Origin of the sequence: Glycomyces sp. L485, assembly GCF_022548875.1 — a bacterium.
Lineage (GTDB): Bacteria > Actinomycetota > Actinomycetes > Mycobacteriales > Micromonosporaceae > Glycomyces.
In genome coordinates this window covers 432-83381 of sequence record NZ_JAKZEW010000016.1, presented here as the reverse complement: position 1 = coordinate 83381, position 82950 = coordinate 432, and the positions used below count along the sequence as shown (strand labels likewise).

General features: G+C 68.6%; 71 protein-coding genes and 1 pseudogene. 50 read left to right on the top strand and 22 right to left on the bottom strand.

The genetic code is table 11. The annotated features are described in order from the left end of the window. The first annotated feature begins 204 nt into the window (after positions 1 to 204). The 8 genes from L0U85_RS10445 (at position 205) to L0U85_RS10410 (ending at position 7706) form a co-directional block, all read left to right on the top strand. On the top strand, positions 205 to 2370 hold the full coding sequence (locus L0U85_RS10445) for a heavy metal translocating P-type ATPase (protein WP_277605635.1): 2166 nt from the start codon (positions 205 to 207) through the stop codon (positions 2368 to 2370). A gap of 224 nt (positions 2371 to 2594) precedes the next feature. Further along, the gene (locus L0U85_RS10440) at positions 2595 to 3242 is read left to right on the top strand and encodes an RNA methyltransferase (protein ID WP_277605634.1); all 648 of its coding nucleotides are present in this window, start codon (positions 2595 to 2597) and stop codon (positions 3240 to 3242) included. Between the two features lie 344 nt (positions 3243 to 3586). Next, positions 3587 to 3742, top strand: a complete 156-nt coding sequence (locus L0U85_RS10435; RefSeq protein WP_241377701.1) for a hypothetical protein — start codon at positions 3587 to 3589, stop codon at positions 3740 to 3742. 13 nt (positions 3743 to 3755) lie between these two features. Further along, positions 3756 to 4586 (top strand): PH domain-containing protein, encoded by an 831-nt coding sequence (locus L0U85_RS10430; protein ID WP_241377700.1) that lies wholly within the window; start codon positions 3756 to 3758, stop codon positions 4584 to 4586. Between the two features lie 156 nt (positions 4587 to 4742). After that, a complete protein-coding gene (locus L0U85_RS10425) occupies positions 4743 to 5288 on the top strand; it encodes a SigE family RNA polymerase sigma factor (RefSeq protein WP_241377699.1) in 546 nt (181 codons plus the stop codon). Then, positions 5285 to 6451 (top strand): hypothetical protein, encoded by a 1167-nt coding sequence (locus tag L0U85_RS10420; protein ID WP_241377698.1) that lies wholly within the window; start codon positions 5285 to 5287, stop codon positions 6449 to 6451. Before L0U85_RS10425 ends, L0U85_RS10420 begins: the two co-directional genes overlap by 4 nt. 53 nt (positions 6452 to 6504) lie before the next feature. Then, a complete protein-coding gene (locus tag L0U85_RS10415) occupies positions 6505 to 7119 on the top strand; it encodes a MarC family protein (protein WP_241377697.1) in 615 nt (204 codons plus the stop codon). Between the two features lie 44 nt (positions 7120 to 7163). Further along, positions 7164 to 7706, top strand: coding sequence for a hypothetical protein (locus L0U85_RS10410; protein ID WP_241377696.1), 543 nt, complete (start codon positions 7164 to 7166; stop codon positions 7704 to 7706). 51 nt (positions 7707 to 7757) lie between these two features. On the opposite strand, the gene L0U85_RS10405 is transcribed toward L0U85_RS10410, so the two are convergent. Together L0U85_RS10405 and L0U85_RS21295 are read right to left on the bottom strand one after the other, a co-directional pair. Next, on the bottom strand, positions 7758 to 7991 hold the full coding sequence (locus tag L0U85_RS10405) for a hypothetical protein (RefSeq protein ID WP_241377695.1): 234 nt from the start codon (positions 7989 to 7991) through the stop codon (positions 7758 to 7760). A 49-nt stretch (positions 7992 to 8040) separates the two neighbouring features. Then, a complete protein-coding gene (locus L0U85_RS21295; RefSeq protein WP_241377694.1) occupies positions 8041 to 9585 on the bottom strand; it encodes a DEAD/DEAH box helicase in 1545 nt (514 codons plus the stop codon). A gap of 376 nt (positions 9586 to 9961) precedes the next feature. On the opposite strand from L0U85_RS21295, the gene L0U85_RS10395 reads away from it, so the two are divergent. The 5 genes from L0U85_RS10395 (at position 9962) to raiA (ending at position 15079) form a co-directional block, all read left to right on the top strand. After that, positions 9962 to 10651, top strand: a complete 690-nt coding sequence (locus L0U85_RS10395) for a ferritin-like fold-containing protein (protein WP_241377693.1) — start codon at positions 9962 to 9964, stop codon at positions 10649 to 10651. Positions 10652 to 10733: 82 nt separating this feature from the next. After that, positions 10734 to 11990, top strand: coding sequence for a hypothetical protein (locus L0U85_RS10390; protein ID WP_241377692.1), 1257 nt, complete (start codon positions 10734 to 10736; stop codon positions 11988 to 11990). Continuing rightward, a complete protein-coding gene (locus L0U85_RS10385; protein WP_241377691.1) occupies positions 11990 to 13270 on the top strand; it encodes an ABC transporter permease in 1281 nt (426 codons plus the stop codon). Before L0U85_RS10390 ends, L0U85_RS10385 begins: the two co-directional genes overlap by 1 nt. A 35-nt stretch (positions 13271 to 13305) precedes the next feature. After that, positions 13306 to 13929 (top strand): hypothetical protein, encoded by a 624-nt coding sequence (locus L0U85_RS10380; protein WP_241377690.1) that lies wholly within the window; start codon positions 13306 to 13308, stop codon positions 13927 to 13929. Between the two features lie 418 nt (positions 13930 to 14347). Next, positions 14348 to 15079 carry a ribosome-associated translation inhibitor RaiA gene (gene raiA / locus L0U85_RS10375; protein WP_241377689.1) on the top strand — a complete coding sequence of 244 codons (732 nt, stop codon included), beginning with the start codon at positions 14348 to 14350 and terminating at the stop codon, positions 15077 to 15079. A 148-nt stretch (positions 15080 to 15227) separates the two neighbouring features. Here raiA and L0U85_RS10370 read toward each other — a convergent pair whose 3' ends face one another. The 3 genes from L0U85_RS10370 to L0U85_RS10360 form a co-directional block, all read right to left on the bottom strand. Beyond that, on the bottom strand, positions 15228 to 16379 hold the full coding sequence (locus L0U85_RS10370; RefSeq protein WP_241377688.1) for an Ig-like domain-containing protein: 1152 nt from the start codon (positions 16377 to 16379) through the stop codon (positions 15228 to 15230). A 73-nt stretch (positions 16380 to 16452) separates the two neighbouring features. Further along, complete coding sequence (locus tag L0U85_RS10365; protein ID WP_241377687.1) at positions 16453 to 17427, bottom strand: GNAT family N-acetyltransferase; 975 nt, start codon at positions 17425 to 17427, stop codon at positions 16453 to 16455. Between the two features lie 4 nt (positions 17428 to 17431). Next, the gene (locus L0U85_RS10360) at positions 17432 to 18544 is read right to left on the bottom strand and encodes a GNAT family N-acetyltransferase (protein ID WP_241377686.1); all 1113 of its coding nucleotides are present in this window, start codon (positions 18542 to 18544) and stop codon (positions 17432 to 17434) included. 116 nt (positions 18545 to 18660) lie between these two features. Between L0U85_RS10360 and secA the strand changes: the two genes are divergently transcribed. Both secA and L0U85_RS10350 read left to right on the top strand, forming a co-directional pair. Next, positions 18661 to 21585: a preprotein translocase subunit SecA gene (gene secA, locus L0U85_RS10355; RefSeq protein ID WP_241377685.1), complete on the top strand. Its 2925-nt coding sequence runs from the start codon at positions 18661 to 18663 to the stop codon at positions 21583 to 21585. Between the two features lie 4 nt (positions 21586 to 21589). Beyond that, positions 21590 to 22057, top strand: a complete 468-nt coding sequence (locus tag L0U85_RS10350) for a hypothetical protein (RefSeq protein WP_241377684.1) — start codon at positions 21590 to 21592, stop codon at positions 22055 to 22057. Here the strand turns inward: L0U85_RS10350 and L0U85_RS10345 are convergent. Next, positions 21988 to 22896, bottom strand: a complete 909-nt coding sequence (locus L0U85_RS10345; RefSeq protein WP_241377683.1) for a hypothetical protein — start codon at positions 22894 to 22896, stop codon at positions 21988 to 21990. The two genes, L0U85_RS10350 and L0U85_RS10345, sit on opposite strands and share 70 nt — an antisense overlap. A 178-nt stretch (positions 22897 to 23074) precedes the next feature. Here L0U85_RS10345 and pruA point away from each other — a divergent pair, with 178 nt between their 5' ends. The 16 genes from pruA (at position 23075) to L0U85_RS10265 (ending at position 41539) form a co-directional block, all read left to right on the top strand. Next, the gene (gene pruA, locus L0U85_RS10340) at positions 23075 to 24703 is read left to right on the top strand and encodes an L-glutamate gamma-semialdehyde dehydrogenase (protein WP_241377682.1); all 1629 of its coding nucleotides are present in this window, start codon (positions 23075 to 23077) and stop codon (positions 24701 to 24703) included. An 84-nt stretch (positions 24704 to 24787) separates the two neighbouring features. Then, positions 24788 to 25048: a DUF397 domain-containing protein gene (locus L0U85_RS10335; protein ID WP_241377681.1), complete on the top strand. Its 261-nt coding sequence runs from the start codon at positions 24788 to 24790 to the stop codon at positions 25046 to 25048. A 330-nt stretch (positions 25049 to 25378) separates the two neighbouring features. After that, positions 25379 to 26917: a S8/S53 family peptidase gene (locus tag L0U85_RS10330; RefSeq protein WP_241377680.1), complete on the top strand. Its 1539-nt coding sequence runs from the start codon at positions 25379 to 25381 to the stop codon at positions 26915 to 26917. A 9-nt stretch (positions 26918 to 26926) separates the two neighbouring features. After that, entirely contained in the window at positions 26927 to 27541 is a 615-nt protein-coding gene (locus tag L0U85_RS10325) for a sigma-70 family RNA polymerase sigma factor (RefSeq protein ID WP_241377679.1), read from the top strand. Further along, positions 27528 to 28061 (top strand): hypothetical protein, encoded by a 534-nt coding sequence (locus tag L0U85_RS10320; RefSeq protein WP_241377678.1) that lies wholly within the window; start codon positions 27528 to 27530, stop codon positions 28059 to 28061. The genes L0U85_RS10325 and L0U85_RS10320 overlap by 14 nt, the downstream gene beginning before the upstream one ends. 172 nt (positions 28062 to 28233) lie before the next feature. Next, the gene (locus L0U85_RS10315; RefSeq protein ID WP_241377677.1) at positions 28234 to 30609 is read left to right on the top strand and encodes a CHAT domain-containing protein; all 2376 of its coding nucleotides are present in this window, start codon (positions 28234 to 28236) and stop codon (positions 30607 to 30609) included. A gap of 5 nt (positions 30610 to 30614) precedes the next feature. Next, positions 30615 to 31709 (top strand): Fic family protein, encoded by a 1095-nt coding sequence (locus L0U85_RS10310; protein ID WP_241377703.1) that lies wholly within the window; start codon positions 30615 to 30617, stop codon positions 31707 to 31709. Positions 31710 to 31845: 136 nt separating this feature from the next. Beyond that, on the top strand, positions 31846 to 32544 hold the full coding sequence (locus L0U85_RS10305) for a DUF4129 domain-containing protein (RefSeq protein WP_241377676.1): 699 nt from the start codon (positions 31846 to 31848) through the stop codon (positions 32542 to 32544). After that, complete coding sequence (locus L0U85_RS10300; protein ID WP_241377675.1) at positions 32541 to 33050, top strand: hypothetical protein; 510 nt, start codon at positions 32541 to 32543, stop codon at positions 33048 to 33050. The genes L0U85_RS10305 and L0U85_RS10300 overlap by 4 nt, the downstream gene beginning before the upstream one ends. Further along, complete coding sequence (locus L0U85_RS10295) at positions 33050 to 34060, top strand: MoxR family ATPase (protein WP_241377674.1); 1011 nt, start codon at positions 33050 to 33052, stop codon at positions 34058 to 34060. Before L0U85_RS10300 ends, L0U85_RS10295 begins: the two co-directional genes overlap by 1 nt. Further along, positions 34057 to 35412: a DUF58 domain-containing protein gene (locus L0U85_RS10290; RefSeq protein WP_241377673.1), complete on the top strand. Its 1356-nt coding sequence runs from the start codon at positions 34057 to 34059 to the stop codon at positions 35410 to 35412. The genes L0U85_RS10295 and L0U85_RS10290 overlap by 4 nt, the downstream gene beginning before the upstream one ends. After that, positions 35409 to 36038: a hypothetical protein gene (locus L0U85_RS10285; protein ID WP_241377672.1), complete on the top strand. Its 630-nt coding sequence runs from the start codon at positions 35409 to 35411 to the stop codon at positions 36036 to 36038. Before L0U85_RS10290 ends, L0U85_RS10285 begins: the two co-directional genes overlap by 4 nt. A 22-nt stretch (positions 36039 to 36060) precedes the next feature. Further along, complete coding sequence (locus tag L0U85_RS10280) at positions 36061 to 37419, top strand: FAD-dependent oxidoreductase (protein ID WP_347177415.1); 1359 nt, start codon at positions 36061 to 36063, stop codon at positions 37417 to 37419. A gap of 73 nt (positions 37420 to 37492) precedes the next feature. Beyond that, entirely contained in the window at positions 37493 to 38182 is a 690-nt protein-coding gene (gene mtrA / locus L0U85_RS10275) for an MtrAB system response regulator MtrA (RefSeq protein ID WP_026924637.1), read from the top strand. Next, the gene (gene mtrB / locus L0U85_RS10270; RefSeq protein WP_241377670.1) at positions 38182 to 39792 is read left to right on the top strand and encodes an MtrAB system histidine kinase MtrB; all 1611 of its coding nucleotides are present in this window, start codon (positions 38182 to 38184) and stop codon (positions 39790 to 39792) included. Before mtrA ends, mtrB begins: the two co-directional genes overlap by 1 nt. Continuing rightward, positions 39782 to 41539, top strand: a complete 1758-nt coding sequence (locus L0U85_RS10265; protein ID WP_241377669.1) for an LpqB family beta-propeller domain-containing protein — start codon at positions 39782 to 39784, stop codon at positions 41537 to 41539. Before mtrB ends, L0U85_RS10265 begins: the two co-directional genes overlap by 11 nt. Before the next feature lie 45 nt (positions 41540 to 41584). On the opposite strand, the gene L0U85_RS10260 is transcribed toward L0U85_RS10265, so the two are convergent. Then, entirely contained in the window at positions 41585 to 41812 is a 228-nt protein-coding gene (locus L0U85_RS10260; protein ID WP_241377668.1) for a DUF3107 domain-containing protein, read from the bottom strand. A 108-nt stretch (positions 41813 to 41920) separates the two neighbouring features. Then, complete coding sequence (locus tag L0U85_RS10255; protein ID WP_241377667.1) at positions 41921 to 42541, bottom strand: TetR/AcrR family transcriptional regulator; 621 nt, start codon at positions 42539 to 42541, stop codon at positions 41921 to 41923. Between the two features lie 174 nt (positions 42542 to 42715). Here L0U85_RS10255 and L0U85_RS10250 point away from each other — a divergent pair, with 174 nt between their 5' ends. The 5 genes from L0U85_RS10250 (at position 42716) to L0U85_RS10230 (ending at position 48306) form a co-directional block, all read left to right on the top strand. Beyond that, positions 42716 to 44179 (top strand): hypothetical protein, encoded by a 1464-nt coding sequence (locus L0U85_RS10250; protein ID WP_241377666.1) that lies wholly within the window; start codon positions 42716 to 42718, stop codon positions 44177 to 44179. Positions 44180 to 44184: 5 nt separating this feature from the next. After that, the gene (locus L0U85_RS10245; protein WP_241377665.1) at positions 44185 to 45186 is read left to right on the top strand and encodes an alpha/beta fold hydrolase; all 1002 of its coding nucleotides are present in this window, start codon (positions 44185 to 44187) and stop codon (positions 45184 to 45186) included. After that, complete coding sequence (locus L0U85_RS10240) at positions 45183 to 46016, top strand: DUF3152 domain-containing protein (protein WP_241377664.1); 834 nt, start codon at positions 45183 to 45185, stop codon at positions 46014 to 46016. Before L0U85_RS10245 ends, L0U85_RS10240 begins: the two co-directional genes overlap by 4 nt. A 61-nt stretch (positions 46017 to 46077) precedes the next feature. Next, complete coding sequence (gene moeZ, locus L0U85_RS10235) at positions 46078 to 47256, top strand: adenylyltransferase/sulfurtransferase MoeZ (protein WP_241377663.1); 1179 nt, start codon at positions 46078 to 46080, stop codon at positions 47254 to 47256. 156 nt (positions 47257 to 47412) lie between these two features. After that, a complete protein-coding gene (locus L0U85_RS10230; protein WP_241377662.1) occupies positions 47413 to 48306 on the top strand; it encodes a hypothetical protein in 894 nt (297 codons plus the stop codon). Positions 48307 to 48362: 56 nt separating this feature from the next. Here L0U85_RS10230 and ahcY read toward each other — a convergent pair whose 3' ends face one another. Next, positions 48363 to 49826, bottom strand: coding sequence for an adenosylhomocysteinase (gene ahcY, locus L0U85_RS10225; protein ID WP_241377661.1), 1464 nt, complete (start codon positions 49824 to 49826; stop codon positions 48363 to 48365). 457 nt (positions 49827 to 50283) lie between these two features. Here ahcY and L0U85_RS10220 point away from each other — a divergent pair, with 457 nt between their 5' ends. Then, on the top strand, positions 50284 to 51276 hold the full coding sequence (locus tag L0U85_RS10220) for a GNAT family N-acetyltransferase (protein ID WP_241377660.1): 993 nt from the start codon (positions 50284 to 50286) through the stop codon (positions 51274 to 51276). On the opposite strand, the gene manA is transcribed toward L0U85_RS10220, so the two are convergent. From manA to L0U85_RS10195, 5 genes are all read right to left on the bottom strand, one after another. Continuing rightward, on the bottom strand, positions 51273 to 52421 hold the full coding sequence (manA, locus tag L0U85_RS10215) for a mannose-6-phosphate isomerase, class I (RefSeq protein ID WP_241377659.1): 1149 nt from the start codon (positions 52419 to 52421) through the stop codon (positions 51273 to 51275). The two genes, L0U85_RS10220 and manA, sit on opposite strands and share 4 nt — an antisense overlap. Positions 52422 to 52479: 58 nt before the next feature. Next, complete coding sequence (locus L0U85_RS10210) at positions 52480 to 53676, bottom strand: SIS domain-containing protein (protein WP_241377658.1); 1197 nt, start codon at positions 53674 to 53676, stop codon at positions 52480 to 52482. 4 nt (positions 53677 to 53680) lie between these two features. After that, on the bottom strand, positions 53681 to 53857 hold the full coding sequence (locus L0U85_RS10205; protein WP_241377657.1) for a Trm112 family protein: 177 nt from the start codon (positions 53855 to 53857) through the stop codon (positions 53681 to 53683). A gap of 4 nt (positions 53858 to 53861) precedes the next feature. Continuing rightward, positions 53862 to 55241: a phosphomannomutase/phosphoglucomutase gene (locus L0U85_RS10200; protein WP_241377656.1), complete on the bottom strand. Its 1380-nt coding sequence runs from the start codon at positions 55239 to 55241 to the stop codon at positions 53862 to 53864. A gap of 62 nt (positions 55242 to 55303) precedes the next feature. Continuing rightward, a complete protein-coding gene (locus L0U85_RS10195; protein WP_347177414.1) occupies positions 55304 to 55738 on the bottom strand; it encodes a DUF3499 domain-containing protein in 435 nt (144 codons plus the stop codon). Between the two features lie 285 nt (positions 55739 to 56023). Here L0U85_RS10195 and L0U85_RS10190 point away from each other — a divergent pair, with 285 nt between their 5' ends. Next, positions 56024 to 56455 carry a metallopeptidase family protein gene (locus L0U85_RS10190; protein WP_241377654.1) on the top strand — a complete coding sequence of 144 codons (432 nt, stop codon included), beginning with the start codon at positions 56024 to 56026 and terminating at the stop codon, positions 56453 to 56455. Between the two features lie 248 nt (positions 56456 to 56703). Here the strand turns inward: L0U85_RS10190 and L0U85_RS21290 are convergent. From L0U85_RS21290 to L0U85_RS10175, 3 genes and pseudogenes are all read right to left on the bottom strand, one after another. After that, positions 56704 to 56955 (bottom strand): annotated as a pseudogene (locus L0U85_RS21290) (WhiB family transcriptional regulator); the annotation flags it as partial. Between the two features lie 305 nt (positions 56956 to 57260). Beyond that, positions 57261 to 57770: a hypothetical protein gene (locus tag L0U85_RS10180; protein ID WP_241377653.1), complete on the bottom strand. Its 510-nt coding sequence runs from the start codon at positions 57768 to 57770 to the stop codon at positions 57261 to 57263. 8 nt (positions 57771 to 57778) lie between these two features. Next, complete coding sequence (locus tag L0U85_RS10175; protein ID WP_241377652.1) at positions 57779 to 58867, bottom strand: sugar phosphate nucleotidyltransferase; 1089 nt, start codon at positions 58865 to 58867, stop codon at positions 57779 to 57781. Positions 58868 to 58977: 110 nt separating this feature from the next. On the opposite strand from L0U85_RS10175, the gene L0U85_RS10170 reads away from it, so the two are divergent. Both L0U85_RS10170 and L0U85_RS10165 read left to right on the top strand, forming a co-directional pair. Further along, on the top strand, positions 58978 to 61056 hold the full coding sequence (locus tag L0U85_RS10170; protein ID WP_241377651.1) for an alpha-galactosidase: 2079 nt from the start codon (positions 58978 to 58980) through the stop codon (positions 61054 to 61056). 158 nt (positions 61057 to 61214) lie between these two features. After that, positions 61215 to 61622: a hypothetical protein gene (locus tag L0U85_RS10165; protein WP_241377650.1), complete on the top strand. Its 408-nt coding sequence runs from the start codon at positions 61215 to 61217 to the stop codon at positions 61620 to 61622. A gap of 45 nt (positions 61623 to 61667) precedes the next feature. Here L0U85_RS10165 and nucS read toward each other — a convergent pair whose 3' ends face one another. Then, on the bottom strand, positions 61668 to 62333 hold the full coding sequence (gene nucS, locus L0U85_RS10160; protein ID WP_241377649.1) for an endonuclease NucS: 666 nt from the start codon (positions 62331 to 62333) through the stop codon (positions 61668 to 61670). Positions 62334 to 62437: 104 nt separating this feature from the next. On the opposite strand from nucS, the gene L0U85_RS10155 reads away from it, so the two are divergent. The 10 genes from L0U85_RS10155 (at position 62438) to L0U85_RS10110 (ending at position 78330) form a co-directional block, all read left to right on the top strand. Beyond that, positions 62438 to 62863, top strand: a complete 426-nt coding sequence (locus L0U85_RS10155; RefSeq protein ID WP_241377648.1) for a helix-turn-helix transcriptional regulator — start codon at positions 62438 to 62440, stop codon at positions 62861 to 62863. A 5-nt stretch (positions 62864 to 62868) separates the two neighbouring features. Next, positions 62869 to 63285: a VOC family protein gene (locus L0U85_RS10150; protein ID WP_241377647.1), complete on the top strand. Its 417-nt coding sequence runs from the start codon at positions 62869 to 62871 to the stop codon at positions 63283 to 63285. Positions 63286 to 63295: 10 nt separating this feature from the next. Further along, positions 63296 to 65668, top strand: a complete 2373-nt coding sequence (locus tag L0U85_RS10145) for an excinuclease ABC subunit UvrA (RefSeq protein ID WP_241377646.1) — start codon at positions 63296 to 63298, stop codon at positions 65666 to 65668. 120 nt (positions 65669 to 65788) lie between these two features. After that, on the top strand, positions 65789 to 66841 hold the full coding sequence (locus tag L0U85_RS10140; RefSeq protein ID WP_241377645.1) for a LacI family DNA-binding transcriptional regulator: 1053 nt from the start codon (positions 65789 to 65791) through the stop codon (positions 66839 to 66841). Positions 66842 to 66923: 82 nt separating this feature from the next. Then, complete coding sequence (locus L0U85_RS10135) at positions 66924 to 69023, top strand: glycoside hydrolase family 36 protein (protein WP_241377644.1); 2100 nt, start codon at positions 66924 to 66926, stop codon at positions 69021 to 69023. Between the two features lie 89 nt (positions 69024 to 69112). After that, complete coding sequence (locus tag L0U85_RS10130) at positions 69113 to 73381, top strand: discoidin domain-containing protein (RefSeq protein ID WP_241377643.1); 4269 nt, start codon at positions 69113 to 69115, stop codon at positions 73379 to 73381. 317 nt (positions 73382 to 73698) lie between these two features. After that, the gene (locus L0U85_RS10125) at positions 73699 to 75354 is read left to right on the top strand and encodes an extracellular solute-binding protein (protein WP_241377642.1); all 1656 of its coding nucleotides are present in this window, start codon (positions 73699 to 73701) and stop codon (positions 75352 to 75354) included. Next, positions 75355 to 76338, top strand: a complete 984-nt coding sequence (locus L0U85_RS10120) for an ABC transporter permease subunit (RefSeq protein ID WP_241377641.1) — start codon at positions 75355 to 75357, stop codon at positions 76336 to 76338. Next, positions 76338 to 77267, top strand: a complete 930-nt coding sequence (locus tag L0U85_RS10115) for a carbohydrate ABC transporter permease (RefSeq protein ID WP_241377640.1) — start codon at positions 76338 to 76340, stop codon at positions 77265 to 77267. The genes L0U85_RS10120 and L0U85_RS10115 overlap by 1 nt, the downstream gene beginning before the upstream one ends. Before the next feature lie 4 nt (positions 77268 to 77271). After that, entirely contained in the window at positions 77272 to 78330 is a 1059-nt protein-coding gene (locus L0U85_RS10110; RefSeq protein ID WP_241377639.1) for a LacI family DNA-binding transcriptional regulator, read from the top strand. Positions 78331 to 78470: 140 nt separating this feature from the next. On the opposite strand, the gene L0U85_RS10105 is transcribed toward L0U85_RS10110, so the two are convergent. The 4 genes from L0U85_RS10105 to L0U85_RS21285 all read right to left on the bottom strand — a co-directional run bounded on the left by L0U85_RS10105 (position 78471) and on the right by L0U85_RS21285 (position 82596). Next, positions 78471 to 78749: an acylphosphatase gene (locus L0U85_RS10105; protein ID WP_241377638.1), complete on the bottom strand. Its 279-nt coding sequence runs from the start codon at positions 78747 to 78749 to the stop codon at positions 78471 to 78473. A 13-nt stretch (positions 78750 to 78762) separates the two neighbouring features. After that, complete coding sequence (locus L0U85_RS10100) at positions 78763 to 79965, bottom strand: magnesium and cobalt transport protein CorA (protein ID WP_241377637.1); 1203 nt, start codon at positions 79963 to 79965, stop codon at positions 78763 to 78765. An 83-nt stretch (positions 79966 to 80048) separates the two neighbouring features. Then, a complete protein-coding gene (locus L0U85_RS10095) occupies positions 80049 to 81038 on the bottom strand; it encodes a LacI family DNA-binding transcriptional regulator (RefSeq protein ID WP_241377636.1) in 990 nt (329 codons plus the stop codon). A 52-nt stretch (positions 81039 to 81090) separates the two neighbouring features. After that, the gene (locus L0U85_RS21285; RefSeq protein WP_241377635.1) at positions 81091 to 82596 is read right to left on the bottom strand and encodes an alpha-L-arabinofuranosidase C-terminal domain-containing protein; all 1506 of its coding nucleotides are present in this window, start codon (positions 82594 to 82596) and stop codon (positions 81091 to 81093) included. Positions 82597 to 82950: the final 354 nt, after the last annotated feature.

The window sequence follows — 82950 nt, the reverse complement described above, 5'->3', positions numbered from 1 at the left end:
CCAGGGCCAGCACTACCATCCTGACAGTCGCTGCCGCCCTTAGTGCACAGCAACCACCCACACACCAGCACCCCGCCAACCCTCCAAGGGCCATTTCCGGCCTCCCCGGGCGCCGCAAGGTCCATCCGCCATTGGCCGAACAGCCTCCATTCCGCGCTCACCCAGCCTTGACGGCTGATACCCCATGGGGGTATGGTTCCAGTCATGGCGAACATCATTGACCTCGATATCACCGGGATGACGTGCTCTTCGTGCGCGGCCCGGATCGAGAAGAAGCTCAACCGTGTCGAGGGCGCGGAGGCTACCGTCAACTTCGCGACCGAGCGCGCCCGCGTCGCCGTCCCTGAAGGCACCACCGTCTCCGAACTCGTCGCCGTCGTCGAGAAGACCGGCTACGGCGCCGCCCCCGTCGCCCCCGAGAAGCCCGAACCCGAGCACGACCACGCCTCGATCGCCGACGACGCCGAGCTCCGAAGCCTCCGCCAGCGCGCCCTGGGCTCCCTCATCCTGGCCGCCCCGGTCATCGCCCTGGCGATGATCCCGGCCCTCCAGTTCGACTACTGGCAGTGGCTCTCGCTCACCCTCGCCGCCCCCGTGGTCGTCTGGGGCGGCTGGCCGTTCCACCGCGTCGCCGCGATCAACCTGCGCCACCGCGCGGCGAATATGGACACCCTCGTCTCGATGGGCACCCTCGCCGCCTTCATCTGGTCGGTCTGGGCCCTCTTCCTCGGCGACGCCGGCATGACCGGTATGAGTCACCCCTTCTCACTCACCGGCTCCGCCGGCGAGGCCGCCTCCAACATCTACCTTGAGGCCGCTGCGGGCGTCACGGCGTTCGTGCTGCTGGGCCGCTACCTGGAGCACCGCTCCAAGCGCCAGGCCGGCGCCGCCTTGCGCGCCCTCATGGAGCTCGGCGCCAAGGAGGTGGCGGTCCTGCGTGACGGCCGCGAGGTTCGCATTCCCGTCGGCGACCTGGCGGTAGGCGACGAGTTCGTCGTTCGCCCCGGCGAGAAGATCGCCACCGACGGTGAGGTGGTCTCGGGGGCTTCGGCCGTGGACGAGTCGATGTTGACCGGCGAGTCCGTCCCCGTCGAGGTCACCGCGGGGGACAAGGTCACCGGCGCCACCGTCAACGCCTCCGGGAGGCTGGTCGTGCGCGCCACGCGGGTCGGCGCAGACACCCAGCTCGCCCAGATGGCCCGCATGGTCGAGGACGCTCAGGCTTCCAAGGCGGCCGTCCAGCGCCTCGCCGACCGCATCTCGGCGGTGTTCGTGCCGATCGTCATCGGCATCGCCCTGGTCGTCCTCTTCGCCTGGGCCAACCTGGGCGGTCTCGGCGCGGCCGTCACCGCCGCTGTCGCGGTGCTGGTCATCGCGTGCCCGTGCGCGCTCGGCCTGGCCACGCCCATGGCGCTCATGATCGGCAGTGCCCGCGCCTCCAAGGAGGGCATCCTCATCTCCGGTCCCGAGGTCTTGGAGTCGACCAAGCGGATCGACACGATCGTCCTGGACAAGACCGGCACGGTCACCACCGGGCAGATGAGCGTCGTCGACTACTCCGATGACGAGGCTCTGCGCCTGGCCGGCGCCGTCGAGGACGCCTCGGAGCACCCGATCGCTCGGGCGATCGCCGGTGCGGCCCGCGAGAAGCTCGGGGATCTTCCCGAGGTCACCGATTTCGTCAACCGCCCCGGCGTCGGGGTCAAGGGCCTGGTGGACGGCAGGACCGTGGAAATCGGTCGGTCGACCGACAGAAACACGGACGTCGATATCGCCACGGTCGTCGAAGTGATCGTGGACGGGGCGCACTTCGGCACCGTGGCCGTCGCCGACACTGTGAAGCCCACGAGCGCGCGGGCCGTGGCAGGACTGCGGCGCCTGGGCCTGACGCCGGTCCTGCTCACCGGCGACTCGAAGGCGGTCGCCGAGGCGGTGGCGTCCGAGGTCGGCATCGACCAGGTCATCGCCGAGGTCTTGCCCGAGGACAAGCTCGAGCACATCGGACGCCTCCAGTCCGAGGGCAAGGTCGTCGCGATGGTCGGCGACGGCGTCAACGACGCCGCCGCGCTCGCCGCGGCCGACCTGGGCATCGCGATGGGCACCGGCACCGATGTGGCGATCGCCGCCAGCGACATGACGCTCGTGCGCGGTGACCTGCTGGTCGCGGTTGACGCGATCCGTCTGGCCAGGCGCACCCTTCGGACCATCCGGCAGAACCTGGTCTGGGCCTTCGGCTACAACACCGCCGCGATCCCGTTGGCCGCTTTCGGCCTGCTCAATCCTATGATCGCGGGGCTGGCCATGGCGTTCTCGAGTGTTTCGGTGGTCGCCAACTCGCAGCGGCTGCGTTCGTTCCGGTCCGAGGCTTGAACGGCTGGGGCCCGAGTGAACGCTGAGTTTCAGGGTTGGGCGAGGGATGTAGATGAGCCCAGTTTCGTTATGGGGCAAGGGGATTCAGTTGGGTGTGTGCGCGATCGCAGGCAAGCGGTAGTTAGTATGTTTCGTGTCGCCCCGGTCGGTTTCCCCCGTAGCCGCCGGGGCGGCGCGCACACCGGGCCGCTCGCCCCCGGCGGCCTGGCCGGCCCCGTGCTCCAATGGTCGGCGTGACTGATGAGGACATCGCCCCGGCCGTGGTCGGCGTAGGGCCCTGGGAGGGGCCCTGGCCCGAAGATCCCCGCTTCGACCCCGAGCTGCTGGAGCACGGCGACAGGCGCAACGTGGTCGACGCCTACCGCTACTGGCGTCGCGAGGCGATCGTCGCCGACCTCGACGAGCGCCGCCACGACTTCCACGTCGCCATCGAGAACTGGCAGCACGACTTCAACATCGGCACCGTGGTGCGCAATGCCAACGCATTCGCGGCCAAGGCCGTCCACATCGTCGGCAAGCGGCGCTGGAACCGCCGAGGCGCGATGGTCACCGACCGCTACCAGCACGTCGAGCACCATTCGACCGTGGAGGACTTCGTCTCCTGGGCGTCGGCGGAGGGCCTGGCGGTCGTCGGGATCGACAATCTGCCCGGCTCGGTGGCGATCGAGACGACGTCCTTGCCGCGCAAGGCGGTCCTCGTGTTCGGACAGGAGGGGCCCGGGCTGTCCGAGCCGGTCCGCGAGATCTGCTCGATGGTCTGCTCGATCAGCCAGTTCGGATCCACGCGTTCGATCAACGCCGGAGTCGCCAGCGGCATCGCCATGCACGCCTGGATCCGCGAGCACGTCTTCGGCGCTCACCCGGAGCTGTGACGTCGGGGATCGTCGTACTCCGGTGCGACACTGACTGAACGGGGAATGTCGGATAGCTGACGCTTCCTTGGAGTACGGACGCCCATGTGCCTACATTGAGCCAATGGAAGGTGACTTGAGGTAGTCTCCCCAGTGGGACAAGCGAATATGTTGCTCCGCAGCTAGACAGCGGAGTTCGGCGGAAGTGGAGCGAAGGCGCTACGCTGATGCAGGACGCCGAACCGTCCGGTTCGTACCGAACGTTCGGCGGAAATCAAAAAATCGAGACATATTCGTACGATAAACTTGACGAGCCTGCGCGGGACGAACGTTTGGCCAGGTCCCTTGATGGGAGGGTGAGGATGTTGAAGAAGATTCTAACCTGGGGCGGACTGGCGTTCCTGGTGTTCTTTATCGCCTACCGGCCGGACGAGGCCGGAGGCGTCGTCAGCTCGATCGCGAGCGCCATCGGCGACGTGGGGAACGGCTTCGCGTCGTTCATCACCAACCTGGTCTCCTGAGGACGAGCAGGCGATGGCCGACACCGGTGCAGGCGGCTCGGGGGACAGCAAGGAAACCGAGCCGCTAGAACCGCCCACTCCGCGCACCCCCGCGGACAGCCCCGCCCCCGGCGCTGACCACCCCACGCGTGAATTCGCCGCCGCCTCGGTCGGCGCCGCCCCCGCGGCGGCCGCGAGCGACATCGACGGCGTCAGATTCGACGACAGTCCCGCCGGCGGCCTCCTAGCAGGCGTTCGCGCCCCGAGCGTGCCGGACGTCCCCTCGCCGATCTCGGCCCGCTACCTCTTCCCCACCGAGAAGTACCGCGGCGAGTGGCGGCGCCACTGGGTCCACCTCATGCCCTGGTACATCGTCGGGACCCTTTCGACGTTCATCATGGGCTTCGCTTCCGGACTGCTCATGAAATGGGAGTCGGAGTCGCGCGACACGGGCCTGACCATCACCGTCGTCGCCTGGCTGGTGATCCTCGGCCTGGTCGGGTGGAAGATCCTCGACTGGTACATGGACAGGTTCATCCTGACCAACAAGCGCATCATGCTCATCCAGGGCGTCATCACGCGATCGGTCGCGATGATGCCGCTCGGGCGCGTCACCGACATGAAGTACGCGCAGACACCCATGGGCCGGATGCTCAACTACGGCGAGTTCATCATCGAGTCGGCCGGTCAGGACCAGGCGCTGCGGAACGTCCCGCACCTGCCGAACCCCAACGAGCTCTACCTCCAGATGTGCGAGGAGATGTACGAGCCCGAGGCGGTCGACGAGCGCGAGGCCGAAGAAGAAGAGGACCTCATCCCCGAGAACGCCTACGAGAAGGACTCCCGCCTCGGCGGCGACGCCTGATCAGAGGGGCCCAGGGCCGCTGGCAGCTACTGGGTATACTCCTGCTGAAGAACCCTCGGTTGCTGTGACCACCCATTGTTTGGCAGAATTCTGCACTGCGAAGCAACCATCCGCCGGGGGTGAGTCGTCTGTTGTTCGACCCCCCCAGGGAGACGCGTGAGCGAGGCCAAGCCGTCCCAGGACGAGGAGTTCCGCGAGTACGTGGCGGCGCGTTCGGCCGCGCTGCACCGTGCGGCGTACCTCCTCACGGGGAACTGGGCGACAGCGGAGGACTTGGTGCAGACGACCTTGACGAAGACTTACCTGGCGTGGGGCAGGATCCGCACCACCGACTCGGTGGACGCCTACGCTCGGCGCATCCTCTACAACACCAACGCCTCCTGGTGGCGCAAGCGATCCAACCGCGAGAAGCCGGCCGAGATCATCGACGACCGCCCCGACACCTCGCGCGACTTCGCCGAGCACGCCGCGATGCGCGACGCGATGTGGAAGCACGTCACCAGCCTGCCCAAACGCCAGCGCGCCGTCCTCGTCCTCCGCTACTACGAGCACCGCACCGATGCCCAGATCGCCGAGATCCTCGGCATCTCCACCGGCACCGTCAAGAGCCAGGCCTCGCGCGCCCTCGCAGGCCTGCGCAAGCGCCTCGGCAGCCCCGCCTCCGCCCTCGGCCTGTCGGCACAGCCGGGGGAGGCCGCGTGAGCGATGACCTGGAAGACCTCCTGCGCGCCGAACTCGCCGGGCGCGCCGGAACCGTCTCACCCTCCTACACCGACGGCCTGGCCGACGCCGCCATCAGCGGCGCCCGGCGCATCAGGCGGCGGCGCCGCGTCGGCGCCGCCGCGGGCGGCCTCGGGCTGATCGTGCTCGGTGCCGCGGTCGCAGTGTGGACGCCCTGGACCGGCGGCGGCCTCACCGACGCTCCGCCGGCGGCCACCTCGGCCGAGGAGGTGCAGAACGAGCTGTCCGTCGAGTTCGTCGTCGAGCGCGACGGCGGCTACGGCATCGTCAACACCGACGACGAGTTCATTCCGCTGAACATCGAGGACGAGCCCGTCTCGGCCGAACGCCTCCAGGACGCCTATGTCGTGACCGGCGCCGAATCGGTCAACCTTGTCACCTTGGACGGTGCCACGGTGAACCCGTACGAGGCGGTCGCCGGCGACGAGCGCGAGCTCCTGGTCCGAGGTGACGGCCAGGGCTTCGCGGTCAGCTACCCGAACGCCGACGTCACACGCCTGATGCATGAGATGTACCCCGGCCGGGTCTTCGACGAGCCCGAGGGTCCGATGGTCTTGGACCTGGCCTTCGACGTCGTCCTGCGGGACTGGTCGGACGACGTCGTGCTCCTCGCGGCCGATCTCAGCAGCGTCAACGGCGGGGCCGCGGGCGGCCCGTACAACTTCAACGCGGAGTTCGACTACGGTCTGGAATCGGTCGCAGCTGCCGGCTACGAGGCCGCGATCCTCGCCGACACCAGCGAGCCGAACTACCTGTGCGTCTCCGACCTCGAACCGGGCAATGTCGACGTCGGGAGCGAGCAGTGCGGCTACCTCGGCGACGACGAGACCGCTCCGATGATCGTCGAGGCGAGCCGCGACGAGACGGCGCCGGACATGGTGGCCGAATACAACGACACCTGGTTCGGGGACGCCGACGGCGGCGGGCTCACCGACCCCGGCACGTTCTCGCAGGAGCTCACTGTGAGGGACCACTACTACATGGACCCCAACGGCCGTTGGCAACTGGGCTACGGCTCCGGCGACCAGACCTGGACCCTGCTCGACACCTCCGGCGAGGACGCCTTCGTGTCCGAACTGACCCCGCCGGAAGGCGCGCTGTTCCCGGTCCTGAGCCACAACTAACACCGGCGAGCGAGCGGTCCACCGCACGGCCGGTGCCTTGACATACTCGCCGCGTGGGTGAACTCGAATATCTGCTGACGGTCGGGGTGACGCTGTTCGTCATCATGGACCCGCCCGGAATCGTGCCGATCTACCTGGCGTTGACCGGCGCGATGGACAAGCGCGAGCGCAACCGCGCCGCACTGCAGGCCACGGCCCTGTCGCTCGGGGTCATCACCCTGTTCGCCCTGCTGGGGCAGCAGATCATCAACTACCTCCACATCGATCTCGCGGCGCTCCAGGGCGCGGGCGGCCTGCTGCTGCTCCTCGTCAGCCTCCAACTGCTCACCGGACAGGCCGACGAGCCGTCGAGCCATGCCACCTCCAACATCGCGCTGGTGCCGCTCGGTACCCCGCTGCTTGCCGGGCCCGGCGCGATCGTCGCCGTGATCCTGTTCGTCCAACAGGTCCCGAACACCATCGACTACCTGTGGGTGGCGCTCGCGATCATCCTCATCCACATCGTCATCTACCTCGTCATGCGCTTCTCGGGGCTGCTGGTGAAGATCCTGCGGCGAAGCGGCATCGAGGTCCTCACCCGCATCGCCGGCGTACTGCTGGCGGCGATCGCGGTGCAGCTCATCGCCGACGCGGTCATGGGATATGTGGAGGTCTTCCAGAGTTCCTGAGAGGCGGACCCACCGGCGAATCACTATAAGGTTCAATTAATGGTATGACCACGATTCTGGATCTGCCGATTCACCCGCTCGCGGTGCACGCGCCTGTCATCCTCGTGCCCCTGCTTGCCCTGTTCGGCATGGTGTACCTGTTCATTCCGCCGCTGCGGCGCTTCGTCGGCTGGGTCGTCGCCGCGCTGACCCTCATCGCTCCGGCCGCGGCCTACGGGTCCATCTGGAGCGGCGAGGAGCTCGCGGACTTCCTGTACCCGGACGGCTGGCCCCAAACGGTCATCGACCACCGCAGCTACGGCTACCGCCTGCTGTGGATCCTCATCGGACTCATCCCCGTGTGGTGGCTCTTCGCCGGACTGGAGCGCGGACGACGCTCCGCCGTGGCACGGAACGGCGGCGGCGAAGCGGCCGACGACGACGAGTCCTCCACGAGCGGCGGCGCCGACCCGGCGGCCAGCGGCCGCAGGGTCGCCATGTTCATCGTCGGGCTCATCGCCTTCATACTGCTGGGCCTGGCGGCCTGGATGGTCTTCATGTCGGGCCACTCGGGCTCGGACATGCGCTGGGGCGGCCTCGTGGGTTGACCGCGCCGCAAAGGCACGAACAGCGATCGCCCCGCGGGGAGATCGCTGTTCTCATCCTCGGACCATCCCGATGATGACCACGGCGAACATCAGCACGACCGCGGTGAGCGCCGTCCAGTGGGTCACCAGTTTGGCGCGCTGCTCGGCCGCGTCGATCGCGGCGTGGTCCTGCTTCGGCATCCGCCTCGGCTCACCTGTGACGGCGACCGACTCGACCCGCCACCCCTTGGGCGGCGGGACGTTCGCCGGCGGGCCGTCGTAGGCCCCTCCAGAAACGCTGCTCATACGAGCAGCCTAATCGACTCATGGCGAAATTCGCGAGCCATGGCTTCGCCTAGTCGCGGTCCGAGCCTTCGGAACCGGTCGGGCGACGGCGGCGGCGCCTGCGGCGGGCCGGAGCCTCGCCGCCGTCGGCCTTCGGCTCGGTGACACGCTCCGCCTTCGGCGCACGCGCCTCGGCACCGGCCTGCGAACCGCCGCGGGTGCGGCGGCGCTGGCGGCTGCGACCGCCCTCGCCCTCACGCTTCGGGCCGTCTGACTGGCGGCGCTGGCCGCCGGTCCGGCCTCGGCCGCCGCCCTTGGCGCGGCGACCGCCCTCGACGTTCTCCTCGCGCTCGGCGTTCAGGCCGTCCCTGCTGCGCTGCTCGCTCGGCAGCGCCGGCGGAGCGCCCTCGGGGATGTCGAGGTCGGTGTAGAGGTGGTCGGAGGTGTGGTAGGTCTCGACCGGGTCGCCGAGGTCGAGGTTGTTGGCCTTGACGATGATCTTCCACCGCGGCAGGTCCTCCCAGGTCAGGAAGGTCACCGCGATGCCGGTGGCGCCGGCGCGGCCGGTGCGGCCGATCCGGTGCGTGTACGACTCGGCGTCTTCGGGCGAGTCGTAGTTGATGACGTGCGTGATGTCGGGGACGTCGATGCCGCGGGCGGCGACGTCGGTGGCGACGAGCACGTCGATCTTGCCGGAGCGGAAGGCCCGCAGGGCCCGCTCGCGGGCGTTCTGGCCCAGGTCGCCGTGGACGGAGCCGACCGCGTAACCGCGGAAGTCGAGCTCGTCGGTCAGCTTCTGGGCGGCCCGCTTGGTGCGGCAGAACAGGATGGTCAGGCCGCGGCCACGCGCCTGGAGGACCCTGGCGGTGACCTCGATCTTGTTGAGCGCGTGCGTCAGGTACACCAGCTGCCTGGTGTTGGAGACGGCCTCGTCGTCGGGGCCGGTGACGTCGGCGTGGACCGTGACGGGCCGGTACATGTGCCTGCGCGACAGCGACATGATCGTGTCGGGCATGGTGGCGCTGAACAGCATCGTCTGGCGCTCTTCGGGCAGCAGCTTGAGGATGCGCTCGACGTCCTCGGAGAAGCCGAGGTCGAGCATCCGGTCGGCCTCGTCCAGGACGCAGTGCGCGATCTGGTCGAGCTTGAGGTGCTTGGACTTGTACAGGTCGAGCAGGCGTCCGGGGGTGCCGACGATGATGTCGACGCCCGAGCGCAGGGACTCGATCTGGGGTTCGTAGGCGCGGCCGCCGTAGATCGGCAGGACCCGGATGGACCGGGACTTCCCGGCGTCCTCGAGGTCACGCGCGACCTGGAGACCCAGTTCGCGGGTGGGCACCAGGATGAGCGCCTGGGGACGTCCGTCGGCGCCTTCGTCGGCGGAGGAGATGCGGTCGATGATCGGTAGGCCGAACCCGAAGGTCTTACCGGTCCCGGTGGGGGCGCGTCCGATGATGTCGGAGCCGCGCAGGCCGATCGGGATAGCGTACTCCTGGATGGCGAAGGCCCGCTCGATGCCAAGCGCCCCAAGCGCTTCTACGGTCTCTTCGCGAACTCCGAGTTCGGCGAATGTCGGCCCATTGTTCGCGGGCCGGTCGTTGTTTACTTTGTTCACTCTGTTCACCTCGTGGCGGAGGACATTGCCTGGAGATCCGGGGAACTCGGCGCCACATTCTTTGTCGTTTACACAGCGGCGACGACCGCCGGATCCGGTGAATCGCCGCTTCGCAATCGCGCCGCTATGGTCGCGTGCGCGTCGAGGACCGCGCTGTTAGGGAATGCCGCAAGGGCCGCGGTCGCTCCTCACCATCGTACGCGGTCTCGGCGCGATCGTCTTCGTGCGACGTTCGCGCGAGTCGCCCGAAGTGGGCGGATTCACCGGAAACGCCGCCGTCTCAGCTGCGGCGACGCCCGAATTCGAGGCGAGTCCGGCTCATGTGTTGCGAGCTTCGCCGAATGGGCGCCTCCGGGCTCGGTGGTAACCTGCCGTCGTGTCCGAATCAACTGATCCCGCGGCCGGGACGGCCGATCACGGCGACGACTGGCGCCCGAGCCGCGAGGCGGTCATCGATCTTCTCGGGCTGCTCGCCCTAGGCGAGCTCCTGGCGTTCGAGCGCATGGCCGTCGACGCTCGCCTAGCCCCCGACCTGGGGCGCCGCGCCCGCATGTCGGAGGCCGCGGTGGGCGAGATTCGCAACTACCGCCTCCTCGCCGACCGCCTCGGCGAGCTGGGCGCCGACCCCGCCGAGGCGATGGCCCCGTTCAAGGAGGCCTTCCGGGCCTACGACGCCTCCACCGCGCCCCGAGACTGGCTGGAGGCGCTCGTCAAGGTCTACGTCGGCGACGCGGTCGGCGACGACTTCTTCCGCGCCGTCGCCGAGCAGGTGGAGGCCGACGACCGCGCCCTCATCGAACAGGTCCTGGAGGCAGGCTCTGCCGCCGAGTTCGCCGCCGCCGAGATCCGCGCCGCCGTCGAGGAGGACCCGTCGGCGGCCGGGCGGCTGTCGCTGTGGGGCCGTCGGCTCGTCGGCGAGGGCATCAACCGCGCCCAGGGCGTGGCCGCCGCTCATGAGCGACTCACCGAGCTCATCGCCGGAGGCGGCGGCTCGGTCGACGAGCTCCTGCGGCGCCTCACCCGGGCCCACCAGGACCGCATGAAGGCCGTCGGCCTGAACAACTGAACATTCGTTACTGATTCGAGACGTATCGGTCGCAACTTCGCCTTCTCCTGCACGCGTCTTGGGAGCGGAGGTGGAGCTAACAATGCGGCTCACGAAAAGCCATGTGATCAGTGGCGTGCTCGCCGTCGCGCTGCTGGGCGCGACCGCTACCGCTTGGTACTTCGCGGCGCAGGCGAGAACGCCCGCCCAGCGCGCGGAGGAGACCCGGGAACCCGAAGACAGTGTGATCACCGTCCGTGTCGAAGAAGGGCAGCTGATCGACACGATGGAGTTCACCGCCACGCTGGACCGCACCGGGGACTTCCCGGTCGCCGCCCCGTCGGCCCCCGACGGGATCGAGATCGCCCTGGCATCGAAACTGCCGCTCAAGACCGGCGACGAGGTCAATGCCGGGACGGTCCTGATGGAGGTCTCCGGTCGGCCGATGCTCGCGCTGCCCGGCGATGTGCCGGCCTACCGCGACCTCGCCGAGGGTGACGAGGGCCCCGACGTCGAGCAGCTCCAGAGGGCCCTCGCGTGGATCTACGGCACCCCGGTGACCGGCGCGTTCGATTCGCGCACGGCCTCGGACCTGAAGAAGCTCTACCAGAGCAAGGGCTACGAGGTTCCCACGACCGAGGATGCGGCCGAGCCCGACGGCGGCGCGGACGCAGGCGACGAAGGCGCGGGCGGCGAGTCCGCCGACAGCGGCCGGGCCGACACCGTCGAGCGGGTGCGGCTGCCGGCCTCGGAGGCGGTGTTCCTTCCCCGACTGCCGATGCAGGTCGGCAAGATCGCGGCCAAGCAGTCCGCGCCGGTCGAGGGAACGGTGATGACCCTCGTCTCCGGCGACTGGAAGCTCGAATCGGAGCTGGGTGAAGAGCAGGCCTCGGAGCTGTCCAAGTACGGCGACGACGCCGAACTCGAATACGGCCCCGGCCCGCTTGAGAACGTCGAGGTCGCCGTTCCCGAACTGGAGACCCGCGAGGTCGAGGGCGAGGTCGACGAGTGGTCGGGAGAGGAGGCCGGCACGGTCGAGAAGACCTTCGCGATCTTCGAGTTCGAACAGGGCGAGGTCGAGAACGCCGACGATCTGGTCCCCGGCGCCGAACAGACCGTCACGCTCGTCCGCGCCCGATCCGCCGAGGACGCCGTCATCGTCCCACTCTCAGCACTGTGGACGGACTCAGGCGGGAGGACCATGGTCACCGTACTCGAAGGCGAGGCCGAGACCGAGCTCCACATGGAGGTCGAGGTGACCCTGCGCCATGAGGGCCGCGGCGTGGTCGAACCGATCGACGGCGAGCTGGCCCGTGGCGACAAGGTCGTGGTCGCCTGGCGCGACCGGGGCAACGGCTGATGGCCCGCGGGAATCGGCGGCCCGAGCCCGAAGTGGTCGAGTCCGACACCGCCGTCCTCGACTTCACCCGACCTGAACCCGCGCGAAAGCCGAAGGCCCGCTTCGGGGTCAAGAGTCTCGGCATCGCCTACGAGTCGTTCCGGTCCTTGCGCGGGCGCTCGACGCGGACGTGGATGACCGCGATCGGCATCGCCCTGGGCATCGCCGCGACCGTCGCCACCGTCGGGCTGTCCTCGACCTCCGCGGCGGCGATCGCCGACCGGTTCGACGCGACCGAGGCCACACAGGTAACCGTCGCGTTCTCCAACAGCATGCGCGACGCCGGATACGCCCCCAGCCTGGAATCCTCCCAGCGGGTCCGCGAGATCAACGGCGTGGTCGACTCCGGGATCCTGTGCAACGCCAACGAGGAGCTGCCGGCCTCCCGGACGCCCGAGAACTACTACACGCGCAACGTCGCGGTCTTCGGCATGGAGCCCGGAGCGATGGAGGCCTACGGATTCACCTTCACCGAGGGCCGGCCCTTCGACGGCGGGCACGCCGAGCGCGGCGACCGCGTCGCCGTCATCGACGCCGCGGCCGCCCGAGACCTGGGATACACCTCCCTCGACGGCGCCCCGATGATCTACCTCGACGGCGAGGAGTACGCCCTGGTCGGCATCTTCGACGCCCCCGACGGCGAAGCGAAGCTCACCAGCGCGGTGGTCATCCCCCCGACCCCCTGCATTGAGGCCGACACGTCCTTCGGCGCCGCCGAGGTGTTCATCCGCACCGACCTCGGCGCGGCCGACAAGGTCGCCCGGACCGCCCCGACCGCGGCCTTCCCCGACGGCCCGGACAACCTCTCGGTGTCCAAGCCGAGCGACCTGCGCAGCTTCCGCAAGGGCGTGGAGAACGAGATGCAGGCCCTGCTGCTCGGCCTCGCAGCCGTGTCGCTGGTGATCGGCGCGGTCTCGGTGTCGAACACCGCCCTGGTCAGCGTCATGGAGCGGCGCAGTGAGATCGGCCTGCGGAGGGCCGTCGGCGCCGCCCGCAGGGCCGTCGCCATGCAGTTCGTGTGGGAGTCCACCCTCATCGGCCTCATCGGCGGGCTCGTCGGCACCGTCCTCGGCGTCAACGTGACCGCCCTGGTCTCGCTGCTGCGCGACTGGCAGATCGTGTTCGAACCGGCTCTGTTCGCCGCCGGACCCGTCATCGGGGCGGTCGTCGGCGTCGTGGCCGGGGTCTACCCCGCCTGGAGGGCCAGCCGCGTCCCACCGGCAGTCACCCTGCGGACCTGACGGTCGTTAAGCCCGGTGTGAGACTCGTCGAGGCATTGAACGAACTGTTCCTGCCCGCCGCGTGCGCCGCCTGCCGGGAGGCGCCCGCGGCGGGCCGCGGTCTGTGCGAGGCGTGCGCGGCCGCCTTGACCGCCGACGTGCGCCTGGCGACGCCGCGCGTCTCGGGGACGCCGCCGGTCGTCGCCGCCGGCGCTTACGATGGGCCGCTCGCCGAGGCACTCAACGAGTACAAGGAGCGCAGGCGCCGCGAGCTCGCCCCCGCCCTCGCCGCCCTCCTGCGCCGCGCCGTCGCCGTCGTCGCCGAAGAGGCGCCCGGCGCGGTCCTGGTGCCGGTGCCACCGACCCGCGCCGCCAGGCGCGAACGCGGCTTCGACCACGTCGCGTCGCTCTGCGCGCCGATGGGGGCGACGAGCCGGTGCCTGCGGGCCGGCCCGCGGCCCGATTCGGTCGGGCTCACTCCCGCCCAGCGCCTGCGGGCCGCCCGCGCCGGCCTCGCGGTGGTCCCGCGCCGCGCGGCCGCCCTCGCGGACTCCGGCCGGCCCGCGATCCTCGTCGACGACATCGTCACCACCGGGGCGACCCTGAGCGCCGCCGCCGCGGTGCTGCGACGGGCCGGTGTGGCGGTTCCGGCGGCGGTCGCCGTCGCCCGTGTCGAATGACGCCTGCGGCGGATGCTCGCGCGCGTGACGGTGTGGTCGCCACTCGAAGTGCAGGCGAGGCGACTAGACGATCGCACACCGTTCGCGAAGGCTCTCGAAGGGTTACGATTGGTCCTATCGAATTCAAGCGGCCGAGGCCTGTGAGAGTGGAGAATTCCCATATCCAAGGGGTCGACTTTCGGTCCTCCAAGGGATAGTCTCAAAATCTCAGATCGGTAACGAGACGACTAGGAGCAGGTGGCCAGCCACTTGACCGAAGGTGAACGCTCGCAACACTTGAGCGCCGCCGACCGCTTGTTCGTCCCCCCGTGAGAGGAGGTCCCTCGATCCGCCGTACCGGGCTACCGGCTCCGGACCCAGAATGAGAGCAACTTCGTCCGCATCCCGTTCAGTGGGGATGCACCTGGGAGGTTCCGAGGTGGAAATCGTCGTCAAGGGCCGTAACGTGGAGGTTCCCGACCACTACCGCGAGCTCGTCGAGGAGAAGATCGAATCCAAGATCGCCAAGTACCTGGCACGGTACGACGGCGACGCGATCGACATCGACGTCGAGCTGTTTCACGAGCCCAATCCCCGTCAGAACGACCACGCCCAGCGCGTCGAGATCACGTGCCGCCCCAAGGGAACGGTGATGCGAGCCGAGGCCAGCGCCGGCGACTTCCGTTCCGCGTTCGAGCTGGCGGTGACGAAGCTCGGCAATCAGCTGCGGAAGTGCTCCGACCGAAAGCGGGTGCACCGCGGCGGGAAGTCGCGGCCGATCTCGGTGGCAGAGGCCACCGCGGCGGCGCAGACGGAGCATGGTGGTTACGAGCGGGGACGCGCCGGCCGAGCCGAGCCGATCAGCTCTGGCGCGACCCTCACCGAGCCGCGCGGCGTGGGCGCCGGCCCGAACCGGGAGGACTACGCGGCCGCGCACTTCATCTCCGAGGACGTCGACCACTTCGACGGGCTGGTCGAGGAGCGCCTGCCCGGCCGCATCGTCCGAGAGAAGCTCCACCCCGGCGAACCGATGACCGTCGACGACGCCCTGCAGAACATGGAGCTCGTCGGACACGACTTCTACCTGTTCCACGACAAGGAGAGCGACAAGCCGTGCGTCGTCTACCGCCGCCGCGCGTACGACTACGGCCTGCTCAGGCTCGACATCTAGCCGCGCGCCCCGCGCGGCGGCAAGGGGGGACCTGCCTCGCCGTCCGGATGCTTTGAGGGGTGGCATCCGGACGAGTCGGCGGCCCCGAGCGATGAGCTCGGGGCCGCCGGTGCGAAATGCGGGATCCTATATCCTATAGGATTCGGTTTCAGAGGGCCGAGCCCTCTTTCCACTCGTCGAAGGACAAGACCCAGTAACCCCAGCCGTTGGTCCACGGCATCTCGCGGGGCGAGCCGACCACCTCGACGGGGTCGCCGCGCTGGGAGATCTCGTAGAACCACTTGGCGTTCTCCTCGCTGGCGTTCAGGCAGCCGTGGGAGACGTTCGCGTTGCCCTGGGCGTACACCGACCACGGCGCGCCGTGCACGAACTCGCCGGAGGCGTTGATGCGCGTGGCCCAGTTGACCGGGGTCTCGTAATAGCCCTCGTCGCCCTCCTCCTTGCCGGGGGCGACCATCACCTTGTGCGACAGCTTCTCCATCACGAGGTGGACGCCTGTTGCGGTGTGGTACTCCCATTCCTCGCCGCTGCCGGCGCTGATCGGGATCTCGCGGGCGACCTCGCCGTCGATCTCGACGGTCATGTAGTGGGAGTTGACGTCGGTGTAGGAGATGTTCGCGGGCCCGACCTCCATCTCGGCGGTGTAGTCCTCCGAACCCCAGGTGTCCTCGCCGAGCAGCACGCCGTCGAAGGTGGCCGTGAACGTCACCGTCTGGTGCGCGTCCCAGTACTCCTTCGTGCGGTAGATGACCTGCGTGTCGCTCATCCAGCGCCACGCGCCCTCGTGGTCCTTCTCGGATTCGACCTGGAGTTGCGCCTCGACCATGGCCCGGTCGGGGGCCGCCTCGGTGAACGTGACGATGATCGGCGCGCCGACACCGACGGTCTCGCCATCGACGACGGGGGTCACATCGGCGACGGAGAAGCCCGAGCCCTCGCGGCCCTCGGTGGTGAACTGGCGCTCGAACTCGGTGACGGTGCCGTCGGAGCTGACCGCCATCGCCGTGACGGTGTGCGTCGACCCGGCGTCGAGGACGCCCTCGGAGGTCCAGGACGTGAGATCTTCGCTGAACTTCCCGTCGACGGTCTTGGCGCGGTCAGAGGTGACGGTCACCCGTTCGAGGACGCCGTCGACGGCGGACACGGTGAACGGTTCGGTCGGGTCGTGGGTCTCGGCGGCTTCGAGCGCGACCTCCGGGACGATGGGCGCCGGTGTGAACGCTCCCTGCTGGGGAGCGCCACAGGCTCCGACGAGCAGCAGCGACGCCACTGCGAGCATATGGGCGGGCAAGAACTTCAAAGGGGCTTCCTCCACATTGCGAAGCGACTGGTTCACTATATAGTCGACGCTCACCACATACGCGAAGGTTGCATTACGTATCACGTGAAAGTGCGGCCCACGACAAGGTGTCTCGCCTGGTGCCGTCGAGCGTCGGCAGGCCGCCCCGCGCGATGCCTTCGAGCCTGAATCCGGCTCTGCGGAGCACCGCCTGCGAGGCCGCGTTGTGAACGTCGGTCCCCGCCCACACTCTATCGACGCCGACCTCGGTGAACGCCCATCGGCACACGAGCCTGACCGCGCGAGTCGCGTAGCCTTTGCCTCGGGCGCCGGCGCTCAGGTCGTAGCCGATCATGGCGGTCCCCACGACGCGGGCGACGTCGTAGAGGCCGATGGTCCCACGGTAGCCGGTGCCGTCGTCGACGACCATGAGTGCCGAGCGGCCCCGCAGCCAGTCGATCGCGGCGCGCCACTCGCACATGTCGGCGATCTCACCGACGCTCGGCGGCAGTTGGAGGGCCGCACCGGAGTAGACGTCGGGGCTGGCGCGGTGCCGCAGATGGTCCTCGAAGTCGTCGGGACGCAGTGTCCGGAGCGACACCGTCCCGTCGGTGAGCTCGCCGCCGGGGAGATCCGGTAGGGCCCTCGGCGCCGGTCCGTGGCCGTATTCGGGCAGCAGGCCGAGCCCGAGAGCGTCGCTGCCGTCCCAGGCGCCGCCGCGGATGATCCCGGCGTCCGGCCTGAACCCGGCGCGCATCGCCGAGCGGATCGCCGCCAGCTCCCGCACCGGCGCGCGCGTCTCGAACCGCTTGGCGCCCGTGGCGAACACCGGTCCGGCGACGGCCCTGAGCATCGCCGCCCCCAGCTTCCTGCCGCGGCGCTCGGGCGCGACCCAGAACCGGGCCGACACCGTCCCGTCGGCCTCGCGCAGCGCCATGGCGCCCCACGGCTCGCCTTCACCGGGGCCGAAGGCCGCGATGCCCGGTTCGAAGCCGCAATCGAGCTTCAGATCCGCGTCCGCCGCGCGCAGCGTGAACGCCGAGGTGGTGACTGTCTCGACGAGATACACGCCATCAGACAAGCAGGGATCCCGTCCAGCAGTCAACCCTTTCGCCAGGTCCGTGGAGAATCTGGCGCTTGACGCCCTCCACGACGAAGCCGGTCTTCTCGGCGACGCGGCGTGACGCCTCGTTGCCGACCACCGCGCGCCACTCGATGCGCTCCAGCGCCAGCTCTTCGAACCCCAGGCTGCACATCCGCTTCGTGGCGGCCGTCATCCAGCCGCGGCCCCGCGCCCACGGCGCGGTGAAGTAGCCGAGCTCGGCCTCGCCCGTGCGTCCCAGTCGCAGTTCGACCGAGCCGCAGTAGCGGTCGGCGTCGTCGGCCAGGACGTACAGCACCGACTCGCCCCGGTCCCACACCTTCCGGGTTCGCTCCACCCAGTTTTCGGCGTGCTCGCGCTCGTACGGGTTCGGCAGGCCCCCGACCCACCGCTGCGTCTCGGGGTCGGCGCAGCTCGCGGCCAGATCGTCGACGTCCTTCTCCTCAAGGCGGCGCAGGAGCAGCCCGGGGACGTCGGTCTCCACGACCGGCTGCTCGGCCATGAAGAACGCGGCCTGGCGCTTCAGGATCGGGTAGTCGGGCGGCGGGGCCTCGGCGCCGCGGACCTCGCCGGGAATGATCCCGCCCACCCAGCAGTCGCGGGTGGCGCCGCGCTGGTTCACGCCGTTGCGGGAGATCCCCTCGATGCTGAAGCCGGCGCGGATCGCGGCCAGCCGCGACTGATGGTTGCCCACGATCGCGTCCCAGGCGACCCGCTGCATCCGCATCCGGTCGAACGCGAAGGCGACGGCCGCGCGGATCGAGCGCTGCGCGACGCCGCGGCCCCGCGCCCACGGCGCCGTCAGGTAGGTGATCGAGACCTCCTGGGAGAACGCGTGCGTCAACGCCACCGAGCCCACGAGCGCACCGGCCTCGTCGACGACCGCCCAACGCGGGTTGTCGCCCCTCCAGTGCCGGGAGCACAGGTCCAGGAAGCGGTCCCGGTACTGCCGAGACCACGGCAGCGGCATCACCATGAACCGCTCGATCAGGGGATCGTCGTAGATGCGCTGCAAGTCCGGGAGATGGTGCTCTTCCCACTGGACGAGCCGCAGGCCTTCGGCTTCGAGGGTGACGGGTTCCATAAGCACCGATTGTGCCCCAGGTGGCGCGAGCGGGACCAGCAGGTTTCGACGCGTACTATTGGACGCGATATCCACCCTGAATCTGTGGCCAAGACGTTGCTGGGAGCTGACTTTCCGTGTCGTTGTTCGAGAGGGTACTGCGAGCGGGCGAGGGCCGCGCGCTCAAGCGGCTCAACGCCATTGCCGACGCCGTCGACTCGATTGAGGACCAGTACGAGTCGCTGACCGACGCCGAGCTGCGCGCGTTGACCGACGAGTACAAGGCGCGTCTCGCCGACGGCGAGACCCTCGACGACCTTCTGCCCGAGGCGTTCGCCACGGTCAGAGAGGCGGCCAAGCGCGTCCGCGGCATGCGGCACTACCACGTGCAGATCATGGGCGGCGCCGCCCTCCACCAGGGCAACATCGCCGAGATGAAGACCGGCGAGGGCAAGACCCTCGTCTCCACGCTCCCGGTCTACCTCAACGCCCTCTCCGGCGAAGGCGTCCACCAGGTCACCGTCAACGACTACCTGGTCCGACGCGACGCCGAATGGATGGGCGAGATCCACCGCTTCCTCGGCCTGAGCGTCGGCGTGGTCCTTCCCGGCGAAGGCTCGGAGAAGCACCGCGAGGCCTACAACTGCGACATCACCTACTCGACCAACAACGAGCTCGCGTTCGACTACCTGCGCGACAACATGGCGGCCTCGATCGACAACCTCGTCCAGCGCGGCCACGGCTTCGCGCTCGTCGACGAGGTCGACTCGATCCTCGTCGACGAGGCCCGCACGCCGATCATCATCTCCGGGCCCGCCGAGCACAACCAGCGCTGGTACACCGAGTTCGCCCGGATCGTCGACACGCTGAAGCGCGACGAGCACTACGAGGTCGACGAGGGCAAGCGCACCATCGCGATCAGCGAGTCCGGCGTCGCCCGCGTCGAGGACCGGCTCGGCATCGAGAACCTCTACGACTCGGTGAACACGCCCCTGGTCGGTTACCTCAACAACGCCATCAAGGCCCGCGAGCTGTTCGAACGCAACCGCGAGTACATCGTCTCCGAGGCCGGCGAGGTCCTCATCGTCGACGAGTTCACCGGCCGCGTCCTGGCCGGCCGCCGCTTCAACGAGGGCATCCACCAGGCCATCGAGGCCAAGGAGGGGGTGGAGATCAAGCAGGAGAACCAGACGTTCGCCACCACAACCCTCCAGAACTACTTCCGGATGTACGACAAGCTCGCCGGCATCACCGGCACGGCCCAGACCGAGGCCGCCGAGTTCCACCGCGTCTACGGCGTCGGCGTCGTCCCCATCCCCACGAACAAACCCATGATCCGCAACGACCGGCCCGACGTCATCTACAAGACCGAGGACGCCAAGTTCGACGCCGTCGTCGACGACATCGTCGAACGCCACGAGACCGGTCAGCCGGTCCTGGTCGGCACCGTCTCGGTCGACAAGTCCGAGGCGCTCGCGCGCGGGCTCAAGAAGAAGGGCGTCCCGCACAACGTCCTCAACGCGAAGAACCACGCCAAAGAGGCCGACATCATCGCCCAGGCCGGCCAGCGCGGCGCGGTCACCGTCGCCACCAACATGGCCGGCCGCGGCACCGACATCATGCTCGGCGGCAACCCCGAGTACATGGCCGCCGCCGAGCTGCGCAACCGCGGCGTCGACGAGGCCGACGAGGAGACCTACGCGGCCGCCTGGGAAGAGACCCTCAAGAAGTTCGAGGAGGCCTGCGCCGCCGAGGCCGACGAGGTCCGCGACGTCGGCGGGCTCTACGTCCTCGGCACCGAGCGCCATGAGTCCCGCCGCATCGACAACCAGCTGCGAGGCCGCTCGGGCCGCCAGGGCGACCCCGGCGAGTCCCGCTTCTACCTGTCGCTGTCGGACGACCTCATGAAGCGGTTCAACGCCGACGCCGTGCGCGCCATGATGAACCGCCTGCGGGTGCCCGACGACGTCCCGATCGAGTCCAAGCTCGTGACCAAGCAGATCGAGTCGGCGCAGTCCCAGATCGAGGGCCACAACGCCGAGATCCGCAAGAACGTCCTCAAGTACGACGAGGTCATGAACAACCAGCGCACCGTCATCTACGACGAGCGCCTCAAGGTCCTGCGCGGCGACGACGTCCACGACCAGGTCGAGCACATGATCGACGACGTCGTCGAGGCCTACGTCGCCGGTGCGACCGCCGACGGCTACCCCGACGACTGGGACCTCGACGAGCTGTGGAGCGCCTTCAAGCAGCTCTATCCGATCCAGTTGACCCACAAGGAACTCGTCGAACGCGTCGGCGGCATCGACGGCCTCGAACCCGACGTGCTCCTCGAGGCCGTCCGCGAGGACGCCCACACCTACTACGCCACCCGCGAGGAGCAGTTCGGGGCCGAGGTGCTCCGCAAGCTCGAACGCCGCGTCATGCTCCAGACGATCGACCGCAAGTGGCGCGAGCACCTCTACGAGGTCGACTACCTCAAGCAGGGCATCAGCCTGCGCGCCTACGCCCAGCGCGACCCGGTCATCGAGTACCAGCGCGAGGCGTACGACATGTTCCAGACGATGCTCGACGGCATCAAGGAGGACACCGTCAGGTTCCTCATGAACGCCGAGCTCAAGGCGCGCCCCAAGGAAGGCGAGGGCAAGCCCGGCGAACCCGAGGCCGAGCCCGAGGCCGAGATCCGCGGCCTCGAGCCGCTCAAGAAGCCCGAGCACCTGCGCCTGACCTCGCCCTCGATCGACGGCGCGGCCGGCACCGGCGCCGCCGTCGTGCGCGACACCGACGCCAGCGGCGAGGTCCGTCCGCCGAAGGCCTTGCAGGGCAAGCGCAGCGTCACCCGCACGCCGGGCGCCGGCACGAAGGGCAGCGCCAAGGTCGCGTCGAAGAGCGTCCGCTCGGCCGGGCCGCGCGCCGCGACGACCGAGCCGCCCGCCAAGCAGGCCAACCCGAACCAGCGGCAGGCGGGGAACGAGCCCAGCCGCAACGCGCCGTGCCCGTGCGGCTCGGGCAAGAAGTACAAGCGCTGCCACGGCGCCCCCGGCGGCGCAGCACAATAAGGGCATGACGAGAATCTACGTCCCCGCCAACGCGGCGATGCTGCGCGCGCTCGCCGAGACCGGGGAGCTCAAGTCGGCCGGGCCGGTCCACCTGGTGACTCGCATGCTGCGCGAGTCCCATCCGGACACCGACATCGAGGACCTGGAGTACACGGCGTTCGACGACGCCGCGCTGGCTTCGCTGGGTCTGCTCGTCGGCCAGGCACCGCGGCGCGTGGTCGTCTCAGCTGACGTGCAGGAGAGGCTCCTCGCCGAGCACCGGACCGGCACCGGCGCGGATCTGCACGGCACGGTGCAGTTGAAGAAGGTCGCGGCGATCCACGTCGATGACGCCGACGCGGCCGCCGAGATCGCCCAGGTCCTCGCCTCGCCTGAACCCGACGCCTCGGCCGTGGAGGCCCACTACCTCGACTGGTATGCGCCCTCGGAGCTCGACGAGGTCCTCTCGGCCTTGGGAAGCAGCAGTCCGTAGGCGAGGACCGAGCACAGGGCCCCGGCGAACAGGACGGTCATCGCGCCGTTGTACTGCCACTGGAACGTCAAGGTGAGGTACGCCGAGTCGAGCGAGGAGACCTGGTCGACGCCGAGCGAGAGGATCACTTCGACGCCGACCTGGGCGATGATCGTCGACAGCAGCCAGATCGCGCCGGGGATCGCACCGGCGAAGAGGTAGCTGTAGAGGCGCTTCGGGGCGGCCGCCTTGCGCAGGACCGCGAAGGCGCACAGCCCGCAGGCCAGGCCCGCGAGGAACGGGGCGATGGTGCCGAGCGCGCCGTACTCGTCGAGCGGGTCGCTGAACAGGCTGGCCGAGGAGGACTCGGCCAGTCCCCGCAGGACCATGAGCCCGAGCAGCAGCAGCGTGGCCAGGAGCCCGGCGATGACGGGGGCGCGGTGGCGCGGCAGCGAGAACAGCCCGCCGATCAAGGCGGAGCCGAGCATGATGAGGCCGAGGGCCAGCGCGATGGGGGCGTCGACGCTGAACAGGGCGTAGGCGGCTCCGGCGGCGGCGAGGCCGACGGCGGTGAAGCCGGCGGCCGTGAGCGGCACGCGGGGGCCGGGGAGGCGACCGGCGACGGTCCCGCCGACGGCGCCGGCGAACATCGCGATGATGATGGGGCTGAACAGGCTGAGTGCCAGGAGCATCGCGCCGGTGTCGTCGAGCCCGTCGGACATGCCGGTCAGGGAGTACAGCGACATGAGGACGGCGCCGAGCGAGGCGAGCGCGCCGATGCCGAGCACCCAGGAGGCGGCCGTGCCGCGGTGTCTCGGCTTCGGGGCGGTCTCGGTGCGCGAATCCTGTGTATCGGTCACGGTCCAAGGGTACGTATCCGCCTGTAGACGCCTACATCACACCGGTCGTGCTTTTGTTCATATCGCACTGTGTAACCCAATCGGAACTGTGCGACTATGGCGATATAAGAGCTCGTAGGGTAGCCTGTGGATCACAGAATTATGCCTGCAATTACCATCGAATCAATGGGAGAGCGCGATGGATGCCTTGTTTAACGTCCCGACTCCGGCGAACGAACCGGTCCAAACCTACGCGCCGGGATCGCCGGAGCGCGAGAGCCTCCAGAAGAAGCTCTCCGAGCTCGCGGGCACCCCGCTCGATCTGGATATGAACATCTCGGGCGAGTGGCGCCGCGGCACCGGCGCCGAGATCAAGGTGGTCCAGCCGCACAAGCACTCCCACGTCCTCGGTGTGGCCCGCGAGGCCACCGACTCCGAGGTCGCCGACGCCGTCGCCTCCGCCAAGGCCGCCCGCCGCGACTGGCAGCGGACCTCGTTCGCCGACCGCGCCGCCATCTTCCTGCGCGCCGCCGAGCTGATTTCGGGACCGTACCGAGACGTCCTCAACGGCGCGACCATGCTCGGCCAGTCCAAGACCGCGGCGCAGGCCGAGATCGACTCCGCCTGTGAGCTCATCGACTTCCTGCGCTTCAACGTCGCCTTCGCCGAGGACATCTACCGCAAGCAGCCGCAGTCCTCGCCTGGGGTGTGGAACCGCACCGACCACCGGCCGCTGGACGGCTTCGTCCTGGCGATCACGCCGTTCAACTTCACCGCCATCGCCGGCAACCTGCCGACGGCCCCGGCGATCATGGGCAACACCGTGGTGTGGAAGCCCTCGCCGACCCAGCAGTTCGCCTCGCACTTCATCATGCGCGTGCTCTCGGAGGCCGGGCTGCCGCCGGGCGTCATCAACATGGTGACCGGCTACGGCGAATCGGTGTCCAACGTGGCGCTGCGCGACCCGGACCTCGCGGGGATCCACTTCACCGGCTCCACCAAGACCTTCCAGCACCTGTGGAGGTCGGTGGGGGACAACATCTCCGGGTACAACGCATATCCGCGGATCGTCGGTGAGACCGGCGGCAAGGACTTCATCATCGCCCATCCGAGCGCCGACCCGCAGCAGCTGGCGGTGGCGATGGTCCGCGGTTCCTACGAGTACCAGGGCCAGAAGTGCTCGGCACTGTCGCGGACCTACATGCCTGCGTCGCTTTGGAACAAGGGCCTGCGGGACATCGTCCTCGGGATGACCGAGGAGATCTCCTACGGCGACGTCACCGACTTCTCGAACTTCGGCGGCGCCGTGATCGACGACCGCGCCTTCGCGAAGCACACGGCGCTGTTCGACCGGATTCAGAACGACCCCAAGGCGGCCGTCATCGCCGGCGGCTCGGCCGACGACTCCGAGGGCTACTTCGTCCAACCGACCTTGATCGAGGCGACCGACCCGACGCACGAGCTGTTCACCGACGAGTACTTCGGGCCGATCCACGCCGTGTACGTCTACGACGACGAGGACTTCGAGACCGTCGTGAAGCAGGCCGGCGACATCGCCCCGTATGCGCTTACCGGCGCGCTGTTCGCGAACGACCGCAAGGCGATCGCGTGGGCGAGCGAGGAGCTGCGCTACTCGGCGGGGAACTACTACATCAACGACAAGCCGACCGGCGCCGTGGTGAACCAGCAGCCGTTCGGCGGCTCGAAGGGCTCGGGCACCAACGACAAGGCCGGTTCGTGGCAGAACCTGGTCAGGTGGGTGAGCCCGCGCTCCATCAAGGAGAACTTCGTCCCGCCGACCGACTGGCGCTACCCGCACCAGGGCTGATTCACCGCTCGCAGGCTTCGCCGTGAGCGACTAGGACAAAGGGGGCTCGGGCCGACACAGGCCCGAGCCCTTTATGCTTGGGTGATGACAAAGCGTGACCACCCCCTGAAGGGCGAGTTCGACACGGCGAATGCCCGCTGGGAACGCACGACGCACGAGGACGGGACCCCGGCGGCGCTGGAGATCGGCTACGCGGACAACGGCCTCGTGGCACTGCGCATGGCCGAACAGCCCGAGGGCGAGATCCTGATCTACACGCCCTCGGAGTGGGAGGCGTTCGTCGAAGGCGTCAGGGACGGCGAGTTCGACGTCGAGACCTGGGAAGACGAGCCGAGCAGGGACTAGCTCCGAGTCGCAAACCGAACACGGCTCCACCCGAACACCGAGTGGGGCCGTTCTTCGTGTCCGCAGGAGCGGGAGCTGATTCCACGTGCCTGCCGATCGCAGAAAATCAGCAGCCGCGTGTATCTCCGGGCGATCGACCGTCTCTTACCGTAAAGAACGCGGTTGAAACAGTCCAGCCTGTGACGACAGCCGCATTCTGGGCTTGAGTGCCCCCCGACAAATCGAATACCGCCGGGACCCACAACCCGGCGAAAGTTGAGGAGAATGACTCCGAGGAACATTCTCCTCAACCGAACAACCGCATAACACCCCGAGACGAGAGGAGCTCCCATGCGTTTGGTCTTCGCCAACGAAGAACCTCACTTGGAGCCGAACCCGGGGCGCGACCGCATGAGCGGTGTGCCCAACCTGCCCGCGATGAGTCTCGACCGCCACCACGGCCGCGTGCTGCGCCCCGGTCAGGTCGTTCGCGCGCCAGGCACCTCGATGCCGGTCGGCACGATCTACCGCTATGACCGACTGCTCATCGACGAATCAATCCTCGACGACGATGGAGCCCGGCGGAGACTGGAAAGCGCGGTGCGCCCCATCGGCCTGCGGCTCGAATGCCAAGCGGCGAGTAACGCGGGCTCGCGGCACGGCGCGAAGCGCGTGCCGGTTTCCCTCACCGGACACGGAGACCCGGCAGCTGTGGACGCCTGGGGCCTGCTCCAGTCGCTGTATACGGCCGCAGACGAGGGGCAGCTGTCCACGGAACTGACCGAGAAGGTTCATTTGGAGCATCTCCTCGTTTCGTGTGCTACACCCGGTATCAGCGAAGCCGAGCCACCCGGTTCAGGAAAACTCAAGCCTCTCGGCCGGATCCCAGTGGACATGGTGAATCCAATGCCACCGCGTAAGCCCATGGACCGCCGCATCCGAGTAGCTATTCTCGACACTGGTGTGCCCCAGGAGCATCCAGGATTCGATGTCGCTGACCTCACCTCCGGTGAGGATGCATTCGTCCTCGTCGATCGAGCATTCCAAGAGACGTTCGGCAAGGATTCTGACAGTCCCGCACTGCCGCTGAACGAGCCGTGGGAAGGCCCGGTGCATGAGAACACGCTGCTTGGCGAGGTCGCTACGCACTTCGGTCACGGCACGTTCATGACCGGCCTGATCCGCCAGGTCGCTCCTGATTCCCAGGTCTATTCGCTGAGAGTCGTCCACAATGATGGTCTGGCGTACGAGCACGAGGTGGTCGGAGCACTTCATCATGTTGCCGATCAGGTCGAAGCTGCCCGCGACGGTGACGATGATGCGATCAGCGTCGATATCGTAGTGCTCGCGTTCGGCTACGTCGACGAGAATCCCGAAGACCAGCCTGGAGGCTGGATGGGGCAGGCCATTGAACGGCTCACCTCTCTCGGAGTCGCGGTCGTCGCGGCAGCCGGGAACCAGTCCTCGGATCGGCCGTTCTACCCGGCCGCGTACGCCGCACATCCCCGCCCGGAAGGGACGGCTCCGGTGCTGAGTGTTGGCGCGCTCAATCCGAATCGGAACGTAGCGATGTTCTCGAATGACGGCCCGTGGGTCGCCTGCTTCGCGACTGGTGCTGGGCTCGTCAGTACTTTTCCGTGCGAAGCAAAAGGCTCGCTGATGCCTGACCGCCGATCTCGCGCTTCTTTCGCCGATCGCTACCGCGAAAGCCACGATCCCGACGACTTCTCGTCGGGCTATGCGGTATGGGGTGGAACATCGTTCGCGGCGCCGCTCGCGGCGGCATTCTGGGTGAACGCGATGGCGGAGGTCGGGTCGTCGGAGGCAGAGGACTCCGTTCAAGCCGCGGCAAGAGCACTCGGGGCCCTGGAGCGGTTGAAAAACCGTTAGCCTGAAGAAATGAACGCGATTCCGGCTCATTCGGTGGCTGCTGTGGACTATGACAGACGGGCACAGTTGTATCTCGCTGCGCGTGCTGGTGACAAGAAGGCCCAGCGGACATTGGTCGAGGAACTCAACGAGCTGCTCTGGAGAGCGGCGCGTCGAGCCGGACTCGATCGGGAGAGCGCCGCCGATGCCGTGCAGACGGCGTGGCTTCGCCTGTGGCGCCCGGGAAATGAGTTGGAACAACCGCGAGCATTGACGAAGTGGCTGCTCACTACGGTCAGACGCGAAGCCTGGAGGTTGATCGGCGGCTCCCGCCGCGAGATCGTCGCCGATCCCATCGACATTCAGGAGCCGACCATCGAGGGTATTGAGGACGGCCTGGTCCGCGATACCGAGCACGAGGCCGTCCGACGCGCATTCCTTGCACAGCCAGAGAGGTGCCGACGGCTGCTCGCCTATGTGGCGGCTGCCGATCGGCCCGACTATGACGACATCGCCGCAACACTGGGGATGAAGAGGGGAAGCATCGGCCCCACCAGGGGCCGATGCCTGAACAAGTTGAGGAAGACGCTGCTGGCCGATCCGGCCTGGGGCAGAGGTGAGGAGCGGGACGATGACGCGGCCTGAACACGACGGGCAGGGTGAGAACGAGCCGTTGGACTCCTGCGATCAGCGCATCATGACGGTGATCAACGAGCTTCACGGCAGGGACGATCCGATCCCGGACGACCTCAATGAACGAGTGCTGTTCGCCCTGGAACTAGAAGCCGAACTCGACGCGCGAGTTGCCGGAATCTCAAGGCCGACCGAGTTCACTCTCGTAAGAGGTGAAACCGAACTCGCTGTCGGCCAAGGTGATCCAGCTTCGATCACCTTCGACTGTGAGACTGTGACGGTTATGGTCACGCCGCGACCTTCCGCAGCAGGCGAAGTGCGGCTCGACGGGTGGATCGGTCCAGAGGGGACTTATGAGGTCGAGCTGCGAAGTCCCGAAGGGACTCGGAGGGCATCGACTGAAGAGAGCGGCCGTTTCGTGCTCGAGGGCCTACCTCATGGGGATATGTTCCAGATGGTCATCCGCCCGAGCGAGGAATTGCAGAGGGATGGGCTCCCGGCGGTGGTAGTAACGCCAGCAGTACGGCTGTAGCATGTGAAGAATGCTTCCCCGCGCCTGGCGACTGTTCTCACGTGGTCAGCGTCTGCAACGACGCGGTCGAATCGTTGAAGCGACCGAAGTGCTTGAACATGCGCTGGGGCTGTTGGGATGGGATCCCGAGAATCCCCCAGTTTCTGGCACAGCCACAGCTCGCCTGGCTGTAATGATTCTGGCGATCCGCGCACCCGGGTTGGCTTTCTCCGGGGACGCTCCTTCGGGGCTGGCGATGCTGGATCATGCTGACTCTTGTGCAACACCGGCAGACCGCGGGATGTTGCTCCATCAAAGAGCCTTCATCCTATGGCAGAACGGCCGACTACCCGAGGCGCTGAAGTGGTTCGAAAAAGCAGAGCCCATGCTAGAGGAGCATGGGCCCGATTGGCTCTACGGGGCTTTGTTCCACAACCGGGCAGCGGTCTGGCGAGAGCTTGGAGAGCTCCAGAAAGGGCTCAAGAGCGAACAGCGTGCCCGTGAGCTGTTCGCAGTTGCGGGCCATCATGTGCATTCAACCAAGGCTCAACATGCTGAGGCGCTGTTCTGGCTGGATCTCGGGGAGATCACTCGGGCGATCTCCGGATTCGAGCAAGTGCGACTTCTGTACCGTGAGCATGCTCCCGAGCTGGAAGCATTTGTCAATGGCTCCTACGCGGAGGCGCTCATGCGAGTCGGCATGAATCGACAGGCCGGAGAGCACTGCGATGAGGCCATCGCCAGTTGGCGGCTGCACGGCGATGTTCGCAACTCCGCCTTCACCGAATACCGCCGAGCCGTGATCGCCCATGAATCGGGCGACTACGAAATGGCGGAGACCTGGGCGCGGCAGGCTCTGGATTCGCTGTACTCGCAAGGCATCGAGACGTGGTCCTTTCTCGCGCAGCTATTGGTACTCCAGGCAAGGTTCGACGCCGAACGTGACGACTCCGGTTTTTCCAGCAAGGTGGACAGGCTCTGCGACGCGCTTGAAAGCCGCGGTCTGACCCTGCGCCTAGACCAGGCCAGGATTCTGGCGGCTCGCTCGTACATCCGTGCAGGCGATCTGGAGACCGCTCAGGAACGGCTTTCTCGGCCGCTGGAGGCGCAGGGATACGAGCAGCTTCCTGCGAACTTGGCGCGGCATCTGGCGCTGGCCGAACTGGCTCGGGCACGGAACCGGGACCCGTTCCCGGCGCTTCAGGCCGGCTTGAACCTACTCGACGAGTATCGGACCCAGTTCGGCTCCATGGAGTTTCAGGCGGGCGTGTCGGCACTCGGCATTCAGCTCGCGAGCATGGGACTGACTGGAGCCACCACGAGTGGAAGTCCCGTGATGATGCTGGAATGGGCCGAGCGTTGTCGCGGACAGGCCCTGCGCATTCCTCCTGTGAAGCCGAGTGCGGACCCCGAGGCGCGCGAGGCTCTGGCGCGTCTGCGCCAGGCGCGGCAGCGCCTGTGGGACTTGCAAGTCGAGGGCAAGGAGGCGGATGAGGCGCTGAAGCGCGTTCATGAACTCGAAGAGGAGATCCGCGCTTACGACAGGACGAAGCCGGGGCCGCGTCAGCAGTCCGAGCGAATCCCGGCCGAGCGAATTCACGAGCGCGCGCGAGAACGCGGCACGGTCATCGTCAACCTCTTCGAGGTCGGCGGCTATCTGCGCGCGGTGCTCGCCGGGGCGGGATCGATTCGGCATGTTCAGCTGATGAAACTCGATGCCGCCGCCGAGACCGGCCGTCGCCTCGGAGCGGACCTCGATGCGCTGGGCGCGCCGTTCAAGCTTCCTGATCGCCTGCGACTCAGCGTCGAAGGTTCGCTGCGCCGCAATGCCGAGGCACTTGCTGACGGCATTTGGTATCCGATCAGCGAGTTCGTCGGCGACCGGCAGGTCGTCATCGTGCCGCATAGCCAGATCGCCTGGGTACCTTGGCCTTTGCTGCCTCCGCTCCGTGGGCGCCCAATGACCGTCGCTCCGTCCTCCGAAGCTTGGATGCGCGCCGTCAGTCGCCCTGCGGTCCACGGACCCGCGCTCGTCGCCGCGGGTCCCGCGCTGAACACCGCTGGAACCGAGATCGATTCGATCGCGGACCTATACCCCGGTGCGCACCTCATGCGCGCCGACGAGTCCGATCCCGAACTGATCCTCAAAGCCCTCGACGGCGCCTCGGTGGCACACCTCGCCGCCCACGGGCACCATGAGCCCGACAACGTCCTGTTCTCCCGGCTCGACTTTCGCCAGGGCCCGCTCAACGCTTATGAGCTCCTCGGCCTCGACCAGCCGCCCGGGCACGTCGTGTTGTCCTCCTGCGATCTCGGGCGTTCGACCGTCGCCGTGGGGCACGAGACGCTCGGTTTCACCGCCGCTCTCCTTCACGCCGGCACCCCCACCGTCGTCTCCAGCCTCGGCCGCGTCCCCGACGATCTTGCCGCCGAGATGATGGTCGACTACCACCGCTGCTGCGCCACAGGAGCGAGCCCGGCCGAAGCCCTCGCCGCAGTGGGGGAGAACCGCCCATGGCACCCCTTCGTCTGCTTCGGCGCGTTATCCGGGATCGCAAACCAGTCTTGACCCTGGTGCTTGTTGCCCTTCCTGCCGAGGTCGCTTCACCCAGATCATCAAATGTGTTCGATACAATAATTCTTTCATTGCCGAACTCTTTTGGGAGGATGATGGCTCCCCGCGGAAGGCCCTCTCGGCGCTCGTTGTACGAGCGTCTCGACGCTGCGATAGCCCAGCTCAATGAGGATTACGGCGGCCTCCCGAGTGAGGAGCAGGCCGCCGACATCTGGTCGGACCTGTGGCACCGCGACACTCACCACAGCACGGCCATCGAGGGCAACACGCTCGCCTTGGAGGATGTGGAGCAACTGCTCGAACGGGGCCGGACCACCCATGCGAAGCCGATGGTCGAATACCTCGAGGTACGCGGGTACGCGGACGCCGCAAAGTGGGTCTATAGCCAGGCGAGGCGCGGGGGCGCCGGACAGGCGGACCGGCCTCTGCTGACATTGCAGGAGGTCCGCAATGTCCACTACCAGACCATGCGGCTCGTCTGGGAGGTCGAACCGCATCCGCACGCCTCCGAACAAGAAGGCCCCGGCGATTTCCGGCGTCACCAGATAGCGAGGTTCCCGGGCGGCATGAAGCCGCCGTCCTGGACCGAGGTCGATTCGCAGATGCGAACCTGGGTCGACGAGGCCTGCGGTATGGACGAACTTCCAGGTGGACATGTGATGGAGCGGTTCGCCTACCTTCACCATCGGTTCGAGCAGGTCCACCCGTTCATTGACGGGAACGGCCGCACCGGTCGTCTGCTGCTCAATCTGCTGCTGGCCCGGCGGGGGTTCACGCCGATCGTCATCGAGAAACGGCATCGCGATCGCTACCTCGACTGTCTGCAGGCCGCCGACGCGGGAAACCTCTCGAGACTTGCCGAAATGCTGGTCCGACAGGTGCTGGACAGCATTGAGCGGTTCGCCCTGCCCGCGCTCGCGGCGCGAGAGCAACTGGTGCCGTTGGCGAGTCTCACAACCGATGCGGTGAATGAGCCGTCGCTTCGCGCCGCCGCCATCCGCGGCCGACTTCGCGCGGCGAAGAACGAGGCCGGCCGGTGGCTGAGCAGCCGAGCAGCAGTGGAGGAGTACCTCGCCAAGCGGTATCAACGGTGAGCAGGGCTGGTGGGCGGCAGTGCGGTTCGGGCGTTATGGTGGGCGTCACGCAACATGAGTTGAAGTCGCCCTCACGAGGTTTTCCCATGACTCACGCCGTCTCGGTACGGCCCATCATCCAGAAGCGGAGCGCGGGTTGACGCGCCACCGCTGGCTGCCCGTCGTCGTGGCCGTCGCCGCGCTCATCGTCGTCGGGCTCGCCGCCCACGGGACTGGAGTTCAGTGGCGTGAGGGCGAGCTGCCGTTCCAGATGGAGGGCACCCGCGAACCTCCGGCCCTCGCTCCGCAGCCCGAGGAACTCCCGCCGACCCAGGAGATGCCCGAGGAAGTGCGGGATGACGCCTCGCTGCCCTCATGGATCTCATGGCTGGCGCTGGCGATCCTCGTCGGAGTTCCGGTCTCGCTGCTGCTGGTGTTCCTGGCGAGGCGCCTCATGTGGTGGCTCGTCGACACCGAGGTCCGCGAGGCCCGGCCAGAGCCCGAACCCGAGCACCTCCATCGCGACATCGCCCTCGTCGAGCGGGCCGTCGCGGCCGGGCTCGCCGAGATCGACCTCGGGGCCGACCCGCGCAGCGCCATCATCGCCTGCTGGGTGCATTTCGAAGGCGCCGGCGAGCGGGTCGGGATCCCGCGGGAGCCGTCCGACACGCCTTCTGATCTGGTGCGGAAGCTGCTGCAGCACCATGAGTTGGACGGCGAGTCGCTCAAGCGGCTGTCGGAGGCCTATCTATTGGCCCGGTATTCGCCCCATGCGGTCGGCGAGGCCGATCGTGACCGTGCCCGGGACGCACTCGTCGACCTGCAGCGGCAGCTCGGCGTCCGGGAGAGGCGATGAGGGAGTTCCTCGCCCCGTTCGGGCGAGTACCGTTCTGGCCCGCCGTCGGCGTCGTCGCCGCGGCAGCGGCGATCTGGGGGCTCGCGCGCCTCTCCGGCGTCGACCTGCTGCTGTGGCAGCTGGTGCTCCTGGGGTTGGCCTCGCTCGCCGCCGGCTCGATCGTCTCGGCCCTCCGCACCGACGCCGAACCGGCCCCCGAACTGTTCACCCGCACCGTCAACGCCCCCACCTGGCGGCCCTTCGTCGAGGTCAACCGCTGGGAGGACCAGCTCATCTTCGCCGAGACCAAACCCGGCCGCTTCGAGAGCGGCTCCGTCAAGCGCCAGCTCGTCGAACTTGTCGACGAGCGTCTCCGCCTGCGCCGAGGGCTCTCCATGGAGGCCGACCCCGAGCAGTGCCGCGAGCTGCTCGGCGAACGCACCTACGCGTTCCTCACCCGACCGGTCGCCGACTGCCCGACACCCTGGCAGCTCGACGAATACCTCACCAAGATCGAGGAGATCTGATGCAGCACGACGACAGCCCGCCGATCAGCCTCGACGAGGTGGCGCGGCACTCCCAGGCGGTCCTGGGGTCCGTCCAGTCGGTCATCGTCGGCAAAGAGGAGTCGCTGCGGCTCGTGCTCGCCGGGATCCTGGCCGGGGGACACATCCTGCTGGAGGATCTGCCCGGCCTCGGGAAGACCCTCACCGCCCGGTGCTTCGCGCAGAGCCTCGGGCTCGACTTCCGGCGGCTGCAGTTCACGCCGGATCTGCTGCCCGCCGATGTCACAGGCTCATTCCTGTACAACCAGAAGACCGGCGAGTTCGTCTACCGCAAGGGGCCCGTGCACACGAACCTGCTGCTGGCCGACGAGATCAACCGGACCCCGCCGAAGACTCAGTCCGCTCTGCTGGAGGCCATGCAGGAGCGGCAGGTCTCCGTGGAAGGCGAGACGTATCGGCTGCCGCGGCCCTTCACGGTGCTGGCGACCTCGAACCCCGTCGAGTTCGAAGGCACCTACCAGCTGCCCGAAGCGCAGCTCGACCGGTTCCTGCTCCGAGTCTCGTTCGGCTACCCGGATGAGAACGAGGAATGGGAGGTCCTCCAGCGCCGCATCTCCAGAAGGCAGGAGGACGCCGAACTCTCACCGGTCATCGACGCCGAGACCCTCGTCAAGATGCAGCAGGCCCTCGAACACGTCACCGTCGAAGACTCCGTCGGCCGCTACATCGTCGCCATCGTCGCCGCCACCCGGAACCATTCGCAGCTCCAGGTCGGCGCCTCGCCGCGCGGGTCGCTCGCGCTGCTGCTCGCCTCCCGCGCCCTGGCCGTCCTCGCCGGACGCGACTTCGTCACCCCCGACGACGTCAAAGGCGTCGCCGGCGCCGCGCTCGCCCACCGCATCACCCTGCGCCCCGAACTGTGGATGCGCCGCATCGACCCGGCCGTCGTCGTCGCCGACATCTGCCACGGCGTCGACGCCCCCCAGACCGCACAGAGTCCCACCTACGGCGAGATCCCCGCCCGACGATGAGCCTGGCAGCCGACCCGGCGCTGCGTCTGCGCACCGACAACGCCCGGACGCCGCGGCAGCGTCCCCGCGAGAAACCCGTCGAGTGGCGCCGCACCGCCTCCCTCACCCGGGCCGTCGTCATCGCCACCGCCTGCCTGCTCGCCTCGGTCGCCTTCGGGCGCGTGGACCTCGCGCTCCTCGCCGCCCCCTTCGTCGTCGGCACCGCCCTGCTCCTGCGCGAGAGGCCCACCGCCGTTCCGAAGACCACCCTCGGCGTCACCGACGACACCTGCGCCGAAGGCGGCACCGCCACGGCCGTCCTCACCGTCGCCAACGCCGAGCCCGCTCCCGTAACCACCCTCGTCACCGCCGCCGCCGACCACTTCATCGAACTGCACGTCGGCCGCGGCGACTTCGCCGAGCGCATCGGACCGGCCAGCGCCCGCGAGATGACCGTCGCCGGACACGCCCGCCGCTGGGGCGGCCACCACCTGGGGCCCATGCACGTCCAGTCCTTCGCCTGCGGCGGCCTGCTGGAGACCACCGTCCAAGTCGTCCCGTCCACGAAGGTGTGGGTCCTGCCCGTCCCCGACTGGTTCGAATCGGCCGAGTCCCTGCCGTTCGCCGACGGCGTCGCCGGCGTCCACCGCTCCCGCCGCCTCGGCGACTCCGGCGAACTCGCCGAAGTCCGGCTCTACCAGCCCGGCGACCGGCTCCGCCGCATAGACTGGCGCACCTCCGCCCGCTCCCAGGAGCTCTACGTCAACGCCACGCTGTCCGAACGCGACACCGACGTCACCCTCATCCTCGACCTCCAGCTCGAGGCGGGCGAGTCCGGCGGCATCGACGGCACCGCGTCCGTGGCCGACCTGACCGTCCGAGCCGCCGGAGCCGTCGCCGCCCACTACGCGCTTCAAGGCGACCGCGTCGGCTGCGTCGAGTTCGGCTCGCGCGGGCGCCGCATGCGGGGCGGCGCGGGCCGGCGCCACAACACCGCGGTGCTGCGCTGGCTCGCTTCGGTCGACATCCCGCCCGACCCGCTGCCGCCGTCGGTCGACATGCTGCGCCGACAGCTCGACAACCAGCGCAGCCTCCATGTCGTGTTCACGCCGCTGCTCACCGACCGCTCCGTCGGCCTGGTCGCCGCGCTGGCCCGCTCGGGCCGCGCGGTGCTGTGCGTCGACACCCTGCCCGACTATGTCGCCCCGCCGATGCGCACGCACTGGACGCCGTACGCGGAGCGGCTGTGGCGTTTGAACCGGTCCAACACCGTCATGGAGCTGAGCGACCTCGGCGTCGCCGTCGAGCCGTGGAGCGGCTCGGCCTCGCTCGACAACGTCCTCGCGGCCCTGGTCAGGAGGCGGTACCGGTGAGCGATGTCCAGCGCGGACTGTTCGAGGCGGTCAGGGAAGGCACCCGTGTGCGCGTCCGAACGGCCCGCCGCGAGATCGGCTCGTGGCTGCGCCGACTGGCGCCCGCTGCCGTGTTCATGCGCGTCACGGTCGGCCTGTCCTACTTCATCGCCGCCGAACTCGCCGTCCCGCCCGAGTGGGCGACTTCGGCGATGTACGTGGTGTTCGTCGTCATCGCGGCCGTGCTCGCCGCGTCCCGGCCCCGCGGGATCGCGCCGCTCGTCCTCTCGGGGGTCGTCATCGGCGCCTGGCTCGCCGGCACCGCCGTGGACGAGTCCCCGGCCGGCCTGTGGACGGCCGCGTTCGTCGCGGTCCTGCTGTACGCGGGCCATTCGGCCGCGACCGTCGCCCAGCGTTTTCGTACGACTACCGCAGTGGACGGTGAGATCATCCTCACCTGGGCGCGCCACCTGGGAATAGTTTCGGTCTCGACATTGGCCTTCGCCGGGATTCTGGCCCTGTTCACCGCCTATTTCGCCGCGATGCCCGCGGCCGTCGCAGTGGGTATCGGAATCATGGCGGCTCTCACAGTGATCTACGTCCTCGCACGTTCACTACACAACCCCAGTTCCCGTAGTCAGAATTGAACACGTGAAACGTATAGTCGTGATAGGTGCCGGTCACGTCGGTTTTTACGTTGCCGAACGCTTGAGCAAGAAGCTGAAAAGCGACATCAAGCGCGGCCAAGTTGAACTGATGGTCATCGACCCCAATCAGCACATGACCTACCAGCCCTTCCTGCCCGAGGCGGCTGCCGGCAACATCTCCCCGCGCCACGGCGTGGTGCCGCTGCGCCAAGCGCTCAAGCACTGCACCATCGTCACCGGCGGCGTCACCGAGATCGACCACGGTCTGCGCAAGCTGACCGTGCAGCCGATCGCCGGTCCGACCCGCGAGATCGAGTACGACCAGGTGGTCGTCGCCCCCGGTTCGGTCTCCCGCCCGCTGCCGATCCCCGGCCTGGCCGACGCCGCCATCGGCATCAAGTCCATGGGCGAGGCCATCTGGCTGCGCAACCACGTCCTGCAGCGCTTCGACGTCGCCGCCAGCACCACCGACCCGGACATCCGCCGCAAGGCGCTCACGTTCGTCACCGTCGGCGGCGGCTTCGCCGGCGCCGAGACCCTCGGCGAGCTCGAGGACCTGACGGCCACGATCGTGAAGAGCTATCCGGAGCTCGACGCCGACGAGATCAAGTGGTACCTCGTCGAGTACGCCGACAAGATCATGCCCGAGGTCGGCCCGCAGATGGGCGCGTACGCCGCCCGGCAGCTGACCAGGCGCGGCGTCGACATCCGCCTCGGCACCACCCTGAAGTCCTGCGAGGGCGGCCACGTCGTCCTCACCGACGGCGAGGAGTTCGACTCCGACACCATCATCTGGACCGCCGGCGTCATGCCCAACCCGCTGCTCAAGAAGACGGACCTGCCGATCGGCCCGAAGGGTCACCTGGAGTGCAACACGCGCCTCCAGGTCGCGAGCGGTGTCGAGCCCGGCACCACGCAGGTCGGCGAGGTCGTCGAAGGCGCCTGGGGCGCCGGCGACTCGTGCCAGGTCCCCGACACCTCCGACTTCCCGATGCCGTTCTGCACGCCGAGCGCGCAGCACGCCGTCCGGCAGGCCCAGGTGCTGGCCGACAACATCTACGCCCAGCACGTCGGCGCGGCACTCAAGCCGTACGAGCACAAGTACATCGGCTCGGTGGCCGGCCTCGGCCTGTACAAGGGCGTCGCCAACACGTACGGCTTCAAGGCCAAGGGCCTGCTCGCCTGGACCATGCACCGCGGCTACCACCTGTCGCGCGTGCCCGGCGTCGGCCGCAAGAGCCGCATCCTCGCCGACTGGATCGTCGGGTTCTTCACCAAGCGAGAAATGGTGCAACTCGGTGAAATCAGCCTCGGCCGGGAGCCGTTCGAGGCCATCGCCGCGGACGCCGACCCGGTTCGGGCCAAGAAAGCGGAGCTTTAGTCGATACAGTTGGGGCACCACGGGTGACCACCCGTGGTGCTCTCGGCTTTTGTGAGGTGGAAAACTGGTGTCCATGAGAGCACGTGTACTCGTCGTTGACGACGACCCGGCACTGGCGGAGATGCTCGGCATCATCCTCCGCACCGAAGGTTTCACCCCCACATTCGTCACCGACGGCGAGAAGGCGCTCGCCGCGTTCAAGGAACACCGTCCCGACATCGTCCTGCTCGACCTCATGTTGCCCGGCATGAGCGGCATCGACGTCGCCAAGGCCATCCGCGGCGAGTCCGGCGTGCCCATCGTCATGCTCACCGCCAAGTCCGACACGGTCGACGTCGTGCTCGGCCTCGAATCCGGCGCCGACGACTACATCGTCAAGCCGTTCAAACCCAAGGAGCTCGTGGCCCGCATCCGCGCCCGCCTTCGGCGCGGCGACGACGTCACGCCCGAGCGCCTGGAGATCGGCAAGCCCGGTCTCCAGGTCCAGATCGACGTGCCCGCGCACCAGGTGACCCTCAACGGCGCCGAGGTGAAGCTGACGCCGCTCGAGTTCGACCTGCTGGTGGCGCTCGCCCGCAAGCCCCGCCAGGTCTTCACCCGCCAGGTGCTCCTGGAGCAGGTCTGGGGCTACCGCCACTCGGCGGACACGCGCCTGGTGAACGTCCACGTGCAGCGCCTGCGCGCCAAGATCGAACCCGACCCAGAGCGCCCGCAGCTCATCCAGACCGTCCGCGGCGTCGGGTACAAAGCCGGATTGGGATAGTGAGCGCTCCGCTCTCCGGCGGGGGACCGGCATGGCCGCAAAGGCTCGGCCGGTCGCTGCTCGACTTTGCGGGCCGAGCGGCGAATCCGCTGGTCGTCCGGTTCCGCGCCTCGCTCCAGCTGCGGGTCGTCGCCTCCACCCTGATCGCCTCGACCGTCCTGGTCATCACGTTCAGCTTCGTCGTCGCCGGATCGTTCACGACCGGCCTGCTCACCGACCGGCGCGAGACCGCCGCCGACGAGGCCCGCAACGCCGTCGAGCGCGCAGCCGAGCAGCTGTCGGACTACAACTCCTCGGGCGACCCCACGCTCGGCCAGACCATGCAGGGCGTCGTCAACGACCTCTCCGACGATCCGGTGTTCGCGCCGGTCATCATGCTGCGCACCACCGACGGCGACGTGGTCAAGTCACACCCGGTCACCGGCATCGAAGCGCCCACCGAGGAGCTGCGCGAGCTGGTCCGCGACGGCTCGGTCGCCAGCCAGTACGCCACCTACGAATTCGAAGGCGCCGACGAGATGCCCTACCTCGTCGTCGGCGCCCCGATCGAACTGAGCGTCGAGTACGAGCTCTACGCCTTCTACCCGCTCGATTCCCAGCAGGACGCCGTCAGTCTCCTGCGCACCAACCTCGCGCTCGCCGGCATCGCCCTCGTCCTCCTCCTCGGCGTCATCGCCGCCCTGGTCACGCGCCTGGTGGTCACGCCGGTGCGCGAGGCGGCCCGCACCTCCCAGCGGCTCGCCGCCGGCCTCCTCCACGAGCGCATGGAGGTCCGCGGCTCCGACGACCTCGCCAGGCTCGCCGGTTCGTTCAACCTCATGGCCGAGAACCTCCAGAGCCAGATCCGGCGCCTGGAGGAGATGTCGATGATGCAGCGGCGCTTCACCTCCGACGTCTCGCACGAGCTGCGCACCCCTCTGGCGACGATCCGCATGGCCGCGGACCTGCTCTACGACAACCGCGACGACTTCGACGAGGTCACCAAGCGCTCGACCGAGCTGCTCCAACACGAGATCGACCGCTTCGAGGACCTGCTCCAGGAGCTGCTGGAGATCTCCCGCTTCGACTCCGGTTTCGCCTCCCTCGAAGTCGACGCGATCGACGTCAACCCGATCGTCGACGACGTCGTCCACCAGTACTCTGCGCTCGCCGAGGACTGCGGCGTCACCATCGCCGTCACCGGTCCCGGCCGCCGCGTGGTCGCCGAGGTCGACTCGCGGCGCGTCCAGCGGATCCTGCGCAACCTCGTGTCCAACGCCATCGAGCACGCCGAGGGCAAACCCGTCGAGATCACCGTCGCAGAATCGGAGACCGCCGTCGCCGTCGCAGTCCGCGATCACGGCGTCGGCCTCAAACCCGGCCATGCCGAGCGTGTCTTCGACCGGTTCTGGCGCGCCGACCCGTCCCGCACCCGCAAGACCGGCGGCACCGGCCTGGGCCTGGCCATCAGCCTCGAAGACGCGAAGCTGCACTCCGGTACGCTCCAGGCCGCGGGCGCGCCCGGGCGCGGAACCCTGTTCGTGCTCACCCTGCCGCTCCAGGCTGGCAACCGCGTCATCACGTCCCCGATCCCGCTCCGACTCGACGAGGAGGCCGACGATGCGCGATAGGACCCTGGCCGGTCTCGCCGCCGCCTGCCTCGCCGTGCCGCTGCTCGCCTCCTGCGGCATCCCCGGCTCCTCGGCCCCCGAGCCGATCGAGCCCGCTCCCACCGACTTCGACCAGTCGTCCCCGGTCGAGCCCGAGGAGTTCCTGCCGACCAACGACGCGAGCACCACGGTCCAGAACTTCCTGAGGGCCTCCTCGGGCGAGCCGAACGGCCGCGACGAGCGGCTGAACCAGTTCACCGGCGGCGACCGGGAGTTCTCCGAGACGGCCGACGGCATCGGCCTGCTCGACGGTGTCGACTACACGCTCGGAGACGGCACCAATGTGGACTTGCAGACCGTCACGGTCACCGGCTCGGTCGTCGGCACCTACCTGCCCGACGGATCGGTGCTCATGAACAACGCGCCTCGGGAGTACGAGGAGCAGTTCGTCCTCGAACGCGACGGCCTCCAGGACAACTGGACCATCAGCGAACTGCCCAGGCAGGCCATGATGCTGCGCAGCCAGTTCCAGAGCGCCTACGCCCAGGCCCCCCTCTACTTCCAGGCCACCGGCGCCGCCGGCGAGACCGACCTGCTCGTGCCCGACCTGCGGTGGATCTACGACAACCTCGACGAGAACACCGCGAACGGCATCCGGCTCGGCTGGCTCCTCCAGGGCAATTTCGACTGGGTCCGCCCGGCAGCCCGCTCGGCCATACCCTCGGGCACCACCGGCCAGTCCAGTCGTGAGGACGACGTCGTCGCGATCGACCTGACCCTCGGCGAGCAGCCCACCGAGCTCGACGCGGAGACGGTCGACGCGATCGCCGCCCAGATCGCCTGGAGCCTCGGCCTCACCGGGGAGTTCTCGCTGCGCATCAACCGTGAGGAGGTCGCCACCGGCAGCCTCGCCGACTGGCGCGACTGGAACGCGATCGCGCCGGTCACCGACGAGAACGACGAGGTCGGTTACTTCATCTCCGAGGACACCGTGTGGCAGTTCGCGAACGACCGGGTCACCGACGACTCTTCCGACCACCCGTGGGTCGGATTCAGCACGCCCGGCCTCGAACAGGTCGCCGTCGCCGCCGACCACCGGATCGCCGCCGTCGTCGACACCGGTGACGGCGACGTCCTCCAGATCGGTGCCGGAGACCGCAACATGACCACCGTCGAAGGCGTCACCGGCGACCTGCGCGACCCCCAGTGGCTGACCGAGAGGACCGTCGTGCTCATCGACGACGGCGTCCTCACCGCAGTCGACACCGACTCGGAGGCCGCCCAGGTCCTCGCCGGGGAGGAGGTGGAGGCGCTGTCCGCCGCCGCCGACGGCCGCCGCCTCGCCTATGTCGAGGGCGGCCGCGCCTGGGCCGTCCCGCTCAGCCACGACGCCGACGGCAACTTCCAGATCGGCGATTTCAGGCGCCTGGGTCTCGGCATCACCGCCGTCACCGACGTCGCCTGGAGCTCCGAGGACTGGGTGTGGGTCGCCGGCGAGCGGACCGGCGGCACCGGCGAGAAGCTGTTCCGCGTCGCGCTCGACAACGCAGAGATCGAGGACCAGGCGGGGACCTCCCCGTATCCGCTGGCCGAGCAGATCGCCGCCAACACCGCCGACCCGGTCGAGCCCGACCAGGACAGCGGCGAGCCGAACATAGTCGTCATCAGCTCGGTCCTGTACCGGGTCTACAGCACTACCATCGAGCCGGTCGAGGACGCCGACGGACAGCTCGTCCAGGGCTCCGCGCCGTTCACGTTCCCCGGATAGCGAAACGGCCCGGAGCAGCGCTCCGGGCCGTGCAAGCATCGCGGGCTATGAGTCGACGGTGAACCCAACCGGCCGCGACGACTGCGCGGCGACCTCGACATAGGCGATCTTCTCGACCGGGACGATCACCTGGCGGCCCTTGACGTCCTCGAGCCGGAGCACGCCGCCTTCGGCGACGGCCTGCTCGATCGTCGCGGACAGGTCCTTCGACGACAGCTTGCTCTCCAGTACCAGTTCACGCGGGGCGTACTGGACACCGATCTTGACCTCCACGGGCCCTCCTCAAACAAAATCCTCTGACGTCTTCAGACGATGCAACATTACTCGTGCCCGCACACGCCGGACGTCACCGCGTGTGCGCTGGCAGCGAACGGCCGAACCCTACTCCTCGTCCCCTTCGAGCGGGAAGTGCGAGATGCCGCGCCACGCCAAGGTGCTCATGAGCTGGACGGCCTCCTCCTTCGGCACCACGCGGCCCGAGGCGATCCACTTGCGCGCGGCGACCTCGGCGGCGCCGACGAGCCCGGTCGCGAGCAGCTCGGCACGGGCCTTGTCGACCTGGGCGTCGGCCATGATCGTGTCGGACAGCGCCGCCACGCACTCGGCTTCCATGCGCAGCACCCGCTCGGCGACGGCCGGGTCGTTGCGCTGGTCGGACTCGAACACGAGCCGGAACGCCTCGCCCTGGGAGTCGACGAAGTCGAAGTAGGCCCGCAGGGCCTCGTCGACGCGCTCCTTGTTGTCCTCGGAACGGTCCATCGCCTCCCGGATGCGGCCGACCAGTTCGGATGCCCGCCCGTCCAGCAGCGCCAGATAGAGCTCCAGCTTCGAGGAGAAATGCTGGTAGAGCACGGGCTTGGAGACACCGGCCCGCTCGGCGATGTCGTCCATCGAGGTGGCGTGGTAGCCGCGGGAGACGAACACCTCCTGCGCGGCCTGCAGCAGCTGCGCCCGGCGCTCGCTCCTGGGCAGTCGTACCCTGCCTTCTCCAGCGCTGTTCACCCGGCACCTCTCCTCGGTCGTGTCGCCCATCCGTCAGTCGTCAGATCTTGCGATCACCTTGAAGTTTACGGACGGTTGAATCCAGCTTCCCAGCGTACGGGGCGGCCAAATGCGGGTTCACGTTACTAGTCGCACCACGGTACCTTCGAGGCGGGAATATGAAGGAGAATCTCAGTGGTGTATGACCAGAACCGACCGGAAGAGCCGCAACGTCCATCGGGAGACGAACAGCCGGCCCGCCGCCGGATAGGCCGGTCCTGGGGTCCGTCGGAGGAGCCCGCGCCGGAGACCGACGAGGGCGTGCCGCAAGGCGGCGGGCAGCAGCCGGAGCAGTACCGCTTCGATCCGGACCGGGGCAGACGCCACCGCTATTCAGAGGAGCCGACCGGCCAGATGCCGGGGGTTCCCGTGGAGATCGCCGAGACCGGGCCGATGGTGCCGGCGACGCGGCGTGCCTCGCCTGGGGAGCAGTTCGAGCCGATCCCGCCCGCGACCCAGCACCAGCCCGGGCAGCAGCCGGAGTCGCCGTTCGCGCCCCCGCCGGCGATGAACCAGGAGCACAGTGCGCCGCCTCAGGGCGCGAACCAGGACCGCGGCGTCCCGAACCCCGACATGGGGCCGGGGCAGCAGTTCAGCGTCCCGCAGCACCCGTCCGCGCCCGTCGGCCCCGTCTCGCCCCCCGGCGCGCCGAGCGCCCCGAACGTCACCGGTGCGATCCCGACCGCGCAGCCCACCCCGGCGAATCACCCGGCACCGCCGTCCGAGGGCACCGAGCAGGCGCCGAACGCCGCGGCGCTGCCGGTCACCGAGGTCGACCCGCAGCTGCCGAGCCCGCCGGCCCGGCACCCGACCCCGAGCGTGCCCGCAGGGCTCCCCTCGCCGCCGCCGCGGGGCCCCGTCACCGAACAGGCGCCGCCGCGCACCCCGCCGGCCTCGCGTCAGCCCCCGCTCGAGCCCACCCCTCCGGTGACCACTGACGACGAGCCGGGCGACGGCGAATCCGGGCAGCTCCTCGAATGGGTCCGCGAGGTCCCCGGCGTACGCGACGCCTACCACGTGACCGCTCCCGACGGCAGCCCCAGCCTGCGCCTGGAGCTCGACGACGGCGTCGACCCCGACGAGGTCCAGGCGGCCGTGTCGGCCGTCGTCGCCGAGCAGCGCGCCACCTCGCCGGGCCCGCAGACCGTCGACGAGCCGGGCGAGGAGGCCCAGGCCGAGCTCGAACCGGCCGCGCCCGCCGAAGCCGAGCTCCGCGTCGTCGGACCGGTCGAGATGCGCCGCGTCGAGATCGACTCGGCCGGCCTCGAAGCGGAAGTGAGCGTCACCCTCGCCGTCGGCGACTACGAGTCCGCCGGCGCCGTGACGGTCCCGCCGATCGACTGGCACGTCCAGCACGCCGCCGCCGCGGCCACCGTGGAGGCGCTGCGCCCGTACTTCGGCGAGACCGAGGCCAGAGTCGAGGTGGAGCACGCCTCGATCGTCACCACCGGCCCGGTCAAGACCGCCGTCGTCGTCGTACTGTGGCTCGACGGCCAGTCCGTCCGCCGCCTCGCCGGCGCCGCCGTCGTCACCGCCGAACGCTTCAAGGCGGTGGTTTCGGCGACGCTGTCCGCATTGGCGGCCGAAGTGGCACACTGACTTCCATGAGGCGAGCACGGCTGGTCGGCGCGGATCGGGTGCGCATCCCGGTCCGCCCGCACCCGCCGTGGCCAGGCATCGAGCACCAGGTGAGCCGCCGACGCGTGTTCATCCGGCACACCCCGCCCACCAGTCCCGAAGCCGAGCCGGCCGTCTTCGTCCACGGGCTCGGCGGCTCCGCCCAGAACTGGACGGACCTGGCCGACGCCCTCTCCGACCACCTCGCCGTCGACGCGATCGACCTGCCAGGCTTCGGGCACTCCGCCCCGTCAGGCCGCACCACCATCCCCTCGCTCGCCCAGGACGTCGCCTCGTGGATCGCCGAGTCCGGGCGCGGCCCGGTCCACCTCGCCGGGCACTCCCTCGGCGGCGCCGTCGCCGTCTACCTCGCCGGGACGCGCCCGCAGATGATCCGCACGCTCACACTCATCTCCCCGGCCATGCCGTTCGTCAATCCCCGCCGCTCCCACCAGGCAAAATTCGTGCCCATGCTCGCTTTGCCGCAGCTCGCGCGCTTCGCGAGTCGGGCCATGCGCGGCCGCACCCCGCAGCAGCTCGTCGAGGAGATCGTCCTCGGCACCTGGGCCGACCCCGACAAGATCCACCCCCAGCGGCGCCGCGAGGCGATCGCCGAGGCCCGGCGCCGCCTGGCCGTGCCGTGGAACTCCAGCGCCTACATCTCCACCTACCGGGGCCTCATGGCCTCGTTCTTCCAGTCGTTCGTGCCCGGCACGCACTCGCTGTGGCGCCTCGCCAGGCAGATCGAGGTCCCCACGCTCGTCGTCTGGGGCAAGCAGGACCGCGTCATCGACGTCAGGCAGGCACCCGAGACCGGCACCGCCATCACCGACTCGCGCCTGCTCATCCTCAACCGCGTCGGCCACGTCGCCATGATGGAAGACCCCGCCGCCGTCGCCCGCGCGATGGTCGCGATGCTCGACGAGGTTCACCAAACCGGTGGCGCTGGCCCACAGACGGCCGAAGCTGACCTAGACTCGCCAATGTGACCGAGGGACGCTCAGATCGCCGACGCCGCATTCGCAGGCGACGGCGCACCGTATTCCTGGCGGTCCTCATCCTCATGGCGGGCCTGGGCATGCGCTTCGTCGTCCACTCCGCCGACGACGAAGCGCCGCAGGCCATGGACACCGAGGTACCGCTGTTCGACACCTACGTCGCCCCCACCGAGCACCACAGCGTCCCCACGACGCCCGGTGCGGAACCGACCCCGCCGCTGTACTACTCCGGGACCGGCACCTGGACCTACGCCGAACCGAGCCTCACCGGTGTCGCCGGCGATTCCGGGACGCTCCTGACCTACAACGTCGCCGTCGAAGACGGCCTCGAAATCGACCCCCGGGAATTCAGCGACTTCGTCGCCGCCACGCTCGAAGACCCCCGCTCGTGGACCGCCGGCGGTGCCTGGCGCTTCCAGCAGGTCGGCCAATCCGGCGCCGACTTCACCATCTACCTCGCCAGCCCCGAGCAGCGCTCGATCCTGTGCAGCCACCCCGACACCACCGTCTCGTGCCGCAACGGCGACAGCGTCGTCATCAACTCCGCGCGCTGGCTCACCGGCGTCGAACACTGGGACGACACCCTCGACGACTACCGCGGATACGTCATCAACCACGAGGTCGGCCACCGCCTCGGCCACCCCCACGAGGTCTGCCCCGAAGCGGGCGAGCCGTCCCCGGTCATGGCACAACAGACGTACCAGCTGGCCGGATGCACCGGCAACGCCTGGCCCTACCCCGACGGCGAGACCTACCTGCGAGGCCCCGCGGGGGAGTACGGCGGCCCCGAACTGCCCCCCGACGAGTACGCCGACTCGTGAAACCCGGCACACCCGTCTTCCCGATGGAATTTCCACAGAGTGGATATGCATTACTAGTTATATGAGTTTGCCGCCGCTAGTCGAGCCAGCCGCCGACCTCTCCGTCGACGAGGTGAGGCGCTATTCCCGCCACCTCATCATCCCGGATGTCGGGATGGACGGCCAGAAACGTCTCAAGAACGCCCGCGTCCTCTGCGTCGGCGCCGGCGGACTCGGTTCGCCCGCACTGATGTACCTCGCCGCCGCCGGAGTCGGCACCCTGGGGATCGTCGACTTCGACACCGTCGACGAGTCGAACCTCCAGCGCCAGATCATCCACGGCCAGTCCGACGTCGGCCGCCCCAAGGCCGAATCGGCCGCCGCCACGATCCGCGAGATCAACCCCAACATCGACGTCGTCATCCACAACACCGCGCTGGACAACGACAACGTCATGGAGATCTTCGCCGACTACGACCTCATCGTCGACGGCACCGACAACTTCGCCACCCGCTACATGGTCAACGACGCGGCCGTGCTGCTCGGCAAGCCCTACGTGTGGGGCTCGATCTTCCGCTTCGACGGCCAGGCCTCCGTCTTCTGGGCCGAGCAGGGCCCCTGCTACCGCTGCCTGTACCCCGAGCCCCCGCCGCCCGGCATGGTCCCCAGCTGCGCCGAAGGCGGCGTCCTCGGCGTCCTGTGCGCCTCGATCGGGTCCATCCAGGTCAACGAGGCCATCAAGGTCATCACCGGCATCGGCGAGCCCCTCGTCGGCTCGCTCATGGTCTACGACGGCCTCGAAATGGAATACCGCAAGATCAAGGTCCGCAAGGACCCGAACTGCGCGGTCTGCGGCGAGAACCCGACGGTCACCGAGCTGATCGACTACGACGACTTCTGCGGCGCGGTCACCGACGAGGCCGCCGAGGCCGCCGTCGGCTCCACGATCACCGCCCGCGAGCTCGAGGCGTGGATCAAGGAAGGCCGCGAGATCGATCTGATCGATGTCCGCGAGCCCGCCGAGTACGAGATCGTCCGTATCCCCGGCTCGCGCCTGATCCCCAAGGGCGACATCGTTTCCGGTGCCGCGCTGGCCGACCTGCCGACCGAGCGCCAGGCGGTGTTCTACTGCAAGTCCGGGATCCGCTCGGCCGAGGCGCTGGCCGCGGCGAAGGCCGCCGGCCTGAAGAACTCCGTCCACGTCCAAGGCGGAGTCCTCGGCTGGATCAACCAGGTCGACCCGAGCCTGCCGACCTACTAGACCGAACGTCGAAAAGGCGTATGACCGTCTCGGTCATACGCCTTTTCGCGTCTTCTGGGTTGCTTCATGTCGATATGACATGTCTGACACTGGTTCCGGGAGATTTTCAAGTCTTGCCGTATTGACTCCTTTCGGTCGGTTTCCTAGCCTTGCATGATGATTCGCAAATCAAGCGACACAACGAGATATTCGCGCCTCAATCGCAGGAAGGTCCTGAGCATCGGGGTTCCGGCCGCGCTGGTCGTCGTGGGCGGCGCGTCCTTCGCGGGCGTGGGCGCGAACGCGGCGGAGTCCGTGCTCCACAATTGGTTCAGCCCCTCTCGGGAGGAGCTCGAAGCCGAGCTCGCCGCCCGGGTCGAGGAGTACCTCGCATCGACCGGCACCCGGGTGGAGGCCTCGATAGCCGTCGAGCGAGACGACATGCACCTGGATTACAACGGCGATCAGCTCCACATCACCGCCTCCATCGTCAAGATGGAGATCCTCGCGATGATCCAGCAGTACTGGGGCTCGGCGGACGCGATCCCTGCGGGCCACCGGGAACTGCTCGAGCGCATGATCACCCAGTCCCACAACGACTCCACGACGGAGCTGTTCAACTTCCTGGGCCGCAAGGACGCCCTCGACGCCGCGCACGAGCGCTACGGCCTGGCGAACACGGTCTCCGATCCGGACGGTCGGTGGGGCCTGACCGAAACCATCGCCGCCGACCAACTGATCCTGGCCGACCTCAATCTCTTCGAAGGCGCGCTCGACGCCGAGCAGGTCGAGCTCGGCCGCGAGCTCATGGGAGGCGTGAGCGAGGCCCAGGCCTGGGGCGTCTCGGCGGCTGCGAAGGAGGGCGAGTCGGTCTGGCTCAAGAACGGCTGGGACGTCGAGTCGCAACTGGGAGGACTGTGGGTCGTCAACTCGATCGGCGTCCTCGGCGGCGAGGGCGACGACCCGGTCAAGATGGCGATCTTGACCAGCGGGGCCGTCGACGACGTCGAGGGCGTCCCCATCGTCGAGCGGATCGCCGAGATCGCCCGCGAAGTCATCGACGAGGCATAGACGTAGTGCGAGCAAGGGCCCGGTCCGGTCGGACCAGGCCCTTGCTCGCTCGTGTTCTAGTACCGGTAGTGCTCGGACTTGTACGGGCCGTCGACGTCGATGCCGATGTAGTCGGCCTGCGTCTTGGTCAGCTCCGTCAGCTTGACGCCGAGCGCGTCGAGGTGCAGGCGGGCGACCTCCTCATCGAGTCGCTTCGGCAGCGTGTACACCCCGATGGGGTACTCGTCGGTCTTGGTGTGCAGTTCGATCTGCGCGAGCACCTGGTTGGTGAAGCTGTTGCTCATCACGAAGCTCGGGTGCCCGGTGGCGTTGCCCAGGTTGAGCAGGCGGCCTTCGCTGAGCACGATGACCGAGTGCCCTGCGGTTCCGTCCGCGCGCTTCGGGAACTGCCACTCGTGGACCTGCGGCTTGACCTCGAGCTTCTTGATGCCGGGCTCGGCGGCGAGGCCGGCCATGTCGATCTCGTTGTCGAAGTGGCCGATGTTGCCGACGATCGCCTGGTGCTTCATGCGCCGCATGTGGTCGACCGAGATGATGTCGCGGTTGCCTGTGGTGGTGATGAAGATGTCGGCGGTCTCCACGACGTCCTCGAGGGTGAGGACCTGGAAGCCGTCCATCGCCGCCTGGAGCGCGCAGATCGGGTCGATCTCGGTGATGATGACGCGCGCGCCCTGGCCGCGCAGCGCCTCGGCCGAGCCCTTGCCGACGTCGCCGTAGCCGCAGACGACGGCGACCTTGCCGCCGATGAGGACGTCGGTGGCGCGGTTGATGCCGTCGGGCAGCGAATGCCGCACGCCGTACTTGTTGTCGAACTTCGACTTGGTCACCGAGTCGTTCACGTTGATCGCCGGGAACGGCAGGCGGCCCGCGCGCTCCATCTCGTACAGGCGGTGGACGCCGGTGGTGGTCTCCTCGGTGACGCCCTTGATCGACCGGGCCTTGCGGGTGTAGCGCGTGGGGTCGTCCTTGAGGGACTCGGCCAGCAGCGAGAGCACCACGGACTCCTCCTCGCCGGCGGCGCTCGACGGGTCGGGAACGGTTCCGGCGACCTCGAATTTCGCGCCCTGGACGACCAGGAGCGTGGCGTCTCCGCCGTCGTCGAGGATCATGTTCGGTTCCTCGTCGCCCCAGTCGAAGGCGCGCTCGGTGCACCACCAGTACTCTTCGAGCGTCTCGCCCTTCCAGGCGAAGACCGGGACGCCTTGCGGCTCGTCCGGAGTGCCCTGGCCGACCGCGACAGCGGCGGCGGCGTGGTCCTGCGTCGAGTAGATGTTGCACGACGCCCAGCGGACGCGCGCGCCGAGAGCGGTGAGCGTCTCGATGAGCACCGCGGTCTGGATGGTCATGTGCAGGGAGCCGGTGATGCGGGCGCCCGCCAGCGGCTTGGCGTCGCCGTAGCGTCCGCGCAGTGCCATGAGGCCGGGCATCTCGTGCTCGGCCAGTCGGATCTCGTGGCGGCCGTAGTCGGCCAGCTTGAGGTCGGCAACCTTGTAGTCGTCGGCTCGCAGCGTGTTCGTCATGGAAGAAATGCTACGCGCCGGGCGTATGTGAGCCGTCGAACGGCGTGGTGGCGGGGGACACGGAAAGTTTTTCCGTGTCAACCCCCGATTCGGCTTGACACTCGTGGGGCTATGGGTAATATTGCAAATACGCAGCGTCACAGCGGCGGGATGGCCCACAGGGTCGGAGAACGTCGCCGGTGACGCGCGGGGTAACCAAACCGGGGGGAGTGCCGGGCGGTCTGGGGTGGCCGCCCGGCACATTATTGTGCCCGGAATGTCTGCTGTCTCGGCCTCGCTTCGCGGCTCGCAGCACTGGTCGTCTCCCGTCGATGAACTTCCACCAGGGGTCCCCCGAGGGCCGCCTGCTTCGGGAGCGAGCCTCCCGTTTCCGCAAAATCAATTGCGCGCGCCGCTGCCTTGCGGAATGGTCGGGAATGTGAGTAGCAATGACGTTGGAATCGTTCCGATCGACCCGATGAACGACGGTCTCGTTCGCTCCTGGGTCGACACGCAGATCGCGGCCGTGCGTCACGACATCGACGGCTTCCCCCGACCCAGCCCGGCGCTCCAGCGCCTGCGACTCCTGCTGCCCCTCTCCTCGTACAGAGTCGAGCGATGGGCCGCCGTCGCGGACGGGACCGTAGTGGGGCACCTCGGCATCCAGATGCCCGCCAAGGACAACCTGCACATGGCGGAGGCCGACCTGGAGGTGCACCCGGACTGGCGCCGCCGCGGCGTCGGCACGCGCCTGCTCGAACTTCTCGAAGAACGCGCCGCGGTCAACGGGCGCGACACCGTCATCTCCTACGCGGTCGATGAGATCTTCGATCGGCCCGGGACCGACACGCCCGGCAAGCACTTCGCCGAGAAGCACGGCTACGCCGTGGCCGACACCGAGATCTGCCGCCGGAACGACCTCACCAAGGTGGACGACGACGACCTCGCCAGACGCTTTGCCGAGGCATGGGAACGGGCCGGAGGCTACGAGCTGGTGGAGTGGACAGTCCGCACACCCGAAGAACTGGTCGACGGCGTCGCCCGCATGGAGGCCCGCATGTGGACCGACCCTCCCATGGGCGAACTCGACATCCGCCCGGCCGTGTACGACGCCGAACGCATCCGCGCCGAGGAGCAGTCCCTCGCCGACCGCGGCCAGCTCACCGTCGCCGCCGCCGTCCGCCGCGTCGACTCCGGCGAGGTCGCCGGATACACGGCCATCAATGTCGACCCCGGCGAAGAGGAGTTCGCCTGGCAGGACGACACGATCGTGGACCCGGCGCACCGCGGCAGGCGGCTCGGCACGATCCTCAAGATCGCCAACCAGCGCCAGCTGCGCCGCTACAGGCCGATGATCCGGTACGTCGTCACCTGGAACGCCGAGGTCAACAGCCACATGATCGACATCAACGAGGCCGTCGGCTACCGCAGGTTCTTCCGCGAGCTCGTGTTCCAGAAGAAGCTCGCCTAAGCGGAGGCGATGAACAGCTCGCCTTCGCCGGAGGCGCGGAGCGGCCCGGCCGTGGCCGCGGAGAACGCGGCCCGGCCGGGGGAGAGGGTGACGCTCCCGTCTGCGTCGGACACCGTCACGGACCCGCCGGTGCACAGGCTGATCCTCGGGCCGTCGATGTCGAAGGCCGGGGCCTCGGGCCCGACCTGGACGCACTTGATCGCGAAGTCGCCGATGGGGACCGGCCAGGTCCGCACCGACCCGTCGTCGCGAGCGTCGGCGCGCGGCTCGTCCATCGTCCGGAAGTCCAGGACGCGCAGCAGCTCGTGGACGTCGACGCGCTTGCTGGTGAGCCCGCCGCGCAGGACGTTGTCGCTGGCGGCCATGATCTCGACGCCGAATCCCTTGAGATAGGCGTGCAGGTTCCCGGCCGGCATGTAGACCGCCTCGCCGGGCCGCAGCGTGACATGGTTGAGCAGCATGCTCACCAGGACGCCCGGGTCGTCGGGGTAGTAGCGGGCCAGTTCGGTGAGGACGGTCGAGCCCTCGGCGTCGGTCTCGGAGGCGGCCTTGACGGCCTGGTCGATGAGCTCCCGGCATTCTTCGCGGTTGGTGTCCAGCAGGTTCGGGACTGCCCACCGCAGGCCCTGGCGCCGGTCGCGCAACCCCTCGACGAGCCCCTCGAGGCCCGGGACGCCGAGCGCTTCTACGCGGTCGGCGCTTTCGAGCGGGTCACGGAAGCCGCAGAGCGCGCGGAAGTCGGTGAGGGCGACGATCAGCTCAGGCTTGTGGTTGCCGTCGACGTAGTTGCGGTAGGCGGCGTCGATGCCGATGCGCAGTTCCCGTTGGTAGCCGGAGTGCGCCTGGCGGGAGTTCGGGTGTGCCTGCAGCGACAGCGGCTGGTCGGCGGCGAGGAGCTTCAGCAGGAACGGCAGCCTCGGGCCGAACTCGTCCAGGGCGCGCGCTCCGAGGAGCTTCGCGGGCTCGGAGGCGATGGCGTCGTCCAGCGGCCGGCCGTCGTCGAGGATCGACGGGGCCGTCGGGTGGGCGCCGAACCACTCTTCGGCCTCGGGGAGCTCGGCGGGGTACTCGCGGCCCTGGAGTCTGGCGATGTCGACCTGTGAACCCCATGCGTAGTTGCGGATGACACCGTCAAGCCCCTGCACAGCCGCTCCTCACTCGTTCAATCCGGAGATGACAACTGTATCGGCTCGCTCCTGCGGCCTACTCGCCGCCGAGGGCCTCGTCCTTCATCTCGGACACCGCGGGGACCCGCATCGGGTCCAGGCCGTGGGCGTGAGCGAGGTAGACAGATGCGAAGTCGGGGATCGCGATGAGCGAGGCGAGGCGCTCGAGCGCGCAGCCGCCTTCGGCGGGGATGACGTCGCAGCGCACGCCGCGCCGTTCGGCGAGCGTGGCGACGGCTTCGGCGCGCCGCGTGTCGGGCTTGGGCGCGGTGTCGTCGCCGTCGAGTCCGTCGTCGCGCATGAGGACGATCCGCAGACGCGTGAGCTCCTCCTCCTCGCTCTCGTCGGCGAAGATGTCCTTGTGCCCTTCGGCGAGCGAACCGAAGACGCCGTCGAGCAGGCCGACTCGGCCGCGGCCCACCTCGCCGAGCTCGCCGGAGACGACCGGATAGCGAGCGTTGGCGGCGAGCATGTCGCCGAAGCGGCGGGCGGCGATCGCCGCCAGCGGGCTGGAGCCCCAGACCACCGGGATCGATCCGGCGAGGTTGAGCGCGAGCTCCTTGGCGGGGTTGACGTAGGCGTCGGCGCCGACGCGGCTGCGCTCGGCGTCCTCGTCGAGGCGCTTGGCGGTCTCGGCGATGTCGGCCTCGGCGAGGGGGACGAGCCCGAGCTCGCGGCCGGCCATGAGCACCGGGATCGTCAAGGCCCACAAGGAGAGTCTTGCCGGGGCCCGGCGCGGGACGGCGACGTAGGGGGCGCGGGCGCGTTCGGCGACGGCCTGGAGTTCGGAGTCGGGGGCGCCGATGGCGACGAGGCGCGCGCCGCGGCGCGCGGCGGCCTCGGCGGCGGCGAGCGCCTCGGGGCTGCGTCCGGATGCGGAGACGGCGAGGACGACGTCGGCGGCGCCGACCCAGCCGGGGACGCCGGCTGAGCGGTGTCCGAGGACGGGCACGGGGCAGCGCGGCCCGGCAACGGTGGCGAGGATGTCGCCGGTGCGGGCGGCGGTGCCGACGCCCGCGACGACGACTGCCCTGGGGCGGCCCTCGTCGGCGAGGACGCCGAGGCCGGCGTCGGCGGCCAGGGCCGCCGATTCGCGCAGCTGCGGCCCGGCCGAGGCCAGGGCCCACAGCGCGCCGCCCGGGTTCGTCGACTCGGTCAGCTCGCCTTCGATGCGCCGTTCGTCGGCGAGCCGGTCGCCGGTGATGCCTGCCACGCCGTCGTCGTCTGGGCCCATCTTCTCATTCCTCCTTGACGGAGTCGAGCAGCATCACGGGGATGCCGTCTTCGACTCGGAACACCTTGTCGCACTGAGAGCAGGTGAGGCAGTTCGCCTCGCGGTCGTAAGCGAGCGGGGCGTGGTGGGGGTCCGGGCAGCGCAGCAGTTCGAGCAGGACGGGCGCGGGGGAGACGGGCATGCTTTCAGTTCCTAACGATGCGGAGGATGTCGTCGCGCAGCCGTTCCATCGAGACCTGGTCGGGGCCTTCGACGTTGAGCCGCAGCAGCGGCTCGGTGTTCGACGGCCGCAGGTTCGCCCACGAGCCGTCCTCGAAGCTGACGGTGAGGCCGTCGAGCCGGTCGGTCTCTGCGCCGCCGACGCTCTCGTAGTGGGCGGCGACCTCGTCGATCTTCGCGTGTACGTCGATGACCTTCGAATTGATCTCGCCGGAGGGCACGTAGCGGACGAATTCTTCGGAGAGCTCGGCCAGGTTCTTGCCCGAATCGCCTACGGCCGCCAGGACGTGCATCGCCGCGAGCATGCCGGTGTCGGCGTACCAGAACTCGCGGAAGTAGTAGTGGCCCGAGTGCTCGCCGCCGAAGACGGCCTGCTCAGAGGCCATGACGGCCTTGATGTAGGAGTGTCCGACACGGGTGCGCACCGGCCTCCCGCCGTGCTCGGCGACGATCTCGGGGACGGCCTTGGAACAGATGAGGTTGTGGCAGATGACGCCGCCGTGGTTCTGCCCCAGCTCGCGCGTGGCGATGAGCGCGGTGATCGCCGAGGGCGTGACCGGGTCGCCGTTCGCGTCGACGACGAAGCAGCGGTCGGCGTCGCCGTCGAAGGCCAGGCCCAGGTCGGCGTCGGTCTCGCGGACGCGGGCCTGGAGGTCGACGATGTTCGCCGGTTCAAGGGGGTTGGCCTCGTGGTTGGGGAAGGTGCCGTCGAGCTCGAAGTACATCGGGTCGATCTCCAGCGGCAGCGCGCCGAGGATCTGGTCGCCCAGGACGGCGGGGACGGTGTAGCCGCCCATCCCGTTGCCGGCGTCGACGACTATCTTCAGCGGTCGGATGCGCGACAGATCCACCAGCCCGCGCATGTAGGCGGCGTAACCGCTGAGGAAGTCCTCCGAATGGACCGTGCCCGGCGTCTCGCTGGTCGGGGCGGTCTCGCCGTCGAGGATCGCCTGCGCCTTGTCGCGGATGTCGGCCAGCCCCGTGTCGAGGCCGATGGGGCGGGCCGCGGGCAGGCACATTTTCAAGCCGTTGTACTCGGCCGGGTTGTGGCTGGCGGTGAACATCGCGCCGGCCACGTCGCGGGCCCCGGCGATGTAGTACAGCATGTCGGTCGAGCACAGCCCGGCCTCGATGACGTCCGCTCCGGCGGCGGTGGCTCCGCGGGCGAAGGCCTCTGCGAAGCCCGGGCCCGAGTCGCGCATGTCGTGGCCGACGGCCCAGGTCCGCTCGCCGGTCACCGCCACGGCGGCCGCACCGATGGCCTCCATGACCTCCGGTGTGAGCTGGGAGCCGACGAGTCCTCGGACGTCGTAGGCCTTCACGAAATCGCTGAGCTGGGGAGCCACGTGAGTGTGTCCGCCTTTCAGAGGTCCAGTAGCAGGTCTTGCGCGGAGCCGGTGTAACGAGACTAACGCCCCGCGTCCTCGTCGCCAGAGACTACCCGGAGGTGCCTCCTGGCGCTCATAGGCGGCGCGGTGGGGCGCATGCCCTGGCGCGGCGCCGGTTCGGGCGGCTCGCCGAGTTGACGGCCGGAGGGCTTCGCCGGGTCCGGTTCGGGCTCGGCCCGCTCGGTGGTGGCCGCTTCGCGGACGGCGTTGGCCAGGGCCACCAGGTCGTCGTCGGTGGGCATCGGCGCCGTGTAATCGCCCTGGTGTCGGACCAGTTCCCATCCGTGGGGCACGGTGAGCCGACGTGCGTGGGTATCGCACAGGTCATAGCTGTGGGGCTCGCGTGTCGTCGCGAGCGGGCCCACCACAGCCGTTGAATCAGAGTAGATATATGTCAATGTGGCCACCGCGGGCTGGCGGCAGCCGTTCCGGGAGCAACGCCGATCCGACCTCACACCACGAAACTACCACTCGTGGTATCGAACTCGGTGGCGCTGAGCAGTCGGGAGGGCCGATTAGTCTCAATGGAGGCCAGGAGGTGACGTGTGGTTCGGGCGTGGCTGGATCCGAGGCCATTCGTCTCCTCGCAATGCCAGTCCATGGCTCGCAGGCTTCGCCAAGAGGGCGGAGGAGGACCGGGTGCCACGAGGCTGCGACCAGACCTTCGACGACGCGGCGAGGCGGAGAACGGGCCGGATACGGGCCGTTAAAGATCACACGAGACCACTTAAGGTGGGCGCATGCGGAGAGATCGTCACGGGCGGGGTATGCGGGGGCCGTTGGCGCCGAGGGCCCTGCCGATGCGGCGCACGCCCGTCGAGGAGTTCGATGCCCTGGTCATGGAGACGGTGGTGGCGATCGAGCGGCACCTTGCCGAGTCGTTGGGGCCGAAGTTCACGAGTCTGCGGCACATCGAGTTCGCCGTGGACGAGGTCCCGCCGCCGTCGCGGGAGTACGACGCCGACATCGTCGAGGACCGCGGGGTTCCGCTGGCGAAGCTGTATCCGGCCCGGCCTGGGACGAGTGCCGCCGCACCGCGGATCGTGCTGTACCGCAGGCCGATCGAGCTGCGGGCGGTCGCGCGGCTGGAGTTGGAGATGTTGGTCTACAGCGTCCTCGCCGAGGAGCTCGCGTCGCTGCTGAACCTGCCGCCCGAAGACCTGGAGCCATAATCCCATGGGAAGAGCGCGGGGGTGGGACGACGCTGTCCCACCCCTCACGTGCTTTCTCGGCTGGTTCCCTAGGCCGCCACCGGAACGCGGTCGCGTTCGGTCGACCGCTCCTCGGCCAGCACCGAGCCCACGGGCATCGGTTCGGGAACGAGGGCCGTCTGCGGCTCCAGCTCGGGGTTGATCATCGGGGTCGGCATGCACACCACCACGGGCATGGCGCGCTCCGCCCGCCTGCGGGCGGCCTCGCGGGCCTGGCGTTTGATCTTGCGACGCTCGCGCTCCGACAAGCCGCCCCAGATGCCGAATCGTTCATCGTGTTCGAGTGCGTACTGTAGACAGTTTTCTTTGACCTCGCATCGGGCGCATATGCGTTTCGCATCGCGCGTCGACCCCCCTTTTTCGGGGAAGAACGCCTCCGGGTCGGTCTGCGCGCACAGCGCGCGAACCTGCCACTCCGGAACGTTGCCCAATAGGTCGGCCAGGTAGTCACGGCCGTCCATATACGTCCGCCTCCTCGTATGCGCACCGGTCGAGCCGGTGCTACCCCCTGCAATCACTTGCACGGCACCGGATGTCAGACCCGAGGATCGAACGCGCCCCTCCCCAGCCGCGCGTACGACCCATTAATGCGGCGCCGCCGGCCTGCCGCATGCGATTGAGGTCCTGGTGCCCGCGGGCGACCTGAAGTTGGGGTCGCGCCGCCTTGCTCATCTCGATGGACGATGAGTGCTCATCGCTATTCGATAACGTTTCGATATCAGACGATAGCGCACAGTGATCCGAGCGATGGAAGGACCCCTCAGACTCACTCCTTCGGGGGGTCTTGCTTTTCTTGCGGCACAATAGAGGATTTCTCCTGTATGCGGTTCCATCGCACGGACATCAGACCCACGCCGGCCAGGACCAACCACACTCCATCAAGGAGCAGCCGCTCGGTCGCGGCGCGGTCGTCGATCCACACCCGCCCCAGCGAGGCGAGTTGGGTCGCATCGTCGTATCCGTACAACGCCGCCGACAACGCCAGCAGCACACCGATAACGATGTAGAAGGCGTAAGCGATTCGGGCAAGGCGCCGAATCACTCGTCCGGGTCGTAGGAAGACCGCGAGGGCCGGCGCCGCCACGGGGACGAACGAGAACAGGGTGCTGCGGGCGGTGTCGGTGAACTCGATTCCGGCCGCGCGCGAGCCGTAGTCGTCGCGCGGATCGAGGCCCGCACCGTAGATCCACTGCGAGAGGGCCACTGCGATGAACACCGCGGCGCAGGCGAGTAGGACGAGTGCGACGACGGTGCGGCTGCGTTGCGATGACGGCATGGCCGGTATTAGACCAGATCGGTCCTGGACGCCTGTTTCAGTTCCTCCACCACGCCCTTGACCTCCTGGGCCCGGTCCCTCGGGCACACCAGGAGCGCGTCGGGGGTGTCGACGATGATGAGGTCGTCGACTCCGACGGTGGCGACCAGACGCCCCGAGGAGGGCACCACCACATTGCGCTTCGACTCGGTCAGCAGTACCTCGCCCGAGCCCGAGTGCTCGACGACGACGTTTCCGACCCGGTCGGCGGCTTTGAGGACCTGCCCGAGCGTGTCGTAGTCGCCGACGTCGTGCCAGTCGAAGTCGCCGGGGACGACGCCGACCTTGCCGGAGGCCGCGGCCGGCTCCATGACCGCGTAGTCGATCGAGATCTTCTCCAGCGTCGGCCACAGCTCGCCGAACAGGGCGTCGCGGCCGTTCGAGTCCCAAGCGGCGGCGAGGGTCCGCACCGCATCGTGCAGGGCCGGGCGGTGGCGGGCGAGCTCGTCGAGGAAGACGTCCACGCGCCAGACGAACATGCCCGCGTTCCACAGGTAGTTGCCCGAGGAGACGTACTCGACGGCGGACACCTGGTCGGGCTTCTCCACGAACGCGGCCAGCTTGAAGCCCGGCCCGACCCTCTCGCCGAGGCGCAGGTAGCCGAGGCCGGTGTCGGGCCCGGTCGGGTTGATGCCGATGGTCATGAGCAGGCCGGTGGCGGCCAACTCCATGGCCCGCTCGACGGTCTTGGCGAACGCCTCGGCGTCGGGGACGAAGTGGTCGGCGGCGAAGGAGCCCATGATCGCGCCGGGGTCGCGCTCGGCGATGACCGCGGCGGCCAGACTGATCGCGGCGGCCGAGTCCCGCGGAGAGGGCTCGACGAGGATGTTGTCACCGGGCACGTCCGGCAACTGCCTGGCGACGTCGACGGCGTGGGCGGTGCCGGTGACGACGTAGACGTGGTCGGGGCGGGAGAGCACGCGGACCCGCTCGACCGTGGACTGGAGGAGGGAGGACTCGGAGCCGGTCAACGGCAGCAGGAACTTGGGCCGTTGCGCGCGAGACAGGGGCCAGAGCCGAGTTCCGGAACCGCCTGCGGGGACCACCGCGTGAAGCATGCCAATAGTCTTGCATGCCATCCCCGCGTGGCCGTTCACCCGGTGGACGCATAACCAGGGATACCGTTATCCAATGGCACACTGGGCCGGTTCGAACACAAGGAGCGATCATGACCATCAGCTTCGACGAAGCCGCAGGCGCCTGGCACCTCTCCGGGCCCGGCCACTCCTATGTCGTCGGGCTCTGCGACCAGGGCATGCCCCGGCAGTACTACTGGGGCCCGCCGATCCCCGACGGGGCCGTCGCCGGACTGCTCCGCGACCGCGGCGAGGAGTACTCCTTCGACGACAGGATCCACAACGGCGTCGAACTCCTCGGCGAGCTCGGGCCACAGTTCGCCACCCCGTCGCTCCAACTGCGGCACCCCGACGGCGCCAAGGGCTTCGCCTGGAACTACCGTGACCACACCGTCGACGGCGACCACCTCGCGATCGTCTTCACCGATCGCGAACTCGCCCTGACGCTGCACTACCGGATCTGGAACACCGGCGTCATCGACCGATGGGCCGTCCTGGAAACCGGCGCCCCCGTCGAGATCGGCCGCTTCGACTCGGCGGCTTGGACCCTGCCGCACTGGAAGGACTACCGGCTCTCGCACCTGTCCGGCGAATGGGCCGCCGAATGGCAACTGCGGCGCGTCGAGCTGCCCGTCGGCGAGACGCTTCTCGGCTCGCGTCGCGGCAACACCAGCCACCAGGCCAACCCGTGGTGCTTGATCGACGACGGCACCGCCACCGAGACCGGCGGCGAGGTCTACTCCTCGGCACTCGCCTGGTCCGGGTCGTGGCGCGTACAGATCCGGCGCTCCACCCAGGGACGCCTGACCCTCACCGGCGGCGCCGGGCAGGAAGGCCTGCGCTGGCACCTCGAGGCCGGGGAGGCCTGGGAGACCCCCGTCTACTCCGCGCACTACAGCGCCGACGGCTTCGGCGGGGCCTCCCGCGCCTGGCACGAGCACCTGCGGCGGCACGTCATGCCGACCGCCGAAGAGGACGCCCCGGTCCTGTTCAACTCCTGGGAGGCGGTTACCTTCGACGTCTCGGAGAAGAAGCAGATGCCGCTGGTCGACCTCGCGGCCCGGATCGGCTGCGAGCAGTTCGTCATCGACGACGCCTGGTTCGGCTCCCGCACCTCCGACACCGCCGGGCTCGGCGACTGGTGGCCCAACCCCGACCGCTTCCCGAACGGCCTGAAGCCGCTCATCGACGCCGTCCACGCCAAAGGCATGAAGTTCGGGCTGTGGATCGAACCGGAGATGGTCAACCCCGACTCGGACCTGTACCGCGCCCACCCCGACTGGGCGATCCACCAGACCGGCAGGGACCGCACCGAGCTGCGCGCCCAGCTCGTGCTCGACTACTCCCGGGCCGAGGTCGCCGCATGGGCCTTCGCGACGCTCGACAAGCTCCTCGGCGACAACGACATCGACTTCCTCAAGTGGGACCACAACCGGCCCTTCACCGAGGTCGGGCGGCCCGACGGGACCGACCCCGACCGCGTCTACATCGACCACGTCAAGGCCGTCTACGAGCTCAAGCGCAAACTCCGCGAGGCACACCCGCATGTGCGGATCGAGGGCTGCGCAGGCGGGGCGGCACGTGTCGACCCGGGCATCCTGCGCTACGTCGACCAGGTGTGGACCTCGGACAACACCGACGCCGGTGACCGCGTCGCGATCCAGCACGGCTTCAGCCAGGCCTACCCGGCGAGGGCCATGGGCGCGTGGGTGACCGACGTGCCGAACCCGTTCACCAGGCGGGTGACCACGCTCCGGTTCCGGTTCCAGGTGGCCGGCGCCGGACTGCTCGCCGTGGGCGGCGACCTGTCCGAGTGGAGTGACGCCGAGCTCGACGAGGCCGCCGAGCACGTTGCCGTCTACAAGGACATCCGGGCCGTGGTGCAGCACGGCGCCCAGTACCGCTTGGGCGACCCCGAGACCGAGCAGCTGACCGGCGTCCAATATGTCCTGGGCGACCGGATCGTGGTGCTGGCGTTCAAGACCCCGTCGCGGTTCAACCGCCCGCAGGCGCCGCTGCGGCCCGCCGCGGTCGCGGCAGGCTCACGCTGGGTCGACGAGGACACCGGGGAGATCCATTGGGGCGCCGGCCTTCATGCCCATGGCCTGCCGCTGCGGTGGGCCGACACCGACTGGGATTCGGCGATCCTGCGCCTGCGCCGCGCCGAATAGGACTGTCACGGTCTGCGACGACGCCGACCCGGATCGCTGAAGTGATGAGCCTCTCTCGTGTACAGAGGCATTGGGACGGCTCAGTGCTCGCGCCGACCCACTAAAATCACGATGTTCCGCCCGAACGAATTGATCCCTAGAAATCTGAGGAGTCCCCCGTGACTTACCCGCCCGCCCCGCCCGCCGAACCTGCCCAGCCAGTCCAGAAACAGGGTAACGGCTTCGGCGTCACCGCCCTCGTCCTCGGCATCATCGGCCTCGTGCTCGGCGTGATCCCCATCATCAACGTGGTCGGGATCATCCTGGCCATCCTCGCCCTCATCTTCGGCATCGTCGCCGTCGTCGTCTCCGGCAAGCGCGGGGGCAAGGGCAAGGGCACCGGCTTGACCGGAATCATCCTCGGCGTCCTCGCCATCGGCGTCGCAATCGCGATCAACATCTTCGTCGTCAACGTCGTAAACGACGCCGTCAACGAGTACCGCGACGAGTACCGGGCGCAGTGCGAGGAGCAGGGCCTGTCTCAAGAGGAGTGCGACCAGCTCATCGAAGACCTGGAGAACCTCTGAGGATTCCGTCGTTGAGGGCCGCGGCACCGCTGCGGCCCTCTTCTGTCAGAACAGCCGTGGCTGCGACTCGTCGACGGCCCCGCGCATGTCGTCGTAATCCAGGACCACGCACCGGATCCCGCGGTCCTCGGCGAGCACGCGCGCCTGCGGCTTGATGGCCTGCGCGGCGAACACCCCGTCGACCGGCGCCAGCAGCGGATCCCGGTTGAGCAACTCCAGGTACCGCGTCAACTGCTCGACGCCGTCGATCTCGCCGCGCCGCTTGATCTCGACGGCGACGTGCTTCCCGTCGGAGTCGCGGCACATGAGGTCCACCGGCCCGATCGCGGTCGGATACTCCCGACGCACCAGCGACCAGCCCTTTCCGAGCGGGGCGGTGTCGGCGGCGAGCAGCTCCTGCAGGTGCGCCTCGACTCCGTCCTTCTGCAGCCCCGGATCGGTCCCGAGCTCATGCGAGGAGTCGTGCAGGATCTCCTCGATGGTGATCTGGAGCTGGTCTCCGGACTTCTTCGACGTCACGGTCCACGCCGAATCCGACTCGACGACCGTGCAGGGCGGCGTCATCCAGTTCAGCGGCTTGTACGACCCGCCGTCGGCGTGGACGAGCACACTCCCGTCCGCCTTGATCATGATGAGCCGCGGGGCCATGGGCAGGTGGGCGGAGAGCCGCCCCGTGTAGTCGACCGAGCAACGGGCCACAACCAAACGCATGCCCAGCACCCTACCCGTGCCGTCCGATTCGCCCAGCCCTGCCGACTCCAGCCTGAGACCTGTGCGTCGGGCCGGCTGTCGCATTCCCGTGGGATGCTGCTCGCATGACGTTGGAGGACCTCGTCCGGCTCCGCCGGGCCCGCGACCGGATGGACCGCGAGTACGCCGAACCGCTCGACGTTCCCGCGCTGGCGCGCGGTGCCCTGATGTCGCCGGGCCACTTCTCCCGCAGCTTCCGCGCCGCCTTCGGGGAGACGCCGTACACCTACCTGATGACGCGCCGGATCGAGCGGGCCAAGGCCCTGCTGCGACGGGGCGACCTGTCGGTGACCGAAGTCTGCTTCGCGGTCGGCTGCACCTCGCTGGGTTCGTTCAGCTCGCGGTTCACCGAGCTGGTCGGCGAGAGTCCGAGCGCCTACCGGGCCCGCGGCCACGACGAGGGCGCGAACATCCCGGCCTGCATCGCCAAGGCCTACACGAGACCGGTCAGGATTCGAGAAGTGAAATCCGCGCCGCCGCGCTTAGCATGAAACCCATGGACATCAAGCTTTCGCAGTGCTTCATCGCCGTCGACGACCACGACAAGGCGCTCGCCTTCTACCGGGACGTCCTCGGCTTCGAGGTCCGCAACGACGTGGGCTTCGAGGGGTTCCGCTGGGTGACCGTGGGATCGCCGTCGCAGCCCGACGTGGACATCGTCCTCGAACCGCCGTCGGCGGACCCGAACACCCCGCCCGCCGACAAGGAGGCCTTGGAGGAACTGCTGGCGAAGGGCCTGCTGCGCGGGGTCATCTTCAGCACCGAGGACGTCGACGCCGTCTTCGATCGCATCAGCGCCGCGGGCGCCGAGGTGCTCCAGGAGCCGACCGACCAGCCGTACGGCGTCCGCGACTGCTCCTTCCGCGATCCCGCCGGCAATATGCTGCGGTTCAACCAGGTCCGAGAGCGGTGAATCGACGAAGATGACCAAGAACAACGACGCACAGCCGCACGAAGCCGACAGCCACGACCTCATCCGCGTGTACGGCGCGCGGGGGAACAACCTCAAGGACGTCAGCGTCGAAATCCCGAAGCGCAGGCTGACGGTGTTCACCGGCGTCTCCGGCTCGGGCAAGAGCTCATTGGTGTTCGACACGATCGCCGCGGAGTCGCAGCGGATGATCAACGAGACCTACAGCGCCTTCCTGCAGGGCTTCATGCCGAACCTGGCGCGGCCCGAGGTCGACGTGCTCGACGGGCTGACTACCGCGATCATCGTCGACCAGGAGCGGCTGGGCGCCAACCCCCGCTCCACCGTCGGCACCGCCACCGACGCCAACGCGATGCTGCGGCTGCTGTTCAGCCGTATCGCGGATCCGCACATCGGGCCCCCGACGGCCTACTCGTTCAACGTCCCCAAGCGCATCGCGAGCGGCATCATGACCGCCGAGAAAGGCAAGGGCGAGAAGCAGGTGGTGCGCAAGGCCGTCTACCACGGCGGCATGTGCGCGCGCTGCGAAGGCACCGGATCGGTAAGCGACATCGACCTGGCTCAGTTGTACGACGAGGACAAGTCGCTCAACGAGGGCGCGATCACCGTCCCCGGATACAAGGCGGACGGCTGGTCGGTTCGGTTCTACACCGAGTCGGGCCTCCTCGACCCGGACAAGCCGATCCGCAAGTACACCAAGAAGGAACTGGACGACTTCCTGCACCGCGAGGCGACCAAGGTGAAGATCGCGGGCACCAACATGACCTATGAGGGCCTGGTCCCTCGGATCCAGAAGTCGTTCCTGTCCAAGGACAGGGAGGCGATGCAGCCGCACATCCGCGCCTTCGTCGACCGCGCGGTCACGTTCACCACCTGCCCCGAGTGCGACGGCACCCGGCTCAGTGCCGAGGCCCGGTCGTCGACGATCAAGGGGGAGAACATCGCCGACGTCTGCTCGATGCAGATCACCGACCTGGCCGAGTGGCTCCGGGCCCTCGACGAGCCGTCCGTGGCTCCGCTGCTCGCCGGGCTGCAGCACCTCTTCGACTCGTTCGTGGACGTCGGGCTGGGGTACCTCTCGCTCGACCGCCCCTCGGGCACGCTTTCGGGCGGCGAGGCGCAGCGCATCAAGCTGATCCGCGCTCTCGGCTCCGCCCTGACCGACGTCACCTACGTCTTCGACGAGCCGACGATCGGCCTCCACCCGCACGACATCCAGCGAATGAACGACCTGCTGCTGCGCCTGCGGGACAAGGGCAACACCGTGCTGGTGGTCGAGCACAAGCCGGAGGTCATCGCGATCGCCGACCACGTGGTCGACCTCGGGCCCGGCGCGGGCACGGCCGGCGGCACCATCTGCTTCGCGGGCACCCTGGATGGGCTGCGGGGGAGCGACACGGTCACCGGCGAACACCTGGGGGACCGGGCGAAGCTCAAGGACGAGGTCCGGGAGCCGAGCGGCGCCCTGGAAGTCCGCGGAGCCGACACGCACAATCTTCAGAGCGTCGATGTGGACATTCCGCTCGGGGCGCTGGTCGTCGTCACCGGCGTCGCGGGCTCGGGCAAGAGCTCGCTGATCGACGGCTCGGTGTCGCGGCGCGAGGGTGTCATCTCGGTCGACCAGAGCGCCATCAAAGGTTCACGGCGCAGCAATCCGGCGACGTACACCGGACTGCTCGACCCGATCCGCAAGGCGTTCGCGAAGGCCAACGGCGTGAAACCGGCGCTGTTCTCGGCCAACTCCGAGGGCGCCTGCCCGACCTGCAACGGCAACGGGGTCATATACACCGAGCTCGGGTTCATGGAGACGGTGTCCACGCCGTGCGAGGACTGCGGCGGCAAGCGGTTCGAGGCGTCGGTTCTGGAATACCGCCTCGGCGGCCGAGACATCAGCGAGGTGCTCGCGATGTCGGTGGCCGAGGCCGAGGAGTTCTTCGGCTCCGGTGAGGCCCGCACGCCGGCCGCGCACAGGATCCTCGACCGGCTCGCCGACGTCGGGCTCGGCTACCTCAAACTCGGCCAGCCGCTCACGACGCTGTCCGGCGGCGAGCGGCAGCGGCTCAAGCTGGCCGTCCGCATGGGGGAGAAGGGCGGCGTCTACATCCTCGACGAGCCGACCACCGGCCTGCACCTGGCCGACGTCGAGCACCTGCTCGGCCTGCTCGACAGGCTCGTCGACTCCGGCAAGTCGGTCATCGTCATCGAGCACCACCAGGCGGTCATGGCGCACGCCGACTGGATCATCGACCTCGGCCCCGGCGCCGGCCACGATGGTGGGCGGGTCGTATTCGAGGGCACGCCGGCCGACCTCGTCGCCGCCCGCTCCACCCTCACCGGCGAGCACCTCGCCGCATACGTCGATTGAGGTCGCGACCGGGCGCGACGCGGGGCCTGACCGGTCACCGTCCGCAGGCCTGGACGTATTATGGATATCGATGTCCGGAACTGCGGCGCGGAACCGGTGCCGCCGGAAGGGGAGACCCAAGTGGTAGGCAATTCGACCTCGAAGCCGGTCACACTGGCCGACGTCGCGCGCCTGGCCGATGTCTCGGTGCCCACGGCGTCGCGCGTGCTCAATGGCGGCGTACGCGGCAAGGGCGGCAACCGCGAGCTGCGCGAACGCGTCGAAGACGCCGCGCGCGTCCTCGGCTACTCCGTGAGCGCGGCCGCCCAGGCCACCAAGGAAGGCCGCGCCCGCACGATCGGGCTGCTGGTGAGCGACGTGGAGGATTTCGGCGCCGCGACCATCATCGCCGGAATCCTCGACGCCGCCGAGGACCGCGGGCTCTCGGTCGCCGTCCGCGCCACCCACGACGACGCCGAGCGCGAGGTCGAGCTGCTCACCCAGTTCCGCGGCGAACGGCACCGGGCGATCATCCTGGCCACCAGTCGCACCACGAACCTCGAGCGCGAACTGGCGGTCAAGACCCAGTTGGAGGTGCTCCAGCGCCACGGCGCGAACATCGTCCTCATAGGAGACAGTGATCACGACTACTCCCGCGTGACAGTCAACAACCACGACGCCGCCGCCGCGCTCGCCGACGAGCTCGCCGCCGCGGGCAACCGCCGCTTCGCGATCCTCGCCGGTCCCGAAGAGCAGATCACCTCCCGGGACCGCGTCGCCGGCTTCCTCGCCGGCCTCGCCCGCCACGGCATCGAGGTGCCGGAGGAGCTCATCTTCCATCACGGCTTCGACCGCGACGGCGGCCACCTGGCGGTCGACATCCTCGGCGATCGCCTGCGCGATCTCGACGTCATCGCGGCGATGAGCGACGGGATGGCGGTCGGCGCGATCGCGGCCCTGCGTCGCCGGGGCCTGGAGACGCCGCGCGACATCGAGGTCACCGGCTTCGACCACGTGCCGATGCTCGGTGACGTCCTGCCGGAGTTCAGCACGGTCGGGGTCCCGCTCCATGAGTTCGGCGAGTCCGCGCTCAAGATGGCCGTCGACGAGCCGACGCCTGAAATCGCGAAGCGGCGCGTCGCGCACAAGACTTCGCTCATCGTCCGCGGCGTCATGATCGGCGTCGCCGCCTGACCTTCGAACGTTCCCGCGGGTTCGGCGTGTACCGTCTGGATAACGATATCCAATTAGCTTGTGCGCCGCCCGCCATCCGGGCGTGCCCCGGACCGAGGAGTCAACCATCACCACTGGACCCGAAGCCGCGCCGCCGTCCGCGCAGCAACCGACATTCGTCGACCTGAGCTGGGACACCGACCGGCCGGTCGCCCTCGTCGGCATCGACCGCTCGCTCGTCCTCGGCCGCGACGACGTCCCGCTCGTCGAGCTCTTCACCGCGGAGGAGCAGCGCGGGCGCACGAGCCAGGCCTACTTCCGCTCCGCCGTCGGAGGCCGGCTGCGGTACGTCGGCCACCAGGTCCAAGACCTCCCAGAGGCCGACCAGGTGACCGTCACGCAGCGCGACGAGCGCACCGGGCTGGTCGTCCACTCGACCCTCACCCGCCCGGTCGGCACGCGGGCCGTGCGCGTCCAGAACACCGTCGAGAACTCAGGCGCGACAACGGTACTGCTCACCGCCGTCTCCACTGCCACGTTCGGATTCGGGACGAGCGAGAACTCGCTCGACGGCTTCACCCTCGCCACCGCCCAGAGCGAATGGCTGGCCGAGAACCGCTGGCGCGAACGGCCGCTCCGCGACCTGCTGCCCCGCCTCGCCCTCGACCTGCACGGACAGGACGGTCGCGGACACTTCGGCCTCAGCAGCCACGGCGCCTGGTCCACGGGGGAGCACCTCGCCGCAGGCATGCTCGCCGACGCCGCGACCGGCGAGGCCGTCGCCTGGCAGCTGGAAACCAGCGCCGCCTGGCACTGCGACATCGCGCAGGCCATGAGCGGCGGCGTCGCGAGCCTCCTCGGACCGACCGACCTCGAACACCAATTCGCGCACGAGCTCGAGCCCGGCGACTCCTTCACGACAGTCCCGGTCGCCGTCGCCGTCTCCTCGGACGGCCGCGACGGCGCGATCGCCGAGCTGACCCGCTACCGGCGCTGGATCCGCGAGTCGCGGGTGGCCGACGAGGCGCTCCCGGTGGTCTACAACGACTTCATGAACACCCTCATGGGACAGCCGTCCACCGAGGCGCTCACCCCGCTCATCGACGCGGCGGCCGACGCCGGAGCCGAGTACTTCTGCATCGACGCCGGCTGGTTCGCCGACCCGGCGATCGGCGACTGGTGGTCGACCGTGGGGGAGTGGCGCGAGGCGCCGGGCCGCTTCACGAACGGCCTCAAGGCCGTCATCGACCACATCCACGCCCGCGGCATGCGCAGCGGCATCTGGCTCGAACCCGAGATCGTAGGCGTGAGCAGCCCGGCTGCCCGGTCCCTCCCCGACGAGGCGTTCTTCCAGCGCTTCGGGCGGCGCGTCCAGGAGCACGAGCGGTACCATCTCGACTTCCGCCACCCGGCCGCCCGCGCGCACCTCGACGAGACCGTCGACCACCTCGTCGGCCACTACGGCGTGTCGTTCCTCAAGCTCGACTACAACATCAATCCCGGTGCCGGGACGGAGTGGCGAGCGACGACGGCCGGAGACGGCCTGCTCGCCCACACCCGCGCGTTCCGCGACTGGCTGGTCGAGACGCAGGAGCGCCATCCAGGCCTGCTCATCGAGAACTGCTCCTCGGGCGCCATGCGAGCGGACTACGCCCTGCTGTCGGCGACGCACCTCCAGTCGACGAGCGACCAGCAGGACTTCCGCCTCTACCCGCCGGTGGCGGCATCGGCCCCGGCGACGATCCTGCCCGAGCAGTGCGGCAACTGGGCCTACCCGCACGTCGACATGACCGACGAGGAGACCGCGTTCACCCTCGTCACCGGTCTGTCCGGTCGCTTGTACCTGTCGGGCTTCCTCCACGAGCTGCGCCCTGAGCAGTCGGCGCTCGTCCGGGATGCCGTCGCCGTCCACAAGTCGCTGCGGGACCGGCTTCCGCACGCCGTGCCGTCCTGGCCGCTCGGCCTCCCGGACTGGGACGCGGCGTCGCTGTGCCTCGCTCTCGACCTCGGTGACGGCCGGACCCTGCTCGCCGTGTGGGATCGCGGCCCGGGGGCGTCGACGATCGAGATCACCGGCTTGGCGGGCACCGTCACCGAGGTGTTCCCGCGCAAGCTCGAACCATGGACGGTCAACCAGACGGATAACGTTATCTATCTCAAGTCGGTCACTGGTCCTTCGGCGCGGGTGTTCACGATCGGATAACGCAGCTTGGAAGCTCTTGCCATGCGCGGCCGAGAGCGATATCGTTATCTATCAATGGATAACGATATCCAAGCTGAAGGGGACGTGCAATGACGCAAGTCTTGGACCGCAGGCGATTGCGCCTGACCGCGCTGCTGGCGGCATTGGCGGTGGTGGCGACGGTGTTCGCCGCCCCGTCGCCCGCCCGCGCCGCAGGCTATGAGGACCTGCTCACCGATCATGTGGTCGAGATCAACGAGACGGTGTCGGACGCCGGGTTCGTCCACCCCGGCGTCGGGCTGTCCGCGGCCGACCTCCGCAACGCCCAGGAGATGGTGCGCTCCGGTCAGGAGCCCTGGGCTTCCTACTTTGACGCGATGACCCAGGTCCGCCCCTGGGCACAGCGGAACTACACCGTCGACAACATGGTCCGGGGCGAGCCTGAGGTCCCCGTGACCTCGAACTTCAGCGAAGGAGGCCTGCGCGGGCGCTTGACCCGCGACTCCTTCGGCGTGCTCACTCAGGCGCTGCTGTGGACGATGACCGGTGACGAGGCGTACCGCAAGGGCGCGATCATGGGGCTGCGCACTTGGTCGAACATGAACCCCGACGGCTACGTCTATTTCCCCGACGCGCACATCCACACCGGGAAGCCGTTGTCCCAGTTCCTCATGGCCGCCGAGATCGTCCGCGCCACCGAACCGGTCGACGACTCGACTCCCGGCGAGCACGAGGGCTACGACGTGGTCTGGAGCGCCGAGGACGACGAGAAGCTCCTGGGCAACTTCGCCGATCCGATCGTGGACGTGTTCAACTACTCGAACGAGCGCTGGATGAACCAGCACAATTTCGGTCTCTACGGGCGCATCGCGACCGCGATCTACTTCGATGACGCCGAGGGCTACGCCAAGGGCGTCGAGTGGTTCACCGTGAACTCCACCTACGACGGCTACGACAACGGGGCGATGGCTCCGCAGATGCCGTACATCGAGGCCGACGATCCGCTCAACCCCTACGGGGAGGGCTTCGTGCAGGTCCGCGAGATGGGCCGCGACCAGGCCCACGGCGAGACCAACATCGACAACTTCGCCGCCCTGGCCCGCTTCCTCGACGTCCAGGACACGCTGGTCGATCCGGGCGACGGCACCGTCTCCACCGCCGATGACGCCGTCACCGCCTACAACTTCCTGGGCAACCGCCTCCTCGAGGGGGCCGACGCCTTCTACGGCTTCATGATGGGCGCGCCGACCCGGTGGATCGATGAGCGCGAGACCGGCGGGACCCTCTCCCAGGCCTACCGCGGCCGCGTTTTCAACCCGCTCTCGGAGCTGTACTACCAGTACGCCTACCGCGAAGGCGTCGATGTCGAGGCGGAGGCGCCGCATCTGGCCGAGCTCCACTCGCGCATGGACGGCCCGTTCTACCAGTACGGAACCGGCACCAGGAACTTCTGGGCCCCCGGCGACAAGAGCGTCGAGTACTGGGTCGCCTTCCCGCCCGAGATCGCCGGCACCGAGCCGACCCTGCTTGAGGACACTGCGATCTCGTTCGGCCGCTATGCATTCCCGCTCGACTCGGGTACCGAGATCGTCACCGAGGAGGGGCGGACCTTCGCCCGGGCCACGGCCGACGAGGAGGGCACGACCAGCGCGGTCAGTCGACTGATGTACCCCCGGGACAAGGGAATCGGTGTGCTGGTGCGGACCGATGGGCCGGCGACGCTCGAGGTGCTCCGCAAGGAGGAGCCGTCGGGCCTGAATCCGGTCGAACCCGAACCGACGACCATCGACACCGTGGAACTGCCTGACACCGAAGGGGAATGGAGATACATCACCTATCGGGCGATCGGAACGAACGTGCACTTCTACCGCGTGAGCGGTACCGGTGGCGCCACGGTCGACTTGGACACCGTCATGCTCGCGGCCCAGGACAACCTCACCGCTCCGAAGTTCGAGCAGACCAGAGACCGCTACTACCTATGGCCCGACTCGGAGTCCGCCCACGACCTGTCTTCAGCGGATGAAGGCGGATCGGTCGCCCATTCCGCTGCCGGCCTCCCGGACGGGGCGTCGTTCGATGCCGAGACCGGGATCGTGACCTGGAAGCCGACCGACCGCGACCGTGGTCGGCACGCGGTCCAGATCGTCGCCGACGACGGTGAGTCCGTCACCGCGCGGACGTTCGAGCTCGTGGTGGCCAAGAACCGGCCCAAGATGATCTACGTCGCCGTCGCCGACGGGGTCGACGCCGACGCGGTCTACACGACCGTCACCCGCGAGCCCTTCGAGGCCGCCCTCAAGGACGCCAGGGAGGCCTCCGAGTACGGCACCGACGAGGAGTTCCGCACCGCCTTCGACGCGCTGAGGGACGCCATCGACGGACTGAGGCTGCTCAACCCGCCCCTTGAGGACGGGACGCTGGACTACACGGACATCGTCACGCCGACGATGATCAACTCCGGCGGGGTGAACGCCTTGGCCGACGGTGACAACACCTCGTTCGGCGGCGATCTGCTCAGCACGTTCTTCACCCTGGACTTCGGTCCGGACTACCGGGTGTCGACCTCGCAGTTCGACTTCCGGGCGCGCCACGCCTTCCCCACCCGGTATCAGGGCGCGAACGCGTACGGCTCGCTGGACGGAGCGAACTGGACGCTGCTGACCGAGCGGCCGACCTCGGACACCAACGACTGGGAGCGAATCCCGGTCGTAGACGACCAGGTCGGCGAGGAGTTCCGGTTCCTGAGGTTCCAGGTCGACGAGCCCGGTGTGCCCATCGGCCACCTCAATATCTTCTCCATGGGGGAGTTGCGGATCCACGGCGACCGCACTGAAGCGGTCGGCGACGTCACCGAGGTCTCCCTGTCGTCCGACGACGCGGTCAACGGTCGTGTGACGGCCGGCGACAGCGTGACCGTGACGTTCGCGAGCCGGGAGTCGATCAGCGACGTCGAGGTCGCTGTCGCGGGGCAGTCCGTCGCAGCCACCAGTGAAGACGGGAAGGCTTGGACGGCCACGACGACACTCGGAGAGTTGAGCGGCGGGCAGATGCTCACGGTCGGCATCGACCACACCACCGCCGACGGCGAGAGCGCCGACACCTTCCATGGAACGACCGACGAATCGAACCTGTTCGCGTCCGATCAGCGCGACTTCGTCGATCTGGCCGGGCTCGGAGAGGTCGTCGACCTGGACGGTGAACCCGACTCGTCGAAGGTCTGGCACGCCCAGCGGATGACCGACGGGGACATCGACACTTACAGCGACGTGCGTGCCGTCGACGGCGACTACTACGTGATCTGGGACTTCGGTGAAGGGGCGTCGGTCTCGCTCGATCGGGCGGAGCTCAGGCCGCGACAGGACGGCTACGGTCTCTCCCGCATGTGGGCCCAGGTGCTCCAGGGGTCGAACGACCTGGTCAACTGGACGAGGTTGACCGATCCGTCCGAGCCGACCTACGACTGGCAGAACCGTCCTTCGCTCGACGACGGCGGCTACCGGTACCTGCGGGTGCTCAACGGCACCATCATCGGCATCGCCGAGCTGCGGCTGTACGGGGACTTCCGAGTCGAACTCGACGCGGTGGTCGCGCGGGCCGAAGCGGTCGACCTGAACCGGCATTCGCGGGCTTCGGCCGTCCTGTTCACCCGCGAGCTCGAAGCGGTCAAGGCGGCCGCGGAGGAGGAGGGCGCCGACCGCGACGCCCTCTCCACGCGGCTGCTCGAGGCCTGGGACCTCTTGGAGGACCCGCCCTCGACGGTCATGCCGGTCGAGCAGTCCTGGGTGAGCGCCAGCAGCCCCTCGTGGGACGGTTCGCGGGATGCGGCCGCCAACGGCTGGTTGATGTTCGACGGCGACGCCTCCACTTACACCGACACCACCTCGGCGACCGGCTGGGTGCAGGTGGTCCCGGACGACGGTCGAACGCTGACGGTCGAATCGGTGAAGGTCCAGCCGCGCCCGGGCCACGCGCACCGGGCCCGCGGATTCCAGCTGCAGGGTTCGGACGACGGAGGTGAGACCTGGGAGACCTTCGCGGTCATAGGGGACCTGGCCGGAAGCGGCTGGACTGAGATCCCGCTGGACGAGGCCGTTAGCTACGGGGCGCTCAGGGTTTACTCGCCCAACGGCTACACGAACCTGGCCGAGATCCAGTTCAACCGCATCCCGGTGGACCCCTCGGGACTCGACCTCTACCTGGAGGAGACAGGCGAGTTGTCCGAGGCCGACTGGACGGCCGTGACCTGGGCCGACCTGGCCGAGGCCCGGGAAGCGGGCCTCGCGCTCCTGGCCGAGGGCGCCGAACCCACTCAGGAGGAGGTGGACGCGGCCGCCGACGCCATCGACGCGGCCGTGACGGCCTTGGAGCCCGCCGAATAATCAGGTGATCCAGGATTGCCGACGCCGACGCCGGTGTCGGCAATCCTGGATGGAACCGTTTTCTAAGCATTGCCTCGGATAGCCTGCCGACCATTTCGGTCAGGTCAGTTCCGGGTGCCCAGAAATACCGCTTTCATGGCAAGTAGTGGGCGCAATTCCAGACATATAGATTTCTCACCAGTAGCTGTTGACGGCCTCGTTGAGTGAAGATAACGTTATCTATCAAGCGGCCGCCGCAGGTGGGAATCACCGACCGGATGCGGTGCGACGCCCAGCCCTTTTCGTACAGACGCTTTACCTAATTAGGAGGACCCCTCATGGTCGAATTCTCACGCCGCAACTTCTTGGGAGCCGTCGGGCTCGGCGCCGGCGGCCTGGCCGCGGGCGGAGCGCTCACCGGTTGCTCGAACGACGCCAAGGACTCGTCCGCGGCCGGAGGCGACTTCGATCTGCCCACCTACCAGGCCGCCCCGACCCCCGAGGTCGAGCCGTTCTTCGCCAGCGACACCCCGGGGATGATCCCGGTCTACACCGACGCGGTGCAGTCGTTCTTCAAGTCCGTCGACCGTGAGCCCGGTTCGGGTGGTGCGGTCACGACCTTCCAACTCACCTGGGGGGACCCGTCCACCCCGCTGGAGGACAACCCCTACTGGCAGGAGCTCAACAAGCGCCTCGGCGTCAGCTTCGAGCCCCAGTTCGTCCCCCAGCCGGTCTTCGACGAGAAGTTCTCGACGATGCTCGCCTCCGGTGACGTCCCCGACCTCGTCTTCATGAACGACCAGAGCGCGGTCAACCTCCAGGGCATCCGCGACGGCGCTTTCGCCGACCTGTCCGAGTTCCTCTCCGGTGACAACATCCTCCAGTGGCCCAACCTGGCCGCGCGCCAGGAGCACATCTGGAAGGCCAGCCTCAAGGACGGCCGGATCTACCAGATCCCCTCGCTGGTCCCGCCCCTCACCAACATGCCCATCATGCGCGTCGACCTGCTCGAGCAGACCGGGATCGGTCTGGCCCCGGCCGACGCCGACCAGCTGCTGGCCGCGTTCAAGGAGGTCACCGCCCTCGGTTCGGGCCCCGGCGGTCAGAAGGTCTACGGCATCAACAAGTACGAGCCGATCATGTGGCGGCGCCTGTTCAAGGTCGGCGCCGACTGGCAGCTGAACGCCAGCGGCGACCTGGTGCACGCCATGGAGACCGAGAACTTCCGCGCGATGCTCACCTGGCTCGCCCAGGCCTGGGACGAAGGCGTGTTCGACCCGGTCTCGATGACCACCAACCCCGCCGACATCGTCTCCGGCGCGGCCCTCGAGTGGACGCACCATGGCATGTTCCTCGGCGCGGAGGGCATCGCGCAGAAGGAGATCGACCTGCCTGGAGCGAAGTACGACTTCTTCGACCTTCCCGGTTTCGACGGCACCGGCCAGGTCGTGGTCCAGAACATCCCCTACGGCCGTTCGACGTGCCTGTCCCACGCGCTGCTCGAGGACGAGGACCGCCTGGTCGAGGTGCTCAACGTCCTGGACTACATCTCCGCCCCCTACGGTTCGGAAGAGAACCTGTTCGTCCACAACGGCATCGAGGGCCGTCACTTCGACTTCAACGAGGACGGCCTGCCGGCCCGCATCGAGGAGAACGGGGCCGAGCTCGGTGTCCAGTACGTCGCTGTCGACTCCGGCGAGCAGTCCTGGCGCGGCCACCCGTCCAACCGGGCGTGGGCCGAGTCGTTCTCCGAGGTCATGGAGAGCGCGGCGCAGAACTCGATCGTCCGCGACCTGGAAGGCCTCGAGGCCGCCTCGGACACGTTCGTCCGCAAGGGCAACCAGCTGACCGAGCTGCTCAACGACTTCGAGCGCGGCGTCGTCACCGGACGCGAGAGCGTCGACGACCTCGACTCGTTCATCGCCGAGTACATGTCGCAGGGCGGTGAGCAGGTCCGCTCCGAGTACACCAAAGCACTCGACGAGGCGAGCTAGGTGAGCACGCAGATCGCCGCCGGCTCCGAGGATCAGCGCGAAGCATCCTCGGGGCCGGCCCCCGCCGCACCGAAGCGCCGCACCCTGACCTTGCGCCAGAGGATCTGGCGCGAACGCTGGATGTACACGTTCATCGCCCCCGGCGCGTTGTTCTTCCTGGTGTTCGCGTACGTCCCGATGCTCGGCAACATCGTGGCCTTTCAGGACTTCTCGCCCTTCCGCGGTTTCTCCGGATCCCCGTGGGTCGGCGTGGACAACTTCGTGGGGATCTTCAACGACCCCGAAGTCCTCACCGCGCTGCGCAACACGCTGCTCATCGCGTTCCTGCAATTGATCTTCGCGTTCCCGGCCCCGATCGCTCTAGCGCTGCTGCTCGACTCCCTGATGTCGAACCGCGTCAAGCGCATGGTCCAGACCGTCGTCTACCTGCCGCACTTCCTGTCGTGGGTCATCGTCATCTCGGTGTGGCAGCAGGTGTTCGGCGGCGGCGGCCTGGTCGCGAACATCCTCGGCGACCTCGGTGTGGGCGGCTTCGACGCCATGACCAACGCCGACACGTTCAAACTCCTGGTGGTAGCCCAGGCCATCTGGAAGGACGTGGGCTGGGGGACGATCATCTTCTTCGCCGCGATCGCCGGCATCCCGCAGGAACGGCACGAGGCCGCCGCCGTCGACGGCGCCTCGGCCTGGCGGCGGATCTGGCACGTGACCCTGCCGGGCCTCATCCCGGTCACCATGCTGCTGCTCATCCTCAACCTCGGCAACATCCTCACCGTCGGGTTCGAGCAGCTCCTGCTGCAGCAGCCGATGGTCGGCGCCGACGCCGCACAGGTACTGGACACCTTCGTCTACTTCCGCGGTGTGCTCGGCGGCGAATGGGGCATCGCCACGGCCGCAGGCCTGCTCAAAGGCATCATCGGCACCATCCTGGTGCTCAGCGCCAACAAAATCGCCAAGAAGCTCGGCGGAGAGGGGATCTTCTGATGTCGGCCCATACCGCTTCACTGCCGAAGGACGTGCAGCGCCGCAAACAGGCCGGTCTGCCGCCCTGGCTCAACCCCCCACCGCTCGGGCTGCGCCTGATCAAGGCACTGGTGATCGCCGTCATCGTCGTCACCATGCTCTACCCGCTGGTCTATGTGATCGCGATGAGCTTCGCCTCTCCCGAGCAGGCGCGGGCCGGGGTCATCTTCCCGACCGCGTACTCGCTGGACGCCTACCGGGCGATCTTCAACGGCGGCACGGTGTCGACGGGCCTGAGGAACTCGCTGTGGGTGACCGTGGTCGGCACGTTCCTGTCACTGACGGCCTCCTCGATGCTGGCCTGGGGCCTCTCCCGCACCAAGCAGGTGCCCGGTTCGAAGGCGATCCTCATCATGGTCCTGGCGACCATGTTCTTCTCGGCCGGGATCATCCCGAACTTCCTGCTGGTCAAGTCCCTCGGCCTGATCGATTCGCTGTGGAGCCTGATCATCCCGGGCCTGGTCTCGGCGTTCAACATGATCGTCATCCGCAACTTCTTCATGAACCTGCCGAGCGAGCTCATCGAGGCGGCCCGCATCGACGGAGCCGGCGAATGGCGCATCTTCCTGCAGATCGTCATACCGCTGTCCAAACCGGTGCTGGCGGTGATGGGACTGTTCTACGCCGTCAGCTACTGGAACACCTACTTCAACGCGCTGCTGTACATCAACGACTCCGAGAAATGGCCGATCCAAGTCGTGCTCCAGCAGTACGTGCTCGCGGGCGTGCAGATCCCCGGCGCCTACGTCTCCCCCGACCAGCCACCGCCCCCCGGCGTCACCCTCCAAATGGCCGTCATCGTCCTCGCAACCGTCCCGATCCTGCTGGTCTACCCGTTCCTCCAGCGATACTTCACCAAGGGCGTCCTCACCGGCGCCATCAAGGGCTGACGCCGTGGCGAGAAAGCCCGACGGCGAGGGGCGCACCACGATCAAAGACGTCGCCGCGCTCGCCGGCGTGTCGGTGCCGACGGTCTCGCGGGTGCTGTCCGGGAACTACCCGGTCGCACCCGGCACGAGGCTGAAGGTGCTGCGCGCCATGAGAGAGCTCGACTACGTGGTCAACGCCCACGCCCGGGCCCTCGCCGGGGCGACGACGAAGACCGTCGCGTTCGTCGTCGACGACGTCACCGGCCCGTTCTACGCCTACATCGCCCGCGGCGTGGAGCAGCAGGCCGCCTCCGAGGGGAGGCTATGTCTGCTCTGCACGACCCACGGCGATCCGGAGCGCGAAGTCGCCGTCGTCGAGCTCATGCGCGAGCAGCACGCCGAAGCCGTGATCGTCGTCGGCGGCGCGCACGCCGAAGAGAGCCACATCGCGCGGATGTCGTACTTCGCCCGCGCCCTCGACAAGGCCGGCTCGCGCCTGGTCCTGTGCGGACGGCCCTCGCTCGGCGAGGACGTGCCGACCACGACCGTCCACTACGACAACGAGGGCGGGGCGCACGCCATGACCGCGCACCTGCTGTCCGCCGGGCACCGGACGATCAGCTTCATGGGCGGCAAGCCTGGACTGTCCACCACCGACGAGCGCGTCGCCGGGTTCCTCCGCGCGCACGCCGAATTCGGCGTCGAGGTCGACGAGTCGCTCATCCTCGAAGGCGAGTTCCTCAAGTCCCACGGCATCAAGCTCACCCGCGAGCTCCTCGCCGAGCGCGAGGACGTCACCGCGATCTTCGCGGCCACCGACATGATCGCCGCGGGCGTCCTCAAGGCCCTGAGAGACCTCGGCCTGCGGACGCCCGAGGACATGTCGGTGGTCGGCTTCGACGACATCCCGCTCGCCTCCGACCTCACACCGGCCCTGACGACCGTCCACGTGCCGCACGAGCAGCTCGGCCGCGAGGCGGTGCGCCTGAGCCTCCACCGCGGGGAGCCGGCCGTGAACGATCAGGTCGTCCTCGGCACCCACATCGTCGTCCGCGACTCGGTCGCCCGGCCGCGCCGCCTCTGAATCCGGCGGAAGAGGCCTGACGCGGTCGGGCGCGGACGACCGGGGCCGAAGCAGCCGGCCCGACGCGCTCATCGCCGTCCTCGACCCGGACGAATTCGCCTCCGCAGGTAGCTCACCAGGGACGGCGCGCCCGTCTTCGACTAGCTCCGGTCGTACCGGACCTCGAACCCCGCGACGCCCTCGACGGGCTCCTCGAAGGTCTCGACGAGGTCGACGTGCGCCGAAGGCGGACCGTGGCGGGCCCAGGCGACCATCGCCTCGACGTTCTCCCGGCCGCCCTCGAACACCGCCTCGACCGTCCCGTCGAGGCGGTTGCGCACCCAGCCCCCGACACCGTGCACCCGCGCCCGCCGCAGGCACTCCTGGCGGAAGAACACGCCCTGAACCCTGCCGTGCACCACCACGCGCTTGCGAATCATCGGCCCAACCTCCCTACAGCCAGCGCCGCCACTTCATCACCAGATACAGCGTGATCGAGACCGATGCCATGAGCCCCACCGCGAACGGGTACCCCCACAGCCAGTGCAGCTCCGGCATGCGGTCGAAGTTCATGCCGTATACGGTCCCGACCACCGTGGGCGCGAACAGGATCGCCGCCCACGCCGAGATCTTCTTGACCTCCTCGTTCTGCGACAGGCTCGCCTCGCTGAGCCGCTGCATCTCCTCGTTCTGGCGCTGGCCGACCACCGCCGCGTTCACCGTGAGCATGGTGCTCAGCAGCTCGCGGAACGATTCGAGTCGCTCGGCGACGCGCACCGTGTGGTCCTCGACGTCACGCAGCAGCCGCTGCAATTCCAAGTCCACCTTGTACTTCTCAAAGCCCGAGCGCAGCGCCGCGAACAGGTCCAGGAGCGGCTCGACGGCCCGCCGGAACTCGATGACCTCGCGGCCGAGCTGGTAGATGCGCCTCGAGACCTCGAAGTCGCCGTCGAAGACCTGCGCCTCGATCTCGTCGAGGTCGATCGCCAGGCCCCGCAGGACCGGCGCGTAGTCGTCGACGATCTTGTCCATGATCGCGTACAGCACCGCCTCGGGGCCGAGGGAGAGCAGTTCGGGTTCGGCTTCGAGGCGGCTGCGGACCGCCCGCAGGTCGGGGGTCTCGGAGTGGCGGATGGTGACGACGAAGTCGCTGCCGAGGAAGACGTGGAGCTCGCCGACGTCGATGACCTCGATCGGGTCGACGTAGCGGGCGGGGCGGAGCACCACGAACAGGGTCTCGCCGTAGCGTTCGAGCTTGGGCCGCTGGTGGGCTTCGAGAGCGTCCTCGATGGCCAGCTCGTGCATTCCGAACTCGGCGGCGATCGACTCGACGGCGGCCCTGTCGGGCCGGTAGAGCCCGATCCAGCCCATGCCGCGGCCCTCGCGCACCAGCTCGTAGGTGCGCTCCAGCGAATCGGGTTCGATGCGTTCGCCGCCGGAGTACACGGCGTTGTCGACGACGGTCGGGCCGCTCTCCTCGCGGGGCGGCTCGCGGTCGGCGGCCTCGGGCGCGGAGTGCCAGCGCTTGGGCGCCCGGGGCCGCAGCGGCCCGGGCGTCCTCCCTCCGGAGCGGTCGACAGGCGGGTGCCCGGTCGGCTCCGCGCCGTCGCCGGAGCCGCTTCGCCACCAGGCCGTGAGTCGGCTGAAAACGCCCATCCGTTCGGCCTCCAGACCTCATCGCTCCCCTGCGGTTCACCGTAACCGCGACGGTACCGCCCGCTACGGCCCGGTGGGGCCTGTCAGCGGGTGGACTCGCGCTCGCGCAGTGCGAACGGCGCGGTGTGCTCCCCGGTCGGACGTGAGGGGTCTTCGATGCGGGCGGTGACGAGCTCGACCGCTTTCGCGGCCATCCACCGGTGGTCGGGCGCCACCGTGGACAGGGAAGGGACCGCGAACTCGGCGTCGGGGACGTCGTCGTACCCGACGACGCGGACGTCCTCAGGCACTCGCACACCCCGGTCGGCGAAGCCGCGCAGCAGTCCCAGCGCGACGGAGTCGGTCACCGCGACGACGCCGTCGAACTCCCGGCCGGAGTCGACCAGGCGGTGGGCCGCCTCGCGGCCGCCGGCCGCGCTCCACGGGCCCAGCGTCTCGCGCAGCGCCGGATCGACCGGCAGGCCTCGCTCCAGCAGCGCCTCCGTGTAGCCGCGGTGGCGGCGGGTCACGACGTTGACGCCGCTCAAGTCACCGCCGGTCACGATCGCGATCCGGCGGCAACCGCGGTCGACCAGGTGCTCCGTCGCCGCCCTGGTCCCGGCCTCGTTCGGCATCCCGACGTGGTCGAAGACGGCCGCGAAGTCCTGCTCGCCGAGCATCACGATCGGGAAGTCCCCGCCCGGCAGGCGCTGGTCCTTCGGGTCGAGGCCGACCGCGCTGAGGATGAGGCCGTCGAACTGGAGCGTGTGCGAATACGCGATCGCCTCGATCTCGCCCTCGGCGGCCGCGCCGGTCTGCTCGATCGCGACGTGGAAGCCGCGCCGGCCCGCCTGGTCGATGACCTGCTCGGCGAGGACACCGAAGTAGGCGGCGTTGACGTGGGGCACGGCCAGGCCGATGACACCCGTCTTGCCGGATTTCAGGGTCCGGGCCGAGACGTTGACGCGGTAGCCGGAGGACCGGATGGCGTCGAGCACGCGGCGGCGGACCGGCTCGCTCACACCGCCGCGCTCGTTGACGACGTTCGAGACGGTCATCTTCGAGACCCCGGCGAGTCGCGCGACGTCGCTCATGGTCACCATGGACTGCTCCGGGTGACCGCGACGTCGACGCGCGCAACCGAGATCATGCGATGGTGCCCTCCACGGTGACGAAAGAGTGGGCCGGGACGTGGACCCGGAGGCGGCCGTCGGCGAGCGACACCTCTTCGTGCACGCGAGGGGCGACGGCCTCGGGAGCGTCGGGAGCGTTGTGCTCCTGGAGCGCCCCAGCAGTGAGGATACGCGACGAGACCTCCCCGACCGATCCGCCCCGCAAGTCGAACTCCACGTCGACGTCCTCGTCGGCATCCAGGTTGGACAGCGAGACGAGCAGGCGCCCGTCCTTGCGGCTGGCCGAGACCGACACGGTGTCCAGCCGCGTCGACCCGACCTCGCGGCTCGGCAGCCCGTCGGGCGTGTCGACCCGCAGCGAAGAGGCGTCCTGGTGGCCCTTGTTCATCTCGAACACGTGGTAGGTCGGGGTCAGCACGAGCGCACCCGAGTCGGGGTCGGTGAGAATCATCGCCTGGAGCACGTTCACCGTCTGGGCGATGTTCGCCATGACGAGCCGGTCGGCGTGCCTGTGGAAGATGTCGAAGTGCAGGCTCGCGACGAGGGCGTCCCGGAGGGTGTTCTGCTGGTACAGGAAGCCGGGATTCGTGCCGGGCTCGACGTTCCACCAGGTGCCCCACTCGTCGAGGACGATACCGATGGTCTTCTGCTCGTCGTAGCAGTCCATGACGTTCGAGTGCCCGGTCAGCAGCTCGTCGGTGCGGGCGGCCTTCACCATCGTCTCGTAGTATTCGTCGGTGTCGAACTCGGTGGCCGAGCCCTTGTCCTGCCAGGTCCCGGCGATCGTGTAGTAGTGCACCGACACGGCCTGGTACAGCGGCCGTTCGGCGCGCTGGCAGCCGAGGTGGCTGAGCTGCTTCATGAGCGTCTCGGTCCAGTCGTAGCTGAAGTCGGCTGCCCCTGCGGCGATGCGGTAGAGCTTGTTGTCGCCGTAGTCGCGGCAGTAGGTGGCGTAGCGGCGGGCCTCGTCGGCGTAGTGCCCGGCGCTCATGTTGCCGCCGCAGCCCCACGTCTCGTTCCCCAGGCCCCAGAATTTGACCCGCCACGGCTCCTGGCGGCCGTTGGCCTTGCGAAGCCGGACCATGGGGGAGTCGCCGTCGCGGGTGAGGTACTCGACCCACTCGCTCATCTCGCGGACGGTGCCGGAGCCGACGTTGCCGCTGATGTAGGGCTCGGTACCGAGCAGCTCGCACAGAGCCATGAACTCGTGGGTGCCGAAGTGGTTGTTCTCCTCGACGCCGCCCCAGTGGGTGTTGATCATGGAGGGCCGCTCGTCCTTGGGGCCGATGCCGTCCATCCAGTGGTATTCGTCGGCGAAGCAGCCGCCGGGCCAGCGCAGGTTCGGGATGTCGAGGGCCCGCAGGGCCTCGACGACATCGAGGCGGATGCCGCCTTCGTTGGGGATGTCGGAGTCCTCGCCGACGTAGAACCCGCCGTAGATGCACCGGCCGAGATGCTCGGCGAAGTGCCCGTAGACGTGGCGGTTGATGACGGGACCTTCGAGATCTACATTGATCACTGCTGGAACGGAGGTGTTCGACACTGGGGAGCCTTTCTGGATGCGGTGGCTCAAACGAAATGATTTATCGATATAGTGGCGACTACTTTACCGATAAACTATAGCTTGTCAAGTGGCCTAGAAGTCGATTTTCAGCTGGCTGATCCATCCGCAGGTCACTTGATGCCTTCGAGTTCGGGCGGTCGGGGTACGGCCTGAGGAGCCCGGAAATGGCCGCGCGTGCGAGGGCGGGAGCGATGCAGCGGATGGCCGCTCTGCGCCAAGGGCGGCAGCGACGAGGGGGAGTAGGGGGAGGGGCCGGGATCCTCGGCTCCCCGGTGCTTCTCGTTTGGGCTTCAGGCGGGCAGCGATGAG

Excerpts from the sequence above, each read along its gene's own strand:
- L0U85_RS10445 (WP_277605635.1), top strand. The coding sequence starts at position 205 with ATGGCGAACATCATTGACCTCGATATCACCGGGATGACGTGCTCTTCG.
- L0U85_RS10440 (WP_277605634.1), top strand. The coding sequence starts at position 2,595 with ATGGTCGGCGTGACTGATGAGGACATCGCCCCGGCCGTGGTCGGCGTA.
- L0U85_RS10430 (WP_241377700.1), top strand. The coding sequence starts at position 3,756 with ATGGCCGACACCGGTGCAGGCGGCTCGGGGGACAGCAAGGAAACCGAG.
- L0U85_RS10410 (WP_241377696.1), top strand. The coding sequence starts at position 7,164 with ATGACCACGATTCTGGATCTGCCGATTCACCCGCTCGCGGTGCACGCG.
- L0U85_RS10405 (WP_241377695.1), bottom strand. The coding sequence starts at position 7,991 with ATGAGCAGCGTTTCTGGAGGGGCCTACGACGGCCCGCCGGCGAACGTC.
- L0U85_RS10390 (WP_241377692.1), top strand. The coding sequence starts at position 10,734 with ATGCGGCTCACGAAAAGCCATGTGATCAGTGGCGTGCTCGCCGTCGCG.
- L0U85_RS10385 (WP_241377691.1), top strand. The coding sequence starts at position 11,990 with ATGGCCCGCGGGAATCGGCGGCCCGAGCCCGAAGTGGTCGAGTCCGAC.
- L0U85_RS10360 (WP_241377686.1), bottom strand. The coding sequence starts at position 18,544 with ATGGAACCCGTCACCCTCGAAGCCGAAGGCCTGCGGCTCGTCCAGTGG.
- L0U85_RS10350 (WP_241377684.1), top strand. The coding sequence starts at position 21,590 with ATGACGAGAATCTACGTCCCCGCCAACGCGGCGATGCTGCGCGCGCTC.
- pruA (WP_241377682.1), top strand. The coding sequence starts at position 23,075 with ATGGATGCCTTGTTTAACGTCCCGACTCCGGCGAACGAACCGGTCCAA.
- L0U85_RS10335 (WP_241377681.1), top strand. The coding sequence starts at position 24,788 with ATGACAAAGCGTGACCACCCCCTGAAGGGCGAGTTCGACACGGCGAAT.
- L0U85_RS10330 (WP_241377680.1), top strand. The coding sequence starts at position 25,379 with ATGCGTTTGGTCTTCGCCAACGAAGAACCTCACTTGGAGCCGAACCCG.
- L0U85_RS10325 (WP_241377679.1), top strand. The coding sequence starts at position 26,927 with ATGAACGCGATTCCGGCTCATTCGGTGGCTGCTGTGGACTATGACAGA.
- L0U85_RS10320 (WP_241377678.1), top strand. The coding sequence starts at position 27,528 with ATGACGCGGCCTGAACACGACGGGCAGGGTGAGAACGAGCCGTTGGAC.
- L0U85_RS10315 (WP_241377677.1), top strand. The coding sequence starts at position 28,234 with ATGATTCTGGCGATCCGCGCACCCGGGTTGGCTTTCTCCGGGGACGCT.
- L0U85_RS10300 (WP_241377675.1), top strand. The coding sequence starts at position 32,541 with ATGAGGGAGTTCCTCGCCCCGTTCGGGCGAGTACCGTTCTGGCCCGCC.
- L0U85_RS10295 (WP_241377674.1), top strand. The coding sequence starts at position 33,050 with ATGCAGCACGACGACAGCCCGCCGATCAGCCTCGACGAGGTGGCGCGG.
- L0U85_RS10290 (WP_241377673.1), top strand. The coding sequence starts at position 34,057 with ATGAGCCTGGCAGCCGACCCGGCGCTGCGTCTGCGCACCGACAACGCC.
- mtrA (WP_026924637.1), top strand. The coding sequence starts at position 37,493 with ATGAGAGCACGTGTACTCGTCGTTGACGACGACCCGGCACTGGCGGAG.
- L0U85_RS10265 (WP_241377669.1), top strand. The coding sequence starts at position 39,782 with ATGCGCGATAGGACCCTGGCCGGTCTCGCCGCCGCCTGCCTCGCCGTG.
- L0U85_RS10245 (WP_241377665.1), top strand. The coding sequence starts at position 44,185 with ATGAGGCGAGCACGGCTGGTCGGCGCGGATCGGGTGCGCATCCCGGTC.
- moeZ (WP_241377663.1), top strand. The coding sequence starts at position 46,078 with ATGAGTTTGCCGCCGCTAGTCGAGCCAGCCGCCGACCTCTCCGTCGAC.
- L0U85_RS10230 (WP_241377662.1), top strand. The coding sequence starts at position 47,413 with ATGATTCGCAAATCAAGCGACACAACGAGATATTCGCGCCTCAATCGC.
- ahcY (WP_241377661.1), bottom strand. The coding sequence starts at position 49,826 with ATGACGAACACGCTGCGAGCCGACGACTACAAGGTTGCCGACCTCAAG.
- L0U85_RS10220 (WP_241377660.1), top strand. The coding sequence starts at position 50,284 with ATGAACGACGGTCTCGTTCGCTCCTGGGTCGACACGCAGATCGCGGCC.
- L0U85_RS10210 (WP_241377658.1), bottom strand. The coding sequence starts at position 53,676 with ATGGGCCCAGACGACGACGGCGTGGCAGGCATCACCGGCGACCGGCTC.
- L0U85_RS10205 (WP_241377657.1), bottom strand. The coding sequence starts at position 53,857 with ATGCCCGTCTCCCCCGCGCCCGTCCTGCTCGAACTGCTGCGCTGCCCG.
- L0U85_RS10190 (WP_241377654.1), top strand. The coding sequence starts at position 56,024 with ATGCGGAGAGATCGTCACGGGCGGGGTATGCGGGGGCCGTTGGCGCCG.
- L0U85_RS10180 (WP_241377653.1), bottom strand. The coding sequence starts at position 57,770 with ATGCCGTCATCGCAACGCAGCCGCACCGTCGTCGCACTCGTCCTACTC.
- L0U85_RS10175 (WP_241377652.1), bottom strand. The coding sequence starts at position 58,867 with ATGCTTCACGCGGTGGTCCCCGCAGGCGGTTCCGGAACTCGGCTCTGG.
- L0U85_RS10170 (WP_241377651.1), top strand. The coding sequence starts at position 58,978 with ATGACCATCAGCTTCGACGAAGCCGCAGGCGCCTGGCACCTCTCCGGG.
- nucS (WP_241377649.1), bottom strand. The coding sequence starts at position 62,333 with ATGCGTTTGGTTGTGGCCCGTTGCTCGGTCGACTACACGGGGCGGCTC.
- L0U85_RS10155 (WP_241377648.1), top strand. The coding sequence starts at position 62,438 with ATGACGTTGGAGGACCTCGTCCGGCTCCGCCGGGCCCGCGACCGGATG.
- L0U85_RS10150 (WP_241377647.1), top strand. The coding sequence starts at position 62,869 with ATGGACATCAAGCTTTCGCAGTGCTTCATCGCCGTCGACGACCACGAC.
- L0U85_RS10145 (WP_241377646.1), top strand. The coding sequence starts at position 63,296 with ATGACCAAGAACAACGACGCACAGCCGCACGAAGCCGACAGCCACGAC.
- L0U85_RS10130 (WP_241377643.1), top strand. The coding sequence starts at position 69,113 with ATGACGCAAGTCTTGGACCGCAGGCGATTGCGCCTGACCGCGCTGCTG.
- L0U85_RS10125 (WP_241377642.1), top strand. The coding sequence starts at position 73,699 with ATGGTCGAATTCTCACGCCGCAACTTCTTGGGAGCCGTCGGGCTCGGC.
- L0U85_RS10115 (WP_241377640.1), top strand. The coding sequence starts at position 76,338 with ATGTCGGCCCATACCGCTTCACTGCCGAAGGACGTGCAGCGCCGCAAA.
- L0U85_RS10105 (WP_241377638.1), bottom strand. The coding sequence starts at position 78,749 with ATGATTCGCAAGCGCGTGGTGGTGCACGGCAGGGTTCAGGGCGTGTTC.
- L0U85_RS10100 (WP_241377637.1), bottom strand. The coding sequence starts at position 79,965 with ATGGGCGTTTTCAGCCGACTCACGGCCTGGTGGCGAAGCGGCTCCGGC.
- L0U85_RS10095 (WP_241377636.1), bottom strand. The coding sequence starts at position 81,038 with ATGAGCGACGTCGCGCGACTCGCCGGGGTCTCGAAGATGACCGTCTCG.